Source organism: Ruegeria sp. AH12 (assembly GCF_056541465.1).
The window spans coordinates 1-112,983 of the sequence record NZ_JBQFYL010000008.1 but is presented as its reverse complement, the minus strand read 5'-3'; the positions used below and the strand labels follow the sequence as shown (position 1 = coordinate 112,983).

At 57.6% G+C, this 112,983-nt stretch carries 109 protein-coding genes and 1 riboswitch (1 of these 110 only partly in view); of the genes, 67 read left to right on the top strand and 42 right to left on the bottom strand.

Features of this window, described 5'->3' with window-relative positions:
• The 4 genes in view from ACR0EL_RS13595 to ACR0EL_RS13580 are tightly spaced (at most 57 nt apart) and all read left to right on the top strand, a layout consistent with a single transcriptional unit that may run on beyond the window.
• A protein-coding gene (locus tag ACR0EL_RS13595; RefSeq protein ID WP_480500452.1) for a trimethylamine methyltransferase family protein crosses the window boundary here: on the top strand, positions 1 to 11 show its final stretch. Its footprint begins 1,534 nt before the window's first position; only the last 11 of its 1,545 coding nucleotides appear in the window; its start codon lies off the left edge, out of view; its stop codon occupies positions 9 to 11.
• Entirely contained in the window at positions 12 to 686 is a 675-nt protein-coding gene (locus ACR0EL_RS13590; RefSeq protein ID WP_353012206.1) for a TetR/AcrR family transcriptional regulator, read from the top strand.
• Positions 683 to 1,987 (top strand): NAD(P)/FAD-dependent oxidoreductase, encoded by a 1,305-nt coding sequence (locus tag ACR0EL_RS13585; protein ID WP_480500451.1) that lies wholly within the window; start codon positions 683 to 685, stop codon positions 1,985 to 1,987. The genes ACR0EL_RS13590 and ACR0EL_RS13585 overlap by 4 nt, the downstream gene beginning before the upstream one ends.
• Positions 1,988 to 2,044: 57 nt before the next feature.
• Positions 2,045 to 2,776 carry a hypothetical protein gene (locus tag ACR0EL_RS13580; protein ID WP_480500449.1) on the top strand — a complete coding sequence of 244 codons (732 nt, stop codon included), beginning with the start codon at positions 2,045 to 2,047 and terminating at the stop codon, positions 2,774 to 2,776.
• A gap of 7 nt (positions 2,777 to 2,783) precedes the next feature.
• Here the strand turns inward: ACR0EL_RS13580 and ACR0EL_RS13575 are convergent, their stop codons facing one another.
• The gene (locus ACR0EL_RS13575; protein ID WP_480500494.1) at positions 2,784 to 3,143 is read right to left on the bottom strand and encodes a DUF3307 domain-containing protein; all 360 of its coding nucleotides are present in this window, start codon (positions 3,141 to 3,143) and stop codon (positions 2,784 to 2,786) included.
• A gap of 244 nt (positions 3,144 to 3,387) precedes the next feature.
• On the opposite strand from ACR0EL_RS13575, the gene ACR0EL_RS13570 reads away from it, so the two are divergent.
• Positions 3,388 to 6,384 (top strand): ABC transporter transmembrane domain-containing protein, encoded by a 2,997-nt coding sequence (locus tag ACR0EL_RS13570; RefSeq protein ID WP_480500492.1) that lies wholly within the window; start codon positions 3,388 to 3,390, stop codon positions 6,382 to 6,384.
• 3 nt (positions 6,385 to 6,387) lie between these two features.
• Here the strand turns inward: ACR0EL_RS13570 and ACR0EL_RS13565 are convergent, their stop codons facing one another.
• The 8 genes from ACR0EL_RS13565 to ACR0EL_RS13530 all read right to left on the bottom strand — a co-directional run bounded on the left by ACR0EL_RS13565 (position 6,388) and on the right by ACR0EL_RS13530 (position 13,450).
• Positions 6,388 to 6,675 carry an ArsR/SmtB family transcription factor gene (locus ACR0EL_RS13565; RefSeq protein WP_480500448.1) on the bottom strand — a complete coding sequence of 96 codons (288 nt, stop codon included), beginning with the start codon at positions 6,673 to 6,675 and terminating at the stop codon, positions 6,388 to 6,390.
• A 106-nt stretch (positions 6,676 to 6,781) separates the two neighbouring features.
• Positions 6,782 to 8,014: a mandelate racemase/muconate lactonizing enzyme family protein gene (locus ACR0EL_RS13560; protein WP_480500446.1), complete on the bottom strand. Its 1,233-nt coding sequence runs from the start codon at positions 8,012 to 8,014 to the stop codon at positions 6,782 to 6,784.
• 90 nt (positions 8,015 to 8,104) lie between these two features.
• Positions 8,105 to 9,304: a TCR/Tet family MFS transporter gene (locus ACR0EL_RS13555; protein ID WP_170531695.1), complete on the bottom strand. Its 1,200-nt coding sequence runs from the start codon at positions 9,302 to 9,304 to the stop codon at positions 8,105 to 8,107.
• Positions 9,305 to 9,401: 97 nt separating this feature from the next.
• Positions 9,402 to 10,115, bottom strand: a complete 714-nt coding sequence (locus ACR0EL_RS13550; protein ID WP_480500444.1) for an alpha/beta fold hydrolase — start codon at positions 10,113 to 10,115, stop codon at positions 9,402 to 9,404.
• Between the two features lie 12 nt (positions 10,116 to 10,127).
• Entirely contained in the window at positions 10,128 to 10,916 is a 789-nt protein-coding gene (gene pcaD, locus ACR0EL_RS13545; RefSeq protein ID WP_480500443.1) for a 3-oxoadipate enol-lactonase, read from the bottom strand.
• A gap of 46 nt (positions 10,917 to 10,962) precedes the next feature.
• Positions 10,963 to 11,940: a threonine ammonia-lyase gene (locus tag ACR0EL_RS13540; protein ID WP_480500442.1), complete on the bottom strand. Its 978-nt coding sequence runs from the start codon at positions 11,938 to 11,940 to the stop codon at positions 10,963 to 10,965.
• Entirely contained in the window at positions 11,937 to 12,764 is an 828-nt protein-coding gene (locus ACR0EL_RS13535) for an alpha/beta fold hydrolase (protein WP_480500440.1), read from the bottom strand. Before ACR0EL_RS13535 ends, ACR0EL_RS13540 begins: the two co-directional genes overlap by 4 nt.
• Positions 12,764 to 13,450, bottom strand: coding sequence for a haloacid dehalogenase type II (locus ACR0EL_RS13530; RefSeq protein ID WP_480500439.1), 687 nt, complete (start codon positions 13,448 to 13,450; stop codon positions 12,764 to 12,766). Before ACR0EL_RS13530 ends, ACR0EL_RS13535 begins: the two co-directional genes overlap by 1 nt.
• A 126-nt stretch (positions 13,451 to 13,576) precedes the next feature.
• On the opposite strand from ACR0EL_RS13530, the gene ACR0EL_RS13525 reads away from it, so the two are divergent.
• Positions 13,577 to 14,005: an FKBP-type peptidyl-prolyl cis-trans isomerase gene (locus ACR0EL_RS13525; RefSeq protein ID WP_480500438.1), complete on the top strand. Its 429-nt coding sequence runs from the start codon at positions 13,577 to 13,579 to the stop codon at positions 14,003 to 14,005.
• Between the two features lie 116 nt (positions 14,006 to 14,121).
• Here ACR0EL_RS13525 and ACR0EL_RS13520 read toward each other — a convergent pair whose 3' ends face one another.
• From ACR0EL_RS13520 to fabA, 4 genes are read right to left on the bottom strand one after another with little or no spacing between them, the layout of a single operon-like run.
• A complete protein-coding gene (locus ACR0EL_RS13520; protein ID WP_353012236.1) occupies positions 14,122 to 14,295 on the bottom strand; it encodes a hypothetical protein in 174 nt (57 codons plus the stop codon).
• Between the two features lie 59 nt (positions 14,296 to 14,354).
• The gene (locus ACR0EL_RS13515) at positions 14,355 to 15,146 is read right to left on the bottom strand and encodes an enoyl-ACP reductase FabI (RefSeq protein ID WP_480500437.1); all 792 of its coding nucleotides are present in this window, start codon (positions 15,144 to 15,146) and stop codon (positions 14,355 to 14,357) included.
• A 5-nt stretch (positions 15,147 to 15,151) separates the two neighbouring features.
• Complete coding sequence (gene fabB, locus ACR0EL_RS13510; RefSeq protein ID WP_480500436.1) at positions 15,152 to 16,381, bottom strand: beta-ketoacyl-ACP synthase I; 1,230 nt, start codon at positions 16,379 to 16,381, stop codon at positions 15,152 to 15,154.
• A 31-nt stretch (positions 16,382 to 16,412) separates the two neighbouring features.
• Complete coding sequence (gene fabA / locus ACR0EL_RS13505) at positions 16,413 to 16,922, bottom strand: bifunctional 3-hydroxydecanoyl-ACP dehydratase/trans-2-decenoyl-ACP isomerase (protein WP_480500435.1); 510 nt, start codon at positions 16,920 to 16,922, stop codon at positions 16,413 to 16,415.
• Between the two features lie 185 nt (positions 16,923 to 17,107).
• On the opposite strand from fabA, the gene irrA reads away from it, so the two are divergent.
• Positions 17,108 to 17,530 (top strand): iron response transcriptional regulator IrrA, encoded by a 423-nt coding sequence (gene irrA / locus ACR0EL_RS13500; protein ID WP_480500434.1) that lies wholly within the window; start codon positions 17,108 to 17,110, stop codon positions 17,528 to 17,530.
• A 1-nt stretch (position 17,531) separates the two neighbouring features.
• On the opposite strand, the gene ACR0EL_RS13495 is transcribed toward irrA, so the two are convergent.
• Entirely contained in the window at positions 17,532 to 18,428 is an 897-nt protein-coding gene (locus ACR0EL_RS13495; RefSeq protein WP_480500433.1) for a LysR family transcriptional regulator, read from the bottom strand.
• 93 nt (positions 18,429 to 18,521) lie between these two features.
• Here ACR0EL_RS13495 and ACR0EL_RS13490 point away from each other — a divergent pair, with 93 nt between their 5' ends.
• Entirely contained in the window at positions 18,522 to 19,319 is a 798-nt protein-coding gene (locus ACR0EL_RS13490) for a phytanoyl-CoA dioxygenase family protein (RefSeq protein ID WP_480500432.1), read from the top strand.
• A 2-nt stretch (positions 19,320 to 19,321) separates the two neighbouring features.
• Here ACR0EL_RS13490 and ACR0EL_RS13485 read toward each other — a convergent pair whose 3' ends face one another.
• Positions 19,322 to 20,185 carry a glycosyltransferase family 2 protein gene (locus ACR0EL_RS13485; protein WP_480500431.1) on the bottom strand — a complete coding sequence of 288 codons (864 nt, stop codon included), beginning with the start codon at positions 20,183 to 20,185 and terminating at the stop codon, positions 19,322 to 19,324.
• Between the two features lie 120 nt (positions 20,186 to 20,305).
• Between ACR0EL_RS13485 and miaB the strand changes: the two genes are divergently transcribed.
• From miaB to trmB, 8 genes are all read left to right on the top strand, one after another.
• Positions 20,306 to 21,637, top strand: a complete 1,332-nt coding sequence (gene miaB / locus ACR0EL_RS13480; protein ID WP_480500429.1) for a tRNA (N6-isopentenyl adenosine(37)-C2)-methylthiotransferase MiaB — start codon at positions 20,306 to 20,308, stop codon at positions 21,635 to 21,637.
• Between the two features lie 172 nt (positions 21,638 to 21,809).
• Positions 21,810 to 22,574: an outer membrane beta-barrel protein gene (locus ACR0EL_RS13475; RefSeq protein WP_170531185.1), complete on the top strand. Its 765-nt coding sequence runs from the start codon at positions 21,810 to 21,812 to the stop codon at positions 22,572 to 22,574.
• A gap of 135 nt (positions 22,575 to 22,709) precedes the next feature.
• Entirely contained in the window at positions 22,710 to 23,732 is a 1,023-nt protein-coding gene (locus ACR0EL_RS13470; RefSeq protein ID WP_480500428.1) for a PhoH family protein, read from the top strand.
• A gap of 35 nt (positions 23,733 to 23,767) precedes the next feature.
• Complete coding sequence (ybeY, locus tag ACR0EL_RS13465) at positions 23,768 to 24,262, top strand: rRNA maturation RNase YbeY (RefSeq protein ID WP_353012263.1); 495 nt, start codon at positions 23,768 to 23,770, stop codon at positions 24,260 to 24,262.
• A 36-nt stretch (positions 24,263 to 24,298) separates the two neighbouring features.
• The gene (locus ACR0EL_RS13460; RefSeq protein WP_480500426.1) at positions 24,299 to 25,186 is read left to right on the top strand and encodes a hemolysin family protein; all 888 of its coding nucleotides are present in this window, start codon (positions 24,299 to 24,301) and stop codon (positions 25,184 to 25,186) included.
• The gene (gene lnt / locus ACR0EL_RS13455; protein ID WP_480500424.1) at positions 25,183 to 26,700 is read left to right on the top strand and encodes an apolipoprotein N-acyltransferase; all 1,518 of its coding nucleotides are present in this window, start codon (positions 25,183 to 25,185) and stop codon (positions 26,698 to 26,700) included. The genes ACR0EL_RS13460 and lnt overlap by 4 nt, the downstream gene beginning before the upstream one ends.
• Positions 26,701 to 26,721: 21 nt before the next feature.
• Positions 26,722 to 26,770: riboswitch (SAM-SAH riboswitch) on the top strand.
• Positions 26,771 to 26,775: 5 nt separating this feature from the next.
• Positions 26,776 to 27,957 (top strand): methionine adenosyltransferase, encoded by a 1,182-nt coding sequence (gene metK, locus ACR0EL_RS13450; protein WP_480500423.1) that lies wholly within the window; start codon positions 26,776 to 26,778, stop codon positions 27,955 to 27,957.
• A 129-nt stretch (positions 27,958 to 28,086) separates the two neighbouring features.
• Positions 28,087 to 28,797: a tRNA (guanine(46)-N(7))-methyltransferase TrmB gene (gene trmB, locus ACR0EL_RS13445; RefSeq protein ID WP_480500422.1), complete on the top strand. Its 711-nt coding sequence runs from the start codon at positions 28,087 to 28,089 to the stop codon at positions 28,795 to 28,797.
• On the opposite strand, the gene ACR0EL_RS13440 is transcribed toward trmB, so the two are convergent.
• Positions 28,794 to 29,597: a hypothetical protein gene (locus ACR0EL_RS13440; protein WP_480500421.1), complete on the bottom strand. Its 804-nt coding sequence runs from the start codon at positions 29,595 to 29,597 to the stop codon at positions 28,794 to 28,796. The genes trmB and ACR0EL_RS13440 overlap by 4 nt on opposite strands.
• A gap of 184 nt (positions 29,598 to 29,781) precedes the next feature.
• Between ACR0EL_RS13440 and aroA the strand changes: the two genes are divergently transcribed.
• Positions 29,782 to 31,134, top strand: coding sequence for a 3-phosphoshikimate 1-carboxyvinyltransferase (gene aroA / locus ACR0EL_RS13435; protein ID WP_480500420.1), 1,353 nt, complete (start codon positions 29,782 to 29,784; stop codon positions 31,132 to 31,134).
• A gap of 8 nt (positions 31,135 to 31,142) precedes the next feature.
• Positions 31,143 to 31,766, top strand: a complete 624-nt coding sequence (gene cmk, locus ACR0EL_RS13430) for a (d)CMP kinase (protein WP_480500419.1) — start codon at positions 31,143 to 31,145, stop codon at positions 31,764 to 31,766.
• A gap of 24 nt (positions 31,767 to 31,790) precedes the next feature.
• Here cmk and ACR0EL_RS13425 read toward each other — a convergent pair whose 3' ends face one another.
• Positions 31,791 to 32,267, bottom strand: a complete 477-nt coding sequence (locus ACR0EL_RS13425; RefSeq protein WP_480500418.1) for a YHS domain-containing (seleno)protein — start codon at positions 32,265 to 32,267, stop codon at positions 31,791 to 31,793.
• A 217-nt stretch (positions 32,268 to 32,484) separates the two neighbouring features.
• On the opposite strand from ACR0EL_RS13425, the gene ACR0EL_RS13420 reads away from it, so the two are divergent.
• From ACR0EL_RS13420 to ACR0EL_RS13380, 9 genes are all read left to right on the top strand, one after another.
• Positions 32,485 to 33,021, top strand: coding sequence for a hypothetical protein (locus ACR0EL_RS13420; RefSeq protein ID WP_480500417.1), 537 nt, complete (start codon positions 32,485 to 32,487; stop codon positions 33,019 to 33,021).
• 168 nt (positions 33,022 to 33,189) lie between these two features.
• Entirely contained in the window at positions 33,190 to 34,872 is a 1,683-nt protein-coding gene (locus ACR0EL_RS13415; protein ID WP_480500416.1) for a tryptophan halogenase family protein, read from the top strand.
• 220 nt (positions 34,873 to 35,092) lie between these two features.
• Positions 35,093 to 35,293 carry a DUF6525 family protein gene (locus ACR0EL_RS13410; RefSeq protein WP_480500415.1) on the top strand — a complete coding sequence of 67 codons (201 nt, stop codon included), beginning with the start codon at positions 35,093 to 35,095 and terminating at the stop codon, positions 35,291 to 35,293.
• A gap of 267 nt (positions 35,294 to 35,560) precedes the next feature.
• Positions 35,561 to 37,237 (top strand): 30S ribosomal protein S1, encoded by a 1,677-nt coding sequence (rpsA, locus tag ACR0EL_RS13405; RefSeq protein WP_353012297.1) that lies wholly within the window; start codon positions 35,561 to 35,563, stop codon positions 37,235 to 37,237.
• A gap of 270 nt (positions 37,238 to 37,507) precedes the next feature.
• A complete protein-coding gene (gene ihfB, locus ACR0EL_RS13400) occupies positions 37,508 to 37,792 on the top strand; it encodes an integration host factor subunit beta (protein ID WP_170477659.1) in 285 nt (94 codons plus the stop codon).
• Positions 37,793 to 37,799: 7 nt separating this feature from the next.
• Positions 37,800 to 38,150 carry a lipopolysaccharide assembly protein LapA domain-containing protein gene (locus tag ACR0EL_RS13395; protein WP_480500491.1) on the top strand — a complete coding sequence of 117 codons (351 nt, stop codon included), beginning with the start codon at positions 37,800 to 37,802 and terminating at the stop codon, positions 38,148 to 38,150.
• 9 nt (positions 38,151 to 38,159) lie between these two features.
• Entirely contained in the window at positions 38,160 to 38,801 is a 642-nt protein-coding gene (locus ACR0EL_RS13390) for a phosphoribosylanthranilate isomerase (RefSeq protein WP_480500414.1), read from the top strand.
• Positions 38,802 to 38,875: 74 nt separating this feature from the next.
• Positions 38,876 to 40,123: a tryptophan synthase subunit beta gene (gene trpB / locus ACR0EL_RS13385; protein ID WP_480500412.1), complete on the top strand. Its 1,248-nt coding sequence runs from the start codon at positions 38,876 to 38,878 to the stop codon at positions 40,121 to 40,123.
• A gap of 44 nt (positions 40,124 to 40,167) precedes the next feature.
• Positions 40,168 to 40,800 carry a class I SAM-dependent methyltransferase gene (locus tag ACR0EL_RS13380; protein ID WP_480500411.1) on the top strand — a complete coding sequence of 211 codons (633 nt, stop codon included), beginning with the start codon at positions 40,168 to 40,170 and terminating at the stop codon, positions 40,798 to 40,800.
• Positions 40,801 to 40,805: 5 nt separating this feature from the next.
• Here the strand turns inward: ACR0EL_RS13380 and ACR0EL_RS13375 are convergent, their stop codons facing one another.
• The 7 genes from ACR0EL_RS13375 to ACR0EL_RS13345 form a co-directional block, all read right to left on the bottom strand.
• A complete protein-coding gene (locus ACR0EL_RS13375; RefSeq protein ID WP_480500409.1) occupies positions 40,806 to 41,177 on the bottom strand; it encodes a DUF2237 family protein in 372 nt (123 codons plus the stop codon).
• A 9-nt stretch (positions 41,178 to 41,186) separates the two neighbouring features.
• A complete protein-coding gene (locus ACR0EL_RS13370; RefSeq protein WP_480500408.1) occupies positions 41,187 to 42,350 on the bottom strand; it encodes a serine hydrolase domain-containing protein in 1,164 nt (387 codons plus the stop codon).
• An 81-nt stretch (positions 42,351 to 42,431) separates the two neighbouring features.
• Positions 42,432 to 43,115, bottom strand: coding sequence for an aminoacyl-tRNA hydrolase (pth, locus tag ACR0EL_RS13365; RefSeq protein ID WP_480500407.1), 684 nt, complete (start codon positions 43,113 to 43,115; stop codon positions 42,432 to 42,434).
• A 122-nt stretch (positions 43,116 to 43,237) separates the two neighbouring features.
• Positions 43,238 to 43,891 carry a 50S ribosomal protein L25/general stress protein Ctc gene (locus ACR0EL_RS13360; protein ID WP_480500406.1) on the bottom strand — a complete coding sequence of 218 codons (654 nt, stop codon included), beginning with the start codon at positions 43,889 to 43,891 and terminating at the stop codon, positions 43,238 to 43,240.
• Between the two features lie 243 nt (positions 43,892 to 44,134).
• Positions 44,135 to 45,301, bottom strand: coding sequence for an alpha-hydroxy acid oxidase (locus tag ACR0EL_RS13355; RefSeq protein ID WP_480500405.1), 1,167 nt, complete (start codon positions 45,299 to 45,301; stop codon positions 44,135 to 44,137).
• Positions 45,302 to 45,456: 155 nt separating this feature from the next.
• Positions 45,457 to 46,248 carry a tryptophan synthase subunit alpha gene (gene trpA / locus ACR0EL_RS13350; RefSeq protein ID WP_480500403.1) on the bottom strand — a complete coding sequence of 264 codons (792 nt, stop codon included), beginning with the start codon at positions 46,246 to 46,248 and terminating at the stop codon, positions 45,457 to 45,459.
• Between the two features lie 79 nt (positions 46,249 to 46,327).
• Positions 46,328 to 46,816, bottom strand: coding sequence for an acyloxyacyl hydrolase (locus ACR0EL_RS13345; RefSeq protein WP_480500402.1), 489 nt, complete (start codon positions 46,814 to 46,816; stop codon positions 46,328 to 46,330).
• A gap of 201 nt (positions 46,817 to 47,017) precedes the next feature.
• Here ACR0EL_RS13345 and ychF point away from each other — a divergent pair, with 201 nt between their 5' ends.
• On the top strand, positions 47,018 to 48,115 hold the full coding sequence (gene ychF, locus ACR0EL_RS13340) for a redox-regulated ATPase YchF (RefSeq protein ID WP_480500401.1): 1,098 nt from the start codon (positions 47,018 to 47,020) through the stop codon (positions 48,113 to 48,115).
• A gap of 60 nt (positions 48,116 to 48,175) precedes the next feature.
• Here ychF and ACR0EL_RS13335 read toward each other — a convergent pair whose 3' ends face one another.
• From ACR0EL_RS13335 to ACR0EL_RS13325, 3 genes are read right to left on the bottom strand one after another with little or no spacing between them, the layout of a single operon-like run.
• Positions 48,176 to 48,907: an amino acid ABC transporter ATP-binding protein gene (locus ACR0EL_RS13335; RefSeq protein WP_480500399.1), complete on the bottom strand. Its 732-nt coding sequence runs from the start codon at positions 48,905 to 48,907 to the stop codon at positions 48,176 to 48,178.
• A complete protein-coding gene (locus ACR0EL_RS13330; protein ID WP_480500398.1) occupies positions 48,904 to 49,761 on the bottom strand; it encodes an amino acid ABC transporter permease in 858 nt (285 codons plus the stop codon). Before ACR0EL_RS13330 ends, ACR0EL_RS13335 begins: the two co-directional genes overlap by 4 nt.
• Positions 49,762 to 50,580, bottom strand: a complete 819-nt coding sequence (locus ACR0EL_RS13325; RefSeq protein ID WP_480500396.1) for an ABC transporter substrate-binding protein — start codon at positions 50,578 to 50,580, stop codon at positions 49,762 to 49,764.
• A 195-nt stretch (positions 50,581 to 50,775) separates the two neighbouring features.
• Here ACR0EL_RS13325 and ACR0EL_RS13320 point away from each other — a divergent pair, with 195 nt between their 5' ends.
• From ACR0EL_RS13320 to ACR0EL_RS13300, 5 genes are all read left to right on the top strand, one after another.
• Positions 50,776 to 51,657 carry a LysR family transcriptional regulator gene (locus ACR0EL_RS13320; RefSeq protein WP_480500395.1) on the top strand — a complete coding sequence of 294 codons (882 nt, stop codon included), beginning with the start codon at positions 50,776 to 50,778 and terminating at the stop codon, positions 51,655 to 51,657.
• A gap of 85 nt (positions 51,658 to 51,742) precedes the next feature.
• Positions 51,743 to 53,446: an NAD(P)H-dependent oxidoreductase subunit E gene (locus ACR0EL_RS13315; RefSeq protein WP_480500393.1), complete on the top strand. Its 1,704-nt coding sequence runs from the start codon at positions 51,743 to 51,745 to the stop codon at positions 53,444 to 53,446.
• A 14-nt stretch (positions 53,447 to 53,460) separates the two neighbouring features.
• The gene (gene fdhF / locus ACR0EL_RS13310) at positions 53,461 to 56,244 is read left to right on the top strand and encodes a formate dehydrogenase subunit alpha (RefSeq protein ID WP_480500391.1); all 2,784 of its coding nucleotides are present in this window, start codon (positions 53,461 to 53,463) and stop codon (positions 56,242 to 56,244) included.
• A 256-nt stretch (positions 56,245 to 56,500) separates the two neighbouring features.
• Entirely contained in the window at positions 56,501 to 57,397 is an 897-nt protein-coding gene (locus ACR0EL_RS13305) for a LytTR family DNA-binding domain-containing protein (RefSeq protein ID WP_480500390.1), read from the top strand.
• A gap of 1,125 nt (positions 57,398 to 58,522) precedes the next feature.
• Positions 58,523 to 59,485 carry a porin gene (locus tag ACR0EL_RS13300; protein ID WP_480500389.1) on the top strand — a complete coding sequence of 321 codons (963 nt, stop codon included), beginning with the start codon at positions 58,523 to 58,525 and terminating at the stop codon, positions 59,483 to 59,485.
• A gap of 78 nt (positions 59,486 to 59,563) precedes the next feature.
• Here ACR0EL_RS13300 and ACR0EL_RS13295 read toward each other — a convergent pair whose 3' ends face one another.
• The 3 genes from ACR0EL_RS13295 to ACR0EL_RS13285 form a co-directional block, all read right to left on the bottom strand.
• Positions 59,564 to 63,649, bottom strand: coding sequence for a translocation/assembly module TamB domain-containing protein (locus ACR0EL_RS13295; protein WP_480500388.1), 4,086 nt, complete (start codon positions 63,647 to 63,649; stop codon positions 59,564 to 59,566).
• Complete coding sequence (locus tag ACR0EL_RS13290) at positions 63,649 to 65,454, bottom strand: autotransporter assembly complex protein TamA (protein ID WP_480500386.1); 1,806 nt, start codon at positions 65,452 to 65,454, stop codon at positions 63,649 to 63,651. The genes ACR0EL_RS13295 and ACR0EL_RS13290 overlap by 1 nt, the downstream gene beginning before the upstream one ends.
• 136 nt (positions 65,455 to 65,590) lie before the next feature.
• On the bottom strand, positions 65,591 to 66,814 hold the full coding sequence (locus ACR0EL_RS13285; RefSeq protein ID WP_480500385.1) for a urate hydroxylase PuuD: 1,224 nt from the start codon (positions 66,812 to 66,814) through the stop codon (positions 65,591 to 65,593).
• A 97-nt stretch (positions 66,815 to 66,911) separates the two neighbouring features.
• On the opposite strand from ACR0EL_RS13285, the gene ACR0EL_RS13280 reads away from it, so the two are divergent.
• Entirely contained in the window at positions 66,912 to 67,826 is a 915-nt protein-coding gene (locus tag ACR0EL_RS13280; RefSeq protein WP_480500384.1) for a LysR family transcriptional regulator, read from the top strand.
• 4 nt (positions 67,827 to 67,830) lie between these two features.
• Here ACR0EL_RS13280 and uraH read toward each other — a convergent pair whose 3' ends face one another.
• Positions 67,831 to 68,187: a hydroxyisourate hydrolase gene (gene uraH / locus ACR0EL_RS13275; RefSeq protein WP_480500383.1), complete on the bottom strand. Its 357-nt coding sequence runs from the start codon at positions 68,185 to 68,187 to the stop codon at positions 67,831 to 67,833.
• Between the two features lie 163 nt (positions 68,188 to 68,350).
• Here uraH and puuE point away from each other — a divergent pair, with 163 nt between their 5' ends.
• Positions 68,351 to 69,769, top strand: coding sequence for an allantoinase PuuE (gene puuE / locus ACR0EL_RS13270; protein WP_480500381.1), 1,419 nt, complete (start codon positions 68,351 to 68,353; stop codon positions 69,767 to 69,769).
• Positions 69,766 to 70,254, top strand: coding sequence for an ureidoglycolate lyase (locus ACR0EL_RS13265; RefSeq protein ID WP_480500379.1), 489 nt, complete (start codon positions 69,766 to 69,768; stop codon positions 70,252 to 70,254). Before puuE ends, ACR0EL_RS13265 begins: the two co-directional genes overlap by 4 nt.
• A 101-nt stretch (positions 70,255 to 70,355) precedes the next feature.
• Here ACR0EL_RS13265 and ACR0EL_RS13260 read toward each other — a convergent pair whose 3' ends face one another.
• From ACR0EL_RS13260 to ACR0EL_RS13250, 3 genes are all read right to left on the bottom strand, one after another.
• Positions 70,356 to 71,342, bottom strand: a complete 987-nt coding sequence (locus tag ACR0EL_RS13260) for a type I glyceraldehyde-3-phosphate dehydrogenase (RefSeq protein ID WP_480500378.1) — start codon at positions 71,340 to 71,342, stop codon at positions 70,356 to 70,358.
• Between the two features lie 54 nt (positions 71,343 to 71,396).
• The gene (locus tag ACR0EL_RS13255) at positions 71,397 to 71,720 is read right to left on the bottom strand and encodes a hypothetical protein (RefSeq protein ID WP_480500377.1); all 324 of its coding nucleotides are present in this window, start codon (positions 71,718 to 71,720) and stop codon (positions 71,397 to 71,399) included.
• A gap of 101 nt (positions 71,721 to 71,821) precedes the next feature.
• Positions 71,822 to 72,652 carry a bifunctional allantoicase/(S)-ureidoglycine aminohydrolase gene (locus ACR0EL_RS13250; RefSeq protein ID WP_480500375.1) on the bottom strand — a complete coding sequence of 277 codons (831 nt, stop codon included), beginning with the start codon at positions 72,650 to 72,652 and terminating at the stop codon, positions 71,822 to 71,824.
• A 175-nt stretch (positions 72,653 to 72,827) separates the two neighbouring features.
• Between ACR0EL_RS13250 and ACR0EL_RS13245 the strand changes: the two genes are divergently transcribed.
• A complete protein-coding gene (locus ACR0EL_RS13245; RefSeq protein WP_480500374.1) occupies positions 72,828 to 73,184 on the top strand; it encodes a hypothetical protein in 357 nt (118 codons plus the stop codon).
• Between the two features lie 5 nt (positions 73,185 to 73,189).
• On the opposite strand, the gene ACR0EL_RS13240 is transcribed toward ACR0EL_RS13245, so the two are convergent.
• A complete protein-coding gene (locus ACR0EL_RS13240) occupies positions 73,190 to 74,125 on the bottom strand; it encodes a 2-hydroxyacid dehydrogenase (RefSeq protein ID WP_480500373.1) in 936 nt (311 codons plus the stop codon).
• 124 nt (positions 74,126 to 74,249) lie between these two features.
• On the opposite strand from ACR0EL_RS13240, the gene ACR0EL_RS13235 reads away from it, so the two are divergent.
• The 4 genes from ACR0EL_RS13235 to ACR0EL_RS13220 are packed head-to-tail and all read left to right on the top strand — an operon-like array spanning position 74,250 to position 77,976.
• Positions 74,250 to 75,485, top strand: a complete 1,236-nt coding sequence (locus ACR0EL_RS13235; protein ID WP_480500372.1) for an acyl-CoA dehydrogenase family protein — start codon at positions 74,250 to 74,252, stop codon at positions 75,483 to 75,485.
• Between the two features lie 6 nt (positions 75,486 to 75,491).
• Complete coding sequence (locus ACR0EL_RS13230; protein ID WP_480500371.1) at positions 75,492 to 76,298, top strand: thioesterase family protein; 807 nt, start codon at positions 75,492 to 75,494, stop codon at positions 76,296 to 76,298.
• A gap of 47 nt (positions 76,299 to 76,345) precedes the next feature.
• Positions 76,346 to 77,020, top strand: coding sequence for a DUF1007 family protein (locus tag ACR0EL_RS13225; protein ID WP_480500370.1), 675 nt, complete (start codon positions 76,346 to 76,348; stop codon positions 77,018 to 77,020).
• Complete coding sequence (locus ACR0EL_RS13220; protein ID WP_480500368.1) at positions 77,005 to 77,976, top strand: nickel/cobalt transporter; 972 nt, start codon at positions 77,005 to 77,007, stop codon at positions 77,974 to 77,976. The genes ACR0EL_RS13225 and ACR0EL_RS13220 overlap by 16 nt, the downstream gene beginning before the upstream one ends.
• Here the strand turns inward: ACR0EL_RS13220 and truA are convergent.
• Complete coding sequence (truA, locus tag ACR0EL_RS13215) at positions 77,973 to 78,737, bottom strand: tRNA pseudouridine(38-40) synthase TruA (protein WP_480500367.1); 765 nt, start codon at positions 78,735 to 78,737, stop codon at positions 77,973 to 77,975. The two genes, ACR0EL_RS13220 and truA, sit on opposite strands and share 4 nt — an antisense overlap.
• Before the next feature lie 107 nt (positions 78,738 to 78,844).
• On the opposite strand from truA, the gene ACR0EL_RS13210 reads away from it, so the two are divergent.
• From ACR0EL_RS13210 to ileS, 6 genes are all read left to right on the top strand, one after another.
• Entirely contained in the window at positions 78,845 to 80,260 is a 1,416-nt protein-coding gene (locus tag ACR0EL_RS13210) for a YcjX family GTP-binding protein (protein WP_480500366.1), read from the top strand.
• Positions 80,257 to 80,712 carry an N-acetyltransferase family protein gene (locus ACR0EL_RS13205; RefSeq protein WP_480500365.1) on the top strand — a complete coding sequence of 152 codons (456 nt, stop codon included), beginning with the start codon at positions 80,257 to 80,259 and terminating at the stop codon, positions 80,710 to 80,712. Before ACR0EL_RS13210 ends, ACR0EL_RS13205 begins: the two co-directional genes overlap by 4 nt.
• Positions 80,705 to 81,694, top strand: a complete 990-nt coding sequence (locus tag ACR0EL_RS13200; RefSeq protein WP_480500364.1) for a YcjF family protein — start codon at positions 80,705 to 80,707, stop codon at positions 81,692 to 81,694. The genes ACR0EL_RS13205 and ACR0EL_RS13200 overlap by 8 nt, the downstream gene beginning before the upstream one ends.
• Before the next feature lie 59 nt (positions 81,695 to 81,753).
• Positions 81,754 to 82,464 (top strand): VIT1/CCC1 transporter family protein, encoded by a 711-nt coding sequence (locus ACR0EL_RS13195; RefSeq protein WP_480500362.1) that lies wholly within the window; start codon positions 81,754 to 81,756, stop codon positions 82,462 to 82,464.
• A gap of 80 nt (positions 82,465 to 82,544) precedes the next feature.
• On the top strand, positions 82,545 to 85,235 hold the full coding sequence (locus tag ACR0EL_RS13190; protein ID WP_480500361.1) for a DUF2339 domain-containing protein: 2,691 nt from the start codon (positions 82,545 to 82,547) through the stop codon (positions 85,233 to 85,235).
• A 164-nt stretch (positions 85,236 to 85,399) separates the two neighbouring features.
• Entirely contained in the window at positions 85,400 to 88,360 is a 2,961-nt protein-coding gene (ileS, locus tag ACR0EL_RS13185; protein WP_480500359.1) for an isoleucine--tRNA ligase, read from the top strand.
• Positions 88,361 to 88,399: 39 nt separating this feature from the next.
• Here ileS and ACR0EL_RS13180 read toward each other — a convergent pair whose 3' ends face one another.
• Positions 88,400 to 90,394, bottom strand: coding sequence for an alpha/beta hydrolase family protein (locus ACR0EL_RS13180; protein ID WP_480500358.1), 1,995 nt, complete (start codon positions 90,392 to 90,394; stop codon positions 88,400 to 88,402).
• A gap of 118 nt (positions 90,395 to 90,512) precedes the next feature.
• Here ACR0EL_RS13180 and ACR0EL_RS13175 point away from each other — a divergent pair, with 118 nt between their 5' ends.
• Together ACR0EL_RS13175 and ACR0EL_RS13170 are read left to right on the top strand one after the other, a co-directional pair.
• On the top strand, positions 90,513 to 90,968 hold the full coding sequence (locus tag ACR0EL_RS13175) for a methylated-DNA--[protein]-cysteine S-methyltransferase (RefSeq protein ID WP_353012422.1): 456 nt from the start codon (positions 90,513 to 90,515) through the stop codon (positions 90,966 to 90,968).
• Positions 90,969 to 91,043: 75 nt separating this feature from the next.
• The gene (locus ACR0EL_RS13170; RefSeq protein WP_480500357.1) at positions 91,044 to 91,508 is read left to right on the top strand and encodes a hypothetical protein; all 465 of its coding nucleotides are present in this window, start codon (positions 91,044 to 91,046) and stop codon (positions 91,506 to 91,508) included.
• Here the strand turns inward: ACR0EL_RS13170 and ACR0EL_RS13165 are convergent.
• The 4 genes from ACR0EL_RS13165 to fsa form a co-directional block, all read right to left on the bottom strand.
• Positions 91,501 to 92,199, bottom strand: coding sequence for a CDP-alcohol phosphatidyltransferase family protein (locus tag ACR0EL_RS13165; protein ID WP_480500355.1), 699 nt, complete (start codon positions 92,197 to 92,199; stop codon positions 91,501 to 91,503). The two genes, ACR0EL_RS13170 and ACR0EL_RS13165, sit on opposite strands and share 8 nt — an antisense overlap.
• A gap of 87 nt (positions 92,200 to 92,286) precedes the next feature.
• Positions 92,287 to 93,207 carry a tyrosine recombinase XerC gene (locus ACR0EL_RS13160; RefSeq protein ID WP_480500354.1) on the bottom strand — a complete coding sequence of 307 codons (921 nt, stop codon included), beginning with the start codon at positions 93,205 to 93,207 and terminating at the stop codon, positions 92,287 to 92,289.
• The gene (locus ACR0EL_RS13155; RefSeq protein ID WP_480500352.1) at positions 93,204 to 93,911 is read right to left on the bottom strand and encodes a DUF484 family protein; all 708 of its coding nucleotides are present in this window, start codon (positions 93,909 to 93,911) and stop codon (positions 93,204 to 93,206) included. Before ACR0EL_RS13155 ends, ACR0EL_RS13160 begins: the two co-directional genes overlap by 4 nt.
• Positions 93,912 to 94,110: 199 nt before the next feature.
• Positions 94,111 to 94,764, bottom strand: a complete 654-nt coding sequence (fsa, locus tag ACR0EL_RS13150) for a fructose-6-phosphate aldolase (RefSeq protein WP_480500350.1) — start codon at positions 94,762 to 94,764, stop codon at positions 94,111 to 94,113.
• Between the two features lie 88 nt (positions 94,765 to 94,852).
• Here fsa and ACR0EL_RS13145 point away from each other — a divergent pair, with 88 nt between their 5' ends.
• From ACR0EL_RS13145 to ACR0EL_RS13130, 4 genes are all read left to right on the top strand, one after another.
• A complete protein-coding gene (locus ACR0EL_RS13145) occupies positions 94,853 to 97,048 on the top strand; it encodes a primosomal protein N' (RefSeq protein ID WP_480500349.1) in 2,196 nt (731 codons plus the stop codon).
• A gap of 80 nt (positions 97,049 to 97,128) precedes the next feature.
• A complete protein-coding gene (locus ACR0EL_RS13140) occupies positions 97,129 to 98,361 on the top strand; it encodes an MFS transporter (RefSeq protein ID WP_480500347.1) in 1,233 nt (410 codons plus the stop codon).
• Positions 98,362 to 98,427: 66 nt separating this feature from the next.
• Complete coding sequence (locus ACR0EL_RS13135; RefSeq protein ID WP_480500346.1) at positions 98,428 to 99,306, top strand: 50S ribosomal protein L11 methyltransferase; 879 nt, start codon at positions 98,428 to 98,430, stop codon at positions 99,304 to 99,306.
• A gap of 102 nt (positions 99,307 to 99,408) precedes the next feature.
• A complete protein-coding gene (locus tag ACR0EL_RS13130; protein WP_480500345.1) occupies positions 99,409 to 99,753 on the top strand; it encodes a hypothetical protein in 345 nt (114 codons plus the stop codon).
• Between the two features lie 112 nt (positions 99,754 to 99,865).
• On the opposite strand, the gene ACR0EL_RS13125 is transcribed toward ACR0EL_RS13130, so the two are convergent.
• Entirely contained in the window at positions 99,866 to 100,081 is a 216-nt protein-coding gene (locus ACR0EL_RS13125; protein WP_170531057.1) for a DUF1127 domain-containing protein, read from the bottom strand.
• A gap of 343 nt (positions 100,082 to 100,424) precedes the next feature.
• Between ACR0EL_RS13125 and ruvC the strand changes: the two genes are divergently transcribed.
• The 14 genes from ruvC to ACR0EL_RS13055 all read left to right on the top strand — a co-directional run bounded on the left by ruvC (position 100,425) and on the right by ACR0EL_RS13055 (position 112,731).
• Complete coding sequence (gene ruvC, locus ACR0EL_RS13120; RefSeq protein ID WP_353012451.1) at positions 100,425 to 100,922, top strand: crossover junction endodeoxyribonuclease RuvC; 498 nt, start codon at positions 100,425 to 100,427, stop codon at positions 100,920 to 100,922.
• Positions 100,919 to 101,596, top strand: coding sequence for a Holliday junction branch migration protein RuvA (ruvA, locus tag ACR0EL_RS13115; protein WP_480500343.1), 678 nt, complete (start codon positions 100,919 to 100,921; stop codon positions 101,594 to 101,596). Before ruvC ends, ruvA begins: the two co-directional genes overlap by 4 nt.
• Positions 101,597 to 101,600: 4 nt before the next feature.
• A complete protein-coding gene (gene ruvB, locus ACR0EL_RS13110; RefSeq protein ID WP_480500342.1) occupies positions 101,601 to 102,620 on the top strand; it encodes a Holliday junction branch migration DNA helicase RuvB in 1,020 nt (339 codons plus the stop codon).
• Positions 102,621 to 102,684: 64 nt separating this feature from the next.
• A complete protein-coding gene (locus tag ACR0EL_RS13105; RefSeq protein WP_480500341.1) occupies positions 102,685 to 103,308 on the top strand; it encodes a hypothetical protein in 624 nt (207 codons plus the stop codon).
• Positions 103,305 to 103,688 (top strand): tol-pal system-associated acyl-CoA thioesterase, encoded by a 384-nt coding sequence (ybgC, locus tag ACR0EL_RS13100; RefSeq protein ID WP_353012462.1) that lies wholly within the window; start codon positions 103,305 to 103,307, stop codon positions 103,686 to 103,688. The genes ACR0EL_RS13105 and ybgC overlap by 4 nt, the downstream gene beginning before the upstream one ends.
• 111 nt (positions 103,689 to 103,799) lie before the next feature.
• Positions 103,800 to 104,495, top strand: a complete 696-nt coding sequence (gene tolQ, locus ACR0EL_RS13095; RefSeq protein WP_353012465.1) for a protein TolQ — start codon at positions 103,800 to 103,802, stop codon at positions 104,493 to 104,495.
• 3 nt (positions 104,496 to 104,498) lie between these two features.
• A complete protein-coding gene (gene tolR, locus ACR0EL_RS13090; RefSeq protein ID WP_480500339.1) occupies positions 104,499 to 104,969 on the top strand; it encodes a protein TolR in 471 nt (156 codons plus the stop codon).
• A 15-nt stretch (positions 104,970 to 104,984) separates the two neighbouring features.
• The gene (locus ACR0EL_RS13085; RefSeq protein ID WP_480500338.1) at positions 104,985 to 106,082 is read left to right on the top strand and encodes an energy transducer TonB; all 1,098 of its coding nucleotides are present in this window, start codon (positions 104,985 to 104,987) and stop codon (positions 106,080 to 106,082) included.
• Complete coding sequence (gene tolB, locus ACR0EL_RS13080) at positions 106,079 to 107,398, top strand: Tol-Pal system beta propeller repeat protein TolB (RefSeq protein ID WP_480500337.1); 1,320 nt, start codon at positions 106,079 to 106,081, stop codon at positions 107,396 to 107,398. The genes ACR0EL_RS13085 and tolB overlap by 4 nt, the downstream gene beginning before the upstream one ends.
• An 84-nt stretch (positions 107,399 to 107,482) precedes the next feature.
• A complete protein-coding gene (pal, locus tag ACR0EL_RS13075) occupies positions 107,483 to 107,989 on the top strand; it encodes a peptidoglycan-associated lipoprotein Pal (protein WP_170531039.1) in 507 nt (168 codons plus the stop codon).
• A 4-nt stretch (positions 107,990 to 107,993) separates the two neighbouring features.
• On the top strand, positions 107,994 to 108,818 hold the full coding sequence (gene ybgF, locus ACR0EL_RS13070; protein WP_480500336.1) for a tol-pal system protein YbgF: 825 nt from the start codon (positions 107,994 to 107,996) through the stop codon (positions 108,816 to 108,818).
• Entirely contained in the window at positions 108,815 to 110,068 is a 1,254-nt protein-coding gene (gene tilS, locus ACR0EL_RS13065; RefSeq protein ID WP_480500335.1) for a tRNA lysidine(34) synthetase TilS, read from the top strand. The genes ybgF and tilS overlap by 4 nt, the downstream gene beginning before the upstream one ends.
• A gap of 76 nt (positions 110,069 to 110,144) precedes the next feature.
• Positions 110,145 to 112,061 carry an ATP-dependent zinc metalloprotease FtsH gene (ftsH, locus tag ACR0EL_RS13060; RefSeq protein ID WP_480500334.1) on the top strand — a complete coding sequence of 639 codons (1,917 nt, stop codon included), beginning with the start codon at positions 110,145 to 110,147 and terminating at the stop codon, positions 112,059 to 112,061.
• A gap of 94 nt (positions 112,062 to 112,155) precedes the next feature.
• Positions 112,156 to 112,731, top strand: coding sequence for an MOSC domain-containing protein (locus tag ACR0EL_RS13055; RefSeq protein ID WP_480500333.1), 576 nt, complete (start codon positions 112,156 to 112,158; stop codon positions 112,729 to 112,731).
• Positions 112,732 to 112,983: the final 252 nt, after the last annotated feature.

Here is a 112,983-nt window from a genome sequence, read left to right as displayed (position 1 = left end):
CGGAGAGCTGAATGAACACCAAACCGATCCTACACCGGGATGACCCACAGGCCGAACCATTGGTCGGCAATGTCAAAGTCACGCGCGACGATTGGCTGAACGTGGCGATGGATGTGCTGATCTCGGACGGGGTGGATCAGATCAAGGTGCTGAACCTGGCCGAGCGGATGGCTGTGTCACGGTCATCCTTTTACTGGTATTTCAAGTCGCGACAGGAATTGTTGGACGCGCTTTTGGCGCGCTGGCAGGCGACGAATACTGCGGCCCTGATCAAACAGGCTGAAATCCCCGCCAAGACGATTACCGCGGCGGTCTGTAACGTGCATCGGTGTGTCGTGAATACGGCGCTGTTTGACACTGCCTTAGATTTTGCGGTGCGCGATTGGGCGCGCAAATCCGGCAAGGTGCGGCGCGTTCTGGATCAGTCCGACGCCAAGCGCCTGGCCGCCCTGCACGCGATGTTCGCGCGCTACGGGTATTCCGAGGTCGAAGCCGAAACCCGCGCGCGCGTTCTGTACTACATGCAGATTGGCTATGATCTGGCACAATTGAACGAGCCCATGGACACGCGGATCTCGATGGTGCCGCACTATCTGTATGTATTCACGGGCGTCGACCCGAAACCCGAGGAAGTCGAAGAATTCAGCGCTTATTCGCAGCGCTATTGGAGAGGAGACACCCCATGAGCCAACCAGATGCAATTATCATTGGGACCGGTGTAATCGGTGCCGCGATCGCTTTTGAGATGGCGAAAGCCGGGTGGAAAACCCTGTCGCTGGATCGGAACAGTCAGGCGGGGCATGGCTCGACCGCTGGGTCCTGCGCGATCATCCGCATGCACTATTCGACCTTCGATGGCACGGCCTTTGCCTGGGAAGGATATCACTATTGGCGTGATTGGGCCGAGTATCTAGGTCTGCCAGCCGATGCCGACCTGGCGCAATTTCGCGAGACGGGGTGTCTGGTCATGAAGACCGATGCCAACGGTATGCTGGAAAAGCATATGGCCAACAGCGCTGATCTGGATTGCCCGTTCGAAGAATGGTCTGCGGACAAGGTTGTTGAAAAACTACCGGTTTATTCTCTGGACAGTTTTACACCACCAAAACGCATGGACGACCCGGAATTCGGCCAGCCCAATGGTCGCAAGATGCAGGGCGGTGTGTTTTGGCCGCAGGCAGGTTATGTCACCGACCCAGCGCTGTCCGCTCAGAACCTGATGGATGCTGCCAAGCAACATGGGGCTCGGGTGCAGACTGGAGCCGAGGTCGTTGAGGTTCTATCCGAAGAAGGTCGTGTAACGGGGGTCAAGCTGGCGTCTGGCGAAGAAATCCACGCCAAGGTTGTCGTGAATGTGGCCGGGCCGGGGTCAGCCATCATCAACAAGATGGCTGGCGTTTTGGATGACATGACGATTGAGACACGACCCTTGCGGCAAGAAGTGGCACATGTTCCCGCGCCCGAAGGGTTCGATTTCGAGAACAATGGCACCATCGTCTCGGATAGTGACATTGCATGTTATTGCCGCCCGGAACACGGCAACCATATCCTCGTTGGGTCTGAAGACCCCGAATGCGACCCGCATCAGTGGTGCGAGGATGATTTGCACTACAACCGCGATTTCACCGATCAGTGGACAACCCAGGCCATGCGATATGCGCAGCGCGTACCCAGCCTTGGCATTCCGTCCAAAACCCGAGGGGTGGTTGACCTATACGATGCGTCGACAGACTGGATTCCGATCTATGACAAATCCAGCCTGCCGGGTTTCTATATGGCCTGCGGCACCAGCGGGAACCAGTACAAGAACGCGCCAATTGCGGGCAAGATGATGACTGCGCTGATTGAATATTGCGAAGGTGGGGCCGACCATGATGCCAAGCCGCTGCAGTTCGAATTGCCGTATATCAAGCGCATGATCGATGTGGGGTTCTATTCGCGCAAACGCCCAATCAACGAAGAAAGCAGTTTTTCGGTTCTGGGGTAGCCGACGGGTCCAAACGCACTATGCTCTCGAAAGGTCTGAGCAAACACAGGACCCGAGATGGCACAGTCAGGAAACCGCGTTCTGATTTTGGGCAGCGCACCAGATGCGCTTGAGGCGCGGGCATGGCCCCGTGCGCCCTTTACGCACATAGTGGCGATCAACAACGCCTGGCGTGTGCGCGAGGATTGGGATGTGCTGATCCATCCCGAAGATTTCCCAACAGACAGGTGCCCTGTGCATTTGAAACCTGGGCAAAGCATTGTTACGGCCGAGGATTATGTGCCGCGGCAGAACCATTATGGCGGCTTTGTCTACGCAGGCGGCACGATGGCCTTTACGGCAGGGTATTGGGCTTTATCAGCCCTTGAGCCCGAGGTTCTTGCTTATTTTGGATGTGACATGGTTTATGCGGGCAAGGGTCAGACCCATTTCTATGGCACGGGCGCGGCTGATCCGCTGCGCGATGACGTCACCTTACGCTCGTTAGAGGCCAAATCCGCCCGTTTGGCCCTGTTTGCAGCCGCTCAAAAGTGCCGTGTTGTGCGATTGTCGCAAGGGGACAGTCGGTTGGTGTTTCCGTCGTCCCAGTCGTCACGGTTGACCTCGGCACCACTACCCGCGACCACTGGAATGAAGGCTGCGTTGGCCGAAGAAGAACGGTTGGCGTATCACGTGCCATCCGGGCGCTATTGGGAAGAAGCGCAACGTTTTGATGTTGAAAAACTCGACGCTTTGGATCGGATGTGGTTGTCGGCCTATGAGCCCAGACATCTGAAACATGTCGCCTGAAACCGGTTCAGGCGGCGAAGGTGACCCAAGCCCAGACCATACCGATATAGGTAAACTGATGCATCAACTGATCGAGCCCGGCTGCGCGCCAAAATGCGGCCTGTTTGGGTTCTAACTGCTTCTTGTCAGAATAGCTGGCCTTGGCGTAGTCGATATTAAAATGAACGACCCATTCGATCAAACCGACAATCAGGATGAAAAGCAAAGGCGCGCCAAATAAGATGAAAACAACGGTAGAGCCGACAACGTGCACACCGGCATGTTGCGCGCGACCGACATGAAAATACTCGCCTCGCCCAGATAACATTTTGGGCGTCTGGAGGTAATAATCGGCAAACATATGCTTAATCTGCATCAAGCAGAGCATAAGAAAAACTGCGCCAAAACTGGCAGTCAAAAGGCCTCTCCCGAAAACGTCCTGAGGCGGATACTAGGCACGATTAAGTTGCTACGTAAATAAACTAGTTCACATTCGGCAAAGAAATGTTCCGCTATTGACCTCGAATATCAGTTTTCGCTGGGATTTTGTGGCTTTATGCTGTTGAGTCTGAGGCCATGCCAACAAGCTGAGTTGTAGATAGCAAGCAGGAACCGGTTCCATAGAGCGCACGATCTTTCGTTTTATCTGGAAGTACTCCAAACGCGACCAGCTTATCCTTCTGGCCGTGACGTCTACGTTGTTTCCGTTGCTATATCTGACGCTGGAACTGCCCAAGCGCATCATCAACGATGCGATCGGGGCCAGCAGTGAAATCGTAGAGGTCTGGGGATACAGTCTGCAGCAGACCAATTTCCTGATCATCTTGTGTTTTGCCTTTCTGGGTGCGGTTCTTGCCCATGGCCTGATGAAGATGCGCATCAACACGATGAAAGGTGTGCTGAGCGAGCGGATGCTGCGGCGCTTTCGCTATCAACTAATCAGCCGGGCTTTGCGCTTCCCTCAGCCTTATTTCGAACGGGTCAGCCAAGGCGAAATGGTGTCGATGATCACCGCCGAAAGCGAGCCGATGGGCGGGTTGATGGGTGATGCGATCAGCCAGCCGGTGCTTCAGGCCGGGCAGATGATCACCATTCTGTCGTTCCTGTTTCTGCAAAGCGTTTGGTTTGGTCTTGCTGCCGTCGCTTTGATTCCGGTACAGGCATGGCTGATCCCGAAGTTGCAGCGCCAGATCAACCTTCTTAACAAGAAACGCATCCAGGAGGTCCGCACCCTGGCTGCGCAGATCGGTGAAAACGCCGCTGGTGCCTCAACCCTGCGCGCGAACGGTGGCTGGCGCTATCGCCGCGCCATGGTTTCGGATCAATTGGGGCGCCTATTTGGGATCCGGTTTGAGATCTACCAGAAGAAGTTCTTTATGAAATTCATAAACAACTTCATCTCGCAACTGACGCCCTTCATGTTCTACCTTGTTGGGGGATTGCTGGTGCTGCAGGGATCTGTCTCGCTGGGCGCGCTGGTGGCTGCGTTGGCGGCGTATAAAGACCTCAGTTCCCCCTGGAAAGAACTGCTGACCTACTACAATCAAACGCAGGATATGTCGCTGCGGTGGGATGTGGTGGTTGAACGGTTTGCGCCTTCGGGCATGCAGGATGAAGGTTTGTTCGAAGGCGAACCGCCCGAGCGTCCGCATCTGAGCGGCGATATTGTTCTTGATCACGTTTCGGTGCGCGACATGGACGGCAATCAGGTGCTGGATGACCTGAACCTGACATTTCCGGCGGGTAAAACAATCGGCATTCTAGCGCAGAGCGAGGAAGACCGGCGCGCCGTCAGCGAACTGCTGACACGCGAAATCCTGCCCAGCGCGGGCAGGGTTGAAATCGGTGATCAGAATCTGGCCGAGTTGCATCAGGGCGTCGTGGCGGCGCGGATCGGTTATGCATCATCTCGACCTGTGATGTTTCAAGGCACGCTGGGCGACAACGTTATGATGCCCATGCGGTTCAAGCCGTTGTCTGAACACACCGATCACCCCGGTTTTGCTGAAACCCTGCGTGCGGGGAACAGCACCGACCCGTTCCAGGCAGAATGGCTCGACCCGTCTCGTGCAGGCTTTCAGAGCGCGGCTGATCTGCGGGATTGGTGGTTGAAATTGATCGACGGAATGGGATCGGGCGCGGCCTTGTTTCGACGCGGATCCGAGCAGGATTTTGATCCGGTCGCCCATCCCCTGCTTGCGCAGAAGCTGATCGAACTGCGCCCGTTGATACAAGAGACGGTAAGAAAAGCGAAGCTGACCGAGCAGGCGCTGATCTTTGATCGCGAAAGCTATAACCCGGCCTTGCCCGTGGCCGAGAACCTGCTGTTCGCAACGCCTTGTGTTCCGGTCAACCAAGAGCTTCTGGCCAAGCAAACCGTGTTCCTGGGCCAGTTGCGTGAGCTTGGATTGGATGAGACACTGATCGCCCTTACGCGTGACGTGATCGACATGTTGCGGCAGATCTTTGGGCTGGATGGCACCGACCATCCTTTGTTCCGCAAACTGGGCCTAGAGGCCGGGACCTATGAGGTGGCCGTTGAATTGGTCGAACGCACCCGGAAAGAAGGGGCCGAAGGGCTGGATGACGCCCAATTGGCGAACCTGCTGGCGGTGCCATTTGTGATCTCAGCGGAGCAGATTGGCCCGGCCTTCACCGATGAGCTCAAGAGCCGCATTCTGGAGCTGCGCCATAGTCATTCCAGTAAGCTGCTGGAACCGCTGCAGGACGTGTTTGTTCCGTTGGATTCCGGGCGGATCGCACCGGGTCTGTCGGTGATGGAAAACGCGCTTTTTGGCAAAGTCAGCCAGATTGGTGGCGCGCGATCCGACGAGGTACGCAAGCTGATTGTGGATGTTCTGGCCGAGAATGGCGCGCGCCCGCTGGTTGTTGAGCTGATCTATGATGTGCCGGTTTCGCTCGGGGGGCAGAACCTGCCCGCTGTTTTTGCCGAGCCACTGGCGTTTACGCGGGCAACGATCAAGAAGCCGGATATCCTGATCCTAGAGAACGCGCTGGCCAGCTATAGCGTCAAGACACAGATTGCAGTGTACAAAAACCTGCGGGAATTGATGCCGGATGTCACGATCATCTATCTGAACGATCAGTTCGAAAATCCGGACGTGTTCGACATGTTCGTTGAAATCCGGCAAGGTCGCGTTGTCTCGGACGAAGGACCTGTGGACGTGGAAGAAGACAGCGCTGCATCGGCTGATCTTGCGCGCAAATTACGTGCGCTTGAACAAACGCCACTGTTTTCCGGGTTGGATCGCAGGCAGCTGCGCTTGCTTGCCTTCGGCGCGCGCTGGTTTGATGCAACACCCGGACAGGTCGTGTTCCTGAAAGATGACCAACCGACCGATGGCGCCTACGTGGTACTGGGCGGAGAGGCAGGCTTGTATCTGCCGCAATCGGATGGTCCGGATCAATTGATCACAACTGTAAGCGCAGGTGCATTAGTGGGTGAGTTAGGGTTGATCCGAAAAGAGCCACGCGCCCTGAGCATGATTGCCGAGACCGATTTGTCCTGCCTGAGGATTGGTGAGGAAGAGTTTCTGGCCGTTGTCGAAAACGATGCCGCCACTGCCTATAAGCTGATGCAGGTGATCGCGGGGTATGTGTCGAACTAACCCTCAGCTCTCGGGCCGGCAGAACAGCTCGTACATCAATCCGATCACGCGCTGGGTGCTTTGGTCGGCCAGTGAATAATAAACGGTCTTACCGTCCCGTCGGGTTGAAACCAGTTGTTCATCTCGCAACCGGGCCAACATCTGGCTGACGGCGGCCTGACGGATTTGCAACCGGCTCTCAAGTTCTCCGACCGATTTTTCCCCATCGCTTAGATGGCACAGGATCATCAGGCGCCCTTCATGCGCCAATGTCTTCAGGTAAGCCGCAGCACGGGCTGCGTTTGCTTGCATGCTGTCTGATGCTTCAATGGGTAAAACGGCAGCGTCTTTCGGGGTCACGGATAGGCCATCTGTCAAATAGGGATTGGAGCAATATGCCCCAACCCGCGCGGACTTGTCACCCCTCGGTTGCTGGTGCGCCGCCCTGAAAGGAATTTCCATTTGCGTAGTCGCAAGGATCCTCCTGCATTTGCAGGTGCAGGCCGTCTCCGGTGTAGGGATGAGCACACGCCAGATCTTCGTCGACCTCAATCCCAAGGCCTGGCGCAGTGGGTGGCGTGACAAAGCCATCCTCAACCCGGATCGAGCCCTTGATCAGTTGATCGTGAAACGGAGTGTCGATGGATTCCAGCAACAACAGGTTGGGGATCGAGGCCGCCAGATGGATATTGGCGGCCCATTCTACCGGACCGGCATAAAGATGAGGTGCCATCTGCGCATTAAAGACTTCGGCCATGGCCGCGACTTTCTTCATTTCCCAGATGCCGCCAGCGCGCCCAAGAGCGGGTTGCAGGATTTCCGCCGCTCCTGCGCGCAGGACTGCGCCGAACTCGGCCTTGGTGGTCATGCGCTCGCCGGTGGCGACAGGGATACGGACATTGCGCGCAACGCGCGCCATGTCTTCGATGTTATCGGGCGGCGTAGGTTCTTCGAACCAAAGCGGCGAATACGGCTCCAACGCTTGGCCCAGCCGAATAGCGCCAGCCGTGTTGAATTGACCGTGGGTGCCGAACAGCAGATCGGCCTTGTCCCCCACAGCTTCGCGGATGGCTTTGCAAAAGGCCACAGACATCGAGATATCAGACATCGCCGGCATATGCCCGCCCCGGATGGTATAGGGACCCGCCGGGTCGAATTTGACCGCCGTATAGCCTTGGCGCACCATTTCTGCGGCGCTTTCTCCGGCCTGATCAGGCGCAGTCCAGAAGTCATTCAAATTGTGCTGGGGCAGAGGGTAGAGGTAGGTATAGGACCTAATGCGCTCATTCATCTTGCCGCCCAGCAGGGCGTAAACGGGCCGATCTCGATCTTTCCCCAGAATATCCCAACACGCGATTTCAAGCCCAGAAAAAGCACCCATCACCGTCAGGTCCGGGCGCTGAGTGAACCCGCTGGAATAGGCGCGACGAAACATCAATTCGATGTTTTCGGGGTTTTCATCCTGCATGTGCCGGTCGAATACATCGCGGATCACATGGCTCATGGCCTCGGGGCCCACGGTCGAGGCATAGCATTCCCCCCAGCCTGTGATGCCCGTATCAGTGGTGAGCTTCACCAATATCCAATACCGACCACCCCAACCGGGGGCGGGGGGTGCGGTGACAATAATATCAAGATCTTGCAACTTCATTCCGAGCGCTCCGGCTATTCGGCTGTTTCGACCACGGTGGCTTGGGAACAACCGGGCTGCAAGCCGGAAATCGTCAGGTTGATGTCGTTGTCATACCGCGATGGGGCGTGCGCGAAGAAATAGAAGCACCCCAACCAGCATGAGGACCAGAGCCAGAAGGAAGGGAGCACCGGGCAGATAGATTGCCGTGTTTGGTTGGATAAAGTGGGCAAAAACGCTGGTCATCAATAGGGGTGATATGACCATCGACATCGCGTGCAGAGACGCCAATACGCCTTGCAGTTCACCCTGCTGCGAATCTGGCGTTGCGCGTGACATCATCGCTTGCAAGGCTGGCGTGATGACCGCGCCCAGCGCAGTCATCGGGATCAGCATCAAAGCAATAAGGCCATTGGTCAAAAAGGCGAGAAACAGGAAGCTAACGATCTCGAAGGCCATGCCATAGAGGATGGTGACGCGTTCACCCAGATAACGCGTGGCGGGGCGGATCAGCCCGCCCTGAACAGCGGCCATGCCAATTCCATAAACGCCCAGCGACAGGCCGATCATCTGCGGCGACCAGCCAAACCGCTCGGTCGTAAAATAGGACCATATCGCTGGGTAGACGTAGATTGACACCGAATACAGGAAATAGACCCACAGCAGGGGCCGGATACCAGGCAGGGCGGCGATCGCTGTAAGCGAGCTGACCGGGTTCGCGCGCTTCAAACTGAATGCCCGACGGGTCTTGTCGGTCACGGTTTCCGGCATCACAAAAAAGCCAATGGCAAAGGTCAGGGCCGAAAGCCCAGCAGCCGCCCAAAACGGCGCGCGTGTTCCATATTCACTGAGCAGCCCGCCCATCACCGGGCCCAGAACAAAGCCCACGCCAAACGCTGCGCCGACAAGGCCAAAGTTTGCAGCCTTGTCTTCCGGTTTTGAGACATCGGCCATAAATGCCGCCGCCGTCGAATGTGTAGCCGCAGTGATGCCCCCGACAATACGCCCAATCAGCAGCAGCCAGATGCTGCCCGCGAGCGCCATCACCACGTAATCCAAGGCCATCACAAATAGCGACACCAGCAGAACCAACCGTCGTCCGTAGGCGTCAGACAGATTCCCGAGGATAGGCCCAAAAACAAACTGCATCGCCGCAAACGCGGTGCTGAGGATACCGCCCCAAATCGCCGCACTTGCAAGCGTTCCGCCCTGAACCTCGACAATCAGTTGCGGCATGATCGGCATCACCAGGCCAATCCCCATCGCATCGATCATCACGGTACATAGAACAAAGGCAAAGGGCAGGCGCATCAGAACCATCACAAAGTTTCGTCCCCGGCACCCTAGGCGGGGTCAATTCGTTAGGATAGAGGGTTGTTCTTTGACGTGAGGTCGCGAGGGCGCCTGATCAAAGCCGTTTCTCAAGATCTGTCAGCGTACGCGCCAATTGGTCCGGATGTGAAAAGAACGAGGAGTGCCCGCTGTCAATAGTGCGTTGCAAATCCGTGCGAATTTCGCTGCCCATCTGCTTTTGATACGCGAATGGAACAGTGTGATCATCGCTGGTTGCAATATATGCGCGCGTGACACTTTGGTAGCGTTTGCTAAGTGCCAAGGGCGTATCTTGCGGGCGTATGGCCTGTGGACACAGGCGCGCAAAGGCGAACGGTGTGATTTCGGGCGCGCAATCATGGTAGAACAGCTCTTTTACATGCTCTGGACGGACGGTGTAGGACAATCCATCGGCTGATTTTTCGACGGCATCTGCGATTGTTTGGTTTGGTCCACGGCGGCGCATCTCGACCATAGACACACCGTCTTGCGGGACATAGGCGCTCAGGTAGACCATGGCGCGCATGGCGCGTGGTTGCGCTTCGGCGGCCGCACTTATCGGATAACCACCCCAAGAATGCCCTACGATGATCGTATCTGGCGTCGATGCGGCAAGTATAGCGTCCCGGCAGCCATCAAGGGTGACCTCGGCAATCGGCGTAGGGTCCGCGCCGTGGCTGGGCATGTCGATGGCACGGGCTGTGTGCCCAAAGTTTTCCAGCGCGGGAATCAAGTCGCGCCAACACCAGGCCCCGTGGCAAGAACCGTGAATCAGAAGGAAATCAGCCATCAAAGCACTCCCTTAAATATGTCCAATATCCGTCAAAAACGCTTCTAGTATAGCGGCAAACTCGTCTGGTTTTTCAACACAAGGCAAATGTCCTGCCCTTCGCATCAACTTGAATTGCGCGCCGGGGATCAGTTCGACCGTTTCACGCACAAGGTCTGGTGGGGTCGAGCCGTCTTCGCTGCCGGCGATGCCTAAAGTGGGCAGCCGCAAACCCGACGTTGGCGTATAGAAATCCGTGCCGGCGATAGCGGCACAGCATCCCAGATATCCTTCAACTGGCTGCTGCACCATCATCTCGCGCCAGGGCAGGTGGTTTTGTGCGGCTCGAAACTCACGCGAGAACCAGCGTTCCATTGTGGCATCGGCCAGGACTTCGATCCCGCCATCGCGGACAGCCGTCATCCGATCCTGCCAAATCGAGGGCATGCCGATCTTGGCGGCCGTGTTAGACAGGACCAAGGCGCGCACCTGATCCAGACGTTTGATGGCTAGGCCTTGGGCGATCATGCCACCGATTGACAGGCCCACGAACACACAATCGCGCACGTCGAGATGATCTAATAAAGTCTCGGTATCTCGGATCAGCGATCCCATCGAATAAGGAGCAGGTGGAACCGAGGATTGACCGTGGCCGCGCTTGTCAAATCGAATGATCCGCAGACCGTCGGGCAGGTGAGGGATCACCCCATCCCATAGATGCAGGTCTGTGCCCAATGAATTGGCAAACACGATGGGTGCGCCGGTTGGCGAGCCATCAATCCTGTAGTTCAGGTCCACGTTCCCGATCGTCACGTGAGGCATGTTAAGGTCCTTTGGGTCGTAACGCGCGCTTCATTCAATCTGACCACTATGCGTCTAACCGCTCCAATGCTTTGGCAAACACTTCCGGATCGGCATTGCCGCCGGATGCAACCACCACTACATCGTCGCCTTCAATCTCATCCTTGCGGAACAGGGCCGAGGCCAGCGCAACGGCCCCACCGGGTTCCAATACGATTTTCAGGCGCAGAAATGCCAAAGCCACTGCCTTCAACGCCTCATCCTCTGACACCGACAAGCCCGGTCCGCAGAGCCGTTGGAGAATGGGAAAGGTAATCTCGCCCGGCTGCGGGGTTAGGATCGCATCACAGATATTGCCGGACGAGACGTTGTTGTTCTGGATCTGACCGCTGGCCAACGAACGTTTGACGTCGTCAAACCCGTCCGGCTCGCACGGTCGGGCGCGCAGGCCGGGCGCATGTTTTTCCAATGCCAGAGCGATACCCGAGGTCAACCCGCCACCGCCGCAGCAGACCAGAACATCTGCCTTTTCAACACCGAACGCTGCGACCTGTTGCGCGAGTTCAAGGCCAACTGTACCCTGACCGGCGATAACCTGAGGCTCATCATAGGGCCGGATAAGGGTCAGGCCTCGCTCAGCGGCCAAAGCCTCGCCAATCTCCTCACGGCTTTCGCTGGACCGATCATAGAGGACCACTTCGCCGCCTAATGCCCGCGTGTTGTCGATCTTCAACTGCGGTGCGTCCGATGGCATCACGATCACCGACGCAACGCCATGTTTCGAGGCCGCCATCGCAATGCCCTGCGCATGATTGCCTGAGGAATAGGCGATGACACCGCGCTGTCGCTGGTCGGGTTTCAGCGAAGATATCGCCGACCATGCGCCGCGAAACTTGAAACTGCCGGCGTGTTGCAGACATTCGGGTTTAACCAAAACGCGACGGCCCGCTATGTCATCCAGAAAGGGTGAGGTTAGAACGGGCGTTTCCCGTACATGCCCGCGCAACCGGTCTGCGGCGGCTTCGATCAATTCAATACTGCTCATGTTGTACTCAATACCTTGTGTATGAGGGCCAAAGATTCAGGTTCGTCCAGAAACGGAACATGCCCCCGGTTCGGAGCTTCGGCTGAGATCAATTCGGGGTGACGCTTGTGCATTTCAGCCAATGTTTCAGCACTCAGAACATCTGAGTTTGCACCCCTCAACACACCGGTTGGGATGTCCTTCAGCGCGTCATAGAAAATCCACATATCTGGGATCGTTCCAGCCGCTGCCTGCTCCAACAGAGCTGTGCGCAGGGCAGGGTCATATTGCAGGGTCAGGCCCTCGGGCGTCGCGCTGTATTGGATTTTCGCCAGAGCCAACCAACGCTCGTAGGGCACATCAGGAAACTGCGGTTCCATCACGGCTTGCAGTACCCAGGCGGCTTCTTCGTAAGTTTTTGAAATCGGCGCTTTGCCGACATAGTCCATGATCTTGGCGATGCCCGAAGGTTCAATGACCGGTCCCACATCGTTCAGGATTACATGAGTCAATCGATCAGGATGGCTGGCAGCAAGGGCCATTGCGATCAACCCGCCACGTGAGGTGCCCAAAATCGCCGTCTTTTCCACACCAAGTTGGTTCAGCAGCTCAATCGCATCCAAAGACTCACGAAAGATATTGTAGTTCATGAAGTCAGGATCACGGTCTGATCGCCCGCGCCCGCGGTAGTCCATCATGATGAGCTGCATGCCATCCAGGTGGGGCTGGACAAATGAGAAATCACCACTGTTGCGTGTCAATCCCGACAGACACAGTACAGGATCACCAGAGCCGGATTGTTCGAAATACAGGCGTCTGCCGTCTGATGTTCGAAAATCAGACATCAAATCCCCGCCAGATCAGGGATCGAGGTCAGATCGGTCAGCACATGCGCCGGTGTCCAGGGCAGGCGGTCTATCGGCTCGTTTGCACGGTTCACCCATGCGGTGACAAAACCATAGCCGCTGGACCCGGCCGCATCCCAGCCGTTTGAGCTGACGAACAGAACTTCGTCGCGGGCACAGCCGAACCGCTGCTGCACCAGATCGTAGACCCGGACATGCGGTTTGAACACGCCGACGCTTTCGACCGAAAGCACGTCATCCAGAAGGTCGCCGATTCCGGCTGACTGCACGGCCCCGTCCAGCATCGGTGGGGAGCCATTGGATAGGATGGCGGTTTGCAAACCGCCATCTTTCAGAGCCTTCAGCATGTCTGGAACTTCGGGATAGGCTTGTAATTCCCAGTACAGGTCCAGCAGGCGTTGACGCAGCTTAGCATCCCCGTGCAGGCCTGTAGCTTCCAGTGCCCAGTCCAGACCGTCCTGCGTCACATCCCAGAAATCGGCATGCGCATCGGCGACGGCCCGAAGCCATGTGTATTGCAACTGCTTCAGACGCCAATGTCCCGCGACCTCGGGCCAGGTGTCGCGCAGCGCCTCAAAGCCGGGTTCGGACGCAGCCTGGCGGGCGGCGGCGGCGACGTCAAACAATGTGCCATAGGCATCAAAAATACAGGTTGTGATTGTCATCTACGCCTCCGACCTTTCTGCGCAAGTTGGCACAAGAGAGCAGGGCATGAAAGGGCGAAGGGTTTACATCATTGTGTGGGCCCCTAGGGTTGGCGGTTCACACACTTATCGGCCCGGAGGCCTCAAATGGCAGACATCAAACAAGGCGACACGGTTCGCATCCACTATACCGGTACGCTGCTGGACGGAACTGTCTTCGACAGCTCGGACGGACGCGATCCGCTGGAGTTTGCGGTTGGGTCCGGTCAGATCATTCCGGGGCTAGATAGTGCGATGCCGGGTCTTGCTGTGGGCGATAAGAAACGGGTCGAGATTGCCTGCGTTGATGCCTATGGGCCGATCAACCCTGCCATGCGCCAGGAAATCCCGCGCGAGGGTATTCCGGATGACATCCCGCTGGACCCCGGCACGCAATTGCAGATGCAGACACCGGATGGTCAGGCTTTGCCGGTCACGATTGTTGACGCAAATGACGCGACCGTAACGCTGGACGCCAATCACCCGCTGGCCGGTCAGGATTTGATTTTCGAGATTGAGGTTGTGTCAATCAACTAGTGCAATTGAAGATCGATCCGAGTGTTTCAGTCAGAACGCTCAAAAGCGACGCGGTACCATCGCAGGACCTGCACGGGCCTGCGCTGTGCTTGAACGCAATGAACCCGGCTTTGCCCTTATCCGATCAACGCTTCGATGGCGCTGCGCACTGGTGGTTGTGTGAAGAACACAAATAGCACCAGCAACGTGGTCAGGGTCAAAAGCATGATACGCGCGCGCTGGCTCAGGAAACCCGATTTGCGCCGGGCCGTGCGTGCATTGCTTGCGATGATCTGGTCAAGTTTGCTCATATCGCAGACCCTGACGCCGAAAGATGGTCAAATCTTGGCGGCGTCAGGGAAAGATATGGTCACATGAAATCGGGCTGTGGCATTCCGAGCACGTGGAAACCGCCATCCACGCGGATGATCTCACCCGATGTGCAAGCGCCGGCGTCCGAGGTTAGATAAACCGCTGTACCGCCAACAGCTTCCAGCGTGGCGTTCGAGCGCATAGGGGCATTCTGGTCGCAGAACTTGTAGGTTTTGCGCGCACCGCCGATGGCTGCGCCTGCCAGCGTCTTCATCGGTCCGGGCGAAATGGCGTTTACACGGATGCCTTCAGGGCCCAGATCGTTGGCCAAATAGCGGGTCGCAGACTCCAGTGCTGCCTTGGCAACACCCATCACGTTGTAATTCGGAACAACGCGGTTCGAACCCTGATAGGTCAGTGTCAGCAGCGAGCCGCCATTTTCCTTCATCATCGGATAGGCGCGGCGCGCGACCTCGATGAAGGAATAGGCTGACACATCCATCGAATGCTTGAAATTGGCGCGCGTGGTGTTCAGGAACCGGCCCGTCAGTTCGGATTTGTCCGAATAGGCAATGGCGTGGACCACAAAATCGATGGTTGGCCAGCGCTCGGCTAGTTCTCCGAACGCACGATCCAACGATGCGTCATCGGTGACATCCGCATCCACCATGAAATCGCTGCCAAGGCTTTGGGCCAGCGGTTCCAACCGCTTGCCGAATGCCTCGCCCTGATAGGTGAATGCCAGCTCGGCACCTGCTTCGTGCATGGCTTTGGCGATGCCCCACGCAATCGAGCGATCATTGGCCACGCCCATGATCAGGCCGCGTTTTCCCTTTAGAAGATCCGACATCACATTCACCCGTTATACTTCGACAGAACCATAGACCCGTTGGTGCCGCCAAAGCCGAAGCTGTTGGTCATGACACTGTCCAAACCTGCCTTCTCAACCGTTTTCGTTGCAATTTCGCCGGGCCGAATGCCTTCGGCTAAAGTGTCGACATTGATCGACGGCGTAATGAAATCATTATCCAGCATCAGCAGGCAGAAGATCGCCTCTAGCGCGCCCGCAGCCCCCTGTGCGTGGCCGGTCATCGATTTGGTCGATGAGATTGGCGGCACGCTGCCTTCACCAAAGATGCGACGCACGGCTTCGACCTCACCCACGTCCCCGACCGGCGTCGAGGTGCCGTGGGCGTTGATGTAGCCAACCTTGCGGCCTTCAGGAACTGTCGCCAGAGCCAGCCGCATCGCGCGTTCACCGCCTTCGCCGGACGGGGCTACCATATCATGGCCATCCGATGTGGCGGCATAGCCGGTCACTTCGGCATAGATCTTTGCACCACGGGCCAAGGCGTGATCCAGTTCTTCCAGCACGACAATTCCGCCACCGCCGGAAATTACGAACCCATCGCGGTTTTCGTCGAACGCGCGCGAGGCTTTTTCGGGTGTGTCGTTATACTTCGATGACATCGCACCCATCGCGTCGAACAGGCAGGACAACGTCCAGTCCAGTTCTTCTCCGCCGCCTGCGAACATGACATCCTGTTTGCCCAACATGATCTGTTCCGCTGCGTTGCCGATGCAATGCAGCGAGGTCGAGCAGGCCGAGGTGATCGAATAGTTGATCCCCTTGATCTTGAACGCGGTCGCAAGGTTGGCGGAAATGGTCGAGCACATGCATTTCGGCACAGCAAATGGCCCGATCCGCTTGGTCGCACCGGTTTTCAGCACAGTCTGATGAGCTGTCAGCATAGCACTGGTCGACGGACCGCCCGAGCCGGCGACAAGGCCAGTGCGCGGATTGACGACCTGATCTTCGCTAAGCCCAGAGTCTTCGATCGCCTGGCTCATGGCGATATGGGCATAGGCTGCGCCGGGGCCCATGAACCGCAAGGTGCGTTTGTCCACATGCTCGGCCACGTCGATTTTCAGCGTTCCTGCGATCTGACTGCGAAAGCCATGTTCAACCATTTGCTCATTGGCTTCGATACCGGATTTACCGGCCTTGAGAGAGGCCAGAACCTCTTGGGCATTGTTCCCGATGGAGGAGACTATCCCCAGACCGGTGACAACTACTCGACGCATGTGCGTGCTCCTTATTTCAGGCTGGTCCACCTTAGGCGTCCGACAGAACAACTTTCATGTCTTTGACGTCGTAAATTACTTCGCCGTCCGCTTCGACAATACCATCTGCTACGCCCATGGTCAGGCGGCGGGTCTGGATCGCCTTTTTGAAATCGATTTTATAGGTCAGCATCTTACGGTCCGGGCGCACCATACCGGTTAGTTTGACCTCGCCGACACCCACGGCCATGCCGCGACCCTGCCAACCACGCCAGCCCAGATTAAAGCCTGTCAATTGCCACAAGCCATCCAGCCCGAGACATCCGGGCATAATCGGGTTTCCGGGAAAGTGGCAGTCAAAAAACCAAAGGTCGGGCGTGATATCGAATTCAGCTAGAATGTGGCCTTTGCCATAGACCCCGCCATCCGCTGACACTTCGGTAATGCGATCCATCATCAGCATGGGCGGCGCAGGCAGTTGCGCATTGCCAGGGCCAAATAATTCGCCATGAGCACATTTTAGCAGATCGTCTTTGTCAAAACTGCTCGGGAACTGGGCCATTCTGCCGCCTCTCCTGCCTTGGGTCCGTTCGTTATATCTGGCCTCACCTAGCACCCGTATGCAAGGTCCTGCAAGAGCGCGGGCCGTAAGATGTTGCGGCACTTGGCTGTTTGCGAATGAATTTCATTTGAAATCTGGGTAAGAGCGCCCCTATATATAAGGCAGCAAGAACGGGTATCGGATTAATGACACCTCAGAGCCGGAAGATAGCGACAAATTGGCTGGAAGGCGCAGGGCTGCGCCCGACGCGTCAGCGCGTGGCGCTGGCTGAGCTTTTGATCGGTGATGGTCGCCATCGTCACGTCACAGCTGAAAGCTTGTTTGAGTCCGCCAAAACCAAAGGCGACGCCGTGTCGCTGGCAACGGTCTACAATACGCTGCGCGCCTTCTGCGAGGCGGGTGTGCTGCAAGAAATCACCGTGGACGGATCGAAAAGCTATTTCGACACCAACACGCATGATCACCCGCATTTCTTCTGGGAAGATGAAGGGCGGCTCAGCGATGCTCCGTCCGAGGAATTGGTGATCCAGCGCCTGCCAGAGGCCCCCAAAGGGGTCGAGATCGCATCGGTTGATGTCGTGATCCGTCTGCGCAAGAAATCCACCTGATTTACAGATCCTTCATTTGATCAAGCAGAGCGCGTTCTGCGGTCTTCGTTGTTGCGTCGACAGGCCCGGTGCCGTGACGCGCCAGCACGACGGCCTCGGCTACGTCCTTGTCGGCGATGGGCAGGCTTGCCAAGCTCTTGTTATCGTAGCTCAGTTCGTTCTTTGGGCTGACATAGCTGATCGCTACCCCTTCGCCATGTGCGGCGAGGCTGCGCTGAATCTCAAGCGTGGCGGCTCGGTGTCTGACTGTTGGGTTTAACCCATGGCGTCTAAAGAGGCCTAGTATGTGTTGTGCAGACAGCCCTTCGGTTGACAGGATCAAGGGTTCGTTCGCCAGTTCGGTTAGCGTAACCTGACGTGCCCCAGCCAATGGGTGTTCTGGCGACAGCAATGCCTGCGGGACGCTATCGAACAGTTTTTGCCGTACAAAACCGGCATCCATACCCAGATCATAGGTAATCGCGAGATCGATCCGACCGTCGATCAAGCTGTCCAGCAATCCCTGAAAATCTTCGACCGAATAAGACACCGAAACATCTGGCAGCGTCGCGTGCAAACAGCGCAGGGCGGGTGCAATGTGGAACGGGGCCAGATCGACGAAGCAGCCGACAGTTAAATGATCCAGACCTTGCGGAACGGACCCAGGGTTTTCAATTTGTGCAGCAGAACTCAACAACCCTTCGGCCTGCTCGACAAAGCGGCGCCCCTGCGGGGTTGAAACCATAGCAGCCCCGCGCCTGCGGACGAACAGTGGGTATCCAAGATGTGACTCGACCCGGGTCAGCGCGTTGGACAGCGCGGGTTGCGAGACATTTAGCGCCTGGGCCGCTGCAGACAGGCTGCCCTGCCGCGCGATCGCACATATGTATTCGTACTGACGCAGTGAAATATATAACATGAAGCTAATTATAACTTCGAAAGATATGATTTGAACAGAATACCTGGGTGATCTCTAACGGACGCATTCAAAGGTAACCGAACGGAGATTGACATGCCGCACCCTCTTGTTTCGCAGCAGATGATCGACACGTATCAGAGTGAGGGTGTTGTCTTGGTCAAAGGGCTGTTTTCCGATCACGTCGAACAACTGCGTGAAGGTGTTGCGGCCAATATGGACGCGCCGGGGCCTTATGCGTCAGAAAACAAGAAGGAGGGTCAAACCGGCCTATTCTTCGATGATTATTGCAACTGGAGCCGAATCCCCCAGTTTCAGGAGGTGATCAAGACCTCTCCGGCTGCTGCCGTGGCTGCTGATTTGATGCAATCGCGAAGTGTGCAGATGTTTCATGATCATGTTCTGGTCAAAGAACCCGGAACTTCGATGGCGACGCCGTGGCATCAGGACGGACCGTATTACTTTGTCGAAGGGCAGCAAACGATCAGCTTCTGGACGCCGCTGGATGCGGTGAAACAGGCCACGCTGCGTTGCGTTGCCGGATCGCATCGCTGGGAGAAAGAGGTGCTGCCGACCCGTTGGGTCTCTGAAGAGGGGTTCTTTGCGGATGAAGGTCAATACATCGCCGTGCCCGACCCGGATGCCGAGGGCATGAAAGTGGTCGAGTTCGAGATGGAACCGGGGGACGCGGTGGCGTTTAACTATCGCACTTTGCACGGCGCGCGGGGCAATCAGTCGGATAGCCGCCGTCGGGCATTCTCGCTACGGTTGGTCGGTGATGATGCGCGGTATGTGGAACGCCCCGGCCCGACCTCACCCCCGTTTCCGGGGCATGAGATGGTGCCGGGCCAGCGCCTGCGCGAGGATTGGTTCCCTATTCTGTTGCAACGGTAGTTTCAGAACCACTGGCCAGGCTCGATCAGGCCCAGATCCAGCAATTGACGCGAGTTCCATTCGAAAGACACAGAATGGCTCCAGCGAAAACTGGAGATGTCAAAGGTCGACCCGGCGTTGCTTTTCAGTGCCTTGGCAGCCCGGAATGAACAGATGGCAGCCGTTAGGTTATGATGCCAAGGGCAGGAATAGGTGTTGTATTCCGGCTGGTTGAACGTGTGATCCGATTGAATGATCAAATCGGCCTGCGTTTTGAACAGGGCGATTCTGTCGATCCGGCGGCGTTCGTACGGAATATGATCCTCGAACCGCCACCGCAGGCCACCTGACATATCCAGCTGGCGTTCCAGCGGCCGCCCCGAGGCATCGTGGCGCGCCTGCGCATAATATCCGGTGCTGTCCAGCATGGCATGGTCCGGTGCGACACCGGTTGGGAACTCGGCCAGATCATCGGCGTAGATATCGACCACATGGCATAGCATTGCGCTGCGGCGTTCCTCGGTGTGAAAGGCCAGCATCTCACCGATGCTGCGCGTTTCGCAGAACGGATAGAACAGGTATTCGGCGTTGTAGCAGTAGTACATCCAGACGCTCGGAGCTGCTTTGATGATGTGATTCAACGCATCGAATACGACCGATCTGGGCGCGCAATTGAACGTAACCCGATGAACCCGCACGCTGAGCTCCTCGCTCAGGTCGAACTCGGTTGGCATGAAGGCAACGACGGATTGAAATCCAAGTGAGAGGTGGTGGTGCAGCGTGCTTTCAATTTCGGCATCATCTTCGGCAAAGATCAGAGCAACCGGTCCCTTGGACAAGGCGGTTTGGCCGGATTTCAGGAAGCTGTCCAAGGAATCGTAGGTCATCGCGCGTTCATTTGTGCCCTGCTGGAAAGTCCTGCCAAATTCAGGTAAATGCGCCCACATTGCAAGCGGCGTTCGAAGCGTATAGATGACGCCGATCCAGCGAATGCAAAGGCCCGCCCCATGTCCGAATCCAAGAAGCTGTTTATCAAGACCTATGGCTGTCAGATGAATGTCTATGACAGTGAACGTATGGCCGAAGCGCTGGGCGGGCAGGGGTATGTCGAAACCCAGTCAGCCGATGATGCGGATATGATTCTGCTGAACACCTGCCACATCCGGGAAAAGGCAGCCGAGAAGGTCTATTCAGAACTGGGGCGGTTCAAGGGGCTGAAGGCCGAAAAACCCGATCTGAAGATCGGCGTTGCAGGATGTGTGGCGCAGGCCGAAGGCGAGGAAATCATGCGCCGCCAGCCGTTGGTCGATCTGGTGGTCGGTCCGCAAAGCTATCACCGCCTGCCCGAAATGGAGGCCAAGACCCGCACCGGGGCCAAAGCGCTGGACACGGATTTTCCCGAGGAAGACAAGTTCGAGAAGTTGAAGAACCGCCCTAAGGCCAAGCGTGGCCCGACGGCGTTTCTGACCGTGCAGGAAGGCTGCGACAAGTTTTGTGCCTTCTGCGTCGTGCCCTATACACGCGGGGCCGAGGTCAGCCGCCCGGCGGATCGCATCATCCGCGAAGCGCAGGATCTGGTTGATCGTGGCGTGCGCGAGATCACCCTGTTGGGTCAGAACGTCAACGCCTATCACGGCGCGGGCCCGAACGGAGACATGACCTTGGCCTCCCTGATCTGGGAATTGAACAAGGTTGACGGGCTGGAACGCATCCGTTTCACCACATCGCACCCCAATGACATGGCTGATGACCTGATCGAGGCGCATGGCACATGTGACAAACTGATGCCGTATTTGCACTTGCCCGTGCAGTCCGGCTCGGACCGGATTCTCAAGCGGATGAACCGCAGCCACACGGCTGAAAGCTACCTTCGACTGATCGAACGTATTCGCGTGGCGCGCCCGGACATCGTGATGTCCGGCGATTTCATTGTCGGTTTCCCGGAAGAAACCGAAGAGGATTTTCAGGCGACGATGGATTTGGTTGAGCAGGTCAAATACGGATATGCGTATTCGTTCAAATATTCGACCCGTCCCGGCACACCAGCTGCTGAACGGGCACAGGTTGATCCGGATGCTGCAGATGACCGCTTGCAGCGGCTGCAAGCCCTGATCACCCGGCATCAGCGCGAGATACAGGATGCGATGGTGGGCCGCACAGTACGCGTTCTGTTCGAAAAAACCGGCCGTCTCGAAGGGCAAATGGTTGGTAAATCCGAATATCTGCATTCGGTCCACGTTAAGGCCCCCGGGATTGAAGTTGGCGATCTGCGAGAGGTTCGCATCACTGATTCGGGTGCAAATTCACTGGCAGGAGAACTGCTCTCTTTTTGTGATTGATCGCGGATACGGTACCGGTTCTGGGTTTTGTTTCCAAAATTTACCCTTGATTTATGGCTTCGAACTATGCTCGGACCAATGCTAACCATGTGTTCGGCGTATATCTGAGCATCTGAAAAGCCGTATATTGCGCTACCCTGAAAACGTGGTCGGCGTGTGATGGAGGGTACGAGTGGAAGTTATTCGGGGATTGAAACGGTCGAACCTTTGGCGCGCAGCGTGGGTTGTCTGTGTCTCAGCACTTTTTGCCGGCACTACGCTGGCAGCTGAGTTGAAAGGTGAGGTGACAGAGCCCGATGTGATTAGCGCAGAGCGTTTCAGCCGCGATGTCAGCGCCTTTTATCTTGGGTTCGGTGCCGGTTATGGCGCAAACGGCAGCGATCGTTTTGGTCTTAGAACCCCCACCGGTGTGTTCGATATTGGGGATCAGGATGTCCGCGGTGGCTATTTCAGCATGCGGGGGGGCTGGCGCGGTGTCGTTCCGACCAGCCTTGGCCGCGACTATGTCTATGGGATCGAACTGGGGTATGACGTCGGAAATCTAAGCGATACGGTCTCGACCCAGATCGGTGGCGATACGGTGACGGGCAGAACCGAAATTTCCGACATGTTCTATGTGCAACTGCGCAACGGCCTGACAAACCGCAGCGGTCGGGTGCTGTACTTTGTCAGCGTTGGATATATCTGGGGTCAGGTTGATACGACCAGCAGCATCTCCTCGACCTTCTCTAGCCAGCTGTTCGAAGAATCGGATCGGCGTGGCGGGTACACCGCCAGCATTGGGGCTGAGCATAAATTGAACGATAACTGGTCGATCACCGGCGAGTATCAATATGTTCAGTTCGAATCCAAGACCGTCGAATTTGGTTCAGGCTTTTCAACTAAGTCGACACCAGGATATCGCGGCCTCAGATTTGGTTTGAACTACACGTTCTGACGCACAGTTTCTGGCGACTGAAAGCAGGTTGGCTGGCGGTTTTGTCGACCTCAGCGGAAATTTTAAAACTGTGGCTTGCACCTACCAAGAAATCTTGTCTACGCTCGGGGTGCAATGCCAAGACAGGAGAACGGATTGGCCACCGGTGCCCTAACCCCACCGCCAAATGAAATGCCCGCGCGCGAGGCGTTTGTAGAATTTCCAGACAACCGATTGCTGATCGATCTTTGCGGCGAATATGACCGCAATCTGACTGAGATTGAACAGAAGCTGTCCGTGCAGATTGTGCGCCGCGGCAATCAACTGGTTGTCATGGGCGACGAGGACTCTCAGAAAAACGCTATCGAGGTCCTTCAGGCGCTTTATACGCGTTTGGAAGGGGGGCGCGACGTTGAAGCGGCAGATGTGGACCGTGAACTGCGCATGGGCAATGCCGAGCAGGACACCGGTAGCCGCGATGGTGATCAGCTAGAGATGTTCAAAGGCGGTTCGGTCGAGATCAAGACCCGCAAAAAGCTGGTTGAACCGCGCACCGATGCGCAGAAGGCTTACGTGCAGTCGCTGTTCAACAATGAACTGGCCTTTGGAATCGGCCCAGCGGGCACAGGAAAGACCTATCTGGCCGTAGCCGTTGGCGTGTCGATGTTTATCGGCGGCTATGTGGACCGGATCATCCTCAGCCGACCTGCTGTCGAGGCGGGCGAAAAGCTGGGTTACCTGCCTGGTGATATGAAGGACAAGGTCGATCCTTACATGCAGCCGCTGTATGACGCGCTGAATGATTTTCTGCCGGGCAAACAACTGGCGAAACTGATCGAAGAAAAACGAATCGAAATCGCGCCGCTGGCCTTTATGCGGGGGCGGACGCTGGCAAATGCCTTTGTTGTGTTGGATGAGGCACAGAATGCCACGACCATGCAGATGAAGATGTTCCTGACCCGTCTGGGCGAAGGCAGCCGCATGGTCATCACCGGCGACCGGTCGCAAGTTGACCTGCCGCGCGGGGTCCAGTCGGGGCTTGCAGATGCTGAACGTTTGCTAAAGACGATCCCGAATATCAGCTTCAACTACTTCACGTCCAAGGATGTTGTACGCCATCCGCTTGTCGCCGCGATCATCGAAGCATATGAGGCTGATGCGGGCCGTGAGACCGGTTAGAACCAGGGCCCCGAAACGGGCCTTGGACTGGTGAAATGAACCTTGAACTAACGATCGAAGACACGCGCTGGCAAGATCTGGAACCTCTTGCCACGAAAGCCATTGCTGAGGTGCTGCGCTTTCGGGGCCTCGATCCCGAGATATGCGAAGTTAGCCTGTTAGGCTGCGATGATACCCGCATCGCCGAACTGAACGCTGAGTTTCGCGGCAAACCTGCCCCTACCAATGTGCTGAGCTGGCCTGCTGAGGACCTGTCCTCGGAGACGGCAGGTGCTTCGCCTGATCTTCCACAACCGGATTTCACGGGTGAAATTGCCCTGGGTGATGTTGCGATTTCGTACGATACATGTGCCCGCGAAGCAGCCGATGCCGGCAAGCCGATGGCAGATCATGTGACGCATTTGATCGTTCACGGTACGCTGCATTTGTTGGGCTATGATCACATTCGTGACCCCGATGCCACCCTTATGGAGGTTGTTGAGGTCGAGATACTTGGCAAAATGGGTATCAATAACCCATATAATGAATGAAGCGGGTACATTCACCCGGACTATTGGAACAGGATAATGGGCGACACAGACGGCAGTTCTAGGGCGGCGCATGGCGCGCAACCACAGGACAGCAGCATTGAAATCGAAGAGAAGGGCAGCTTCTTTTCAAGGATATTTGACGCATTTTCTGGTCAGAATGATGATCAGAAAGAGGTGGTGAACGGACAAGAGACCATGGCCGCTCAACCCCGTGGAATGATCAATCTGCGACGGATGCGGGTCGAAGACGTTGCGATCCCCACGGCTGAGATCATTTCGGTCCCTTCAACCATCTCAAAGGATGAACTGGCGCAGGTGTTCCGTGACAGCGGCCTGTCGCGTATCCCGGTCTATGAAGGCACTCTGGATACGCCTCTCGGTTTCGTTCACCTCAAGGATTTCGCACTGACCCACGGGTTCAATGGCGGTTCGACTGAATTCGATCTGGTTTCGATGCTGCGTACATTACTGTTTGTGCCGCCATCGATGCCGATCGGTGTTCTCATGACAAAGATGCAGACAGAGCGTCGTCATATGGCATTGGTGATCGATGAGTATGGTGGCGTTGACGGCTTGCTGACCATCGAGGACCTGATCGAACAGGTCGTCGGTGAAATCGCCGATGAACATGACGCCGACGAAGATCAGCTCTGGTTCCAGGAAAAACCCGGCTGTTACGTTGTGCAGGCCCGCGTTCCGTTGGAAGATTTTGAGGCTGAAATCGGATGTTCTCTGACCAGTCACGAGGATGTCGATGAAGAAGAGATCGACACGTTGGGAGGTCTGGTCTTCATGCTGTCGGGCCGTGTTCCTGCGCGGGGTGAGGTTGTGCTGCATCCAGAAGGTCCCGAGTTTGAAGTGATCGATGCCGATCCGCGCCGCATCAAGCGCTTGCGTGTCATGTTGCCGGAACTGACTGCATGACCCTTGTCCGGGGCTGGCCATTCAGCCTGAGGATCATATTCGCGGCAGCGTTGGGCGCACTGGGCGCATTTGGTCTAGCTCCATTTGGGTATTGGGGCGTGACGCTTGCCGCTTTGGTTCTGATTGCGCCGCTTTTTCTGGCTTCCGAGACTGCTTGGCGTGCCGGAATTTTGGGCTGGACCTTTGCGACCGGCTATTTCGCCCACGCGCTGGGCTGGATTATTGAACCGTTTCAGGTAGACCCCGAACGCCACGCCTGGATGGCGCCCTTTGCTTTGGTGTTTATGGCAGGCGGGCTTGCGTTGTTTTGGGCTGCGGCATTTTGGGCCGCTCATCGTATGCGCGGCACACTCATGCACCGAGCCGTTCTGCTGGCTTTGACTTTGTCGCTTGCTGAGTTCGCACGCGGCTATGTGCTGACCGGGTTTCCATGGGCGGGCTTTGCGCAGGTCTGGGTCGATACACCTGTGGCGCAGCTCTTGTCTCTGATCGGGCCGTATGGTTTGGGTGCGCTGACTCTGTTGGTGGCGTTTCCCATGGGTGCCGCGTTTGCGCGCGCCGAGAGCTTTATCGCCCCTAGCATTCTTGCCATCGCCAGCGTCGCTTTCGCTTTTGTCTATGCAGCTCTGAGGCCCGCCGTGGAGCAGACCGATAACGTCGTAAGACTAGTACAACCCAATGCGCCGCAGCATCAAAAGTGGGACCCGGACTACGCATCACTGTTCTTCGCGCGGCAGATTGAATTTACCGCCGCTGCGCCACGGCCTGATCTGATTGTCTGGCCCGAAACCGCAGTGCCAGCCTGGTTGAGCCGTGCTGGCCCTTGGCTGGAAACGATTGCCAGTGCGGCGCAGGGCACGCCTGTTGTGTTCGGCATTCAACGCGCGGATGGGCTACGGATTTTCAACTCGCTGATCTATCTGGATGAAACCGGTGACCAACAGGGGTTGTACGACAAACACCATCTTGCCCCTTTTGGGGAATATGTCCCGTTTGGCGATTTGCTCGGGCGTTTTGGCATTCATGGCCTGGCCGCCACGACCGGCCACGGGTTCAGTGCAGGGCCCGGTCCATCGCTGTTGGAGGCTGGAAAGCTCGGCCGCGCTTTACCGTTGATTTGTTACGAGGCTGTGTTTCCACAAGATGTCAACGGCGCACCGGATCGGGCAGATTTTATTATGCAGATCACCAATGATGCGTGGTTTGGCACCCGCTCGGGCCCCTATCAGCATCTGGCGCAGGCCCGCATGCGGGCCATTGAGCAGGGCTTGCCGCTGATGCGATCCGCCAATACCGGTGTTTCTGCAATGATCGACCCGCTGGGTCAGATCACAGATTCATTGCCTTTGGGAGAAGCGGGATTCGTGGATGCCATACTGCCCGCACCGCACGCACCGACGGTCTATTCGCGATTTGGGGACAACCCGGTTCTGATCCTTTTATTGTTCCTGTTTGTCGGGTCTTGCTTCACGGCCTACCGAGGCCGTTCAGAATTACCGATTGACCCCGTTTAACAACGCGCGTATCTCCTCAAAAGCCTGTCACAACGGCTTCCTGGCGTGGCAGAGAAATCTTAATGGAGCAATTTTATGTCCAGACAGAACTATACTTTCACTTCGGAATCAGTTTCCGAAGGGCACCCGGATAAGGTTTGCGACCGTATCTCGGATGCCGTCCTTGACGCATTTCTGAATGAAGAACCCGAAGCACGCGTGGCGTGCGAAACCTTTGCGACCACCGATCGTGTCGTCATCGGTGGCGAAGTAGGACTGTCTGATCAGGAAAAGCTGCATGATTACATGGGCCGCATCGATCAGATTGCGCGCGCCTGTATCAAGGATATCGGCTACGAGCAGGACAAGTTTCATCACGAAACAGTCGAGGTGACGAACCTGCTGCACGAACAATCCGCTCACATCGCTCAGGGCGTGGATGCCTCGGGCGACAAGGATGAGGGCGCGGGCGATCAGGGCATCATGTTTGGTTATGCCACCACGGAAACACCTGCGCTGATGCCGGCCCCGATCCAGTATTCGCACGCGATCCTGCGGCGTCTGGCCGAGGTGCGCAAGAACGGGACTGAGCCAGCATTGGGACCGGACGCAAAGTCGCAGCTGTCGGTTGTGTATCGCGATGGCAAGCCCGTTGGCGTCAGCTCGATCGTACTGTCGACCCAGCATCTCGATGAAGCGCTGAGCTCGGATGACATCCGCGCCATTGTCGAACCCTATATCACAGAAACCTTGCCGGATGGTTGGTTGTCGGCTGAGACCGAGTGGCATGTGAACCCGACCGGCAAATTCGTCATTGGTGGCCCCGATGGGGATGCTGGTCTCACTGGTCGTAAGATCATCGTGGATACCTATGGCGGTGCTGCGCCACATGGTGGTGGTGCATTCTCGGGCAAAGATCCAACCAAGGTGGACCGTTCAGCCGCCTATGCTGCGCGCTATCTGGCCAAGAACGTGGTCGCCGCCGGTATGGCAGAACGCTGCACCATCCAGCTGAGCTATGCGATTGGCGTCTCCAAACCGCTGTCGATCTATGCAGACACCCATGGAACCGGCCAGATTGCGGATGCGCAGATCGAAAAAGCGGTCGGGCAGGTCATGGATTTGACCCCGCGCGGCATTCGCGAACATCTGCAGCTGAACAAGCCAATTTACCAGCGCACTGCTGCTTACGGCCATTTTGGTCGTGAACCGGATGCGGATGGCGGCTTTAGCTGGGAACGTACCGATCTGAGCGGCGCTCTAAAAAAGGCCGTCTAACGATCCTGATCTAAAGGTGCGCCCTGACGGGCGTGCTCTGTCGGTTGAAAATCCAACAAGGGGCACGGGTGAACAAACCGACGCACGTGCCCCTTGCTTCGGTGCTGACTGCACAGTATGGGCACGGCCATGAGCACCCAGACACCCCAACGCCCCCGTAGAAACTTCTATGGCCGCTTCAAGGGCAAGACCCTGAAGCAAAGCCAGAAGACGTATCTGAACGAAGATCTCGATGCTTTGTCGCCGGGGGATGTGGGCTGGGGTGTAAACCCGGAACGTAAACCGTTGGATATGGCTTCCCTGTTTGGTGGTAAGGACGTCTGGCTTGAGGTCGGCTTTGGCGGTGGAGAGCATCTTGTGCATCAGGCCGCATCCAACCCTGATATCGGGATCATTGGAGCTGAGCCTTACATCAACGGCGTTGCGATGTTGCTGGGGAAAATCCGAAAGGCAGGCGTTGGAAATCTGGCCGTTCATCCCGGCGATGCGCGCGACCTGTTTGATGTGTTACCCGTGGCCAGCATCTCGCGCGCTTTCCTGCTTTATCCTGATCCATGGCCCAAGACACGGCATCATCGCCGTCGCTTTGTTACGCCCGAGCATCTCGAACCTCTAGCGCGGGCGCTCAAGCCGGGGTCGATCTTTCGGGTCGCGACTGACATCCCCGACTATGTGCGTCAAACTCTGGAAGAGGTTCCGCGCGCTGGCTTCGAATGGCTGGTCGAACGACCGGCGGATTGGCGCGAGCCATGGTCTGATTGGATTTCAACCCGATATGAGCAAAAGGCCCTGCGCGAAGGCAGGACCCCGCACTATCTAACATTCCGTCGGTTGGGCTAGGTGTCGTTCAGCTTCGGGAAGGTACGTCCCTTGGCGAACCATGCGACCCCAAAGGCCCACAGCGCTATGGCTTCGACAAAGAAGGTTAGGTTCAGGCTGTTCCACCAGTCAACGAAGTCTGTTCCAAATTTGTCTTTGACATAGAGCGCTGCGACGCAGGCCAGAATAATGATCCCGCAGATTGTATACAGCCGGTTCCGCTTGCGCTTGCTTTCGATCAGAACACCGTTTTTTTCATGCCGTTCCGGGACCACACGCTTGAGTACGATCAGGCAGTATAGGCCAAGATAAATAAACAAGATGCCAGCCGCGATCAGATGCCAGTTGCTGGCGCTACTGAACAGGTTGAAAAACCCTTGATGCGGTGCCTCTGCAACTGTGATCGGCGGGCCGCTGGTCACTTCAACAAAGACGCGGGACAGAAAAGTTTCCCGATCCTCGCACCCGGTGCCCAATGTCGGGATTGAGGCGACGATGAATGCGCCAACACCTGCAACGCTGCTGAGGGTGTCTTCGAAAAACGTGTCTCCTGTGTAGGCGATCAGAAAGCCGCCAATGAAATACAGCAGCCCAACGAAGACCGTGCCAAGAAACTGTGCATAGTAGAAATGGCTGATGCTGTCGCGGAAACAGCTTCCGCCGAAGTTGGACCCGGCTGCCAGAATGATGGGCAGCCCAAAGGCGACCAACCCGACCAGAAACGCCAGCCTTTGTTCCAGTTTGCTTTCTGTGCGCGTGGGATCAGCGGGGTGAAAAAGCTGAGTTGGCCCGCGCTCCAACATGTTTGGTGCTCTGTTCATAATAAAATCCTGAGCTTAGATAGATAAAGTAAATCACTTAAGATGAATGGCTTCAGTATACCTCAAATCAGGTGTTTTGCACAGAATCGAAGGAACAAGCCTGCAACCTGGGGCTTTGGCGCTGGACCCTGCGCGCCCAATTCGCTAATCGGCCTGAGGATTGATAGCGAAAACAGGAGCTCCCATGTCCGGACACGGCACGCCCATCCCGATGACCTCGCATCCCTGCGGCCCGCTGCAAGGCACGGCCGAGGTTCCCGGCGACAAGTCGATCTCGCATCGGTCTTTGATCCTGGGTGCGATGGCTGTGGGCGAGACGCGGATCACCGGCCTACTGGAAGGTGAAGATGTTCTGGACACCGCCAAGGCGATGCGCGCCTTTGGGGCCGAGGTAACAGACCACGGTGGCGGCGAATGGTCGGTTCATGGGGTTGGCGTAGGTGGCTTTGCAGAACCCGATCAGGTGATCGATTGCGGCAATTCGGGCACCGGGGTGCGGCTGATCATGGGCGCCATGGCAACCTGTCCGATCTCCGCCACGTTCACAGGGGATGCGAGCTTGAACAAACGTCCCATGGCGCGGGTTACAGACCCTCTGGCTCTGTTTGGCACGCAATCGGTGGGCCGCTCGGGCGGGCGTTTGCCGATGACCATCGTGGGCTCGGCTGAGCCGGTTCCAGTGCGCTACGAAGTGCCTGTCCCTTCGGCGCAGGTCAAATCGGCTGTGCTGCTGGCCGGGTTGAATGCGCCCGGCAAGACTGTGGTGATCGAGAAAGAAGCCACCCGAGATCATTCCGAGCGGATGCTGACGGGATTCGGGGCCGAAATCACAGTTGAGGATACGGATGAGGGGCGGGTGATCACTCTGATCGGTCGCCCCGAGCTCAAGCCGCAGGTCATTGCCGTGCCACGCGACCCGTCCAGCGCGGCTTTCCCAGTTTGTGCGGCGCTTATCACGCCCGGCTCAGACGTGCTGGTGCCTGGTATTGGTTTGAACCCAACCCGTGCGGGTCTGTTCACCACGCTACGCGAGATGGGGGCCGATCTGACTTATGAGAACGAGCGCGAAGAAGGGGGCGAGCCCGTTGCCGACCTGCGCGCGAAATATTCGCCCAACATGACCGGGATCGAGGTGCCACCCGAACGCGCCGCCTCGATGATCGATGAATATCCGGTTCTGTCCGTCGTGGCCGCCAATGCGACCGGCACCACGATGATGGGCGGCGTGAAAGAGCTGCGCGTGAAGGAAAGCGACCGGATCGACGCAATGGCCCGCGGCTTGCGCGCGAATGGCGTTACTGTGGAAGACGGCGATGATTGGTGGTCGGTTGAAGGGTTGGGCATCGGTAACGTGCCCGGTGGCAAAACCTGCGAGAGCTTTCTGGATCACCGCATAGCGATGTCCTTTATGATCCTCGGAATGGGTGCTAAGACCCCTGTGACAGTTGATGACGCCAGCCCAATCGCAACCTCTTTCCCGATATTCGAACCTCTGATGGCCGGCCTTGGGGCGCGGCTTGTCAGAAACAACCAGTGAGCCGGGCGATGTCCTACAGCTTCACTGTCGCGATTGATGGCCCGGCAGCAGCAGGAAAGGGCACCATCTCAAAGGCCGCTGCGGCGCATTTTGGGTTTGCGCATTTGGATACGGGACTGCTCTACCGCGTGGTCGGGCGGCGGACTTTGCTGGGTGTGGATCCGGTGGAAGCCGCGCAGACATTGACGGCTGAGGATTTGGATCAGGGCGACCTGCGTACAGCAGAGATAGCGCAGGCCGCTTCGAAAGTCGCTGTGATCCCTGAAGTGCGAGCCGCACTTGTCGATTTTCAACGCGCTTTTGCCCGGCGGGCAGGCGGGGCGGTCCTTGATGGGCGAGACATTGGGACCGTGATTTGCCCGCATGCCGAGGTGAAGCTGTTTGTCACCGCAAGCGCTGAGGTTCGGGCCGAGCGTCGGTTTCTTGAGCTGCAAGCCAAAGGTGCTGACGTGACCCGTGATCAGGTTCTGGCGGATGTGAAAGAACGCGATGCGCGAGACGCAGAGCGCAGTACAGCGCCGATGAAACCAGCCGAAGATGCCGTGATGCTGGATACTACAGATCTGAGCATCGAGGCTGCTTTGAACCAAGCCCTGGCCGCGATCAACACGAAACTGCCCGCAGCTAACTAGAGCTGCGGGCAACAGCGGTGCAGTTTACAGATCGCCAACTGCGATGCTTTGAATGTTGGCCCACTGATCGTCCGCCGTTTTTGCGGTGCCTGCAACATCCTTCAAAAAAGCGGCGCGGGTATCTGCATTCAAGAACAGGTACAGCTTGCCATCGGCAATCAGGTATTGATCCGGATCGCCATCGAACTTTTTACCGACCGATACACCAAACGAACAGAAACCGCCGTGTTGCGGCAGATACGCCGTCGGGTTCGCCTCGAATGCTTCGAGGTTTGCGGCGGTGGTGAAGTAGTATGATGCGCCATCATAGGTCGCCGTGTGGGTGGTAAAGCCTTCGACCGGGTTGCCGTCATTGACCAATGCGACCAGATCAACCCCGTGGGCAGCCAGCGGCGCACCTGCGGCCGAGATCCCGTTCGAGACATTGACTTCATCCGCCGCAAAGGCCGGTGTGGTGAGGGCAATGGCAGCCGCGAGGGCGGTCAAAAATTGAGTTTTCATTGTGCGTTTCCTTGTTGCGTGGGTTCAGGTCGATCACTGCGACGACCGATGAAACATAGCTAGGCGAGGGCGACGGAACGTTTAATCGCAGATAGGTCGCAAATACTTGCAGATCGTACAACTTGTCGGATTGTATGCTTGTGCTGTTCACCAAGCTTTGTTTGGTCATGCGAAACATCTGGCCATATGTTCACTCTATGCCAGCAGGAGAGACGCTATGATCCGACTAGCCCTGTTTTTGTTCCTCGCCGCCGGAAGCCTGATGGCGCAGGAGGCTCAGCCCGAGCAGCCAGATGTCGAACCTGCGATGACATATGAGCGTCTGGGCAAGATCCTCTTTGCGCTCGACCCCGAGGCCCAGCCGTTTGGACCGGGATTTCAGCTGACGATATCAGAACAGACAGTGCTGGTTGTCACCGATACGACATTGGATCGGATGCGGGCATTGGTTGCGATTGGCAGCGCCGAAGATTTGTCGCCCGCAGACCTGCAGCGCATGATGCAGGCAAATTTCGACAGCACGCTAGATGCCCGCTACGCCATTGCCAATGGCACACTTTGGGCGGCGTTCATCCATCCCTTGTCCCGGTTGGACAAGGATCAGTTGATTTCGGGTCTGGCCCAGACTGTGAACATCGCAATCACCTATGGCACTTTGTACACAGGTGGTGCGGCCGAGTTCGGTGGCGGCGACAGTCATGACTTGCAGCGCGAGTTGCTTGAAGAGCTGTTGAAGAAGGGCGAGGAAATCTGATCGCAATTGGTGATCCCCCATCCTCTTTAATGGCCCCATCCCAAAGACCCTAGCTGGATGCAGGAAAGCTGCTATAGTCTCCTGCAAGCTAAATGGGAAAGCTGCCAAACAACCTCAAGAAATGGGGAGGCGGTTACAAAATCCCAAAAGCCAACAGGGACAGAAAATATGAATAATCGTTTGAGTAAGATCACCATCGTCGGTGGTGGTACGGCGGGTTGGATGACTGCGCTGATCCTGGACATGGTGTTTTCACGCACCTCCGCAACCAAGGATCGTCCGCGTATCTGCCTGATCGAAAGCCCGAATATATCGACCGTCGGCGTGGGCGAGGCGACGGTGCCGCGCATGCCGGTCACATTGCGCCAGGCGGGGATCTCCGAGCGGGATTTCTTTCGTGAAACCAACGCTTCGTTCAAGCTGGGCGTGAAGTTTTGCAACTGGAATAAGGATGCCAAGGGAAACCGTATCGACTACGTGAACCCCTTTGCCCATGGGCAGTTGCTGGAAGGGCTTGAGGCCGCGGAATACTTTCTGCGGTTCGGCAATGGGGATCGTGATTTCACGCAGTCAATCGCGCCTCATGATGATCTGGCCCGCCTGTGCAAAGGTGCGCGGCCTTTGGGTGCGCCAGAATTCGAACAGCGCTTTGGCTATGCCTATCATCTGGACGCGGTAAAGTTTGCGGGCATGCTCACACGGGTTTGCACCAAGCGTGGTGTGGAGCACATTCAGGATGAGGTGCAGTCGGTCGAGCTGGACGAACAAGGCAATGTCAGCCACCTGATGCTGGAGCGTAAAGGGCGGCACGACATCGAGATGGTCATCGACTGTACCGGATTCCGGGGATTGATCATCAATCAGGCTCTGGGTGAGCCTTTCATGGACTATTCGGACTATTTGCCGAATGACCGCGCCATGGCGTTACAGATCGAACATCCCGATCCGGAAAAGATCGAAAGCGTCACGCGGTCGACCGCACTGGGCGCGGGCTGGACATGGCGTGTGCCGCTCTACAATCGGGTCGGCACGGGCTATGTGTTCTCATCGGCGCATCGAACCGATGATCAGGCGGCGGATGAGTATCTGGAATGGCTAGGCGACAGTGGCAAAGGGGCGACCCCGCGTGTTATCCCAATGCGCATCGGGCGTGTGCGCAATGCCTGGGTCAAGAACTGTCTGGCCATTGGTCTGTCCGGTGGGTTTATCGAACCGCTCGAAAGCACCGCGATCCATATGATTGACCACGCCATCCGCTGGTTCGCCGAGCATCTGCCCACGCGCGATATCGAGCCTTCGTTGCGGGCGCGATATAATCGCCAGATGAACAAGCTGTATGATGAGGTTCTGGACTTCATCTGCCTGCACTACCGCTTGGGCAATCGAACGGATGACCAGTATTGGATTGATGCGCGCACCGAGGTGAAGATTCCGGACCGTTTGGCCGAGAACCTTGAGCTGTGGCAGCACCGCCTGCCAATGGAACATGATATCGAGTTCGCAACCCTGTTCAATTTCCGCGTCTATCAGACGGTTCTGTTGGGCAAGCAGGTCTATGACACAGGCTATGGTGCGGGGATACGCGATCGGATACGTCCGCTGAAGAAGCCGATCTGGTTCCAATGGTGGAAGGGGGCCAAGGTGGACCTTGCGCAGATTCTGCGAACCATGCCGGACCACAAAACTCTGTTGCGCGATATTCGGGGAGAACTGGGTAAACCCGCCTTTGACAAGGCCGTCGCCGCGGCGACAGTGGCAATGCCGGGGCAAGTGCCCGCGCCTGTGGCGATCCAGAACATGCCGAATCTTGCCGAAATTCAAAGTGGCAGCAAGGATCTGCAGCTTTTCTAGGGTGCCAGCGGCGGGTGACAGGGGGCATCTGTCAAGCATTGGTGCTCTGAGCGCCAAGTGCCCCACTCAATGATTTGGTAAGGTGATCAATCCGTGTTGCAGCTCGTGGCCGGAAATGTAATATCATCACGTTATGAGTCAACCGAGACCCCAATACCGATCCGGCTCAGGCCGCAATCTGCGGAGTGATTTGAAACGGCGTCGCCGACAGGCGTCGCCGATGCAGGCCTATGATGACTTACCGCAACCGTTGCGGCACTGGCTGGCACAGGCCTGCCTGCCTTGGAGCCCGAGTTCGGCCCTGAAAATTTGGAACCGAATTGACGGTGCCAAAGACCCAGTAGCTGCGATTGTACGGTTGAACGCGGTCGAGCAAGCGATGCTGCAAAAGGATTCGAAGGTGTGGACCCAATCCGGCTGATTGCACAAGGGGGGGGCAGATTCGCCTGAGCCATGAAAATATGGGCTTTGCCCTTGCGTCCGCACTGAAATCCGCCTATACGCGCGCTGTCGATACATGGGCGGTCAACGCCCGGATGACGTTTCTGAGCAGGGCCGGGTTACCTCGGCCCTTTGTGTTTGTTTGCTCAGGGGCGCACCGGATCACGCTCGACGACATCATGAATCAAGACCGGCGGAGACAACCGCTCGGCCAGCAAAAACGTACTGTAAAGGAAAACGACGCCACATGGCTGATACATCTATGGAGGAATTCGAAGCCCTCCTGAATGAAAGCTTCGAAATGGACACACCCGAAGAGGGTTCTGTTGTCAAAGGTAAGGTTCTGGCGATTGAAGCCGGCCAAGCCATCATCGACGTCGGCTACAAAATGGAAGGCCGCGTTGATCTGAAAGAATTCGCAAATCCCGGCGAAGCCCCTGAAATCGCTGTAGGTGACGAGGTCGAAGTTTACCTGCGCGCCGCAGAAAACGCCCGTGGCGAAGCCGTTATCTCGCGTGAGATGGCCCGCCGTGAAGAGGCATGGGACCGTCTGGAAAAAGCATATGCCGACGACCAGCGCGTCGAAGGTGCAATCTTTGGTCGCGTCAAAGGTGGCTTCACTGTCGATCTGGGTGGCGCAGTTGCGTTCCTGCCCGGTTCGCAGGTTGACGTTCGCCCCGTGCGCGACGCTGGCCCGCTGATGGGTCTGAAGCAGCCGTTCCAGATTCTGAAAATGGACCGCCGCCGTGGCAACATCGTTGTGTCGCGTCGCGCTATCCTGGAAGAATCGCGTGCCGAACAGCGTGCCGAAGTCATCGGCAACCTGTCCGAAGGTCAGACCGTCGAGGGTGTTGTCAAGAACATCACCGAATACGGTGCCTTTGTCGACCTGGGCGGCGTTGACGGCCTGCTGCACGTCACCGACATGGCATGGCGCCGTGTGAACCACCCGTCCGAGATCCTGACGATCGGCGAAACCATCAAGGTTCAGGTCATCAAGATCAACAAAGAGACCCACCGCATCAGCCTGGGCATGAAGCAGCTGCAGGAAGATCCGTGGGATCTGGTTGCTGCCAAGTACCCGCTGGGCTCGGTCCATCAGGGTCGCGTTACCAACATCACCGACTACGGCGCGTTCGTCGAGCTGGAAGCCGGTGTCGAAGGTCTGGTGCACGTGTCCGAGATGTCCTGGACCAAGAAAAACGTCCACCCCGGCAAGATCGTTTCGACCAGCCAGGAAGTCGACGTCATGGTTCTGGAAATCGACGGCGCCAAGCGTCGCGTGTCTCTGGGCCTGAAGCAGACTCAGCGCAACCCATGGGAAGTGTTTGCAGAAACACACCCCGAGGGCACCGAGGTCGAAGGCGAAGTCAAGAACATCACCGAATTCGGTCTGTTCATTGGCCTCGAAGGCGACATCGACGGCATGGTTCACCTGTCCGACCTGTCCTGGGACGAGCGTGGCGAAGATGCGATCCAGAACTATCATAAGAACGATGTGGTACAGGCTGTCGTATCGGAAGTTGATGTCGAGAAAGAGCGTATCTCGCTGTCGATCAAGGCCTTGGGCGGTGACAAATTCGCCGAAGCCGTGGGCGGCGTGAAGCGTGGCTCGATCGTGACCGTGAACGTGACCGCTATCGAAGATGGCGGCATCGAGGTCGAGTACGAAGGTATGAAATCCTTTATCCGCCGTTCCGATCTGTCTCGTGACCGTGCCGAACAGCGCCCCGAGCGTTTCTCGGTCGGTGACAAGATCGACGTTCGCGTCACCAATGTCGACAGCAAGACCCGTCGTCTGGGCCTGTCGATCAAGGCACGCGAGATCGCCGAAGAGAAAGAGGCCGTGGAACAGTACGGTTCTTCCGACTCGGGCGCATCGCTGGGCGATATCCTGGGTGCGGCGCTGAAATCCGGCGACTGATCCGGGGCGCAAGCCTGAACAAGATGACCGGCCCCGCGCACCTGCGCGGGGCCGTTTTTGTTGCGAATCAATACGTTCCGATTCTTCGGTCTATTTGATCAATAGCTCGCGCATTAGGTGTGTAAAGCGGGTGAACTGGCAAAAAATCGCGTGAGTCTGTGCGAAATTCAGGTGGCGGCGCCTATAGTTTGCTTTCCCCTGATCCGGCTTTTTCCCTATACTGTCAGAACAATAGACCTGACATATTGGCCGCCTGGGAGGGTAACGCGAATGATCCGTTCAGAATTGATTCAGAAGATTGCCGATGAAAACCCGCATCTCTACCAGCGTGATGTCGAGCGGATCGTGAATACCGTATTTGAAGAAGTCACCGATGCGATGTCGCGCGGCGACCGGGTCGAACTGCGCGGCTTTGGAGCGTTTTCGGTGAAAAAGCGTGACGCTCGTGTGGGCCGTAATCCAAGAACCGGCGAGACGGTTCAGGTCGAAGAAAAATCAGTTCCGTTTTTCAAAACCGGCAAGTTGCTAAGGGATCGATTGAACGGTAAAGCCTGACCTCATGATGCGCTACCTTCGATATGCTTTTCTGGCCAGTTTGGGGATCGTTCTGATCTCGATTTCACTGGCCAATGTCGGCTCGGTCGAGCTGAAGCTGATGCCTGACGCCTTGGCAGAACTGCTTGACTTCAACCTGTCCACCTCATTGCCGCTATTCATCGTCGTTTTGGGCGGTGTCGTGGCAGGGCTGGTCATCGGGTTTCTGTGGGAATGGCTGCGCGAGCACAAACATCGCAAAGACGCCTCGGTCAAGAAAAGCGAAGTGCGCAAGCTTGAGCGTGAGGTCAAGAAGCTCAAGAACAAACAGAACGAAGACAAAGACGAAGTTCTGTCTATTCTGGACGAGGCGAGCTGAGCCGGCGCCATGGCCGAGGTATCCGTCAAAATCTGCGGTCTCACCGCCCCTGATCACGTGCGCGTCGCGGTTGATGCGGGTGCGCGGTACTTAGGGTTCAACTTTTTCCCAAAATCACCACGATATGTTTCCCCCGAACAGGCCGCCGGGTTGGTGACCGATATCCCCGCTGGTGTCGCTAAGGTCGCGCTGGTTGTGAACGCCACGAATGAATTGCTCGACAGCATCACGCAAACTGCGCCGTTCGACATGTTGCAATTGCACGGAGCCGAGACGGTCGAGCGGGTGCAAGAGGTCAAGGATCGCTATGGCTTGCCCGTCATAAAGGTCATCGGTGTTTCTGATGCTGGGGACTTGGCCGCAATTGATATCTATGGCGAGGTCGCCGATCAGCTACTGATCGACGCGAAAGCTCCTAAGAACGCTATTTTGCCGGGCGGCAATGGTTTGGCGTTTGACTGGCGCCTGCTGGCCGGGCGCAAATACTGGCGTAGACCTTGGATGCTGGCCGGTGGGTTAACCCCGGAAAATGTTGGTGAAGCGATTCGTATGACCGGGGCACGGCAGGTTGATGTCGCCTCAGGTGTAGAAAGCGCGCCGGGTGTCAAGGATGCGGGACTCATCAAGGCGTTTATCGAAGCGACTCGATAATCCGTAACACGTTTTGTCATGGCAAATCCTGCTGCTACCTCCTATGAACACCAGGTACGACGAGGGAGACACCCATGGCCAACGATCTTTTCAATTCCTTCATGTCCGGCCCGGATGAACAGGGCCGCTTTGGCATCTTCGGCGGGCGGTTTGTCAGCGAAACATTGATGCCGTTGATCCTGTCGCTGGAAGAGGAATATGACAAAGCCAAGGATGATCCGACCTTCTGGGCCGAGATGGACGATCTATGGGCCAACTATGTGGGCCGCCCGTCGCCTCTGTATTATGCCGAACGCCTGACAGAACATCTGGGTGGGGCGAAAATTTACCTCAAACGCGATGAACTGAACCACACAGGCGCGCACAAGATCAACAACGTGTTGGGCCAGATTATTCTGGCGCGGCGCATGGGCAAGACCCGGATCATCGCGGAAACAGGGGCCGGGCAGCACGGGGTGGCCACCGCCACCGTCTGCGCCAAATTCGGCCTGAAATGCATCGTCTACATGGGTGCCCATGACGTACAGCGGCAGGCCCCGAACGTGTTCCGCATGCGTCTGCTGGGGGCCGAGGTGATTCCCGTGACCTCAGGCCGTGGTACGCTGAAAGACGCCATGAACGACGCGTTGCGCGATTGGGTGACCAATGTGCGTGACACGTTCTACTGCATCGGCACAGTAGCTGGTCCCCACCCATACCCGGCGATGGTCCGCGACTTCCAGTCGATCATCGGCAAGGAAGCGAAAGAGCAGATGATGAAGGCCGAAGGCCGCTTGCCCGATACGATCATTGCAGCCATTGGCGGTGGATCGAATGCGATGGGCCTGTTCTACCCGTTCCTTGACGATAAGGAAGTAAACATCATCGGCGTTGAGGCCGGTGGTAAGGGCGTTAACGAAAAAATGGAACATTGCGCCTCGCTCACCGGTGGTCGCCCTGGCGTGCTGCACGGCAACCGGACCTATCTGTTGCAGGATGAGGATGGCCAAATTCTGGAAGGCTATTCGATCTCGGCCGGTTTGGACTATCCCGGCATCGGGCCTGAGCATTCATGGCTGAACGATATCGGTCGTGCAAACTATGTCGCTATCACAGACAAAGAAGCGCTAGAGGCGTTCCAGTTGTGCTGCGCGACCGAAGGCATCATCCCGGCGCTGGAGCCCAGCCACGCTCTGGCCCATGTCATGAAGATCGCGCCCGACCTGCCCAAAGATCACCTGATCTGCATGAACATGTGTGGACGTGGAGACAAGGACGTACAGACCGTCGCCAAGTATCTGAACTTTGATATGTCGGATACCGAAGGGCGCTCGGCAGACTAGCCTTGGAGCTATGAGACTCGATTGAATTGTGTCAGGTTGCGCCCATGCGCGACCCGTCTCAATCCATCAAGTCCGAACAGCTTGGTCAGAAGTATGATGCCGCAGCGCCCGGATGGGCGGACAAGATGCGGTTGCTGGGCTATTTCGACGCCTATCTCGGGTTTCTATCGGCGGACCCGGCGGCCAATCTAGGCGACAATGCGTTGGACGTTGGGTGCGGAACCGGTGCCTTTGCCGAGGCGCGTGCAGTTGTTCAACCACACGGTTCCGTCACCTTGCTAGAGCCTTCAGAGAACATGTTGTTTCGGGCAAAAGGCGCCCTTGCCCGGCGCGGAATTGATGCAGCGATCGCGAGAAACTGGCTGTCAGAGTTCAAGGCCGTTCAGACCTATGATTGTATCCTGGCGGCGCATGTTCTGGAACACTGTACTGATCCGGTCGATGCACTGCGTCAAATGCGCGAGTTGGCTAAACCGGGGGCGACGCTGTGGCTGGTAGTAAGTAAACCACATTGGTGCAATGCGATCATATGGCTGCAGTGGCGTCACCGGACCTATCGTCCGGATGTGGTTGCAAAAATGCTGGCACAATCAGGTTGGGGTTTGGAGGCTGAACACGGTTTTCCAACCGGCCCGCCTTCGCGCACATCCCGTGGATATCGCGCAGTGGCGATATAACTATCTTAGTCAGATCGCTTGGCTTCCAATGCCTTGAGCGGAACGATCTCCAACGCTCGCTGATGCGTTGCTTCAAGATGCACCATCGGGGCACAGCCTTCGTCATAGGCTTGCAGGAAACGACTTGCACAAAGGCACCAGCTGTCACCGGGTTTAAGGCCCGGGAAATCAAACTCGGGGCGCGGCGTGCTGAGATCATTGCCTACATATTTGGAATAGGCCAGGAATTCAGCCGTCATTACGGCGCAGACCGTGTGGCTGCCCTGATCCTCGGGGCATGTGTTGCAAGCCCCGTCCCGGAAAAACCCGGTCAGAGGATCGCGTGAACAGGGGGCCAGAACGCCCCCCAGAACATTGACGCTGTCTTGTTTCTGCATAGGGCCATCTTACAGGCTTCGGGCGATGCTGCGAAACATTTCAATATTTTCTTCGCCAACGCCCGGATCGCGGAATCGCCGATCTGCGCCGGTCGTGACGATCAGAACGTCGCGGGCCTGGTCAAAATAGATGTATTGCCCGTAAACGCCCCGCGCCATGAATTCACCGTCTTCGGCACCAAGAGGGATCCACCATTGGTAGCCATAGCCGATTTTGCCCGGTTTGGTTGGTGATGATGCCGCTGTTGATACGGCGATCCAGTCCGCCGGAACCAGCTGTTGCCCATTGTGCACGCCGTTTTGCAAGATCATCTGACCAAAACGGGCGAAGTCACGTGTGGTGAAGTTCAACCCACCAAGGACAAAGGCCACGCCAGCGCCGTCAGTCACGTAGTAGCCGTCATGCTCTAGGCCCAAGGGCTGAATGATCTTTTCGGTCAGCAGGTCGGTAACACTGCGCCCAGTGGCCCCGCGGATCACCATGCCCAACACATGCGTATCGATCGAAACATATTGATAAGTTTCCCCCGGAGGGGCAAAACTCTCATTGAGCGACGCGGCAAAATCATCCAGTTCCCCGCCAAGCGCAACGATGCGGCCCATGCGGTTGATGTCTGAATTGGGGTCCAGGTAATCTTCGTCAAAGGTTACACCGCTGGCCATGTTCAGCACATTCCGGATCGTTGCGCCGTCATAGGCGCTGCCCTTCAGCTGCGGGGCGTATTGCACGACAGGATCGTCCAGCGAGGTGATCGCGCCTTCGCTCAGCAAGATGCCGAACAAGGCCGACAGATAGCTTTTTGCAACCGACCAAGATATCCGCCGGTCATCTGCGCCGGTGCCCAGATAGTACTCTTCAAACCGAACCTCACCGTTTTGCATGACCAGCAGAGAGGTCACGGCGCGTTCATCGACCCATTCATCTGTACCGTCGGGAAGGTCAAAGCCAGCCCCATAGGGTAATTCCCAAGTTGGTCCGTTTCCACGGGGCAGGGGGGCGGTCAGAAACGCCGCATCCATGTGCGAGAAGTTGTGAACAATTTTTTCTTCGGAAAACAAAGAGTTCACCGCCATCAAGCGTTGAATCTCTTCACGCTTCCAGACCCCAACCGCAATTGCAGCCAGCACCAAGGTCAAAGTGATGCGCAGCAGCCATTTGATCACAGTTCTCATGCAACCCTCCCTGTTTCGGTTACATAGGAGCGTTGCAGGGCGCATTGCGCAATCAAGACGTAACGGAAAGCGCGATCAGGATTATTTGAATTTATCCAGCAGCTTTTGCATGGCCGTCCGGTCATCTGCAGCTGGTTCGGGTCTTTCAGCGGGCTTAGATGTGGGGTCGTCGGCCGGAGGCGACTTGGAGGATCGTGCCGGTGCAGTACGCAGCGCAACGGCGTTCATGAATTTGCCACCCTCGTCCTTTGTAAGGTGTTCAGCCCCGTCTGAGACACCGCGCAGTACATTGTCCAGCCAGTCGCTCTCGGCTTTGGCAAAATCTGATAGGACGTATGGCGATACCATTTCCTTGCGGCCAGGATGCCCGATGCCCAGGCGCACCCGGTCATAGGCCGCCCCGATGTGGTCGTGGATCGACCGCAACCCGTTGTGGCCAGCATGGCCGCCGCCCGCTTTGACCCGGACTTTGCCCGGGGTCAGATCCAGCTCATCGTGAAAGACAGTCACATCCGTAGACTCAAGTTTGTAGAAGCGCATTGCTTCACCAACCGATTGGCCTGAACGGTTCATGAACGTTTGCGGCTTTAGCAGTAGAACCTTCTCTGTACCCAAACGTCCTTCGGCGATCTCACCCTGGAACTTTGATTTCCAAGGACCAAAGCCATGATCTTCGGCAATCCGATCCAAAGCCATGAAACCTATATTGTGTCGGTTGCGGGCGTATTTTGAGCCCGGGTTCCCCAATCCGACAAACAGTTTCATTTTCTCGTCCTTGTGCAGCGCTATGGGTTGATGGCACGGAATTGCACTTGTTTCCAGCCCGACCAAAAGAAAACGGGGCCCGAAATCGGCCCCGTTTCCAATCCAAACCGTTGAGTTCGGACTTATTCTTCAGCTTCTTCCTGACCGACGACTTCTACTTCGTCCGCGGCCACTTCTTCGCCTTCTTCATCGTCGCTAGTCGACAGGCCTGTTGGCGCAGAGACGTTTGCGATCACGAAGTCACGGTCGATGGTCGGCTTGGTGCCTGCGGGTAGGTCTACCGACGAGATGGTCACAACGTCGTTAATTTCCATTCCGGTCAGATCAACGGTGATCTTTTCAGGAATGTCACCCGCGGTGCACATCAGTTCAACTTCGGGGCGAACAACAGTCAGAACGCCGCCCTTCTTGATGCCGGGGGCTGCTTCTTCGTTGATAAACTCAACGGGGATGAACAGCGCGATCTTGGTGGTCCGGCGCAGGCGCATCAGGTCCAGATGGGTCGGCAGGTCTTTGACGACGTCACGCTGAACGTCACGGCAGATGACGCGGACGTCTTCGTGACCGTCAACCTTCAGGTTCCACAGGGTCGACTTGAACCGACCTGCTTTCAGGCGCTTGAACAGTTCGTTGAACGGAATCTGAATCGGCAGCGGCTCTTTGTCGCCACCAAACACAATGCCCGGAACCATGCCATCGCGGCGTGCCTGACGAGCGGCGCCCTTGCCTGTCCCCGTCCGTTCCAGAGCTACGAGATCAGGAATCTCTCCAGCCATGATAATTCTCCAATGTTAGGGCGGGCATCCTCCAAGGCTGTATGCCCGCGTGAAGCCGCGTCCTTAGCTTGATTCATTGGGTTTGGAAAGGGGTTTTTGACGGTCTGTAGTATTGCGAGGCTCTGCCTCGCGCTCCGAGGTATTTTCAGCCAGATGAATGAAGGATCCAGACTTCATCTGGCTACAAATATCCCTGGGGAGGCGCCCAGTAAGGGCGACGGGGGCAGAGCCCCCTCCGACTCGTCAGTTTTGCCAGCGGCCACCAAAGTCTTGGGGCACCAGCAGATTGTGCCGACCCAAATCCGAAACACTGCGCTCTCCGCACAAGGCCATGGTTGTATCCAGTTCTTTCTGAATGACATCGAGCGCTGTCGTCACACCCTTTTGACCCATTGCGCCCAGCCCGTAGACAAAAGCGCGCCCGATATAGGTGCCTTTAGCGCCCAACGCCAATGCCTTGAGAGCGTCTTGGCCGGATCGGATGCCACTGTCCAGATGGACTTCGATGTCGCTACCAACGGCATCCATGATCTCGGGCAGCATCCGGATTGAACTGAGCGCGCCGTCCAGTTGGCGGCCGCCGTGATTCGATACAACGATGGCGTCAGCCCCCAGCTTGGCGGCCATTTTTGCATCTTCGGCATCCAGAATGCCTTTGAGGATCACCTTGCCGCCCCATTGTTCCATCAGCTTTTCAACCTTTGACCAATCCAGGCTGGGGTCGAATTGTTCGGCCGTCCAGGCGCCGAGCGAGGACGCGTCCGAGATACCTTCGACATGGCCGACGATATTTCCGAACTCACGCCTTTGGGCGCGCAGCATCTCGATGCCCCAGGACCATTTGGTCATCAGGTTTGCAATGGTTTTGGCAGTCAGTTTTGGCGGGGCGGACAGTCCGTTCTTCAGATCCTTGTGCCGCTGACCCAGGATCTGCAGGTCCAGCGTGATCACCAGCGCCGAACATTTGGCATCTTTTGCGCGCTGGATCAGTCGGTTGACGTAGTCGGTGTCTTTCATAGTGTAGAGCTGAAACCAGAAGGGTGTGCTGGTATACTCTGCCACATCTTCAATCGAATTGATGGACATCGTCGATAACGTAAACGGGACACCGAATTCCTCGGCTGCCTTGGCCGCTTTCATCTCGCCATCGGCATGTTGCATACCGGTCAAACCTACTGGGGCAAGCGCTACAGGCATCGCGACATCCTGCCCGATCATCTGAGACGCGGTTGAACGCCCGGCCATGTCCACAGCGACCCGCTGACGCAGGCGAATTTGTTCGAAATCCGAGCTGTTTTCGCGAAAGGTCTGTTCAGTCCAACTGCCGCTTTCGGCGTAGTCATAGAACATGCGCGGCACGCGCCGTTCGTAGATACGTTTTAGGTCGTCGATGGTGGTGATGACTGGCATTTGTCCGGCCCTTGAAGGATTGGTTTGTTTTCTTTACCAATTTGCACCAAAGATCGCAACGCTGGATAATTGCGGTTGGTGGACATGCCCGTACAACGAAAGCCGCAGTCAGAAGGGGCTGACTGCGGCTTCGGTTTTGTTCTTGGTGACGAAAGTCAGACGGAATGCGCACCATCCGCCAGCGTTTTTACAAATTCCAGCACTTCAAGCACGGGTTTGCCCGCACCGATCTGGCTGACGATGGCTGAGCCTACGACTGCTCCATCCGCGACCGATGCGATGGCGCGCGATTTCTCGGGTGTGTTGATTCCAAAACCCACGATCACAGGCAGATCAGTTGCGGATTTGATCCGCGCGACCTCGGGGCCCACGTTTGTGGCCTCAGCCTCAGCCGCGCCAGTGATTCCGGTAATCGACACATAGTAGACAAAGCCAGAGGTGTTCTGCAGAACGCGAGGCAGGCGTTTATCATCGGTTGTGGGTGTGGCGAGCCTGATGAAATTCAAGCCCGCAGCCTGCGCTGGCAGGCAAAGCTCGTCATCTTCTTCCGGCGGTAAGTCCACGACGATCAGCCCATCGATCCCTGCGGCCTTGGCGTCAGATAGAAACGCATCGACGCCGTGGCTGTAGATCGGATTGTAGTAGCCCATCAGAACAATCGGTGTGGTGTGATCTGTTTCGCGGAAGCTACGGGCCAGGTCGAGGGTACGCTTCAGCGTCATGCCCTGATCCAGCGCCCGTTGACCCGCGGCCTGAATGGTGGGCCCATCCGCCATCGGGTCGGTGAAAGGCAGGCCCAGCTCGATCACGTCGACGCCTGCAGCAGGCAGGCCTTTGACCACCTCGAGCGAGGTGTCGTAGTCGGGATCGCCCGCCATGATATAGGCAACAAATGCTTTCTTGCCTTCGGCTTTCAGGGCGGCGAACTTCGCGTCGATACGGGTCATCAGGTGTCCTTGCAGTCAGGTTTGAACCTGATGTGCAGAAACTTTGCCCGAAAATCAATCCCGCCCGGGTCTGATCGGCTTAGAAGCCCAGATGATACCGCACGAGCACCGCGTTTACGCCGGGGTTGAATTCCTCTGTGCTGGCATTGGACTTGTGAGTGATCGCCACCGACACTTTGTTCCCGCCATTTAAGGTATAGCCTAGCCCCAGCAAGCTGCGGATCTGAAAATTGCCGCCCAGATCGTTCAGATCGTTGCCTTCGTTGTAATAGCCGGGCATCACGCTGCCCTCGACGAACCAGCGGTCATTTAGATTGTAGATGCCGACCAGGCCTGCGCCGAAATGGGTATCGCCGTCTTCGTCGACCGAAAGGGCCGCACCCCAGGTCGCGCTGAACCGGGTTGCCTGATAGAAGGGGCGATGCTGATATTCAAGGGATACAATGCCCTGATCCACCGATGCATTGTCAGAATAATCTGCATAGCCGGCCCCAAAGATCACAGTCTGGGCCTGCGCAACTGCCGGGGTGGCAAATGCAATCAAGGACGCGAAAAGAAAAGTCTTCATAGCCGAAATTCTTCAGTTGTTATGTCTACATGCGCTAAGTGGTTACCCTAAATCGTATTTTTCAATCGGTACAAGAACACGATTGAGGAACAGTTTTGTGATGTGACCTATCGGCCCCATGTCTCGAGGGTATGAGCTACTGCTTGCGCATTCCAACTCAGGTGCATAGAAGACGCCGTCACATCGCTTCAGGAGGCCATCATGGGCTTTAAAATGGGAATCGTGGGTCTGCCGAATGTGGGCAAGTCGACCCTGTTCAACGCGCTGACCAAAACAGCTGCGGCGCAAGCTGCGAATTTCCCGTTTTGCACGATTGAGCCCAATGTTGGTGATGTGGCCGTACCTGATGATCGTCTGGACAAGCTGGCGGCGATTGCCTCGTCGAAACAGATCATCCCGACGCGCATGACCTTCGTGGATATTGCTGGTCTGGTGAAGGGCGCCTCCAAGGGGGAAGGGCTGGGCAATCAGTTTCTGGCCAATATCCGTGAGACCGACTCCATTGCCCATGTGCTGCGCTGTTTCGAAGATGGTGATGTGACCCATGTAGACGGTCGCGTCGACCCGGTGGCCGATGCGGACACGATCGAGACCGAGTTAATTCTGGCCGATCTGGAAAGCATCGAAAAGCGCCGCGCCAATCTGGTGCGCAAGCTGAAGGGCAATGACAAAGAGGCGCAGCAGCAAGACCGTTTGCTGGCCGAGGCGCAAGAGATGTTGGAAAACGGCAAGCCCGCGCGTTTGGTCGAGGTATCTGCCGAGGACGCCAAGGCCTGGAAGATGCTGCAGCTGCTGACGACCAAGCCGGTACTTTACGTTTGCAACGTGTCCGAAGAAGAAGCGGCCGAAGGGAATGTATATTCGGCCAAGGTTGCCGAAATGGCGGCAGCCCAAGGCAATTCGCATGTCATCATCAGCGCAAAAATCGAAGAAGAGATCAGCCTGCTGGAAGAGGATGAGGCCCAGATGTTCCTTGAGGAGATGGGTCTGGAAGAGCCCGGCCTCGACCGTCTGATCCGCGCGGGCTACGACCTGCTGAAACTGGAAACCTATTTCACCGTTGGCCCGAAAGAGGCTCGCGCCTGGACCATCCGCACCGGCACTGCCGCACCGCAGGCCGCGGGTGTGATCCACGGCGATTTCGAAAAGGGTTTTATCCGGGCCGAAACCATTGCTTATGACGACTACATTGCCGCGAATGGCGAACAGGGTGCCAAAGAAGCAGGCAAGATGCGGGCCGAGGGGAAGGGCTACATAGTCAAAGATGGTGACGTGATGCACTTTCTGTTCAACACCTAAAGTCTCGCAACGGGCATTGCGATTCGCGCTGAGATCACCCAGCGCTCAAGATGCAAAGGGTCAGAGGACGCGCGACAGAAAGACCTTGGTGCGCGGCTCGCGTGGTTGGGAAAACAGCTGGTCGGGTGTGCCTTGCTCCAGAATGCGACCTGCGTCCAGAAAACAGACCTTGTCTGCCAGCTCTCGGGCAAATCCCATCTCGTGAGTGGCAAGCACCATGGTCATACCCTGCTGATGCAGGTCCCGCAGTACGTCCAGCACTTCGCCGACAAGTTCGGGGTCCAAGGCGCTTGTGATTTCGTCAAACAGCATGATCTGCGGCTGCATTGCCAACGCTCGGATGATTGCTACGCGCTGCTGCTGTCCGCCTGAAAGCTGGTCGGGATAGTGCTGCATTCGGTCTTCTAGCCCGAAGCGTGCAAAAAGCTGTGTGACCTGTGGGCGCAGATTTGCCCGGCTGAGGCCGTGCACGCGGCGTGGCGCAAGCATCACGTTCTCAACCGCCGTCATATGGGGAAACAGGTTGTAGCTTTGAAACACGATGCCAATCTGCTGGCGCACGGGCTGAGGGTCCAGCCCGGGTTCCGATATATCCTTGCCGTCCAGCCAGATCGTGCCGTCGTCGACAGGCTCAAGCAGGTTCATGCAGCGTAGCAGCGTGGATTTGCCAGACCCGGACGCCCCGATCAGGCAGACCATTTCCCCTTCGGCCACATCAAGATCGATGCCTTTGCAAACCTCATGGTCGCCGAACCTTTTGCGCACACCTCGTAGACTTAACTTCGCCGTCATGTTCGCGCTCGGTTTTGTTTGTTCATCAGGTAATCGGCATAGCGTGTCGCGGGAATGGTCAGCGCAAGGAAGATCAGCGCGGCCCCTACATAGGGTGTGAAGTTCGCATAGAGCGATTTGTAGACGCCAGCCTGACGAAACACCTCAACCGGTCCGATGAAAGACAAAAGCGCCACGTCTTTTTGCAGCGCGATGAACAGGTTCATATTGGCAGGCACCACATTGCGGATGGCCTGTGGCAGCACCACGAAGCGCATGGTGTCTTGCGCGCTTAACCCCAACGAGGCTGCAGCCGAGCGTTGCGACTGGTGGATCGAATCGATGCCCGACCGGATCACTTCGGCCACATAGGCCGAATACACCAGAACCAGCGCCAGGGTGCCCCAGATATACGGGCTGTTCCACGGCCTCGGCAGGCCCAGCCCCGGGACCCCGAAGCCGATAATGTAGATCACCAGAACCACGGGCAGGCCGCGGAAAATGTCGGTATAGGCGATCCCGAAAAGGCGCAAAGGAAACAGCGCGGGTGCGCGCGTATCCCGGCAAAGTGCGATCATCAAGCCCGTCACCGCGATCAACGGTGCGGACCAGGCAAAGATCATCACGTTCAGCACAAAGGCTTCGAGCAAGCCGGGAAAGGTTGCTGCAAACACCCTGCCATTGAAAAAGGCGCGCTGAACAGCCTCCCAACCGGGGGCAAGCGGGATCAAGATGATCAGCGCAAGGACCACACTGACCGTTGACATCAGCGCAATACGGTTCGAGCGTCGCCTGACCCCAGCCTCATAGAGCTCGCGGCGTCTTTGGCCCGAACCGTTAGGTTCGGGGGATTTTTGCAGTGAAGTGTCGTTCATCTACTGGATAACCGGCACTCCGGTGGCTTCGGACAGCCATTGGGTTTCAATGGCGGCAAGCTCTCCGCTTTCAACCAACTCGGAAATGGCTGCGTCGACGCATTCTTTGAGTGGATTGCCGTCCTCCATCAAAAGGCCGAATTGATCAGGGTTTTCTGATTGGTCGGGCGAAAACTGCCCCAGCAATGCCCCGTTTTCAACCACAACTGCTGATAGATACAGGGCCGTGGGTAGATCGTAGAGGGCAGCATCAATCTGGCCGGCCATGATCGCGGCATTCACATCTGCATTGTCATTGTAAAGTAGGGGATCGCTTGCGGGTTGTATCACGTCGTTTAACATTGGGATTGCAGTGGTCGTCGCTACTGCACCCCATTTCAGGCCCTTCAAGCTGTCCAGCGTCGCCTCGGCTCCTGCATCAACCACACCTTGCGTGGTCAGAACCGCCATGGCCGAAGTGTAATAGGGCAGGCTGAAATCGACCATCTCCTCGCGCTCGGGCGTGATCGAATATTGCTGCATGTTGAAATCAAAGTTCTTTGCACCGGGTTGAATGGCTTCGTCAAAGCTGGTGCGCACCCAGGTAACACTGTCTGCCCCAAACCCCATTTTCTCGGCGATCGCATAGGCAACGGCAGCTTCAAACCCTTCACCACTTTCGGGCGCGTCATTCATCACCCAAGGATAATAGGCCGGGTTTCCGGTGGCGATTGTCAGCGTGCCATCCGTCAGGGTCTTACCTGTCGCGCATTCCCCTGCGGCAAAGGCATGGGTCGAGGACAGAATGACGGCTAATGCCGTACCCGCAATCAGTTTCATTGAAGCATCTCCCTGGATATTGTTTGCGCACAGGTTCTTACGGACGCACGTATTTGTCTAGTGTGTCTCGATATGGAATGCCCGTAACATCGATCTGATGGAATAGCTCGCTTACGGCTTGAACGCATCATGCATTCCGCTCGGGCGTATAGCCCGCTAGTGTAGGGGGCAAGCCAAGATCCGAGACTGCACTACATGATTGAAATCCGCGACCTACAATTGCTCAACGCCCTTGCACGGCATCGCCACTTTGCTAAAGCGGCCGAGGAATGCGGGATCTCACAACCAGCATTTTCCATGCGCATTCGCAATCTCGAAGATCGGTTGGGCGTTTCGATCGTACGCCGGGCGAACCGGTTTCAAGGGCTGACTGAAGAAGGCGAGATGATCGTCCAGCGCGCCCGTCGCATCCTTGATGACACCAAAGCGTTGGAGCAACAGGTCCTGGCGGCGAAGGGCGAGATCACCGGGACCTTGATCCTGGGCGTGATCCCGACCGCGATCGCGTTTACTGGGCGCCTTACCAAACACCTGCGGCAGGCCCATCCACGCATCGTGACCCGGATTGAGACTATGTCAGCCACGGCGATCCAGCACCGGCTGGATGAGGGTAGCCTGGATGCCGGTGTGACATATGGCGACAGCATCGGTACCGATCTCAGGCAGGTGCAGCCGCTGTATGAAGAGACTTACGTGTTGCTGGTTCCATCGCATATGACCGATGAAACCGGACCAATCCCCTGGTCGCGCGTGGCCGATTTCCCACTGAGCTTGCTTGAGCCGCAGATGCAGAACCGGCGCATTCTTGATCGAATTTTCACCGAACAGGGGCTGCACCCGGATATCGTAGCTGAAAGCAGCGGATTCACCACGTCAATGGTGATGGCGCGCGAAGGTCTGGCAGCAGCGGTTGTCCCACGAGTTCTGGTTAATGCTCTGGGTGAGCTGAAGGGTACAAAAGTGCTGCCTCTGGTCGACCCGGTGGTTAGTAAGCCGATTTGTCTGGCGACCCTAAGCCGGGATCCCGAATTACCAACCATACAGGCGCTGCGCGCTGTGGTGACGTCTTTGCGATGATAAGGTGTCGTTATCGTGCGATTGCCAAATGCGATTTGACGATATGCTAGTCTGATGAGACACGGGGCCTTAATCGGAGGGCATCATGGCACCATTAGATACCAAGCCATCAGGCGCACCCAAGGGCGTCTGGAAGTCAGGTAAAGGCAAAGGGCGGCACACGCCCAAAGGCCGTCAGTTCACGGATGAAGCGCAGGCCGAAATCGCGCGCCTGCTGGGGGACCGCCCCCGTCGCCGCGATCTGTTGATTGAATTTCTGCATTTGATTCAGGACGCGCACGGCCATATCAGCGCCGACCACATCGCCGCCTTGGCGGTCGAGATGCGAGTTGGACAGGCTGAAATCTATGAGACCGCGACCTTCTATGCTCATTTCGACGTAGTGAAAGAAGACGAGACACCTCCGCCCGCGCTGACGATCCGCGTTTGTGATTCCCTGTCTTGCGAAATGGCCGGTGCGCAGCAGTTGCAAAAAGCGCTTGAGGACGGGCTTGATCCGGTTGAGGTGCGTGTTGTCCGAGCGCCTTGCATGGGGCGTTGCGACACCGCCCCAGTGCTTGAGATTGGTCACAACCATATCGACCACGCGACCCCCGAAAAGGTGCAGGCTGCAATTGCTGCCGATGACACTCATGCACATCTGCCTGACTACGAAACCTTCGCGACCTACGAGGCCGAAGGCGGTTATGCCAAGCTGAAAGAGCTGCGCGAAAGTGGCGATTGGGAAAAGGTGCAGGAAGACGTTCTGTCCTCGGGTCTGCGTGGTCTGGGCGGCGCTGGCTTCCCGTCGGGCAAGAAATGGGGCTTTGTTCGCATGAATGAAGGCCCGCGCTATCTGGCCGTGAATGGCGATGAGGGCGAACCCGGCACGTTCAAAGACCGGTACTATCTGGAACGCACGCCGCATGTTTTCCTTGAGGGTATGCTGATCGCTGCTTGGGCGGTCGAGGCAGAGACCTGTTTCATCTACATGCGCGACGAATACCCGGCCGTGCTGGAAATCCTGCGCCGTGAGATCGCTGCGCTGGAAGACGCCGGGATCGTCGCTAAGGGTTACATCGACCTGCGCCGGGGTGCTGGTGCTTACATCTGTGGTGAAGAATCCGCGATGATCGAATCGATCGAAGGCAAAAAGGGCCTGCCTCGTCACCGTCCTCCGTTTGTTGCGCAGGTTGGGGTCTTTGGCCGGCCAACCTTGGTGCACAATGTCGAGACCTTGTATTGGGTCACCAAAGTGTGCCGCGAAGGGCCGGAATGCCTCAACAGCACCGAAAAGAATGGTCGCAAAGGACTGCGTAGCTATTCGGTCTCTGGCCGTGTGGCGAAGCCGGGTGTTTACCTGCTGCCCGCCGGTTCGACCATTCTGGACGTGATCGAGGCTGCCGGTGGCATGGCCGAAGGTCAGAGTTTCAAGGCGTATCAGCCGGGCGGTCCGTCCTCGGGTCTGCTGCCGGCGTCGATGGACGATATCCCGCTGGATTTCGACACGCTGCAACCACATGGCACCTTCATCGGCTCGGCCGCTGTGGTGGTTCTGTCCGATCAGGACACCGCCCGCGACGCGGCGCTGAACATGCTGCGCTTCTTCGAGGATGAAAGCTGCGGTCAGTGTACGCCTTGCCGTGCGGGCTGCGAAAAAGCGGTCAAGCTGATGCAGGCCGACAAGTGGGATCAGGACCTGCTTGAGGACTTGTGTCAGGTCATGGGCGACGCCTCGATCTGTGGTCTGGGGCAGGCGGCTCCGAACCCGATCCGCCTTGTTATGAAACATTTCGCTGACGAAATCTGAAGGGAGACAGAGCCATGCTAGACGCAAGCCCAACCAAGACCGTCACCTTCAATCTGAACGGCGAAGATGTCACCGTGCCCCAGGGCTGGACCATCTGGGAAGCCGCAAAGGGGCAGGGGTTCACCATCCCGCACCTGTGCCATAAGCCGCAACCGGGCTATAAACCCGATGGCAACTGCCGCGCTTGCATGGTCGAGGTGGAAGGTGAGCGCACGCTGGTCGCCTCGTGCATCCGCCCTGCGGCGGACGGGATGGTTGTGAAAACCGACAGCGATCGGGCCGAGAAGTCGCGCGCCATGGTCATGGAACTGCTGGTGGCCGACCAGCCGGAAGAAGCCCATGACACCTCCAGCCACTTCTGGGACATGGCCAAGCTGAACGATGTCAGCGACAGCCGTTTCCCGGCGAAAGAGGCCGAGAAAATCCCCCTGCTGGATGACAGCCATGTTGCCATGCGCGTTAATCTGGACGCCTGTATCAACTGCAACCTCTGCGTCCGCGCCTGCCGTGATGTGCAGGTGAATGACGTGATCGGCATGGCTGGTCGCGGGCATACCGCGCAGGTTGTATTCGATCAGAACGACCCGATGGGCGATTCGACCTGTGTGGCCTGTGGCGAATGTGTTCAAGCCTGCCCGACCGGCGCGCTGATGCCCGCCACCGTGCTGGACGACCAGCAGAAGGGTGACAGCAAGGACTATGACAGCGAAACCGAAAGCGTCTGTCCGTTCTGCGGTGTGGGCTGTAAGGTCTCGCTGAAGGTCAAGGACGGCAAGGTGAAATATGTCGAGGGCATCAATGGCCCCGCCAACGAAGGCCGTCTTTGCGTTAAAGGCCGGTTTGGCTTTGACTATATTCACCACCCCCACCGCCTAACCAAGCCGCTGATCCGGCGCGAGGATGCGCCTGAAAAGGGGCTGAACGTCGATCCGGGCAATCTGGACACCCATTTCCGCGAAGCGACGTGGGAAGAGGCGATGGATCTGGCTGCGACCAAGCTAAAAGCCCTGCGCGAGGAAGACCCGCGCAGCGTTGCGGGCTTTGGTTCGGCCAAATGCACCAACGAAGAGGCGTATTTGTTCCAGAAGTTCATCCGCCAGGGGTTCAAGCACAACAACGTCGATCACTGCACCCGTCTGTGCCACGCGTCGTCGGTGGCAGCCCTGATCGAGAACGTGGGATCGGGTGCCGTGACTGCGACCTTCAACGAGATCGAAAACGCGGATGTGGCGATCATCATCGGGGCCAACCCGATCGAAAACCACCCTGTGGCCGCGACCTACTTCAAGCAGTTCACCAAGCGCGGCGGCAAGCTGATCGTGATGGACCCACGTGGCGTCGGGATGCGGAAGTTTGCGGATGAGATGCTGCAGTTCCGTCCGGGGGCCGATGTCTCGATGCTCAACGCGATCATGAACGTGATCGTCGAGGAGGAGCTCTATGACAGCCAGTATATCCACCGCTGGACTGAGAATTGGGAGGCCGAGAAAGAGCACCTGCGCCAGTTCTCACCCGAGGCGATGGCTCCGATCTGTGGCATCGAACCGGATCAGCTGCGCCGCGTTGCTCGTACTTTTGCGCAGGCCGAGGCCGGTCTGATCTTCTGGGGTATGGGTGTCAGCCAGCACATCCACGGCACCGACAACTCTCGCTGCCTGATCTCGCTGGCTCTGATGACCGGCAATGTGGGTAAGCCTGGTGCGGGTCTGCACCCGCTGCGCGGTCAGAACAACGTGCAGGGGGCGTCTGATGCAGGCCTGATCCCGATGTTCCTGCCGGACTATAAGACGGTCACGGATGACAGCATTCGGGCGCAGTTTACGGATGTCTGGGGCTCGGATGATTTCTCGAATGAAAAGGGCCTGACTGTCACCGAAATCATCGACCAGATTTACGCGCGCAATATCAAGGGGATGTATATTTTGGGTGAGAATCCAGCCATGTCTGACCCGGATGTGAATCATGCGCGCGAGGCCTTGGCCAAGCTGGATCTGATGATCGTCCAGGATATCTTCCTGACCGAAACGGCGAACTATGCCGACATCATCCTGCCAGCCTCGGCGCTGTATGAGAAGAATGGCACCGTGTCGAACACCAACCGTCAGGTGCAGCGAGTGCGTCCGGCTGTGGCGCCTCCGGGTGAGGCGCGTGAGGATTGGGCGATCACCGTCGATCTGGCGCAGCGCATCGGGCTGAATTGGGACTACACGGATGTCTCTCAGGTTTTCAACGAGATGAAGCTAACGATGGAGTCTCTCGACAACATCACCTGGGAACGGCTTGAGACCGAGTCGATCACTTATCCGTCGCTCAGCGAAACTGATCTGGGCCAATCCATCGTGTTTGGGGATGGCTTCCCGCGTGCGGATGGCAAGGCCAAGTTCACGCCAGCCAGCATCATCCCGCCGGATGAGGCCCCGGATGAGGATTATCCGATGATCGCCACAACTGGCCGTCAGTTGGAACATTGGCACACCGGGTCCATGACCCGCCGCGCCACCGTTCTGGACGCGGTGGAGCCTGAGGCGAACTGCTCGATGAACCCGCGCACCTTGAAACTGATGAGGATCGAACCGGGTGAGACGATCCGTCTGACCACGCGTCGCGGCTCGATCGAGATCATGGTGCGCGCCGACCGGGCGATTGCCGAAGATATGGTGTTCATCCCGTTTGCCTATGTCGAGGCTGCCGCGAACATCCTGACCAATTCGGCCATCGATCCCTATGGCAAAATCCCCGAGTTCAAGTTCTCGGCGATCCGGGTCGAAAAGATCGAAGACGCCATCGCGGCAGAGTGATCTAAGGCAGAGATGAATATGAAAGGGCGGTCCGATGGGGCCGCCCTTTTCCTAAGTGCCGTTACGTCAGTCCCTGCTGCATCATTTTGGACTTTCTTTGCACCATTTGCGCCATAATTATCTGTTTCTACACATCCCCGAACGCGAAAACGTCACAAGAACGCCTCCATTCGCGGCAGGGCAAGGAGAAGCAAAGGCATCATAAGGGGATTGCCCAAAGGGAAGGACTTGGGCGCGACCAGAGCAGCAGGGCTATATGACACTCAACGACGTGTATCTCAGATTGAAACAGGCCGACATTACGTATGTCGTGCTACCGCGGGTGACGGTTCGTGCAACCGTGAACACCCTGCTCAGTTTTTTTCTGTCCAGGAACTTTATCGTATTTCTAGTGCCTTTGATGCTGTTGCTGATCGGCGCGACATCTTCCTTGTTTGCCGACCGTCTAAGCGGGTTTGGTCGTGCGGTGTATTGGTTGTCGATGTTGATCGGATACATGGGATCTGCCTTTCTCATGATCCTGGTACAGGCAAGCTGCAGCAGTTTTTTGGGTATCAAAAGGTTCTTCTCGCCTGTGACATGTATCCCCGTGGCGCTTGGCGCGATGACGTTCGCCGAGCTTGCGACAAACTGGGTGCTTAATCTGTTTCAGACATCAGATTTCATGTATATGCCCATGCTACTGCCGCAGTATCTGCTGATCGTCGGGATTGAGAGCATAGTTATCGTTTGGGTTTTACCGCCCTATCTGGACAGGCTTGAGGAAAGCCAGGGCTCAATCGAGGATACTCCCAAGAACAGTGCGACCGGGGTAGTGACGGCAAATGGTCAGATCTTTCTGATCAAGGACATCAAGTTCGTTCAGGCAAACCAGCACTATGTGACTGTGCAACTTGATGATCGTGAAGTGCTGGTGCGCTCTACATTCAAGGGGATTCTGACCCAGCTACCCACAGGGGCAGGGTTGCAGGTGCATCGTTCGTGTTGGGTTGCCAATTCCTGCGTCGACATCGCACGTAGTTTGAATGAGATCGGACATGTCGTTCTGTGCAACGGTGAGAAAGTGACCGTTGCCCGCAGTCGCACCGGTGCGGTACGCGATTGGTTGGCAAGCCTCGCCTGCTCTGAAGGGCTGCAGAGTGTCGAAGCCTGATCACGCGAAGGCCATAACTCTGTTCGGGTTAGGTTTGAACGGCGGCCGCGGATAAATGGACACCTTCCCGCGTTTCTCGCTGATTTGGATAGCGGCACGCAGGAAGGTGAACGTATCAAATGCTTGAATGCTGAAACGGTTTGTTAGTACCACTTTCGTTTCCCCCGATTTCGGATTTAACCCCCTCCTTCATCAGGCATTACTCGTTACCAAACACACTGGTTAAATGCGCTGCAACAACCGCAGCACGCTACCTCTTCGAATATATGTCTGAAGCAGGCAACGAGTTTGGTACGAAACGTCGAAAACTCGTAACGAATGGGGCCTGCAGTTCATGTCGCACGAGTTGCGGGCGCAGTGAATTTCGCGACATGTTCTTTAATATATTGATTCCAAGTCTTTATTTATTTCTGGCCGCTAATAATTCATCACGATGAGCGAGATACCCTGTTTCCTGAGGGTTGAGGCGTGAACGGTTCGGCCTCAATTCGTTTGTCGCCCTGAATCAGGTATGAATTGAGGTCGATAGACCGCTCCAGATCAGTCTCTGAGTCCCCATCATGGTTGTTGGTATTTTTCGAGATCAGAGATGTTTGCGTGGACAACCCGTTCCGCCCTGAATGTTGGGCCTCATTCGTACCCGTTCAAAGTGGCGGTGAAATCGTCCAGAATAACGTGGTGCCAACTTCGGTGCAGGCATCACATGCTACTTACCTTGGGCGCATTAGGTATCAGAAAGAAACTTTACAAGGGCTAGGCTGGATCACAAATATTTGAGTCTTGAAACTGTGGTTTTTGGGACGTGTGCCCCTGATCCGTGCAAAAGGCTCACTACGCTGTTCCGCTTCGGGGCTCCGAAGATCTAGAAGCAATTAAGTGGATCATATGCTCAGTGTTAACAATAGGTTACCAATTTCACACACCATGTTCGCGTACCGCTTGGTAAACACAAGAGCGCCCCTTTTGATGAGGTGTTTTCCCGCCAAAGCAGCCCGCGTAAAGGCAGGTCAAAGAAAGCGCTGGGTAAAAACTGTTCTGAGCATCTTGTGAACTGAACTGATCTGTTCGATTAGGGCTCGAGCGAAATTTCATAGCTCGCCTATTCACACATTTACGGAAAACGACATGAAACATGTTCTCTTCGCAACAACAGCGCTAATCGCGACTGCTAGTGTCGCGGCAGCAGAGGTGAAATTCAGCGGTTATGGCCGTTTTGGTATCGGCTATCAGGAAGATCGATCATCCGACTCGAATGTGAGCGACACAATTCTGGTTTCCCGCTTTCGTCTAAACATCGACGGGGATGTGGAAACGGATACCGGGGTCAGATTCTCGGCGCGCGTTCGATTGCAGGCCGATGAAGACAGCGATACCGGCGAGGCAAACACAGCCGGTTTGAACGGTGCCCGCTTCTCGGTCATCTTTGGCGGTCTGCGTGTCGATGCGGGCAACGTCTCTGGCGCATTTGACAACTCAGACCTGTACTTTGGTAACGAACCGGGCCTAGAAGAGTTTCTGGGTCAATATTCCGGTGTCGATTATGATTTCCTGGAGTATTCATCGACCGGCGCAGGTTCGAATGCGGTGTTCTTCCAATATGCGGTTGGAGACTTGGCCTTTGGTGCGTCCTATGACACCGATGCCATCAATGGCGCAGATCGCTGGGACGTCAGTGCGACATACATCTTCGACAATTATTCTGCCACAGTGATCTACGGTCAGACCGAAGCCGTTGCTGGCGGCGACAAACAGGATCTGATTGTTCTGGCACTGGGGGCTGAGCTCGGAGACTTCAGCGGAACACTGTTCGTTGGACGTGATGGTGACACGCCGGTCAACGATTTTGGAGAAGAGACCGACGGCACTGTTTATGGTGCGTCGCTTGCCTACAATCTTGGTGCCGCCACCACCATCACAGCAGCTTACGGTGATGGTTCGGCCGAAGGTGATACGCAGCAATATGGTGTTGGCGCGATCTATGATCTTGGCAACGGCGCAACGCTGCGCGGTGCAGTTGGTCGTGAAAAGGTCGGTCGTGCGGGCGAAGCTCAGACCATCGCCGACTTTGGTGTTCAGTTTAACTTCTGATCGAACGCCAGATTGCAGGAAAAGGCCGGTCTTTGGATCGGCCTTTTTTGTATTGGCAGCTTTGTTTCAAGTGAGCCTTCAGTAGTCACGCTCGAAGAACAGACCAATCCCGGTTTCACCACGCCCGTCTACAGTCCCTCGGACGGTGAAGTTGTCGTTGATGTCCAAGTTCAGGTTCACCTCGGTATCGCCTTCGGTGTTGACGGTGAAATCGGTGTACAGATTGTCCCCCAAATAAGCACCGGCGCCCAGACGGCCTGCGCCGCCTTCGGTCGCTCCGATGTCGACTGAATCCACACCGGTAGATTCACGCAACCCTTTGGTGGCATCGCCCCCGGCACCGCTCAGTTGTGCCAGTGACGCCGCCATCTGCGCGATGACAAAGGGGGACAGTTCCGAAAAGCGATTTCCAAACAGAAGCATGGCCAGGGCTTCTTCGGCCGGGCGCTCGGGGTCGGAAAAGACATCAACCTCTGGCGCATCCAGCGGACCTGCGATCTCGATCGTTGCGGTTCCGTCGGGTGTGCTGGCTGATGAGGCGAACTCGACATACGGGGTCAAATCGCCCTGTAGCGTTACGATCCCTTTGGTCAGCGCAAGGCGGCGCCCCAATATGTCGAAATTCCCTCGGATCAGTTCGATTTGACCCGATGGCACTACAGATCGCGTGGTGCCGCCAATAGCGATGCGCCCGCCCAGTTCAGCATTAACGCCGCGCCCGCGCACGAACACGGCTTTGGGTGCAGATAATATGATGTCCAGCGCGATTCTGGAGGCGCTTTGGCCAGATTGGTCTTTTGTGACCAGCTGCGCGCGCTCTCGGGTGATGTATTGCGCACGGCTTTCTCCGATATGCGTGATCTCGGGGATCGGTGCAGCACCTACCGCGCCAGAGGCTGCCGCAAGGTTGATATTGGTTTCCTCAAAGGTGATCTGCCCTGCCAGGCTGCTGTTCCCGGCCAGGGCCCCGGTCATCGCGATCTGGCCGTTTAGCTTGGTCTCGTACAGCAATTGATCCGTTAAAACGAGGTTGTCCAGCCGCGTAGTGATCTGCGCATTGAAGGGTGGTTTCAGATCGACCGGTCCCGTGACGGAGAATCGACCACCGGCACGCATGCCACCGTTTAGCGAGATCGTGGCGCGGCTTTGCGCCAGATCGACCGATCCGCTGATCCCAGTCACGGTTTGACCCGCGGTGGGAATGGCGAAGGATGTCCCGGATGTGGTGATCGACCCCCGCAGCGACTCCAGCGCTGGCTCTCCTTGCAACGCAAGGTCGAACCGGGCCGAACCATCGATTTTGTTGGGTGTGAGGAAGACGTTGGCGATCCCCAGGTTGAGCCCGCCCTGAGCCCTCAGATCCGCAGTGCCGGTGGTCTCGTCAAACGTCCCAGCCACGGTGCTGTTGATCCCCGCAGGTCCTTCGGCTTTGGCATCGATGGTCCAAACGCCCTTGGCTCGTTTTGCATTTCCGGTCGCGGCTACTGTCCCGGGGAAATCGGGGGCAAAGCGTTCGATCCGATTGAACTTGGCGTCAAAATCCAGATCGGCTGCGCCGTCTGTGTCAACCGTGCCTGTCAGACTTGCATACGAGCTGTCGGGTCCTTGTAGGTTGAGCTTTCCCTCCAACCCCGAACCGGTAGGGGCAACATTACCATCCAGGCTCAGTGGGCCGGATAGTGTGTTTGAAAGCCGTCCGAGATTGTCCAGCGCAGCGGTGAAGTCTAGCCCACCCGCCTCGCGGCTCAGTTGGCCCGATGCAGTCGCAGATAGGGCCGTGCCCTGCAGGCGTAAGGTGCGAATGTTCAATCCTTCATCACCGTTCAACGCGTCTACGTTCAGGGTAGTTCGGCCCTGAACCAGCCCATCCAACTGGTCGATTCCGGTGCGGATATCGTCCGCTGCAATTGTGCCCTTAACGTCGAAAGCCTTGCTGCCGACAGCCCCATTTCCTTCAACATTTGCATCAACGGAACCGCCCAATTCTCGCTTGGCCAGCCCTGAGAAGAGGGACAGGTCCGGGATGTTCAGGCTGGCCTCTCCGTCGACCGCAACCTCTCCGGTCGGATCGTCGATTGTGGCAGCGACTTGACCAGAGACAGCTTGGCCATTCACCGTAGCCTGCCGGATCGTGATCTGATCTTGCGACAGCGACCCGTCAAACACGACCGAGGTTTCACCGCTCAGCAGCGGATCAATCTCGTCCATTCCGGTTTTGATGTCTCGACCTGTGACGCTTGCGGTGCCATCGAATTCAAGGGTCTGTACCGTTCCCTTGCCATCCAAACTGGCCTGTAGCGACCCACCCAGGTCCCGCTGCGCCAGCCCTGAAAAAACGGATAGATCACGGGCGGATAGTTTGACCTGGCCATCGATGGACAGGTTGCCATCAGGTGTTGTGACGGTCCCGTTGGCCTGTACCCGTGCAGCATCCGCGATCAGGGTGAAATCGCGCAGCGTGATGCCATCTGTTCCGCGCTTGGCGTCCACGGTTATCGTTGTTTCGCCCTGAATAACCGGGTCTATGTCATCACGCCCGGTGGATAGATCATTGCCTTGAAGGTCCAACTTGCCGTCAAAGCTCCCCTCCAACGGGGACCCGCTGCCTGTCAGCCGCGCCGACAGCTGACCCCCAAGGTCCAGTTTGGCAAGGTCGGAAAATCGGGACAGATCGGTTGCATCCAGCGTGGCTGAGCCGTCAATGTTCAAACCGCTGGTCAAGCCGCTGATCAATGCGTCAACACCCAGTGTGTAGTCGGTCCCGACCAGTTCAAACCCCGAAAGGTTCAAGTTTTCATCGGTGCTGTAGTCGAACAGCCCGTCCAGCGTGACCCGATCCCCCAATGCCCTGTTCAGCGCGGGGTCTTCCAGATCAATGCCGTCAAGTGCGGCCTGAACATCACCTTCAACCTTGGTCACATTCCCCTGTTCCAACGAGCCTTGCGCGGTAATCTGCGCGCGCTCCAGGGCAATTTGGGGGGATTTGAACGCATCCGCCGTTAAGCTCAGATCCCAAAGGTTGCCATTTGCCTGATCAAACAGCGCTGAAATCTGGGCCGCTTCGATTGATGTTTCTCCGCCTGAGGCCGGTAAGACAACGGTTTCGCCATTTGGCGGTGTAATCCGTCCTTGCAGCGCGGCAAGCTGCAGCGTTCCACCGGTTGCCAGTTCGAGCTTGCCCTCCAGTTTCAGCGCTTGTGAGGTGAAGGCCAGATCGTTGACGATCAACGCGCCTTCGGGCTGCGTTTGGCCATCGACCAGCAAGCGTGTGTTCTGACCAAAGAAAACATCCATGTCATCGGCCACAAACGGGGTCATGTCGCCACTGATATCTGCAGTAAAGGCAATACCGTCCGCGGCGGTATCATCCACATCAGGGGCGGCGCGCAGCCTGACCTGTCCGCCAACACGTTGCTGGCCGTCGCTGCTCAGGCCGATATCGGCGGTGAAATCCGTAAGTGGGCCCGAGCCCTTGGCGCTCAAGCGGATAGGTGGGCTATCGGGAATCCGCAACGCGGTGGAGATCAGACCGCCCGAGGCTTCGGTCACGTTCAAATCCAGATCGATCTGGCTATTTGAATTCTGGAATCCGGCTGAAAGCGTGATCTCATCCCCTGCGCGATCTAGCCGCGTGATGTCCAGCTCGGTATCCAGCGTCCCATCTGCCAAAGACAGGTTCCCGGTCACTTTCAGCTCTGCTGCGACCCCGATCAGCGGTTGTCCCAATGCCAATTCGTCAACACGGATTTCACCGATTTCAATCGAAACGGGCAGCTCCGGCAATTGAAAAGGTTGTGTTTCAGCCGAAGGCGGTGGGTCTTCGGTTGTTGTTGTGCCAGGCGCACGCGCAACATCGATCTCCTGCGCGGTCAGGGCATTGACTGAAAACCGTCCTCGGATCAGGGCGAGGCGATTCCAGTCCAGCTCTGCCCCTTTGATGGTTAGCCACACTCCTTCATCATCGGCGACCGAGATTTCCTGAATCGTCGCACGCGAGCTCAGCGCGCCCTCTAGGCCTTTGACAGTGACGTTCTGGTTGTCTCCGGACAAAGTGTCCTGAAGAAACCGTTCGATCATACTGCCTCCGTCGTCTTCCTGCGCGCCTGTGGTCATCGGAACGGCGATCAGGGTACCAACTAGAAGTGGATATGAGAGACGTCGCATCAAAAGGCCTGTCCGATCCCGATATAGAATTGCAGGCCATCGCCGGTGTCGCCTTGTACCGGCACCGCCAGATCAACGCGCAGCGGGCCGAACCCACCCAGATCGTACCGAACACCAAGCCCAGCACCGGCATGGTCTTCGGCGCCTGAGCCCACGAAGGATGATGTATCGACGATACCGTAATCGTAAAACCCGACCAGAGAGATGGCGTCAGTGATCTTACCTCGTACCTCTCCGGAAAAACCCAGGAAGGATTTGCCACCTGCGACACCGGTACCAACCGGAATCCCAAGACTTTCATAAGGTTGGCCGCGCACAGTGCCAGCACCGCCCGAGAAGAACAGGAAGTCTGGCGTTACCCCATCGGCAGGTGGCCCGATGACCGAGCCCAGTTGAATCCGGCCTGCCAGCACCAGCCTGCCCCCAGTTCCAAGGCTTGCGTAAGCACGGCTGTCAAAGAATAGCCGCAGCCCGGTATCGGTGCCGGACAGACCGATGAACGGCATAGCCTGTGCGTCGAGATAGAAGCCTTTCGTTGCGCTGACCTTACTGTCGCGCTGGTCCCATTCTGACCGGAGGGGCAGAATGAAATAGCGAAATTTGCGCCCGTCGCCATAGGCGTCATCCGCGTCAGACCATTGAAAGCCCGCCGAGGCTTCTGCGTAGAGCTGATCCGAGAACGTGCGCCGGGCACCATAAGCCAGTGACGCGACTGAGACGTTGTAATTGTCGGTGTTGCGACGTTCCAAGAGCGCACTCCAGAACGTATTGTCATCGGGGCCAAGCCGGTCGGGTTGATCCAGCCTCAGGCCGATCCGGCCATCCAGATCTTCCGACCCGCCGATGTTTCTTAGGGTGGCTTCGAACCGCAGCCGTTCAGCGCGGCGAAAGACGTTACGATGTGTCCAGGTTGCACTCAGGTCGATCCCGTCTCGCGATGCCAGCTCAAAACCCAGGGTCAGGCGGCGTTTGGGCAGGTCTTCAAAGGTGGCATCAAAATCAAGCGTTCCGTCCGGGTTTGGGGTTTCACGTTCTTGCAGTGAGACCGTGCTGAAAGTACCTGTGCGGCGCAAGCGTGTTCCAACCTTCTGCACCTGTGCAGGCGAATAGACCTGACCCGTGGGAAACCCGGCGATCTTTTCGATCGACCGATGGCGTACGTCTGTATCGCCCTTGATAAACATCTTGCCAAAGGTCAGCCGCCGCCCCGGATCAAGGTCGATTTCGGCGTCCAGCTGCGCCTGCGCATGGCGTGCTATGACGCGCTGATCTGCGACATCGGCCTTTGCATGGCCTGCATCTTTCCAGGCGCGCACGCCGGCAGAGGCGGCTTGCTGAATAGCGCCCGTTGTTGCCAGTTTGCCGGTGGCAAAGCCTTCGGGCAGTTCGGTATCCGGCGCCTGCGGCTGCACGATTGCGGTGCCGAAGGTAAAGGTTGGTCCAGGCTCAATCGTAATCACCGCGCGCTTGATCTGGGTTGGTACGGTGAGCGAGCTCATCTCTGCCGCTTCCTGCCCATCCAGCTTGATGCTGACGACAGGGCTGAAATACCCCTCATCATATAGAATTTGAACCAGTGTTCGATAATCAGAAAGCGCGGCAGATAGAATTTCAAGCGGTGTGTCCAGACCCCGTTCTTCAGCCGTGGTGATTGAGGAGGTTTCCTTTAGCCGTTCGACCACCTCTTTTGGGGCGCCGGGCGCGGTCAGCGTGGTCTCCAATGCTTCGGCAATCGCGGGCGCAAAGACCATCAGCGCAGCAAATAGCCAGCATGTAAGACCGCGCTGCGGCTTGTATCCCTGCATCAGATGGCTCCAACTGCCCCCAAACTCGAAATCACTTATGCCGCCTAAATGACGCGGCTGACTAAGGTTAAGTTAGATCATTTGGAGCGCCCCGGGGGAAGGGGGAAACATTCGCCAGCGCGAACTCACGCGCGCGTCAAAGCCCGGCGTTGCGGACCCAACGGATGATCGCGTCGCGATCTTCGGGCTCCATGTAGGTGATATTGGCCGGGGGCATCGCGTGGGTGATACCGGCTTGTAGGTAGATCTGTTTCGCATTCCGCGCGACATCAGCCTCGGTTTCAAGCAACACGCCTTTGGGGGCCCAAAGGATACCCTCCCAGACCGGTTCGCGGGCATGGCACATGGAGCAGCGACCCAGAACGATATCATGCGCTTCGGCAAACCCGTCTGCGGCGGCAAAGCGCTGTTCATACGGTGTCAGTGGCTGGGCTTCGGCCTCTTCCAGGGGCTTGTACATTGGCGCTGTCGACAGCCACATGATGGCGATGAACAACAGGGCCGTGGCCAACCAGGTCCAGGTGGGGTTTCCAGCGCGTGCATGGAGGGTGTTAAAGTAGTGCCGGATCGTTACGCCCATCAGGAACACCAATGCCGCAATGATCCAGTTGTATTCGGTGGCGAAGGCCAGCGGATAGTGGTTCGACAGCATCAGAAACAGAACCGGCAAGGTCAGATAGTTGTTATGCGTCGAGCGCAACTTGGCGATCTTGCCGTATTTCGGGTCCGGTCTACGCCCGTTCTTCAAGTCATCCACAACGATGCGCTGGTTCGGCATGATGACGAAGAACACATTCGCCGTCATGATCGTGGCGGTGAAAGCGCCCAGATGCAGCATCATCGCGCGACCGGTGAAAACCTGGTTGTACCCCCATCCCATGACCACCAGCAGCACGAACAGCAGGACCATCAGCAGGGTCGGGCGTTCACCCAGCCCGGATTTGCACAGGAAATCATAGACTAGCCATCCGACAGTCAGCGAAGCCGCAGAGATCAGAATGCCCTGCCACAGCGCCAGATCAGCCTTTTCCGCGTCGATCAGATAAAGCTCTCCGCCGACCCAGTAGACGATCATCAACAGCGCCGCGCCGCTCAGCCAGGTCGAGTAGCTCTCCCACTTGAACCAGGTCAGGTGGTCGGGCATCCGCTCGGGCGCGACCAGATATTTCTGGATGTGATAGAAGCCGCCGCCATGCACCTGCCATTCCTCGCCATCCGCCGGGCCTGGGATGTTGCGGTTTAAGCCCAGATCCAGCGCGATGAAGTAAAAGGATGATCCGATCCAGGCCATGGCCGTGATCACATGCAGCCAGCGCACGGCAAAGGCCATCCAGTCCCAGAACACGGCGAAGTCGTACATTTTTAGAGGTCTCCGATAAGGTGCCGCCACACTAGGCAAAGGGAGTTTTCTTCGGTATTCCCGTATATTGTCAAACTGTATCAAAAAAAACGATAAGATGTCCTATCTCGACAATATCCGTACCTTTGTTCGTGTCTATGATTTGGGCAGTATGTCCGCCGCCGGGCGCGATTTGCGCATTTCACCCGCGGTGACCTCGGCGCGAATCTCGCAGCTTGAGGATCATCTGGGCGTGCGCTTGTTTCAGCGCACAACGCGGAACCTGTCTCCGACCGAGCAAGGCAAGGCGTTCTACCCCGGTGCGGTGGCGGTGCTGGATGCGGTGGATGAGGCCGAGGCGCAGGTGACGCATCTGACCGAAGCGCCGCGCGGCTCCTTGTTTGTAGCGGCTCCGCTGGGGGTAGGGCGGCGGTTGCTGGCCCCGCATGTGCCTGATTTTCTCGCCGACTATCCCGAAATTGATGTTCGATTGCGCCTGACGGATAGGTCTGTTGATCTGACGACCGAAGGGCTGGATCTGGCCTTCTTCATCGGGCAACCAGAAGACAGCACCCTGCGTATTCGCAAGATCGCAGATTGTCAGCGGGTGTTGTGCGCAGCACCTGATTACGTGGAGCGACAGGGTATGCCACGATCCGGCGAGGACCTGATCAAAGGCCAACACGAATGCTTGAATCTTCGCTTTCCCGGTGCAACCGAGTTTCAGTGGATGTTGCAAACCCTTGACGGCCCGAAACGGTTTGCCGTGTCGGGTCGCTTTGAATGTGATGATGGGGACGTGCTGACCGATTGGGCTTTGTCAGGCCAAGGCATTGCGATGAAGCCTGTTTTTGAAGTGGCAGAGCACTTGGCTGCCGGGCGCCTCGTTACGGTAGCACAAGACACGCCTCCGGTTCCGGTTCAGATGGCGTGCCTTTACACCCATCGACGCCATCAGGACCCCAAGGCCCGATTGTTCATGGATTTCATGATCGAGCGGATCAGTGGCTTTGTGCGGAGCGCCGAAACCTGACAGATCAACTGCCGCGATAGGTCGAATAGCCGTAAGGCGACAAAAGCAGCGGCACGTGATAATGCGCCTCGGCATCTGAAATGCCAAACCGGATTGGGATCTGATCAAGGAACATGGGATCTTCCGTGGTGTGACCCTTTAGGAGAAAGTAGTCCTCTACATCGAAGATCAATTCAAAAACGCCAGTTCGGAATGCGTGCTGCGGCAGTATCGGGCTGTTGGTGCGACCGTCGGAGTTCGTTTCCATTGCAGCGAGTTCGCGGCGCTCATTACCGGATAGCTCAAATAGTTTGATCTTTAGCCCTTCGGCAGGGCAACCGAGCGCTGTGTCCAGAACGTGAGTTGTCAGATAACCAGCCACAAGTCTCTCCTTTGATGTGTCATTTGGTTTGTCACACTCTGAAACAAACATCAAAACAGGGGAAATGCCGAAAGAAGCCGAAACAGCGTTCGGTTTGATTTGATAATCATCGCTGGATTTCTAGGATATGCCTGTCGAAACAGTTCAAAATTCGGAAGTCCCTATGCAGCCACCGCGTTACCCACGGAATATGATCGGATACGGTGCCACCCCTCCGGATGCTAAATGGCCGGGGGGGGCGAAAATCGCGGTTCAGATTGTGCTGAATTACGAAGAAGGTGGCGAGAACTGTATTCTGCATGGCGACGACGCGTCCGAGGCGTTTTTGTCCGAAATCGTCGGGGCCGCGCAATGGCCGGGTCAGCGCCATCGGAACATGGAATCGATCTACGAATATGGCGCGCGCGCTGGGTTCTGGCGGTTGCACCGGCTGATGAAGGACCTGCCGATCACGGTGTATGGTGTAGCCACCGCCTTGGCACGATCCCCGGATCAGGTTGCGGCCATGAAGGACGCCGGTTGGGAGATTGCCAGCCATGGTCTGAAATGGGTCGAACACAAGGACATGCCCGAGGCGCAGGAACGCGCCCAGATTGCCGAGGCAATCCGGCTTCACACCGAGGTCGTCGGCGAGCGCCCGCGCGGCTGGTACACCGGGCGCTGTTCTGTGAACACGGTGCGTCTGGTCAGCGAAGAAGGTGGGTTCGCCTATGTCGCCGACACCTATGACGACGATCTGCCCTATTGGACACAGATCGTCGGTCGGGATCAGCTGATCGTGCCCTACACGCTGGATTGCAACGATATGCGCTTTGCCACGCCGCAAGGGTTCAATGCGGGCGATCAGTTCTATGCGTACTTGAAGGACAGTTTCGATGCGCTCTATGCCGAAGGTGAGGCCGGCGTCCCCAAGATGCTATCGATTGGCCTGCATTGCCGTCTGATCGGGCGACCGGGGCGCGTCATGGCGCTGAAACGGTTCCTGGACTATGCGCGCAGCTTCTCGGATGTATGGTTTGCCACACGGTTGCAGATTGCTGAACACTGGGCGCAGAACCACCCGCCGCAATCCAATCCAAAGCCATCGCAGATGGAGCGGGACGCATTTGTCGAAGCCTACGGGGGTATTTTCGAACACTCGGCCTGGATCGCAGATAGGGCCTATGATCTGGAGCTTGGGCCCGCGCATGACACCGCAGGCGGGTTGCACAACGCCTTGGCGCGGATGTTCAGGTCGGCCTCTGATGCCGAACGATTGGGTGTTTTGACTGCGCATCCCGATCTGGCGGGCAAGCTGGCGCAGGCCAAGCGGCTGACCGTTGAAAGCACGTCCGAGCAAGCCTCAGCCGGGTTGGATGCGCTGACAGATGAGGAGCGCGCAGCCTTCACCGATCTGAACACACGGTACATTGAGAAATTCGGTTTTCCCTTTATCATCGCCGTCCGGGGTCACGACAAGGCCTCAATCCTGGCCGCTTTTCAACGGCGTATCGAACAGGAGCGGGACACGGAGTTTGCTGAAGCCTGCCGCCAGGTGGAACGTATCGCCGAGTTTCGGCTGCGGGACATATTGCCCTCATGAGCCGCCAGATCGTCGCCACGCCGCTAACCGCCGCGGCTTTCGCGTCATTTGGGGATGTGATTGAGCTGTCCGGCGATCCGGACAAGATCATCAATCAAGGGCAATGCGGACGCTATCATGACCGCGCGTTGCTGGAGTTCACTGACGGGCGCGCCGGGATCAGCTTGTTCAACGCCAATCCGCGCGCGCTGCCCTACGTGCTGGATATGGTCGAGCGTCATCCCGAGGGCAGCCAGGCGTTCATCCCGATGACCCATCAACCCTTTCTGGTGATCGTCGCACCCGATCACGATGGTGTGCCCGGTGATCCGCAGGCTTTCCTGACAAAGCCAGGGCAGGCGGTGAACTACCATCGGGGCACCTGGCACGGCGTGCTGACCCCGCTACATGCCCCCGGTTTGTTTGCTGTGGTCGACCGTATCGGTGAGGGCGCAAATCTTGAGGAGCATTGGTTCGACACGCCATATGAGGTGGTCGCAGGCTGATCTCGGCGCGCTCCCGCCCGGTCAGGACGCATCAAAGATGCACCATGACCCGTTGGGTCGGGCAGCGCGCGGGCAGGCCCGCCCGCTGCGGGTGGTTTGGATCAGTCCTTTGCCATCAATCGGGCGACGTCGAGCATGCGGGCGGAGAAACCCCATTCGTTGTCATACCAGCCGAAAACGCGCACCTGATTTTCGCCCACCATTCGGGTTTCGGGGCCTGCAATGATCAGCGATTCAGGGCGGGTTCTCAGGTCGGAAGAAACCAGCGGCAGATCGGTCCAGCCAAGCACGGCCGAGGCGTCCACAGCTATGCGGAATTTTGCATCGAAGGCTTGCGCACTCATCCCGCGTTCCAGCGTCACAACAAGATCCACAGCTGAAACGCTGGCTGTCGGAACCCGCACCGCCGCGCCTGAAATGCGCCCGGCCAAATGCGGCAGAACAACATCGATCAGATGCGTCGCGCTGGAGGTCGTCGGTACCATCGACAGTGCCCCCGCCCGCGACCGCGCAAGGTCGCCGCGGGGTGCGTCGACCATCGGCTGGCTGTTTGTATAGCAATGGATGGTGGTCATGTGACCTGAGATGATACCGCCGATCTGGTCCAAAACCTGGACCAACGGCGCAAGGCCATTGGTGGTGCAGGACGCGTTCGAGACAACACTGGCATCGCCGAGTTGATCGTCATTCGCGCCCAGAACCACCGTCAACTCAGCGGCGGGCGAGGGGCCCGAGATCAGAACTTTGCGCGCCCCGGAAGCCAGACCCCGGCAGGCCACATCAGATGTGCGCGCGATCCCGGTGCAATCGAGCAGAACATCAACGCCGGTCAGATCGACGTTCGTCAAATCGGAGCTGTGCGTCATAGGCACTTTGCGTCCTTCGATGACAAGAGCATTGTCGTGCGCGGCGACGTCCCCCGCATAGGGGCCAAAGGTGCTGTCGTATTTGAACAGATAGGCGCAGGTATCGAGCGGCGCGATGTCGTTGATCAGCACCAGCTCGATATCTGATCCTTGCGGCTGGGCCAGAACCTGCCGCAGGATTGTGCGGCCGATGCGGCCGAATCCATTGATCGCGAGTTTCATGCGCAAGCTATGGCAGGCAGATCAGGCGATCTCAATGAAAGTATTGTACCAATTTCAACCGCAACTGACCTGCGAGAAAAACTGCCCCGAGATGTTCTGATACATGCTGGTCACGATCGGCTTGCAGCCCGTTGCTTGCTGGATTGCTGCAATGGCTTGCAGGGTACGCAGGCGCGGTGGCGGACCAAAGGGGTTGAGGTTGTTATTGTCGCGCGTGGCACGGTAGATGACGGGCTCATCCGATACTTTGGTCACGGCCCAGGTGCGGCTCATGACAAAGACCGATTTGGTTTCATCTTTTGCTGCGACCGGTGTGGAAACCGAGGCGGCCACCAATGCGATTGCGGCCAGTGCCATCAGGGGGGTACGCAGGTTCATCGGCCAGTCTCCAGTACTCAAACAGTGGAATATGCCGGGATTTCAGCAAATTCCGGGGCGAGTGTGAACCCCTGCCGGGATAAAATGCGATGAAACCCGCATTAGCGCGACACCGAGAGCGGCATATGCCGGTTTACGTCTTTGTACAGCAGATAGCGGAATCGCCCCGGCCCACCCGCGTAACAGGCCTGAGGGCAGAAGGCGCGCAGCCACATGTAGTCGCCCGCCTCGACCTCGACCCAATCCTGATTGAGGCGGTAGACCGCTTTGCCCTCGAGCACGTAAAGCCCATGTTCCATCACATGGGTTTCGGCAAAAGGGATCACGCCGCCGGGCTCGAAATTGACGATGTTGACATGCATGTCGTGGCGCAGGTCTTGCGGGTCGGCAAAGCGGGTTGTGGACCAGCGGCCTTCGGTTCCGGGCATCTCTACCGGCGCTACGTCACGTTCATTTGTGATGATTGGGTCGGGTGCGGGCAATCCAGGTACGGCGTCATAGGCTTTGCGGACCCAGTGAAAGCGCGCCACGGCGTCCGACCGGTTGTGCAATGTCCAATCCGACCCTGGCGGGATATAGGCATATCCACCTGTTCCCAAATCATATTCCTGATCATTCAGTGTGAGACGTACGTTGCCTTCGACGACAAACAGAACCGCCTGAGCCCGAGCATCGGTTTCCGGCTGGTCGCTGCCGCCACCCGGCTGAACCTCCATGATGTATTGCGAGAATGTCTCGGCAAACCCGCTGAGCGGACGCGACAGAACCCACAGGCGCGTACCTTCCCAGAACGGCAGATAGCTGGTGACGATGTCGCGCATCGTTCCCTTGGGGATCACCGCATACGCTTCTGTGAACATGGCACGGTCGGTCAGCAACTGATCCTGGCCGGGATGTCCGCCAGTCGGCGCAAAATAGGTCGGTTGGGTCATGGAATGCCTCGGGCTGTCTTTTTGGTACTATGAGGGGAAGGTGAAGCGGCCTCTAGCGCCGGGCTGACGATAGGTTTGTTCGGGATAATTTGAAGGTCCGGCCAAGCGGGGGTTGGCCCCGTTTCAGCGCAGGTATATCCTTGAGCGGCATTTATCTCAGTTCAGCGAGGCAATCATGAAAGCCCGGATCATATTCGTTTTCGCAATTCTCAGCACGATGGGGTTCGGCATGACCGCATCGGCGAAACCGCTGTCCCGAATCATTGCCGAGATGGGGCTGTCGCCGTCGGACTTCGAGGTGGCGAGCAAAACCTCGCGCGCCTTGCTGACTGATGGCACCCCCAGTGTCGGCAAAGAGATGGGTTGGGCGAATGGCCAAACCGGATCACAGGGAACAATCCGCATCACTGCTGTCGAAGGCAATTGTGTTCGCTTGGAACACGATATTCAGCCACAAGGAAAGGAAGCCTCGCGCGGGGTCAGAACGCGCCAGTGCAAAGATGCCGAGGGCAATTGGGTGATGGCACCCTGATCCCGCTAATAGCCGCGTGCCCGGTCGACCTCATTCAACAAGGGCGCGCCGGAGCTGAGCCTTTGGAAATTCTCGGCCACATCCGACAGCGCATCGCCCAGGTGCCAGCCCGATACATGCGGTGTGATCGTGACGCGTGGGTGGTGCCACAACGGGCTGCTGGTAGATAGGGGTTCTTGGCAGGTGACGTCCAGAACCGCATGGCCTGGATTGCCCCGATCCAGTGCGGTGATCAGCGCGTCTTCGTCGATCAGATCGCCCCGACCTGCGTTCAGCAACTGACTACCAGGCTTCATCGCAGCCAGCATTTGCGCATCGATCAGACCCACCGTTTGCGGTGTCGAGGGTAAGATGGCGCAGACGAAATCGCACCGACCCAGCAACTGGGGCAGGGCATTGTCACCATGCAGGCAGGTGACACCTTCGATCTGTTTGGGTGAGCGGCTCCAGCCCAAGACCTGAAACCCGACTGCGCGCAGCATCCGCGCGGTACGATCCCCGATATGGCCCAGACCCAGAACGCCTACAGTCGTATGGGGTGTAAAGGTCGGCTCTTTCGGCAGCCATTCGGCACGGGCCTGTGCGGCCTCGTGAAAGGCCATATGGCGCTGGGCGCGCAGGATGTAGGCAAGAAACCACTCGGCGATGCCCTGTGCCGGTGCATCGGGTTTCAGACGTGCGACCCGCATATGGCTGGGCAGGTTTGGATTGCCAACGATAGTTTCCACACCGGCCCCAAGCTTTTGTACCAGCTTCAGGTTCGGCAATAGGCGCAGGTGATCGTCTTTAAGGCCAACAACAGCGACCATCGTGATCTCATCAGCGTTGCCGATTGCGTCGGGCGTGCGAATATCGGCACCGGGTATCGCGGATCGAATCTCATGGGCGATATCGGCATCACTGATCCAGTTGGTCAGCCCGGTATCTATCAACAGCGCCATAGTGGTCCCTTCGTTTGAAAATGACTGGTGACGTTCCGTCACCCAACTGGACAGAGTCCCGACAGTTAAGCCATCCTCGGGGCACAAGGTACAGCCCGGATTTTACGGGGCAGGAGGGATTCTCATGAATATGTCTTTTGGTCTGCGCGAAGAGAACCGCGCCCTTTTGCAACGTGTTGCCGATATGGTCCGCGATGAGATCATGCCGCTGGAAGAGGAATACCAGGCCGAGATCAACAAAGGTGACCGCTGGCAATATACCGAACGTCAGGCTGAGATTCTTGAGGGGTTGAAGTCCAAGGCCATGGCGGCTGGGCTGTGGAATTTCTGGCTGACAGACAGCGATAAAGGATTCGGGCTGACGACTGTGGAATATGCCTATTTCGCAGAAGAGATGGGTAAAACGCCGCTGGGGGCCGAGGTGTTCAACTGCTCCGCGCCGGATACCGGCAATATGGAGGTGTTCGAACGCTACGGGACCGAGAAGATGAAAGCGCAATGGCTGAAGCCTCTGCTCGATGGTCAGATCCGCTCGGCCTATTTGATGACCGAACCGGATGTCGCCTCGTCCGATGCGACCAATGTGTCGATGTCCTGCGTACGGGACGGTGATGACTATGTTCTGAATGGCGAGAAATGGTGGTCATCAGGCGCAGGCGATCCGCGTTGCAAGGTTTACATTGTGATGGTCAAGACCGGGGGCGAGGATCAGCCAAAGCACAAGCGCCAATCGATGATCGTGGTGCCTGCAGATGCCCAAGGGATCGAAATTCTGCGGCCCATGCAGGTCTACGGTCACGACGACGCCCCTCATGGCCATATGCATATCCGGTTCACCAATGTGCGTGTGCCTGTAGAGAACATCCTTTTGGGCGAAGGCCGTGGGTTCGAAATCGCGCAAGGTCGCTTGGGGCCGGGGCGCATCCATCATTGCATGCGCGCAATCGGTCAGGCGGAAAGCGCGCTGGAGCAGATGTGCAAACGCTCCATGCAGCGCGAGGCATTTGGCAAAAAGCTGGCGCAGCTGGGGGCCAACTACGACATCATCGCCGAATGCCGGATGGAGATCGAGATGGCCCGCCTGCTGTGTCTCAAAGCGGCGTGGTACATGGATCAGGGCGACGCGCGGGCGGCGGCCCCTTGGATCAGCCAGATCAAAGTGGTTGCGCCACGCGTCGCGCTGAAGGTGATTGACGAAGCGGTGCAGATGTTCGGCGGGCAAGGGGTCAGTCAGGATACACCTCTGGCCACGGCGTGGACCCATGTGCGGACCCTGCGGCTGGCCGATGGACCGGATGCGGTACACCGTCGTCAGGTCGCACGTGCGGAACTGAAAAAACATACGCAGGAAAAGGTCTGATCCCGGATGGCCGCAGCGCTGGATTTCGAAGGTTTGGCCTATTTTCGTCAGGTCGAAGATGGAGCCTTTGTCGGCAATGATCCGGCCCGTGGCCCGTGGTCAGCAGATCACTGTCATGCGGGGCCGGTCGCGGGACTGATCGTGCGCGCGGCCGAAACCGAGGTCGGCCCCGAGAAGATGTTGACCCGGCTGACGGTCGATCTGCTGCGTCCATTACCCTTGGCCGGGTTGCGTGTGTCGGCAGAGACGACACGCCACACCAAGACGTTGGCAACAACGCGGGTCACAGTTCACGATTTGGATGACACGCTCTGTGCAACTGCCTCGACCATGCATCTGGTGCGGCGTGATCTCGGGGCTGTGCCCAATGTCGATATCACCGGGCCAAGTTATGACACGGCGGTTGACGGCCCGTTTCCGATTGGTGAAATTCGTCATGAAAAAACGGGTTTCGCGCATTTCAGCGATGTGAAATACCCTGCGGGTACGCAGCATAGGCCTGGCCCGAAAACCGTCTGGATGCGTACGCCTCAATTGCTTGAGGGTGAAGCGCAATCGCCAATCCAGTCGATTTGCGCGCTTGCGGATTGTGGCAATGGCATTTCTTGGAATGCACCGACATCTGAAATGGGATTCATGAACACGGATCTGACAGTGAACATCCACCGAGAGCCTGCGTCGGATTGGCTGGCGTCCGAGTCGCTGTCACATTGGCAGCCGTCGGGTGTTGGTATGTCGCAATCTGTCCTCTTTGACACTGAGGGTCCTGTCGGAACGGCGCTGCAGACCCTCATTCTATTCCCGCCAAGCTGACCCTATCGGCTGGTTTCTGCATGATGCCTATTAAACGCGTTGCCGCTATGAGGTCCGCACCCTATCTTGCGCGCATGCGTTGGCTGATCCCGTTCCTGACCTGTTGCCTGCCATTACCGGCCTTGGCCCATCCGCATGTCTTCATCGACACCGGATTGGAATTTATCGTGGATGAGGGAGGCCAATTAACTCATATCCGCGTGACTTGGGCCTATGACGAATTTTTCTCGCTGCTGCAGCTTGAGGATATGAAGCTTGATCAGGATGGCGATGGTGCCCTGACGAAACGCGAAGAAGCCACCCTGACAGGTTTTGATGCGGAATGGATCGAAGGGTATAACGGAGATCTTGTGGTGACCGCGGGCGGTGCTCCGGTTGCTTTGTCCGGCCCGCTGGAACCTCAGGCCACGGCGGAGAACGGGCGGATTATCACCTCACATTTGCGCGCGGTCGAAGGGGGCGCTGTTTCGGCGGCTGCCCTGTCGGCCAAACCGTTTGATGAGACCTACTATACCGCTTACGAGGTGAATCGACCGGTAACCGTTACCGGGCCTGCATCATGTGTGATGGAGCGGATCGACCCGGATATTGATGGGCAGTTGGCGCAGATGCAGGCGTTCTTGCTGACCTTGGATGCAGAATACGACCTGGAAGAGAATGATATCCCGCTGGTCGGGGAAAGCTTTGCAACCGAAATCCTGATTTCATGTCCAAATACCTGATTGTACCTGTTGCGCTTGCATGTGGCCTGTTGCTGTGGTTCTGGGGCAGCGGTGGATTTGACAGCCTCGCGGCCTGGGCCGCCGGAGAGCAGCGCGAATTCCAGAACCAGATCGCCCGCGCCTTGCGCGCCACCCGCGCCGGAGAGCCCGAGGCCGTCGCAACGCTTCTGACAGTATGCTTTGCCTATGGGTTTTTTCACGCGATTGGACCGGGGCATGGCAAGGTTCTGATCGGCGGATACGGCCTGGGCCGGCGCGTTGCATTCTGGCGCCTGTCGGCCATCAGTGTGCTGTCGAGCCTTGGGCAGGCGGTGACAGCGGTGGTTCTGGTTTACGCCGGGGTCCTTGTTTTTCAGACGTCGCGTGAGGCGCTTGTAGGCACGACCGAAAAGGTTATGGCCCCAATCAGCTACGCAGCAATTGCTGCAATCGGGCTTTGGCTTGTTTTCAGGGGCGTCCGCAGTTTTGCAAGGCGATCACTTATTGTGGCCAAGCCCGCACAGGCTCATGATCACACTCATGGTCATTCCCACGACCACCACCACCACGACCACCACCACCACGACCATCATCACCACAAGGGTGAGGTCTGCTCGGATTGTGGCCATCGACACGGCCCCAGCGCGGAGGAGGTTGCCAATGTTGGCAGTGTTCGCGAGGCGATGTTACTGATCGCAGGCATCGCTGCACGACCCTGTACCGGAGCGCTATTTGTCCTGATTTTGACTTGGCAGATGGGTATCGCTTGGGTCGGAATCGCCGGGGCTTTTGCTATGGCACTGGGCACCGCACTGGTCACCACCTTGGTGGGCTGGACGTCTTTTGGCTTGCGAGGAGGGTTACTGGCTTCGGCATCGGCGACGCGCTTTGCGTCTGTACTCGCGCCGACAATTGAACTGGTGGCTGGGCTGGTAATTGTCGTGATCGCGAGCGGCCTGCTGTTGCGCGCGATTTAGAAGACCGGATCAGGATAGCCGACCCGTGCCAGATACAACCCTTGCGGCGGGCAAACCGGCCCGCAGACGGCGCGGTCTTCGGCTTCCAGAGCGTCACGCACATCCTCGGGCGACCATGATCCCGCGCCAACACGTTCCAGAGTGCCCACAAAGCTGCGCACCTGATTGTGCAGGAATGACCGCGCGCGCACGTGGAAATGAACTTCGGGGCCCGAGAACCCTTGTACCTGTTCAACCCGCAACTCATCCAAGGTTTTCACCGGGCTGGCCGCCTGACAGATCGAGGATCGGAAGGTGGTGAAATCATGCCGCCCGATCAACATATCCGCGCCCGCCTGCATGGCCTCGACATCCAGCTGATGGTTGATTTGCCAAACCTGCCCTTTGTCGTGGGTCGCAGGCGCGCGGCGCATGAGAATGCGGAACAGGTATTGACGTTCAACCGCTGTAAAGCGCGCGTGCCAGTCATCATCGACCCGAGCAGCCTGAACAATCGCCACCGGCTGCGGCTTGAGGTGATAGTTCAACGCCTCAGATAGGCGGAACGGGTCCCAGTCCTTGACCAGATCGCAATGCGCCACTTGCCCCAGCGCATGTACACCCGCATCGGTGCGCCCGGCGGCGGCTATGGTGTGATCACCCTGCTGGATGTGAGACAAGGCCTGTTCGATGGCCCCCTGAACCGAGGGCAGCTCTTTCTGGCGCTGCCATCCGGCAAATGGCTCCCCTTGGTATTCGACTTTCAACGCATATCTGGGCATGGGCCGCTGGTAGCGCGCGGCGCGCAAACGGGCAAGGGGGCGAAAGCGCTGGCATGTCCGGCAGCGGCTACCTATCTTGGGCAAAACGATAATTGCGGGGCGACAATTTGGTCATCTCATCCCTGGCAGACAGTCTGGTGCGCGGCGTCGAAACCATTGGCGACAGCGTGTCCGAGACGTTTTTCGAGCCAGTCATCCGTCTGGGCGTCACCGGTCTGGCGCGATCTGGCAAGACGGTGTTCATCACGTCGCTGGTAGCAAATCTGCTGGACCGGGGCCGCATGAGCGGCCTTGTCGCGCAGCAAGAGGGGCGGATCAACGCGGCCTACTTGCAACCGCAACCGGACGACACGGTCCCTCGGTTCGACTACGAATCTCACCTGTCCGACCTCACAGGCCCACAACCGCACTGGCCCGAAAGCACACGCGCGGTGTCCGAGTTGCGCCTGTCCTTCAAAGCCCGACCAGCCGGGTTGCTGGCAGGGCTTCAGGGACCGCGCACCATACATCTGGACATCGTGGACTATCCCGGCGAGTGGCTTTTGGACCTTGCGTTGCTGGACAAATCCTACGCCGACTGGTCGCAGGAGACGTTGTCGCGCATCGAAAACCGTCCTGAGGCGGCCGAGTTTCTGGCGCAGGCCCGTGGCACTGATCTGACAGCGACGCATGATGAGCCTACGGCACAGGCTCTGGCCGCTGCGTTCACGACCTATCTGAACACGGCGCGGGACGCTGGTTTCTACGATTGCACGCCGGGTCGTTTTCTGTTGCCGGGCGATCTGGCGGGCTCTCCGGTTCTGACCTTTGCGCCTTTGCCTGTGTCCGACCCCTCGCGCCGTCGCACCCTGCAACGCGAGATGGAGCGGCGCTATGAGGCTTACAAATCTCAAGTGGTGAAGCCGTTCTTCCGCGATCATTTTTCTCGCATTGACCGTCAGGTCGTGCTGGTCGATGCGTTGGGCGCAATCCACAAAGGCCCGCAAGCGGTTGAGGATATGCGCCGCGCCATGGGCGATATCCTCTCGGCCTTCCGTCCGGGGCGCAACGCGTGGCTCAGCCAGTTGCTGTTGGGCAAGCGGGTCGAGCGCATTCTGTTTGCGGCCACCAAGGCCGATCACCTGCACCACACGCAACACCCGCGCCTGACCGCGATCATGGAGGCTCTGACTCGTGAGGCACGTGATCGAGCGAGCTTCGCTGGTGCTGAAACAGCGGCCCTGTCGCTGGCCTCGCTGCGTGCCACGACCGAAGAGATGCGCAGCCACAACGGAACCGAGCTGCCCTGCGTCCGGGGCACCTTGCTGGACAGTGGTAAACAAGCCGCGTTCTACCCCGGAGAGCTGCCAGATGATCCATCCCATCTGCTCGGCCCGGCCCAGAACGGGGCCGATGCGTGGCTTGGCGATGATTATGGTTTCATGGCCTTCGCTCCGGCCCAGTTGACACTGCGCCCTGGCGACGGCCCACCGCATATCCGTTTGGACCGGGCCGCGCAGTTTCTGATCGGAGACCGGCTGTGACTGTCACCCTCCGCCCCGCCCGCAGCACCGATGCCGGTGCGACCGGGGAAATCCTGCACGGATTTTCACGCGAGAATGACTGGATGCCGGAACTGCATAGCTGTGCCGAAACCATCGCATTTTGCGGCCGCATGATTGATCAGGGCTGGGTCACGGTGGCTGAAACCACGGATGGGGTGGTTGGGTTTCTGGCGTTGAACGGGTCGGATGTGCATTCACTGTATTTGACGTCCGCTGCGCGCGGGCAAGGGATTGGCCAGCGGCTGCTCGATCATGCGAAGGCGCAGCGCTCGCGCCTGACTTTGTTTGCCTTTCAGGCAAATACCGGGGCGTGCAGGTTCTATGAACGCAATGGCTTTGCCGAGGTCGCTCGAAGCGACGGGGCGGACAACGATGAAAACCTGCCTGACATCAAATTTGTCTGGCGTAGTAAAGGGGCAGAGAATGGCTAAAGGCCCGGTCCTGATCGACCTCGAAACAGATGAGCCCGCAGCCGACGTGGCCAAGGCTCCTCCGGTACCCGATCTGGTACCGCCGCAAGGGCAGGCGATGCAAAGCGCAGCGCGATTTGCCGCCCGTAAACCCTCGGTCTTGGCGCGCTGGTTCTGGGGATTGGCGCTGGCTGTTGTAGGGGCTGCAATCTCGATAGCTGCTTGGGATTTCGCGACCTCCTTGATCGCGCGCGCGCCCATTCTGGGATGGGTTGTCACCGGTTTGATCGGAGCGTTGGTCTTAGTCGCACTGATCGTTGCCGTTCGGGAACTGGCCGCGATTGGCCGCCTGTCCCGCGTTGACGGATTGCGCCGCGCAGCGGATCAGGCCTTGGCGGATGCCGATCTGACCAAGGCGCGCGCTGCCACGACCCGCCTGATTGCCTTTTACAAGGGTCGTGATGAAACCAAGTGGGGTCGTGATCGGCTGTCCGAACGTATGTCAGAACAATTCGACGCCTCTGGCTTGATGGCTTTGGCCGAGGATGAGTTGCTGGCCCCGCTGGACACTGCTGCCAGCCGCGAGGTTGAGGCCGCCGCTCGTCAGGTAGCGACGGTGACGGCTTTGGTGCCCTTGGCCCTGGCGGATGTGGCGACGGCGCTTGCAGCCTCGTTGCGGATGATCCGGCGGATTGCCGAGATATATGGGGGACGAGCTGGATTTCTGGGCAGTTGGCGTCTGACCCGTGCGGTGTTTGTGCATCTGGTCGCAACTGGCGCGGTTGCGGTGGGCGACGATTTATTGGAACCGGTGCTCGGTGGCTCGGTCCTCAGCAAACTGTCCCGCCGGTTCGGCGAGGGTCTGGTGAACGGCGCGCTTAGCGCCCGAGTGGGTGTTGCCGCGATGGAGGTGTGCAGGCCCTTGCCGTTTTCGGATCGCCACAAGCCATCGACCCGTGCCGTGATCAAACGGGCATTGAAGGGGCTGTTTTCCAAGGGTTGATCTGACGCAAAGCGCATCTGACAGCCCTTCGTCACACTGAACGGAACGGAGGGCCAGCCATGACAGATCACGGTCACAGCCAGCAGGAGATCGCACAGCGGATCAACGCACCACCGGGCCGCGGCGTTCTGCGCGATGTGGTTTATGGGGGTATCGACGGTTCGGTAACCACATTTGCCATCGTTGCAGGTGTCGCTGGGGCTGGGCTGTCATCGTTTGTCATCGTGGCGCTTGGGTTGGCGAATGTTCTGGCCGATGGGTTTTCGATGGCGGCAGGGAATTACTCGGGCACCAAGGCTGAACTGGACAACATTAAACGCATCCGTGCGATCGAGGAACGCCACATCGCGCTCTATCCCCAGGGGGAACAGGACGAGGTGCGTGAAATTCTGGCGCAGAAAGGTCTGTCAGGGCCAGTGCTGGACGATGCTACAGCTGCCATCACCTCGAACCACGAAAGTTGGATCAATCTTATGATCGAGGGCGAATACGGACTGGGCAGCGTCGATCCGCATCCCATCAAGGCAGCGCTGGCTACGTTTTTTGCTTTTTTGTTAGCTGGTTTGATCCCGTTGTTGCCCTTTTTGATCGCACTGGAAAATGCCTTTGCAATCTCAGCATGGATGACAATGGGTGTGTTCTTTGCCATTGGTGCGTTGAAAAGCCGATGGTCGTTGGTGCGTTGGTGGAAATCCGGGTTTGAGACGCTGTTGATCGGCGGCGCAGCGGCGGCGATTGCCTATCTGGTTGGATCGCTTTTTCATCCCTGACCGCATTGGCTGGAATTCCTGACTGTTGCTCTGGGACCCAAGCGGTGTAGCTTGCGCCGATAACAGCTACGGAGCTTCAATTGGAATCGCTGCTTGTTCTTCTTGGCCTGATTGTTTTAGCGATACCTGTCACGATCATTGTGCTGTTGGTTGGGCAAACACGATTGCGTCGCAGGGTCGAGCAGTTGGAAAAGCAGCTTCAGTCCTTGTCACCAACGCCGCAAGAGGCTCTGCCGCCAGAACCTGAGATTGAATCAGAGGAACCTGCGCCTGCCGCAGGGCCCGCTCAATCGCCCTGGCCTGCTGCCAAGATCGAACCTGAGACAAGCGAAGTAGAGGACACGCAAGGCGCTGTTGTCTTTCGGCAGGATCGGTTTGCCGCGCTTTGGGGCTGGTTGCGCGAAAACTGGTTCTATGCCGTCTCAGCCCTGTCCTTGGCGCTGGCTGGGATTTTTTTGGTTCAATACGGGGTTGAGAACGGTCTGCTGCCACCATCAGCACGTGTTGCCGCCGCATTGGCCTTTGGCGCGGCTCTGATCGCCGCGGGCGAGTTTGTCCGTCGCAAGTTTGGCGATGATGAAGACGCCAGCACCGCCTATCTGCCATCGGTCTTCTCTGGTGCAGGGCTGGTGACTTTATTCGGAGGTGTTCTGGCCGCCCGGCAGCTGTACGACCTGATCTCACCCGAAGCCGCACTGGGCGGCATGGTGTTAATCGTGCTTCTGGGGTTGGTTCTTGGTTGGTTTCATGGTCCCTTACTGGCCGCAGTTGGCTTGCTGGGCGGTTTTGCAGCGCCCTTTGTGGTTGGCGGATCTTCGGATGATCCAACCTGGCTGTATGGGTATTTCTTCATTCTCGCGTTTCTGGGGCTGGGTATCGATACCGTGCGCCGCTGGGCATGGATCACGGTTTTGACCCTGTTCGCTGCCTATGCGTCCAGCTTGCTGCTGGTATTGTCTGCACCGTTGACGGAACCCGGATATCTGACCTGTGCTACTGCGCTGGCGGTGCTGGCGATTGCGGTCCCCGCACGGCGTCTTTGGCCCGATCACACCGGCCCAATGGTGGCTGAACTGATTAGACGTAAAAAAGGGGATCCCTGGCCTGAGTTTCTGACGCGTGTGGCCTTTGCCGCAGTCGCGGTCAGTTCGGCAATCCTGTCACTGCATTGGGCGGATTCGTCTGGGGAATTCTGGCTGGGCATCATCCTGCTAACAGGGCTGCTGCTGGGCCTGATCCTGTGGGCCAAAAATGCGCCCGCATTGCAGGATGTCACGGTGTTCCCTGCGATAGGTTTGATCGCATATGTCCTGATGCACGGGCTGGACGGAGGGGTCGTCGCGCAGACCTTCGCGGCCACCTATGCCGAAACCGTTGAAGCAGATGCCCCGATGGTGGTCACTGGATTGATGGCGCTGGCCGCTTTGATTTCCATCCTCGCCGCCTGGCGATCCTTTGGCGCGGAGCGTTATGCCGCTGTTTGGGCCGCGGCAGCGGTGCTGTTTGCCCCCGCAATGGCCATAGCATTGGAAATAAGCTGGAAACCCGCCACCGTGATCGGCCCATACCCTTGGGCATTGCACGCTATCGTTTTGGGTGCGTTGATGGTGGGGCTGGCAGAACGGTTCGCGCGGGTTGATGCGGATAACCGATTGCGGCCAGCATTGGCCACCTTATCCGCGCTGTCCTGCCTGGCCTTTGCCTGTGTCATCGTCCTCAGTTCAGCTGCTTTGACCATCGCGTTGGTCGCTACGATTGTAGTGGCGGCGGCGCTGGATCGCCGGTTCACCCTGCCACAGATGAGCTGGTTCATTTGGGCCGGAGTGTTCACGGTAACTGTGCGCTTAGTGTTGGACCCCGGTTTGCGCTGGGCAGACACCGCGCCCCTGTGGGAGATGACATTGGTCTATGGCGCGGCCACGTTGGGCTTTGTTGCAGGTTGGGTGCTGATCAAACCGCTGGACCGCCCAATTGCCAAGATGCTGCTGGAAAGCGCCGCTTGGGCGACCGGCGGCATCCTGCTGTCACTGCTTTTGCTGCGCTGGCTGGAAACCTTCGGCGAAGGCGGCGCGCAGAATAGCCACTGGGGGCTAGGTCTGCTGTCGGTCATCTGGTTGCTGCTGGCTTTTGCGCAGGTGCAACGGTTCGAACTGGGCGGCAAGCTGACCTATCTGCGCTATGCGTTGGCGGTGTTTTTTGCCGGGCATGGCCTTATGCGGTTGTTCGAAGCGTTGGAGATCAGCAACCCGCTGCTGAACCCTTTTGCCGCGCCGGTTCTCGGCCCGCCTGTGCTGAATACACTGGCCGTGGCCTATCTGTTGCCTGCGCTGGCGATAGGGTTCTCGGCATGGCGCATTCCGGCGATACCTCTATGGCTGCGACGCGCCTGCTATGGCCTGAGTACCGCATTGGCCGCGGTTTGGCTGGGCCTGATGATCCGCCATATCTGGCAGGGTGCCGACGGCATGTATGAGAGCAACGGGGTTACCCAGCCGGAGCTTTATACCTATACCATGGCGCTGTTGTTGATAGGTGCTGCGCTGTTCTATCAGTCTCTGGCGAGTCGATCCGAGCTGATGCGCAAGGCGGGGCTGGCGGTGATCGGGCTGGCGGTGGCCAAGGTCTTCCTGATCGATATCGCGGGTCTGGGTGGGTTGATCCGGGTGTTCTCGCTGCTTGCATTGGGGCTGGCGCTGGCGGGTCTGGCATGGCTCAACCGCTGGGCAAAACTGCGCCACGGGATGCAGGGGCAGGACCCTCTGGACCATTAGGCGCAGGCGTCCTATAAGCGCGGCCATGTTTGACCGTTTGGCCATCATTATTCGAATTATATCCCCGGCGCTCTGATATCGCGAGACGCCGGGCAAAGGTGCTTGAGTTATCGCACTGACCGCTTCGATCTAGACACGACCAGACCATCCTGAGGACGCCCCAAATGTGCGCCGACACGACCCAAGCACCTGATTATAAAGACACGCTGAACCTGCCCAAAACTGACTTTCCCATGCGCGCTGGCCTGCCCAAGCGCGAGCCTGCATGGTTGGAGCGCTGGGAGAAGATCGGCGTCTATGACCGCCTGCGCGAGAAACAGGGCCGCAAGCCCTTTACTCTGCATGATGGCCCGCCCTATGCAAACGGCCATTTGCATATCGGCCACGCGCTGAACAAAACCATCAAGGACATGATCGTACGGTCCCATCAAATGATGGGCTTTGACTCGCGCTATGTGCCCGGCTGGGACTGCCACGGCCTGCCGATCGAATGGAAGATCGAAGAGCAGTATCGCAAGAAGGGCAAGAACAAGGACGAGGTGAACATCGTCGACTTCCGTCAGGAATGCCGTAAGTTCGCCGAAGGCTGGATCGACATCCAGCGCGAAGAATTCAAGCGCCTGGGCATCACCGGTAACTGGCCCGATCCTTACATCACGATGGACTATCACGCCGAAGCCGTGATCGCCGATGAGTTCATGAAATTCCTGATGAACGGCACGCTCTATCAGGGGTCCAAGCCCGTGATGTGGTCGCCGGTTGAGAAAACCGCGCTGGCCGAAGCCGAGGTCGAGTATCACGACAAGGAAAGCTTCACCATCTGGGTGAAATTCAAGGTCTTGATCAATGAAACCACGCCTCCGGTCACCGGCGAATTGGGGCAGGTGCAACCACTTGGCGATCTTGATGGATCTTACGTTGTAATCTGGACGACGACCCCGTGGACCATGCCGTCCAACAAAGCCGTGGTTTATGGATCGGACATCTCTTATGGCCTCTATGAAGTCACCGGTGCACCTGATGAGTGCTGGGCCGCGGTTGGTGACAAATTCCTGCTAGCCGACAATCTTGCCGCCGATGTGCTGGGCCGCGCGCGTCTGAACGACGATCAGTGGACCCGTGTCCGCGACGTCACCGCTGATGAGCTTGCGACGCTCAGCCTTAAGCACCCACTGGCTGGGGCTGAGGGCGGCAATGGCGAATGGGACGACATCCGCGACTTCCGCGCCGCTGAGTTCGTGACCGATACCGAGGGCACCGGCTTTGTCCACTGCGCGCCGTCCCACGGGATGGAGGAATTCGAACTCTATCGCGATCTGGGCATGCTCGAGCAGGTCATCACCTATAACGTGATGGACGATGGCTCGTTCCGCGCCGATCTGCCGTTCTTTGGCGGCAAATACATCCTGTCTCGTAAGGGTGGTGAGGGCGACGCGAACAAAGCCGTCATCGACAAGCTGGCCGAGGTCGGCGGGCTGCTGGCGCGTGGCAAGATCAAGCACAGCTACCCGCATTCGTGGCGCTCGAAGGCTCCGATCATCTACCGTAATACGCCGCAGTGGTTTGCATCTGTTGACCGCAAGCTGGACGATGGCATGGGTGAGATGGGGGATACCATCCGCGAACGTGCCCTGCGGTCCATTGACGAATTGGTGAAATGGACGCCGCAAACCGGGCGCAACCGCCTGTATTCGATGATCGAGGCGCGCCCGGATTGGGTTCTCTCCCGCCAGCGCGCCTGGGGAGTGCCGCTGACCTGTTTCACCAAGAAAGGCGTTTTGCCCACCGATCCCGATTTCCTGCTGCGCGACCCGGCAGTGAATGCTCGTGTTAAGGAAGCGTTTGAGCAGGACGGTGCGGATTGCTGGTATCTTGAAGGCGCGAAAGAGCGGTTCCTGGGCAATGACTACAACCCGGACGACTACGATCAGGTGTTTGACGTGTTGGATGTGTGGTTCGATTCCGGCTCGACCCACGCCTTTGTGCTGCGTGATCGCGAAGACGGCACCGAAGACGGTATCGCCGATGTGTATATGGAAGGCACCGACCAGCACCGGGGATGGTTCCATTCGTCGATGCTGCAGGCCTGTGGCACCAAGGGCCGCGCGCCATATCGGAACGTGGTGACCCACGGCTTCACGCTGGACGCCAAGGGCAACAAGATGTCCAAGTCGCTGGGCAACACCATCGTTCCGGAAGAGGTCGTTAACCAATACGGCGCAGATATCCTACGCCTATGGGTCGCTCAGACCGACTATACCGCCGACCAGCGGATCGGGCCGGAAATCCTGAAAGGCACCGCCGACAGCTATCGTCGTTTACGGAATACGATGCGGTTCATGCTGGGCTCATTGGCCGACTTCACAGAGGCGGACCGGGTTGAACCGCAGGATATGCCGCGTCTGGAACGCTGGGTGCTCAGCCGTTTGGCGGAATTGGATGAACAGGTACGCAAGGGCTATGCGTCCTTCGATTTTCAGGGCGTATTCAGTGCGGTGTTTACCTTTGCCACGGTTGACTTGTCCTCGTTCTATTTCGACGTTCGCAAGGACGTTCTGTATTGTGACGGCGATAGCGACCGACGGCGTGCTGCACGGACTGTTCTGGACATCTTGTTCCACCGCCTGACCACATGGCTGGCGCCGGTTCTTGTGTTCACCATGGAAGAGGTCTGGTTGGAGCGGTTCCCCGGCGGCGACAGCTCGGTCCATCTGATGGATTTCCCCAACACCCCCGCCGACTGGCGTCACGCGGAACTGGAGGCCAGTATGGCCAAGGTGCGCCGTGTGCGCCGTGCAGTGACCGCTGCGCTCGAGGTTCAGCGTCAGGACAAGGTGATCGGATCGAGCTTGGAGGCCGCGCCGGTCGTACATGTGGAAGACAGCGAAACTCGCGATTTGCTGGCAACCTTCGATGTTGACGACATGTGTATCACCTCCGGCCTGACTGTCACCGGCGATCCGTCCCCGGCCGAGGCGTTCCGCGTGCCGGAGATCGAAGGCGTCTCGGTGGTGTTTGAAAAGGCCGAAGGTGCCAAATGCCAACGCTGCTGGAAAATCCTGCCTGACGTTGGGCTGCACGCCCATCCCGGCGTTTGCGGACGCTGCAACGAGGCACTTGAATAAACATCTCGCCCCCTCTGGAAACAGAGGGGGCACGCCTATTCAGTGCCTCTTGGGGTTGAACAGGTCGAACCCGATCATTTCCCCGGTCAGCTTTGTCCAGACCTTGTGGTCGGTGAAGTATCCCGTATGCCCGCCGGGTGGAACGTCGATATTCCTGTCATTTGGAATGAGATTTCCGTCGATCCGAGTGCCGACGAAATCATCCTGCCGGAAGATGTTGAACCATGCCGCACCTAAGTCTTGTGGGTCGACGGTGAACATTTCGGGGAAATAACGCTGATAGATATGCGTCACCGGCGCACCCATCGTGATCAAGGTAACCGGGCGGCCCTTGATGCGCTTTTGCACCCGCTCATCCGCCAACATCTGTGTAGCGATCACGGTGCCCTGAGAATGTGAGATCACCGTGATGTGATCGGCAGGGAAGATATCCAGCGCATAGTAGAGCGTTCTGTAGAACCGCTCATCAATGGCGTGGCGGTCCGGGTAGTTGCTGCTTCGATTCTTTAGCGACCAACGCAACGCGCATTTATCGCGGATCGCATAGGTCACGATATCGCGGGCCACGCCCAGACCCGCCGCGACGACGTTCGAAAACCGATATAGGAAGGCGGTGGCGCCCAGCACAATCACACCAATCCAGCCTTGCGCTACGGTGAGTTTGCTCAGGCCGTTGCCTACGGCGTTGCAGGTTTTGTTGCCTTCGCCTGATTGCGCCACCCCCTCGGCGTTTGTCGTGGTGGTGCAATGGAGGTCGATTCCAAAGATCACGAGGGACAACTCGCTGACCGCCACGATGGACAGACTTATCGCCGCGATGAAGAACACCAACTGTGCCAACTGGTTCAGAATGGCCCGGCTCAGAAAATGATGCTTCTCGTGGAGTCTCGTCTTGCCCAGCTTGCGTCCGATAAACAGGCCAATCCCCAGTGCGACCAACAGGGCGATGGCGCCAAATGCGATGCTGAGCGTGTCGAGGGAGTTTCTCAGGTTCCCGGCGAATAACCCCTCGAGCGTCGGGTTTGACAGGCTGGGTACTGTTTTGAGCGTTTTTTCAAACGCAAGCCAAAGCCCGGATATGAAGAACATCCAGAAAACCAGCATTCCGGCGCAGATGCTGGGATAGAGCCGCCGATGTCCGTCCAGGCCATCCGAAACCTCAAGCTTCAGCAGCGAGATCAGATACAGGATGACCGTCAACAGAATCAGAAACGCCCAGATGCCGCCCAGACCCATCAGTTGAAAGACGACAAGCTGCTCTAGCGCAGAGCCGCATCCCGGCCCCTTGCCGTCTTCGTCGCACGGCAACGCCCAAAGCTCGAGACCATACGGCCCCGATATCAGAGCAGCTGTCAGTACTAGGCCGACACATCCGATGCCGCACCAGAACACGCGTCGCAGGTAGGTCGGGGCGGTCTTGAACCGTAGATACCCGGCCAGCGTTCCGCCCAAATAGATCAGCAGCAACAGCGTGAACAACACACCCCAGCCTTGAGCCAGCTCTGTTTTCAGCGATCGGATCATCACCGCGCCAGCGCCGATCAGAAGATATGAATTCAGTGTCGCGACCGCGCCGAAGAAAACCCAAGTGAACAGGTGAACGATTTTGGCCGCATAAGTGTTTCGAGAATTCTCTGCACCCGCTTTAATCCCCTTGCGCGCATGGGTTTGTTCCACATTGTCCATCGCCAGGTAGCCCAGTGCCAGAACCACCCAGATCAGGTCGATTGCCGTCTTGATAGCCCCTTTGGGCGCAGGCGAGCGATCCGCCCAGAAGACCTCGGCAAATAGGGCCTGATCCCGTGTGTCATTGGGTTTGGACACTTTGCGTAGATTGACCTTGAACAGCTTGGCGTTGCGGTGCGAGTCATCGAAATTTCTTTCGGCCAACTCGATCATCTCGCGCTCGACTTCGATGGGGGGTTGGGATTTTCCGTCCAACCACGTGGTTGCTGCGCCAACCACCTGATCCACGGTTTCACCGGGTTTCTGTTCGCCGATACCATGGACCGTCAGGACCAAATGCCGTCCCATACCAATAACTCCAATTCCTTTAACAATGGGGCAAGCTTAGCACGAAATCGCCAAAACCCCAAAGCAGGGGCTAACGGACCCTCTTGCGCTGGTTGCCTTGATCTGAAAGCCTTGATCCATGGCCATGATCGCAGTTGAAACACAATTCGGAAGGTTGGGCGTTGCCGAGGTGGACGGGGCGATCACCCGGTTGGTCTGGCATGGCCAGGATGACGGCGAAGCTACGCCCTTGCTGCGCGAGGCGGCAGCCCAGTTGCGTGCCTATGACGCCGGAGAGCTGACATGCTTTGATCTGCCCTATCACATCGAAGGGTCAGAGTTTCAACGGCAAGTCTGTGATCTGATGTTTGCCATACCACTAGGCGAAACCGTGACCTATGGCGAGATTGCTAAACAGCTAGGACAACCGGCTCAACCGGTCGGGCAGGCCTGCGGGGCCAACCCGATCCCGGTGATCATACCATGTCACCGGGTTCTGTCGGCAACGGGTCTGGGCGGGTTCTCGGGCGATGGTGGGGTCGAAACAAAGGTGGCCCTCTTGCGCCACGAAAAGGCGGCCGGCCTGTTGATCTGACACCCGGATTTCAGTTGCATTCCGGCGATCAGGTGCACAACTTATACAAGATACCGCAGTTGAGGGGATCTTATGATGACCGAGGCAGATCGCGCCGCTCGCAAGAAATCAATTGTTGATAAGCTGATGTCGCTGGAAGCACAGGAGCTTGCCACGGCACAGGCCCATTATGACGCCTTTCTCCAAGATGCTCAGCTGGACGACCGGGAAGCGCATGACAAAGATGATATCGCGTCCTCGCGCGAGAATGCGGATTTGGCCGCCGCTTTTGACGCACCTGTCCATGCCCATCACGCCAAGATCGATGTGATCGAAAACACTGATTTTGGTTTGACCGATACGGTTCAGCCGGGGGCTGTCATCAAGTTCAACAATCGCCGTTTCGTTGTTTGCGTCTCAACAACCCGTTTCGATGTGGATGGAAAGACTTATATGGGTATTTCAACGCAAAGCCCCATTTACCTCGCCATGGTCGGGCTTCAGGCGGGTGATGTCTTCACGCATAACGGAGCTGAGTTCGAGGTGCAGGACGTCATGTAGCCCGGCGCTGTGGTATGATCTGCTGTGCGATCCCGGCAAAGACCAGATAGAGGCTGGTTATCACCAGGCCCCAATGCGCCCAGCTTTCGGGGTGGAAATCAACCCAGGCCGCCCAGCCAGCAAAGAAGGTCCAGGCAAAAGCCATAGGAAGTGTCAGGCTGCGCCACCGCTCAGTCCGTATAGGGTGGACGAATTTGAGCGGTAGGAACATCGCGATCGACAGCAGCGTGACAAGGACAAGGCTGAACCAGAAGTTGGGTTCAAGCGCGAAGATCACGATCACAACCATGTTCCAGCATCCCGGAAAACCCGAGAACGAATTGTCTTTTGTCTTCATTCGGGTATCGGCAAAATACATCGCGCTGGCAAAGGTGATCACGATGATCGCAAACCAGCCTGTCCATCCGTCCATCAGGCCCGACTTAAACAAGGCATAAGCCGGGATGAACACATAGGTCAGATAGTCGATGATCAGATCCAGCAGCACGCCATCAAATTCGGGTGCGTTCTTTTTAACATGGTAGTGCCGCGCCAGCGGGCCGTCGATCCCATCGACAATGAACGAAACCACCAGCCAAAGATACATCAGGCTCCATTCCCCTTCGACGGCGGCCAGCATGGCCAACATGGCAAAAACGGCGCCCGTTGCAGTGAATAGATGGACGGCTAAGGCTTTGAATCTGAGTGTCATGCGAGTGTCATGTACGATGCGTGTCCAAGATGCAAACCAAAAGCCAGGTTGCGTGTCCTCCTGTCCAAGCAACCCGTTTGGTCGGGGTCAGGCCTTGGGATGCGCGCGGTTATAGACCTCCATCAGGCGCGCAGTATCGACGGCTGTGTAAGCTTGAGTGGTCGAAAGCGAAGCGTGACCGAGCAGTTCCTGAATGGCCCGAAGATCGCCGCCGGCAGACAGCAGATGCGTGGCAAAGCTATGCCGCATGGCATGGGGTGTTGCCGTTGATGGCAAACCCAGTTGCATCCGGGCTTTGGCCATCACCCCTTGAATGGCACGCGGGTTCAAAGCGCCACCGCGCACGCCGCGAAACAGTGGCGCTTCAGACGACTGAGGATGCGGGCAGAGCCGCAAGTATCGTGCGACAGCCTCGCGCGCGGCAGGGATCACTGGAACGATCCGTTCTTTTCCACCCTTACCGATGATGCGCAGGGTCTGAGGCAGTGGGGCATCGGCTCCGGTCAGGGACAAAGCCTCAGATATCCGCAAGCCGCAACCATAGAGTAGGGTGACAACCGCTACGTCTCTCGCGGCAACCCAATCTGATGTTGCCTGCAATTCGACCGTATCGATCATGGCCCGGGCTGCGTCCTCGGCCAAGGGACGCGGCAGTTTTTTGGTGAACTTGGGTGCGCGGGTGGTCAGGACGGCCGTGGGTTCAAACCCTTCCCGTTCGGCCAGCCATCGGTAGAAGCTTTTGACAGCCGAGAGTTTGCGCGCAAGCGACCGTGCGCCAACCCCATCAGCACGCAGTTGCGCCATCCAGGCTCGCATATCCGAGATCGAGATGCGCTCAAGTGCGGCAAGCCCCGGACGATCCCCTTGATGGAGTGTCATGAAGGACAGAAAATCAGTGACATCGCCGCGATATGCGATCTGAGTGTTGTCTGATCGTCCAGCCAGCGCACCAAGGCTTTCTAGCCAGTGCTGCAAGGCATCCCTGCACGCCGGTGAAATCAGGCTCACGACAGCCAGTGGCGCATCGAGCGTTCGAATACGCCTGCGAAGAAGGCCAGAAGATCAGTGCCAAGCTGAGGCGTGAAATGGCGCGGATCTGTGGCGCCCATCACGATCATGCCTGGCAGGCGGCCTGCACCCAGATTCAGCTTGAGGCATGCCTCGGACCGCAGATGGTCGGCGTCGCTGCCAAAGATGTGCGGGTTGGGCTGTCGGATTTCGCGCAAGGTGACATCGCGCACGGTGCTGCCGCGATCCTGCGAGAGGTATCTGTTGACGTAACCGGGTTCAACGACCGTCAAAACACCGCCCAGCTTATCGATTGCCGGGTCGTCTTGCAGGATGGCGGTTTCCAAAACCAGGGTGATCCGATCGACGCGCAGAATTTCGGGAACTTCATTGCCCAGGATGCGCAGAAAATCTTCGAACTCAACGGGTTCTAAGAGCCGCAGAATGGCGCGATGGATCTGATTGGTGCCGGCCAGGTTTTCATAGGCCGCCGCAATTACGGAACGATGCGTGTCTTCCAGCCGGTCCAACCGCGCTTCGAGCCGCTGCATGGCAATGCCACGCAAGTCGATCACGTTTTCACCACGCGCTTGTTCATTGGCGCTGACCAATGCCTGCATCAGGTCTTTGTCATCCAGCAAGGCGTCTGGTTTGGCCAGAATCGCAGCGCGAAGGCTGTCTTCTAGTTTTGGGTTGCTGCTCATGTCCCGTCCGGTCGGTATTTTTAGTTTTGGCGGCTTATAACATGATGGACCGGTTTTGCCTTGGGAAAAATACATCTTTTGATGGAATAATCGGCCCGTGTGGCGAGCGCTCCCGCCTGTTTGGCGCTGATCAGAGATCAGCCCCGCACAGTTGGGCGGGGCGCGGTGCCTGTCGGCACCGCGCGGTTGTGCAAAAGGATCAGAGGATTTGCTGACCGGTTTTGGCCCAATCGGCGAGGAAGGTTTCAAGACCTTTGTCCGTCAGCGGGTGATCGGCGAGTTTCTTGATCACGGCGGGCGGTGCAGTAATCACATCGGCCCCGATGCGCGCACTGTCGGTCACGTGGTTCACGGTGCGGATCGAGGCCGCGAGGATTTCGGTCTCGAACCCATAGTTGTCATAGACCTGACGAATGTCGGCGATCAGGTCCATGCCGTCGAGGTTGATATCGTCCAGACGACCGATGAAGGGCGAGATGAAGGTTGCGCCGGCTTTGGCTGCCAGAATTGCTTGATTGGTCGAGAAACACAGGGTCACGTTGACCATCTGGCCTTCGTCGCTGAGGGTTTTACAGGTTTTCAGGCCGGCCCATGTCAGCGGTACTTTGACCGCGATGTTCGGCGCGATCTTTGCCAGCTTGCGGCCTTCGGCGATCATGTCGTCGGCCTCGGTGGCGACAACTTCGGCGGACACGGGGCCGTCTATCAGATCACAGATCTCTTTGGTGACTTCCAGAATGTCGCGGCCCGATTTCAGGATCAGCGAAGGGTTGGTGGTTACGCCGTCGACCATGCCCAGGTCGTTCAGTTCGGCAATGGCGTCGATCTCGGCGGTGTCTACGAAGAATTTCATGCTGGCAGTCCTTTGATGGGTTGGCCTTGGTCGCGGATGGCTTTACCTCAAAGAGACCCCTGCTGGAACCCCCTGCATAGGATATGCTGTGAGCGCTAACGGATTTTTCGACGAAGGAGAGCTGGTTGCGGTGCTGACCACGCAGCCGCTGGACCGGACGTTGGACTACAAGGCACCCGAAGGTGGGTGCTTTTTGGGCGCGTTTGTTGAGGTGCCGCTGGGGCCGCGCAAGGTGTTAGGTGTGATCTGGGGGCCGGGGCAGGGCGGTTTCGATCTGTCCAAGGCGCGGTCCGTGATCCGGGTGCTTGAAGTTGCGCCCATGCGCGAAGAGATGCGTGTGTTTCTGGGGAAAGTGGCGGATTACACTCTGACACCGATGCCCGCGATGCTTCGTCTTGCGACCCGCGCACCGGGCTTGAGTGATCCGCCGTCTATGCGCAAAGTCTACCGGTTGGGTACGTCTGAACCGGATCGGATGACCGATGCCCGCACCCGGGTGCTTGAGGTGTTGAAAGAGTATGGCGGGCTAGCCTTCACGTTGAAAGAGCTGGCCGAGCAGGCCGGGGTAACGACCTCTGTCGTCAAAGGGTTGGTCAAACTGGGTACTGTGCGGGAAGAGGAGAGCCCGCGCGATCTGCCCTATCCGCATCTGAACCCGGATTTGCCGAGCAAACAGCTGACGGACGACCAGGCCGCGGCGGTCGCCTCGTTGAAAGATGGTCAGCGCGCAGGTGATTACGGCACCACTTTGCTGAAGGGCGTGACGGGCTCAGGCAAGACTGAGGTGTATCTGGAGGCCGTAGCCGAGGCGCTGCGGTTGGGGCGCCAAGCGCTGGTTCTTCTGCCCGAGATTGCCTTGACCGCAGAGTTTCTGACTCGCGTAGAGGCGCGCTTTGGTGCGCGACCGGCGGAATGGCATTCGGGTGCAACCATGACCGAACGACGCCGTGTCTGGCGGATGGTCGGGCAGGGTGATGCACAACTGGTCGTCGGTGCGCGATCAGCTCTGTTTCTGCCGTTCCGCGATCTGGGGCTTGTTGTGGTCGATGAAGAGCATGACACATCCTATAAACAGGAAGACGGGGTGCACTATAGCGCCCGCGATATGGCGGTTTTGCGGTCCGCCATTTGTGGCGCGCGTGTGGTTTTGGCCAGCGCGACGCCCTCGCTGGAAAGCTGGGCAAATGCTGAGGCGGGCAAGTATGAAAGGTTGGATCTGACGTCCCGCTTTGGCGCGGCGATGCTGCCCGAAATGAGATCCATTGATATGCGGGCCGAACCGCTGCAACCCAACAGCTGGATCTCACCGTCCTTGCGGCAGGCTGTGCAACAACGGATTGAGAAAGGTGAGCAGTCCCTGCTGTTCATCAATCGCCGCGGCTATGCACCGGTTACTCTGTGCCGGGCTTGCGGCAGCCAAATTGCATGCGATCATTGCGACGCACGGATGGTGGAACATCGTTTTCTCAAACGCCTCATGTGCCATCAGTGTGGTGAGACGAAACCAATGCCTGACGTTTGTCCGTCGTGCGGGGTCGAGGGCAAACTGGCGCCGGTGGGGCCGGGGATCGAGAGGCTGGCGGAGGAGGCCGAAGCCACCTTTCCTGACGCCAACATCACCATGCTGAGTTCCGATCTGTTCGGCTCGGCCCGCGCGTTGAAGGCAAAGATCGAGGAGATTGCTGCAGGGGAGGCGGATATCATCATCGGCACCCAACTGGTGGCCAAGGGGCATAACTTCCCCAAGCTGACATTGGTCGGCGTCATTGATGCAGACCTTAGCCTGCATGGGGCCGACCTACGCGCCGCCGAGCGCACCTTTCAATTGATGCGACAGGTGGCGGGCCGAGCAGGGCGTGCGGATAAGCCGGGGCAAGCCTTGTTGCAAACCTTTCAACCCGAACACCCGGTGATCAGGGCGATCTTGTCGGGGGATGAGGAAGGGTTTTGGAAAACCGAAGCCGCCGCGCGGCAAGCCGCAGGTGTGCCGCCTTATGGGCGCATGGCGGGTATCGTCTTGTCCGGACCCGAGGTTGGACCGGTGTTCGATATGGGCAATGCCATGGCCCGCAACGATGGGCCACTGCGCGAGATCGGGGCGCAGGTCTATGGCCCGGCCCCCGCTCCTATAGCGCGTATTCGCGGACGTCACCGAGTGCGTCTATTGGTCAAGGCCCCGAAAGGGGCTCCGATACAAGACGGCATCGCCCGCTGGATCGCGCCGCTGCGGCTGAAAGGTGATATTCGTCTGACGGTCGATATCGACCCGCAAAGTTTCTACTGATCTCTGCACCTGTGCAGACCCATTGTGCGTTCAGTGCTTTCCTCTCGCCAAACCTGATAAATGGGCGTAGAGGGACTCTCATGCTGAAACCCATGCCCCTTGCCGAAGCGCAAAGCCTGCCATTCTGGCGTCGCCCGATGACGCTCCTGTTCATGATGGCGTTGATGATGCCGATTGCATTCAACGCATGGAGTGCTTTGCTGAACAACTTCGTCATCGAGGTGGCGAATTTCGATGGGGCCGACATAGGTCTCTTGCACACGGTGCGCGAAATACCCGGGTTTTTAGCCGTTGGTGTGATTGCGGTGATCATTTTCGTCCGCGAGCAAGTGTTGGCCATGATCTCGCTGATGATGCTGGGTGTGGCGACTGCGGTGACGGCATGGTTCCCCAGCCTGGGCGGGTTGCTATTCGTGACTTTATTTAGCTCGATCGGCTTTCATTACTACGAAACGGTAAACCAGTCGCTTCAGCTGCAATGGTTGCCCAAGGACCGCGCTCCGCAGGTCCTGGGCTGGCTTGTGGCCATGGGGTCGGCTGCAACGGCGGTGGTCTATGGGCTGATCGTGTTGACATGGGATCGGTTCGATCTGTCCTACAATACCGTGTTTTTGGCCGCCGGGGGTGTAACCGCTTTGTTGGCCCTGTTCTGCTTACTTGCGTATCCGCAGTTCGACGCGCCGACACCACAGACAAAGAAGCTTATTCTGCGCAAACGATACTGGCTGTATTATGCGCTGCAATTCATGGCTGGGGCCCGGCGTCAGATCTTTGTCGTCTTTGCGGGCTTCATGATGGTCGAGAAATTCGGGTTCGAGGTGCACGAACTGACTAGCCTGTACCTGATCAATCTGGTGATCAACATGGCCGCCGCTCCGATGCTGGGCAAAGCCGTGGCCACATTTGGCGAGCGACGTACGTTGATCTTCGAATATAGCGGTCTGGCGATTGTTTTCGCAGCGTATGGCGGCATCTATTGGTTTGGCTGGGGCGTTTTGCTGGCGGCTATCCTTTATGTGATCGACCACGTTCTGTTTGCTTTGGCGCTGGCGCTGAAAACCTATTTTCAGAAGATCGCGGACCCCGCGGATATCGCTCCAACTGCTGCAGTGGCCTTCACCATCAACCACATTGCGGCGGTGTTCCTGCCTGCGCTGCTGGGCCTGCTTTGGGTCGTGTCGCCCGGAGCCGTCTTTGGCCTGGCGGCTGCAATGGCCATGATCTCGCTGCTGCTGTCGCTGCTCATCCCGCGCCACCCTGAACCAGGGAACGAAACCATCCTGTCCAAATACGCCCCGGCCCCTGCGGAATAGGTGCCAATGCTTGACCTTGGCGGGCCCACGCCCTAGGCGCTGTCCCGACTAAGACAGGAGGTCCCCATGCCCACATTCACCGCGTTAACGACGCTGACAGGCAAAACTGCCGCCGAAGGTCTGGGCGAGGCGATGGAGCGTTTGGACCCAGAACCAACCGGTGTTGGTGTGTTCGAGGTCGAAGACGGCTCGGGCCTTTGGGAAGTTGGGGGGTATTTCACTGAAGCACCAGATGAGACGGCCCTTGCGGTTTTGGCCGCTGCGTTTGAGGCCAAACCCTTTGTCGTTTCGGAACTGCCTGAAACCGATTGGGTCGCTCATGTGCGGCGTGAATTGGCCCCGGTCGAAGCGGGCCGCTTCTTTGTCTATGGCAGCCACGATGCGGACAAGCTGCCCGAGGACCGGATTCCGTTACTGATCGAGGCCGCGATGGCGTTTGGCACAGGTCATCACGGCACCACGCTTGGCTGTTTGAAGGCGCTGGATCGTTTGCTGGATGACGGCTTCAGCGCTACAAAGGTTGCCGATATCGGATGTGGCACCGCCGTTCTGGCTATGGCCGCAGCACGTGTTTGGGATGGCGAGATTCTGGCCAGCGACATCGATCAGGTGGCGGTTGATGTGGCCGAGGCCAACCTGAAGGCCAATGGAATGGCCGGAGCCGTTCGCTGTGTCGAGGCGGCGGGGTTCGACCATCCTGAGCTTATATCTGCCGCGCCTTATGACCTGATATTTGCAAATATCCTCAAGGGCCCGCTGGTGGCCTTATCACCGGAAATTGCCGCGAATCTCTGTACGGGGGGGTACGCAATTTTGTCGGGAATCCTCAACGAACAGGCTGATGATGTCGTGTCTGTTTATTCTCAGAATGGATTTAATCTGGCTGACAGAAGTGAGATTGGTGAATGGACGACGCTAATCTTAAGCAAACAAGGCTCAATTTAGACCATTTACAGGAGTTTTGTGGATTTTTGCCACGGTTTTGTCGCATTCTCTACTTACCGTTTTTTGATCAACTCGATGGGGGGCGGTTTTGTGGAGGCTGCCATGACGACAAAACAACTGGAATTCAATCAGCGCGTACATCGCCTGAACAAAAAGCATCACAAGATGAGCCGAGGCTATCGCGCGACGATGCGCAAGGATGGCTTGGTGGTTATGAAACCACAGCGGGTTCGATCAGCTGTTCCGGCCAAAGTGTTAATATTTTGCTTGCTTGGCTTTTTCGGGTTCAAAGCATTCTTGCTATCCAGCCTAGGGCCGACGGGCTATCAGTTTCGGATCGATAGCCTGAATCAGGGCACATCGGTTGAACAGGCTGGTGCATGGGTCATGCAGATCGATCCCTTGTCCGAAGCGCTGGCGATTCAGTTGAACAAGGTTCTCTACTGATACAGTTCGGTTTTAGACGTCCAGAATAGAAAAACACCGCGCGCTGATCAGCACGCGGTGTTTTCTTTTTGCCCCATAGGGAGGAGAAGGGGCGGTTATGCGGTCGCCGATATTACCGGCGGCCTTCGGCGATCATGTCGATGTCGCCACGGCACAGGCCGATATCTTCCAGCTCGCGGTCCGTCAGGCCAGTCAGCGCTTTGCGTGTTGCGCGGGCGTCGTTCCATTCAGCAACGACATTGAATGCCGATACAAAAAGCGCGCCGATACGGCCAACGAGGCCGAACGAGCCAGTGGTGGCGATGCGGGTGGTGTCCAGTGCAGCCATATCCTGTTTCCTTCTGGTTTGTGTTTCATTTCGATCTTGCGATCTGCCGGGCATTTAGTGCTGCCAAATCGCCCGCACAAGATCATTTTTTGCATATTTCCTATGCAATAACTGCAAGCCTCATCTTCAACATGTTTAAGCCGTAATTCGCTTAAATTATTGGTTAATTCGCGTTCACAAATTGGTCGAAAACAGACTATTCGAAGTCGCAATCGACGCGTGGCGTCGTTGGCAGGACAAAGCTGTCGGTTTTTGTCCATAGACCAATTCGCTTGGAAAATGTTCACGCTTCGTGCTAGGCGTTGAAAAAAGATCACATAACCCGAGCAGGCCGAGGCATAACATGCGAATTTTGGGCATTGATCCGGGGTTGAGAACCTTGGGATGGGGCGTCATCGAATCGCATGGCAGCCGCCTGAGCCATGTTGCGAACGGGTTGTGCAAATCAGATGGCGACGATTTGGGTGAGCGGCTGCTGTCGTTGCATAACCAGATTGTAGAAGTGATTGCCGAGCATCAGCCGGATCAGGCTGCAATCGAACAGACGTTTGTGAACAAGGACGGGGCAGGGACACTTAAGCTGGGTCAGGCGCGGGGTGTGGCGCTGTTGACTTTGGCTCAGGCGGGTTTGCCGGTGGGGGAATACGCGCCCAACCGGGTCAAGAAGACCGTGGTTGGTGTCGGGCATGCTGAGAAAGAGCAGGTCCTGCACATGGTCAAACTGCAACTGCCCGGCTGTTCACCAAAAGGCGCGGATGCGGCGGATGCGCTGGCGATTGCAATTTGTCATGCGTATTACGGTAAAACCCAGCAATCGCGTTTGAAAGAGGTGGGTGCATGATCGGCAAGCTGACAGGGCGTCTGGACTATCGCGCAGCGGATCATGTCCTGATTGATGTGCGTGGGGTCGGCTACATCGTCTATTGCTCGGACCGAACCATGGCAGCCCTACCTGGGGTGGGTGATGCGGTCTCGATCTACACCGACATGGTCGTGCGCGAAGACCTGATGCAGCTGTATGGGTTCCTGTCTCTGGTCGAGAAGGAGTGGCACCGGTTGCTCTGCTCGGTTCAGGGCGTTGGGGCGAAGGTATCCTTGGCTATTCTGTCGGCGCTTGGCCCCGACGGCGTCAGCCGTGCGATTGCACTGGGCGATTGGGCAGCAGTGAAAGCAGCCAAAGGCGTCGGGCCCAAGACCGCGCAGCGTATTGTATTGGACCTCAAGGACAAGGCGCCCGGCGTCATGGCCATGGGTGGAACGGTAACCGAGGCGATGGATGGCCCCGCGCTTGAGGTGGTTGAGTTAACGGAACCAGCCCCCGCGCCGAAACGCGTCGCGAAACCGGCCTCTGGATCAGCAGCGGCATCGGCGGGCGCGTTGTCTGCCTTATCCAATCTGGGTTACGGACCTTCCGAGGCGGCCTCTGCCGTGGCCGAAGCGGCGGCCAACCTGCCAGAGGCGGATGAGGCTGAACTGATCCGAGCTGCGCTGAAATTGCTGGCACCAAAGGGTTGAGTGAATGGTAGACGCTGATCCCACCCTGCGCCCTGATCCTCTGCCCGAGGATAATGACCGCGCCTTGCGACCTCAGGGTCTAGATGAATTCATCGGTCAGGCCGAGGCACGTGCTAACCTGCGCATCTTCATCCAATCCGCAAAACAGCGGGGCGAGGCGATGGATCATACGCTGTTCCATGGCCCTCCGGGATTGGGTAAAACTACGCTGGCCCAGATCATGGCGCGTGAGTTGGGCGTGAACTTCCGCATGACATCCGGCCCGGTTCTGGCCAAGGCAGGCGATCTGGCCGCGATCCTGACCAATCTGGAATCGCGCGATGTGCTGTTCATCGACGAAATACACCGTCTGAACCCGGCGGTTGAAGAGGTGCTCTATCCCGCGATGGAAGATTTTGAGCTAGATCTGGTCATCGGCGAAGGCCCCGCTGCGCGGACGGTTCGGATCGAGTTGCAGCCGTTTACGCTTGTCGGGGCGACCACGCGGATGGGTTTGCTGACAACGCCGCTACGCGATCGTTTTGGTATTCCAACACGTTTGCAGTTCTACACGGTCGATGAGTTGCACGAGATCGTCACCCGCAATGCCCGCAAACTGGGCGCTCCGGCGGATGAGGACGGCGCGCGCGAGATTGCGCGCCGGTCACGCGGAACACCCCGGATCGCCGGGCGGTTGCTGCGCCGGGTGGTAGATTTCGCCATCGTCGAAGGCGATGGCCGGATCACACGTGAACTGGCCGATGGAGCATTGACGCGGTTGGGCGTCGATAATTTGGGGCTGGACGGGGCAGATCGACGCTATCTGAAGCTGATTGCTGAGAATTATGCGGGCGGCCCGGTTGGTATCGAAACGCTCTCGGCTGCGCTGTCAGAGAGCCGGGATTCGCTGGAAGAGGTGATCGAGCCCTATCTTTTGCAGCAAGGTTTAATCCAACGCACCCCGCGTGGGCGGATGTTGGCACAAAAAGCGTGGACACATCTGGGAATAGCCCCGCCACGCAGCCAGAACGATCTGTTTGGTTGAAGCGGCGCACTTAAGATTTTATGCCTCTCAGTGAGAGTATTTTCAAAAAGACAAAGGGCTGGGCGTGACTCCGGACGAGATCGAAGCGCTGTTTACCCGCGAAAGCGGTGAGTTTTTGTTTGCGCGTTGGGGGCGACCCATCGTGCCCATCGTGTTTGGGGTCGAGGATGAAACGCTTGCAACCGTGAAAGGTGCGTTTGAGGCGGTTGTGACGTTGGCCGGTCACAAGATGGCCGAGACCGACCCCGAGCTCGGTGCCAATTGCATGGTGTTCTTTTTTCGAGATTGGCAGGAACTGCTTGAGGTGCCGGATCTGGATCGTCTGATCCCTGACCTCGGGCCATTGGTCGAACGGTTGTTGGCCGCTGAGGCCAATCAATACCGGATGTTCCGGTTCGAAGAGGATGGCGCGATTCGCGCCGCGTTTGTTTTCCTGCGCATGGATAAGGAATTGTCCAAGGTGCCGGCAGAAACCCTTGCGCTTAGTCAGGTGGTGCAGACGATCCTTTTGTGGTCGGATACCGCGTTTCGGGCGCAATCTCCACTGGCAGTTACAGCAGGTGCCACGATCCTGCGGCCAGAAATTGCTGCACTGATCCGCGCCGCCTATGACCTGGTTTTGCCGGGGGCGGCGCAGGATGCCTCGCACGCTTTACGTCTGTTTGCCCGGTTGGAGACATTGCAATGAAACACACCTACCCGGTTCGCGTGTACTATGAAGACACCGATATGGGCGGTGTCGTCTATCACGCAAATTATCTGCGATATATCGAGCGCGCCCGCTCCGATTGGGTGCGCAAACTGGGCAATGACCAGAATGCGATGCGTGAACAGGGCATCGTCTGGGTCGTGCGGCGCGTCGAGGCGGACTATCTGGCCGCAGCGCGTTTCGAGGATGAACTGGTTGTGGAGACTGAGATGGTTTCGCTCTCTGGTGTGCGGCTGACCATGTCGCAGCTGGTGAAACGGGGTGAGACCGAGATCTTCCGGGCCGAGGTAACCGCGGTGTGCATGAATGCACAGGGCAAGCCCGTGCGCCTTCCGGCAGAGATTCGCGCATTGATGTAACAATTTTTGGACCAAGGGTGGTTCTGTTGGCTTTTCAGCCCCAACTGCGTTAGCGTTTGTCAAAACAAGGCCAAATCAACGGCCGTTCAGGCAAAAACAAAGAGCAGGTTCATGGAAGCTGAAACGCTGGCGCTGGCGCAGGAGATCGATTTCTCCATGTGGGGGCTGTATGCCCGCGCGACCTTTATCGTCAAACTGGTGATGCTGATGCTGATCGCGGCATCGATCTGGTCCTGGGGCATTATCATCCAGAAACTCATCAACTATCGCGCGGCTCGGCGCGAGGCGCAGGTGTTTGATGAACATTTCTGGTCCGGCAACCCGCTGGATGAGCTGTTCGAGCAGATCGGCTCGCAGCCCGATGGCAGTTCCGAGAAGATATTCGCCGCCGGAATGATCGAATGGCGCAGGTCGCATCGCACGGATGGGGGACTGATTGCCGGGGCAACGGCCCGGATTGACCGATCGATGGATGTGGCCATCGCGAAAGAAGCGGAGACACTGCAGAAAGGTCTTCCGATCCTCGCGACCGTAGGCTCGACTGCGCCGTTCATAGGTCTATTCGGTACGGTCTGGGGCATCATGAACGCCTTTATCGAGATTGCCGAGCAGCAGAACACCAACCTGGCGGTTGTGGCGCCCGGGATTGCCGAGGCTCTGCTGGCGACCGGTCTGGGCCTGTTGGCCGCGATCCCGGCGGTGATTTTCTACAACAAGCTCAGTGCCGATAGCGATCGGATCGTTGGCGGTTACGAGGCCTTTGCAGATGAATTCGCCACTATCCTGTCGCGTCAGTTGGACGGCTGAGCGATGGGCGCGGCGATTCAGCAGAACTCTGGCAGCAATGGGCGCAGGCGTGGGCGGCGGCGTGGCCGCGCGCAACCGATGGCCGAGATCAACGTGACGCCTTTTGTCGATGTCATGCTGGTGCTGTTGATCATCTTCATGGTGGCAGCGCCTCTGCTGACCGTTGGGGTGCCGGTTGATCTGCCGAAGACCGCCGCAAGTGCTTTGCCCGGCGACAGTGAAGAACCGCTGACCGTCACATTGACCGCCGACGGTCGTATTCAAATTCAGACCACCGATATTCAGCGCGAGGAATTGATCGGAAGGCTACGTGCCATCGCAGCCGAGCGCAGCAGCGATCGGGTCTTTCTGCGCGCTGACGGAGCAATCCCCTATGCGCAAGTGATGCAGGTGATGGGCGCGTTGAATGCGGGCGGGTTTTCGAATGTGGGTCTTGTGACGGATACCGGCGGGCCGACGCTGGACGATGGGTAAAGGTGGGGTCGCGCGGTGGATACCGGCACCAAAATCTCGGCGATTGCGCATGTCGGGCTAATCAGCTGGGCGCTGTTCGGCGGCACCTTCCGGTCCGAACCGTTGCCGATGGCTGTGCAGGATGTGTCTGTGATTTCGGCTGAGGATTTTGTAGCGATGACCGCGCAGACAAATGCGCCCGAAGTGCCGACCTCACCCGGTACATTGGAACAGCCGCCAGAGCCCGAGACCGAAGCCAACGCGCCCGAGGTGACACCGGAAGAACAACCGCGCCCTGAGCCCGTAACGCCATCTGAGCCCGAGCCCGAGGTTCAACCAGAAACGGTTGAAGTTCCGCCCGAACCGGAGCTGCCCGAAGAACCCCCGACACTGACGGAACCAGAAACGACCGCTTTGGTTGCGCCTCCGGGCCCCGAGGCGCAGCCCAGCCCGTCTGAGCGGATCGCACCCGAACCCGTCGCGCCACCACCGCCCGAGGCGAAGCCGGATGAGGTGGAAACACCCCCCGTCTCATTGGACGAAGGTGCCGAAACTCAGCAGGAACAACAGGATCAAACCGCTCCTGAAGAGGCCGCACCTGAGATCGTCACAGAGGCCGAAGAGAGCGATGAGCAAGCGCCGCTGACGTCGCCGCGTCCGCGTGTGCGCCCAAATCGCCCTGCGCCTGCTCCGGAACCAGAAGTGGCGGAAGCCCCGGAACCGACCCCTGAGGTGCCAGCGCAGAACAATGATGATGCAATCAACGATGCCCTTGCCGAGGCTTTGTCCGAACCCGCGGCACCGTCTGGCCCGCCGCTGACGAGCGGTGAGAAAGATGCGATGCGTGTTGCGGTGTCGCAATGCTGGAATGTCGGCTCTTTATCGACCGATGCACTGAACGTTGTTGTTGTGGTCGGGTTTTCACTCAATCGTGATGGAACGGTCGTAGGGGGTAGCGTTCGCTTGCTGGACAGCTCTGGCGGGTCGGCGGGAGCTGAAAATCAGGCTTATCAGGCCGCAAGACGAGCAATTTTGCGCTGTGGTGCGCGTGGATACGATCTGCCTGCTGACAAATACGATCAGTGGCAGGATATTGAGATTACATTCAATCCCGAGAGGATGCGGATCAAATGATGAAACTTCTGACCAGCCTCGTCCTTGGTCTGACCCTGATGTCGGCCCCGGTTTACGCCCAGAGCGGCCCGCTGCGCCTGGAAATCGATGAAGGGATCATCGAGCCGATGCCCTTTGCGGTTCCAAATTTTGTGCCCGATGGACCAACCGCGACGCAATATGCAGCCGATCTTTCCCGCGTTGTCGCGGCAGACCTGACTGGAACGGGGCTTTTCCGCGAAATCTCCTCGGACGCATTCATTAGCCGCGTCAGCAGCTTTGATGCACCGGTGCAGTTTGCCGATTGGAAAGCGATCAATGCGCAGGCACTGATAACCGGGGCGGTCAATGTCTCGGGCAAGCGGCTGACGGTGCGGTTCCGGGTCTGGGATGTGTTCTCAGGTCAAGAACTGGGCAACGGGCTGCAGCTTGCCGGAACCACAGATGGGTGGCGGCGCATGGCACATAAGGTTGCCGATCAGGTCTATAGCAGGATTACGGGTGAAGGGGGCTATTTTGACAGCCGCGTGGCGTTTGTCTCGGAAAGCGGCCCAAAGAATCAACGCCTTAAACGTTTGGCGATAATGGATTATGACGGAGCAAGTGTTCAGTACCTGACCGACAGTTCCGCGATCGTTCTAGCCCCGCGCTTTTCGCCTACCGGGGATCGGTTGCTATACACCAGCTATGAAACGGGCAGCCCGCGTATCTATTTGCTGGATGTCGGCAGCGTGCGGCGACAGGAGTTGAATACGCAGGGTGGCACCATGAGTTTCTCGCCCCGCTTCTCACCGGATGGAAGGTCAATTGTCTATTCGCTGATCCAGGGCGGTAACACCGACCTTTGGAAGATGGATCTGGCCTCGGGACAAAGTACGCGGCTTACCAATACGCCAGCGATTGAAACAGCGCCCAGCTATTCGCCCGACGGCAGCCAGATTGTGTTTGAAAGCGACCGTTCGGGTACACCACAGCTGTATGTCATGCCCGCAAATGGGGGCGAGGCAACGCGGATCAGCTTTGGTCAGGGCCGCTATGGCACGCCGGTCTGGTCGCCGCGCGGAGATTTGATCGCGTTCACCAAGCAAAACAAAGGCCGGTTTCATATCGGCGTGATGCGCACCAACGGGGACGAAGAACGCCTGTTGACATCGTCCTTCTTGGATGAGGGGCCAACATGGTCCCCGAACGGGCGGGTCATCATGTTCACCCGTGAGACACAGGGCGCAAGCGGTCGGGCGACGCTCTACTCAGTGGATATCTCGGGGCGGAACCTACGGCCAGTACGAACACCTGACGGTGGCAGCGACCCGTCATGGGGTCCGTTACAGAATTGATTGCTGCAGATGTGCGGGAACGTTCACAAGAAACTGCCTCTGTGGTAGACAGGCGGCAACGAACAAAACAACGAGGCACTTGAGATGAACATATTGGGCAAAATCCTGGCGCTGGGCGCGCTGAGCGTGGTTGCAGCTTGCGCAAACAATGATCCTTCGGCTCTGGGCGGTGGCGGTCCTGGTGGCAGCGGTTCGATTGTTGCGGGGTCACCCAGTGACCCGCGCTCGCCTGCGTATTTCCAGCAAACGGTCGGGGATCGCGTCTTGTTTGCAGTGGATCAGTCGACTCTATCGCCGCAAGCTCAGACGGTTCTACAAGGGCAGGCCGAGTGGTTGATGGCGAACCCTGACTATGTGGCCACGATCGAAGGACATGCTGATGAGCAGGGCACGCGCGAATATAACCTCGCGTTGGGCGCACGCCGCGCCAATGCCGCGCGTGAGTTCCTGATTTCGCGCGGGGTGGCTGGCAACCGATTGACCACTGTCAGCTATGGCAAAGAGCGCCCGATTGAAATTTGCAGCACCGAGGAATGCTATTCCAAGAACCGCCGCGCGGTAACAGTGCTGACTGGTTCGACCTTGGGGTAAGACGATGAGACTTGCAGGATGGGTTTTAGCCGCAGTTGTCGCAACAGCGGGCGTGGCGCAAGCGCAGGATCAGCAGACGCTGGCGGATATCCGGCAGGAGTTGACGGTGCTGCACGTGGAAATTCAGCGCTTGAAGCGCGAGTTTTCCACCACCGGCTCTCCGGCGCCGAACCTTTCCGGCAGTTCTGTCCTTGAACGCGTCGACGCGATTGAGGCCGAGCTACAACGCCTGACGCGTCAGACCGAGCAATTGAACCAGCGGGTGCAAAACATTGTGACCGATGGAACCAACCGGATTGGGGATCTTGAATTCCGCCTTTGTGAGTTGGAGACCAATTGTGAAATCTCTGGCGAACCAACTAGTACACTGGGTGGCGAAGACACCGGTTCGGGCACTGCGGTCATAGCACCGGCCACACCTAGTGTGACCGAGCAGGCGGAACTGGCCGTTGGCGAGCAGGCGGATTTCAACGATGCGTCGCAGGCGTTGGCCGATGGTGATTTCCAGACCGCCGCGACCAAGTTTGCGCAGTTCGACACGTCCTATCCCGGCAGCCCTTTGGCGCCCGAGGCGCATTTGAAACGTGGGCAAGCGCTGGAAGGTTTGGGTGACACGCGCGAAGCGGCACGCGCCTTTCTTGCCAGCTTCACCGGCGATTCCGAAGGGGCAGTTGCGCCCGAGGCTTTGTATGAACTCGGCGCGGCGCTGGGCCGTCTGGGTCAAACCGATCAGGCCTGCATCACGCTCAGTGAAGTTGGCGTTCGGTTCCCAGCCTCTGGTCCCGCGTCAAATGCCACACAGGAAATGGCGTCACTGGGGTGTTCTTGAGCCGGACCCCGAACAGCCTGACATCCGATATTCGCGCCCGGCTGCCTGAACGGCTGCCGCAACGTCTGGGTGTTGCTGTTTCGGGTGGTGGTGACTCGGTGGCATTGATGCACCTTCTCGCTGAAATCGCCGCGGATGAAGGGACTGCGCTATATGCAGCCACGGTTGACCATGGCTTGCGACCAGAAGCGGCCGAAGAGGCCCAAATTGTAGCGCGGCAGGCGGCTGATTTGGGGCTAAAACACGATATCCTGAAGTGGCAAGGCTGGGACGGCTCAGGCAATCTGCAGGATCAAGCGCGGCAGGCGCGGTATGCATTGCTGGCCCAATGGGCGCATGCCAATAGTATCCCTGCGATTGCGTTGGGTCATACTGCGGATGATCAGGCAGAAACCGTGCTGATGCGGCTGGCCCGCTCCGCAGGGGCGACAGGCCTTGCAGCCATGCCAAATTCGCATGTCCGGGAGGGTGTCACCATTCTGCGCCCGATGCTTGGGACCACCCGCCATAGCTTGCGTGACTATCTATCGGATAAGGGGCTGAACTGGATCGAGGATCCATCGAATCAGGACAAAAGATTTGACCGGATCAAAGCCCGAAAGGCGCTTGCTGAGCTGTCTCCGCTGGGGATCACGCCCGAAACCTTGTCGCGTGTCGCCAGCAACCTTTCCCAAGCGCGTGAGGCGCTGGACCTGTTTACGCAGGAATCCGCCCGGAAGGTCACGGGTGTAATCGACGGGGATGTTTGTGTGGATCGGGCCGCGTTCCAAACCTTGCCAGCCGAGATCAAACGTCGACTACTTGTCGGTATCCTCGGCTGGATTTCAGGGCCAGGATATCCCCCGCGTCAGTCTGCTGTGGACCAAGCCATAGAAGCGCTGGACAATGGGGAAGCGGGATCGCTCAGCGGGTGTCTGCTGGTGCCACAAGCCGCGAACACTTGGATTTGTAGAGAGTTTCAGGCCGTTGCCAACCTGAAAGCGCGCCCCGCCGTGCGCTGGGATGGGCGCTGGGTTCTGTCCGGGCCGGGGACTAACGGATTTGAAATCCGTGCGCTGGGTGAGGCCGGGCTTGCCTCGGTTCCCGATTGGCGTGCAGCGGGGCGTCCGCGCCTTGCATTACAATCCTCACCAGCGATCTGGCACGGTGATGAATTGCAGGCGGCGCCTTTGGCAGGCTTTCCCAATGGCTGGACCGCAGAACTGGCACCGGAATGGCCCGAGTTTTACGCGTCGTTTTTATCGCATTGAACCTGCGCCAATCCTCTCTATTTTAAGAAGCAACTCGGCAAATACCCGTTTGCCGAAATCTTTTGGGAGAATTTCCTTGGGCAACGCTCGCAATATCGCCTTCTGGGTCGTTCTGTTCTTGCTGATCCTTGCACTGTTCAATTTGTTCAGTGGACCGGGCGGAACACTTCAGAGCAATGAACGCACCTATTCCGACTTTGTCAGCGCCGTGCAAAACGGTGAAGTCAAGAACGTGACGCTGGATGGTGAGCAGATCCGCTACACCACCGAAACCGGCGGAACCTACGTGACGATCAAACCCGGCGATGCCGAGGTCACAAAGCTGCTGATCGACGAGAACATCCCGGTGCGCGCTGAGAAACAACAGCAATCGGGCTTTCAATCGTTCCTGATCACTCTGCTGCCCTTCCTGCTGCTGATCGGTGTCTGGGTCTATTTCATGAACCGGATGCAAGGCGGTGGCAAAGGTGGTGCCATGGGCTTTGGTAAGTCCAAGGCCAAGATGCTTACCGAGAAACATGGCCGCGTGACGTTTGATGACGTTGCAGGCATTGATGAGGCCAAGGAAGAGTTGGAAGAGATCGTGGAATTCCTGCGCAACCCGCAGAAATTCTCACGCCTCGGCGGTAAGATCCCTAAAGGCGCGCTGCTGGTTGGCCCTCCGGGTACTGGTAAGACGCTGCTGGCCCGTGCGATTGCGGGAGAGGCGGGTGTGCCGTTCTTCACCATCTCGGGCTCTGACTTTGTTGAAATGTTCGTGGGTGTCGGTGCATCTCGTGTCCGTGACATGTTCGAACAGGCCAAGAAGAATGCGCCCTGTATTGTGTTCATCGACGAGATCGACGCCGTTGGCCGCCATCGTGGTGCGGGTTATGGCGGTGGTAACGATGAACGCGAACAGACCCTTAACCAGTTGTTGGTCGAGATGGACGGGTTCGAAGCCAATGAAGGCGTGATCATTCTGGCCGCGACTAACCGCAAGGATGTGTTGGACCCGGCTCTGCTGCGTCCGGGCCGTTTCGACCGGAACGTTACTGTTGGGAACCCCGATATCAAAGGCCGTGAGAAGATTCTTGGCGTGCATGCGCGCAAGACACCTTTGGGCCCCGACGTCGATCTGCGCATTATCGCGCGGGGTACTCCGGGCTTCTCGGGTGCCGATTTGGCGAACCTCGTGAACGAAGCCGCGCTGATGGCCGCCCGTGTGGGTCGTCGCTTTGTCACGATGGAGGATTTCGAGAACGCCAAAGACAAGGTGATGATGGGGGCCGAGCGCCGCTCGATGGTGCTGACCCAGGACCAGAAGGAAAAGACCGCGTATCACGAGGCCGGTCACGCCGTAGTTGGCTTGGAATTGCCGCTGTGCGATCCGGTTTACAAGGCAACGATCATTCCACGTGGTGGCGCGCTGGGTATGGTTGTGTCGCTGCCCGAAATGGACCGTCTGAACTATCACCGGGATGAATGCGAACAAAAGCTGGCGATGACCATGGCCGGTAAAGCCGCTGAAGTCATCAAATATGGTGAAGACCACGTCTCGAACGGCCCAGCCGGTGACATCATGCAGGCCAGCCAGCTAGCACGCGCGATGGTGATGCGTTGGGGTATGTCGGACAAAGTCGGCAACATCGACTATGCAGAAGCGCATGAGGGGTACTCGGGCAATACAGCCGGGTTCTCGGTCTCGGCGCATACCAAAGAGCTGATTGAGGAAGAGGTAAAGCGCCTGATCCAGCAGGGATATGAGCACGCCTACAAAATCCTGACCGACAAGAACGAGGCGTGGGAGCGTCTGGCCCAGGGTCTGCTGGAATACGAAACCCTAACAGGGGATGAGATCAAGCGCGTCATGAATGGCGAGCCGCCCAGCGAAGGCGACGATGAGGGCGACAAGCCGGATGAGGGCAGCGCGCCGAGCGTTACCGCCATACCTAAGACCAAAGCTAAGAAATCTCCACCCGAAGGTGGTATGGAGCCTGAACCAACCGCATAATTCAGAAAACCCGGAGCCCGTCTCCGGGTTTTTTCTTTTCATCGCTGCATGCATGCGCATTATGCGCGCGAGGCACGATAGAGAAGGATAGCCCATGCCGTTTTTGCGCGAAACAGAGTATTCAGCCGAGGTGCTCTGGTTAGGTCATGTCCCAGCAGGGGCATCCTTGCGTGCACACGCGGTCGACGCTTTGCAACTTGGATTTGGGGGTGTTCAGGGTGAGCGCCATGAAGGGCTCAATCGCGCGTCCTGTGTTCGGGTTGGGAACCTTTACCCAAAGGGAACTGAAATCCGAAATGTGCGTCAGCTGTCGATTTTGTCTGTTGAAGAACTGGACAAGATCGCCGCCGAGATGAGGCTTGATCAGTTGGATCCGTCTTATCTGGGCGCTTCGATTGTTCTAAAGGGAATCCCTGACTTTTCGCATATTCCACCTTCATCGCGATTAAAGGGCGACGGTGATGTAACGCTCACAGTCGATATGGAGAACGCGCCCTGCATCTTGCCGGGACGTGAGATTGAGGCGGAGCACGCCGGCCACGGGGCAGGGTTCAAGCCCGCTGCGAAAGGGCGTCGCGGTGTGACTGCATGGGTCGAGCGGCCCGGTGAATTACGTGTTGGCGGCAGGATGAAACTGTTTGTTCCCGATCAACCGATTTGGGCGCCATAGGTGGCCTGGGTTTCCGATTAGAAACGACGGAATCGACCTAACGCCGTTTCGCGGCATGAATATGTCGGAATCCATAGCCATTGGAATTGTACACAACGGTATGTGTTGCTCAGCATCGGCGCGCCGCGCCGTATTTACACGGCATTCAATCAGGGACCCTGCCCAATGAGTTACAAATCCGACATTGAGATTGCCCGCGAGGCGAGGAAGAAGCCGATTCAGGAAATTGGTGCGAAGCTGGGCATTTCCAGC

Excerpts from the sequence above, each read along its gene's own strand:
- trpB (WP_480500412.1), top strand. The coding sequence starts at position 38,876 with ATGGCCAACGATCTTTTCAATTCCTTCATGTCCGGCCCGGATGAACAG.
- ACR0EL_RS13260 (WP_480500378.1), bottom strand. The coding sequence starts at position 71,342 with ATGAAACTCGCGATCAATGGATTCGGCCGCATCGGCCGCACAATCCTG.
- tolR (WP_480500339.1), top strand. The coding sequence starts at position 104,499 with ATGGGCGCGGCGATTCAGCAGAACTCTGGCAGCAATGGGCGCAGGCGT.
- ACR0EL_RS13380 (WP_480500411.1), top strand. The coding sequence starts at position 40,168 with ATGCGCGACCCGTCTCAATCCATCAAGTCCGAACAGCTTGGTCAGAAG.
- puuE (WP_480500381.1), top strand. The coding sequence starts at position 68,351 with ATGCAGCCACCGCGTTACCCACGGAATATGATCGGATACGGTGCCACC.
- ACR0EL_RS13590 (WP_353012206.1), top strand. The coding sequence starts at position 12 with ATGAACACCAAACCGATCCTACACCGGGATGACCCACAGGCCGAACCA.
- ACR0EL_RS13135 (WP_480500346.1), top strand. The coding sequence starts at position 98,428 with ATGCCCACATTCACCGCGTTAACGACGCTGACAGGCAAAACTGCCGCC.
- ACR0EL_RS13530 (WP_480500439.1), bottom strand. The coding sequence starts at position 13,450 with ATGACAATCACAACCTGTATTTTTGATGCCTATGGCACATTGTTTGAC.
- ACR0EL_RS13320 (WP_480500395.1), top strand. The coding sequence starts at position 50,776 with ATGATTGAAATCCGCGACCTACAATTGCTCAACGCCCTTGCACGGCAT.
- fabA (WP_480500435.1), bottom strand. The coding sequence starts at position 16,922 with ATGGCCCAGTTCCCGAGCAGTTTTGACAAAGACGATCTGCTAAAATGT.
- ACR0EL_RS13300 (WP_480500389.1), top strand. The coding sequence starts at position 58,523 with ATGAAACATGTTCTCTTCGCAACAACAGCGCTAATCGCGACTGCTAGT.
- ACR0EL_RS13555 (WP_170531695.1), bottom strand. The coding sequence starts at position 9,304 with ATGCGCCTGCCCTTTGCCTTTGTTCTATGTACCGTGATGATCGATGCG.
- tolB (WP_480500337.1), top strand. The coding sequence starts at position 106,079 with ATGATGAAACTTCTGACCAGCCTCGTCCTTGGTCTGACCCTGATGTCG.
- ACR0EL_RS13315 (WP_480500393.1), top strand. The coding sequence starts at position 51,743 with ATGGCACCATTAGATACCAAGCCATCAGGCGCACCCAAGGGCGTCTGG.
- ACR0EL_RS13560 (WP_480500446.1), bottom strand. The coding sequence starts at position 8,014 with ATGAAGTTGCAAGATCTTGATATTATTGTCACCGCACCCCCCGCCCCC.
- ACR0EL_RS13170 (WP_480500357.1), top strand. The coding sequence starts at position 91,044 with ATGACCGAGGCAGATCGCGCCGCTCGCAAGAAATCAATTGTTGATAAG.
- ACR0EL_RS13540 (WP_480500442.1), bottom strand. The coding sequence starts at position 11,940 with ATGAGCAGTATTGAATTGATCGAAGCCGCCGCAGACCGGTTGCGCGGG.
- ACR0EL_RS13280 (WP_480500384.1), top strand. The coding sequence starts at position 66,912 with ATGTCCTATCTCGACAATATCCGTACCTTTGTTCGTGTCTATGATTTG.
- ACR0EL_RS13245 (WP_480500374.1), top strand. The coding sequence starts at position 72,828 with ATGAAAGCCCGGATCATATTCGTTTTCGCAATTCTCAGCACGATGGGG.
- ACR0EL_RS13425 (WP_480500418.1), bottom strand. The coding sequence starts at position 32,267 with ATGAAAACTCAATTTTTGACCGCCCTCGCGGCTGCCATTGCCCTCACC.
- ybgC (WP_353012462.1), top strand. The coding sequence starts at position 103,305 with ATGAAACACACCTACCCGGTTCGCGTGTACTATGAAGACACCGATATG.
- trmB (WP_480500422.1), top strand. The coding sequence starts at position 28,087 with ATGAGCACCCAGACACCCCAACGCCCCCGTAGAAACTTCTATGGCCGC.
- ACR0EL_RS13325 (WP_480500396.1), bottom strand. The coding sequence starts at position 50,580 with ATGAAACTGATTGCGGGTACGGCATTAGCCGTCATTCTGTCCTCGACC.
- ACR0EL_RS13525 (WP_480500438.1), top strand. The coding sequence starts at position 13,577 with ATGGCAGACATCAAACAAGGCGACACGGTTCGCATCCACTATACCGGT.
- ACR0EL_RS13180 (WP_480500358.1), bottom strand. The coding sequence starts at position 90,394 with ATGGGACGGCATTTGGTCCTGACGGTCCATGGTATCGGCGAACAGAAA.
- ACR0EL_RS13485 (WP_480500431.1), bottom strand. The coding sequence starts at position 20,185 with ATGACCTACGATTCCTTGGACAGCTTCCTGAAATCCGGCCAAACCGCC.
- ACR0EL_RS13155 (WP_480500352.1), bottom strand. The coding sequence starts at position 93,911 with ATGAGCAGCAACCCAAAACTAGAAGACAGCCTTCGCGCTGCGATTCTG.
- ybgF (WP_480500336.1), top strand. The coding sequence starts at position 107,994 with ATGAGACTTGCAGGATGGGTTTTAGCCGCAGTTGTCGCAACAGCGGGC.
- ACR0EL_RS13355 (WP_480500405.1), bottom strand. The coding sequence starts at position 45,301 with ATGCCAGTCATCACCACCATCGACGACCTAAAACGTATCTACGAACGG.
- ACR0EL_RS13140 (WP_480500347.1), top strand. The coding sequence starts at position 97,129 with ATGCTGAAACCCATGCCCCTTGCCGAAGCGCAAAGCCTGCCATTCTGG.
- ACR0EL_RS13520 (WP_353012236.1), bottom strand. The coding sequence starts at position 14,295 with ATGAGCAAACTTGACCAGATCATCGCAAGCAATGCACGCACGGCCCGG.
- ruvB (WP_480500342.1), top strand. The coding sequence starts at position 101,601 with ATGGTAGACGCTGATCCCACCCTGCGCCCTGATCCTCTGCCCGAGGAT.
- trpA (WP_480500403.1), bottom strand. The coding sequence starts at position 46,248 with ATGACCCGTATCGACGCGAAGTTCGCCGCCCTGAAAGCCGAAGGCAAG.
- ACR0EL_RS13360 (WP_480500406.1), bottom strand. The coding sequence starts at position 43,891 with ATGGCTGGAGAGATTCCTGATCTCGTAGCTCTGGAACGGACGGGGACA.
- ACR0EL_RS13225 (WP_480500370.1), top strand. The coding sequence starts at position 76,346 with ATGAGGTCCGCACCCTATCTTGCGCGCATGCGTTGGCTGATCCCGTTC.
- ACR0EL_RS13330 (WP_480500398.1), bottom strand. The coding sequence starts at position 49,761 with ATGAACGACACTTCACTGCAAAAATCCCCCGAACCTAACGGTTCGGGC.
- ACR0EL_RS13230 (WP_480500371.1), top strand. The coding sequence starts at position 75,492 with ATGGCCGCAGCGCTGGATTTCGAAGGTTTGGCCTATTTTCGTCAGGTC.
- ACR0EL_RS13415 (WP_480500416.1), top strand. The coding sequence starts at position 33,190 with ATGAATAATCGTTTGAGTAAGATCACCATCGTCGGTGGTGGTACGGCG.
- ACR0EL_RS13255 (WP_480500377.1), bottom strand. The coding sequence starts at position 71,720 with ATGAACCTGCGTACCCCCCTGATGGCACTGGCCGCAATCGCATTGGTG.
- ACR0EL_RS13550 (WP_480500444.1), bottom strand. The coding sequence starts at position 10,115 with ATGGCTGATTTCCTTCTGATTCACGGTTCTTGCCACGGGGCCTGGTGT.
- pal (WP_170531039.1), top strand. The coding sequence starts at position 107,483 with ATGAACATATTGGGCAAAATCCTGGCGCTGGGCGCGCTGAGCGTGGTT.
- ACR0EL_RS13265 (WP_480500379.1), top strand. The coding sequence starts at position 69,766 with ATGAGCCGCCAGATCGTCGCCACGCCGCTAACCGCCGCGGCTTTCGCG.
- ACR0EL_RS13175 (WP_353012422.1), top strand. The coding sequence starts at position 90,513 with ATGGCCATGATCGCAGTTGAAACACAATTCGGAAGGTTGGGCGTTGCC.
- cmk (WP_480500419.1), top strand. The coding sequence starts at position 31,143 with ATGTCCTACAGCTTCACTGTCGCGATTGATGGCCCGGCAGCAGCAGGA.
- truA (WP_480500367.1), bottom strand. The coding sequence starts at position 78,737 with ATGCCCAGATATGCGTTGAAAGTCGAATACCAAGGGGAGCCATTTGCC.
- ACR0EL_RS13565 (WP_480500448.1), bottom strand. The coding sequence starts at position 6,675 with ATGCAAGCAAACGCAGCCCGTGCTGCGGCTTACCTGAAGACATTGGCG.
- ACR0EL_RS13285 (WP_480500385.1), bottom strand. The coding sequence starts at position 66,814 with ATGTACGACTTCGCCGTGTTCTGGGACTGGATGGCCTTTGCCGTGCGC.
- ychF (WP_480500401.1), top strand. The coding sequence starts at position 47,018 with ATGGGCTTTAAAATGGGAATCGTGGGTCTGCCGAATGTGGGCAAGTCG.
- ACR0EL_RS13220 (WP_480500368.1), top strand. The coding sequence starts at position 77,005 with ATGTCCAAATACCTGATTGTACCTGTTGCGCTTGCATGTGGCCTGTTG.
- ACR0EL_RS13200 (WP_480500364.1), top strand. The coding sequence starts at position 80,705 with ATGGCTAAAGGCCCGGTCCTGATCGACCTCGAAACAGATGAGCCCGCA.
- ACR0EL_RS13335 (WP_480500399.1), bottom strand. The coding sequence starts at position 48,907 with ATGACGGCGAAGTTAAGTCTACGAGGTGTGCGCAAAAGGTTCGGCGAC.
- fdhF (WP_480500391.1), top strand. The coding sequence starts at position 53,461 with ATGCTAGACGCAAGCCCAACCAAGACCGTCACCTTCAATCTGAACGGC.
- ACR0EL_RS13165 (WP_480500355.1), bottom strand. The coding sequence starts at position 92,199 with ATGACACTCAGATTCAAAGCCTTAGCCGTCCATCTATTCACTGCAACG.
- ACR0EL_RS13535 (WP_480500440.1), bottom strand. The coding sequence starts at position 12,764 with ATGTCTGATTTTCGAACATCAGACGGCAGACGCCTGTATTTCGAACAA.
- ACR0EL_RS13490 (WP_480500432.1), top strand. The coding sequence starts at position 18,522 with ATGCCGCACCCTCTTGTTTCGCAGCAGATGATCGACACGTATCAGAGT.
- ACR0EL_RS13125 (WP_170531057.1), bottom strand. The coding sequence starts at position 100,081 with ATGGCTGCACTGGACACCACCCGCATCGCCACCACTGGCTCGTTCGGC.
- ruvA (WP_480500343.1), top strand. The coding sequence starts at position 100,919 with ATGATCGGCAAGCTGACAGGGCGTCTGGACTATCGCGCAGCGGATCAT.
- ACR0EL_RS13250 (WP_480500375.1), bottom strand. The coding sequence starts at position 72,652 with ATGACCCAACCGACCTATTTTGCGCCGACTGGCGGACATCCCGGCCAG.
- irrA (WP_480500434.1), top strand. The coding sequence starts at position 17,108 with ATGACACCTCAGAGCCGGAAGATAGCGACAAATTGGCTGGAAGGCGCA.
- ACR0EL_RS13410 (WP_480500415.1), top strand. The coding sequence starts at position 35,093 with ATGCAGGCCTATGATGACTTACCGCAACCGTTGCGGCACTGGCTGGCA.
- lnt (WP_480500424.1), top strand. The coding sequence starts at position 25,183 with ATGACCCTTGTCCGGGGCTGGCCATTCAGCCTGAGGATCATATTCGCG.
- ACR0EL_RS13295 (WP_480500388.1), bottom strand. The coding sequence starts at position 63,649 with ATGCGACGTCTCTCATATCCACTTCTAGTTGGTACCCTGATCGCCGTT.
- ACR0EL_RS13585 (WP_480500451.1), top strand. The coding sequence starts at position 683 with ATGAGCCAACCAGATGCAATTATCATTGGGACCGGTGTAATCGGTGCC.
- fsa (WP_480500350.1), bottom strand. The coding sequence starts at position 94,764 with ATGAAATTCTTCGTAGACACCGCCGAGATCGACGCCATTGCCGAACTG.
- ACR0EL_RS13235 (WP_480500372.1), top strand. The coding sequence starts at position 74,250 with ATGAATATGTCTTTTGGTCTGCGCGAAGAGAACCGCGCCCTTTTGCAA.
- ACR0EL_RS13370 (WP_480500408.1), bottom strand. The coding sequence starts at position 42,350 with ATGAGAACTGTGATCAAATGGCTGCTGCGCATCACTTTGACCTTGGTG.
- ACR0EL_RS13390 (WP_480500414.1), top strand. The coding sequence starts at position 38,160 with ATGGCCGAGGTATCCGTCAAAATCTGCGGTCTCACCGCCCCTGATCAC.
- ACR0EL_RS13460 (WP_480500426.1), top strand. The coding sequence starts at position 24,299 with ATGGGCGACACAGACGGCAGTTCTAGGGCGGCGCATGGCGCGCAACCA.
- rpsA (WP_353012297.1), top strand. The coding sequence starts at position 35,561 with ATGGCTGATACATCTATGGAGGAATTCGAAGCCCTCCTGAATGAAAGC.
- ACR0EL_RS13440 (WP_480500421.1), bottom strand. The coding sequence starts at position 29,597 with ATGAACAGAGCACCAAACATGTTGGAGCGCGGGCCAACTCAGCTTTTT.
- ACR0EL_RS13290 (WP_480500386.1), bottom strand. The coding sequence starts at position 65,454 with ATGCAGGGATACAAGCCGCAGCGCGGTCTTACATGCTGGCTATTTGCT.
- ACR0EL_RS13345 (WP_480500402.1), bottom strand. The coding sequence starts at position 46,816 with ATGAAGACTTTTCTTTTCGCGTCCTTGATTGCATTTGCCACCCCGGCA.
- ACR0EL_RS13515 (WP_480500437.1), bottom strand. The coding sequence starts at position 15,146 with ATGTCGGATCTTCTAAAGGGAAAACGCGGCCTGATCATGGGCGTGGCC.
- ACR0EL_RS13130 (WP_480500345.1), top strand. The coding sequence starts at position 99,409 with ATGACGACAAAACAACTGGAATTCAATCAGCGCGTACATCGCCTGAAC.
- ihfB (WP_170477659.1), top strand. The coding sequence starts at position 37,508 with ATGATCCGTTCAGAATTGATTCAGAAGATTGCCGATGAAAACCCGCAT.
- miaB (WP_480500429.1), top strand. The coding sequence starts at position 20,306 with ATGTCCGAATCCAAGAAGCTGTTTATCAAGACCTATGGCTGTCAGATG.
- ACR0EL_RS13420 (WP_480500417.1), top strand. The coding sequence starts at position 32,485 with ATGATCCGACTAGCCCTGTTTTTGTTCCTCGCCGCCGGAAGCCTGATG.
- fabB (WP_480500436.1), bottom strand. The coding sequence starts at position 16,381 with ATGCGTCGAGTAGTTGTCACCGGTCTGGGGATAGTCTCCTCCATCGGG.
- ACR0EL_RS13375 (WP_480500409.1), bottom strand. The coding sequence starts at position 41,177 with ATGCAGAAACAAGACAGCGTCAATGTTCTGGGGGGCGTTCTGGCCCCC.
- metK (WP_480500423.1), top strand. The coding sequence starts at position 26,776 with ATGTCCAGACAGAACTATACTTTCACTTCGGAATCAGTTTCCGAAGGG.
- tolQ (WP_353012465.1), top strand. The coding sequence starts at position 103,800 with ATGGAAGCTGAAACGCTGGCGCTGGCGCAGGAGATCGATTTCTCCATG.
- ACR0EL_RS13580 (WP_480500449.1), top strand. The coding sequence starts at position 2,045 with ATGGCACAGTCAGGAAACCGCGTTCTGATTTTGGGCAGCGCACCAGAT.
- ACR0EL_RS13395 (WP_480500491.1), top strand. The coding sequence starts at position 37,800 with ATGCGCTACCTTCGATATGCTTTTCTGGCCAGTTTGGGGATCGTTCTG.
- ileS (WP_480500359.1), top strand. The coding sequence starts at position 85,400 with ATGTGCGCCGACACGACCCAAGCACCTGATTATAAAGACACGCTGAAC.
- ybeY (WP_353012263.1), top strand. The coding sequence starts at position 23,768 with ATGAACCTTGAACTAACGATCGAAGACACGCGCTGGCAAGATCTGGAA.
- ACR0EL_RS13305 (WP_480500390.1), top strand. The coding sequence starts at position 56,501 with ATGACACTCAACGACGTGTATCTCAGATTGAAACAGGCCGACATTACG.
- ruvC (WP_353012451.1), top strand. The coding sequence starts at position 100,425 with ATGCGAATTTTGGGCATTGATCCGGGGTTGAGAACCTTGGGATGGGGC.
- aroA (WP_480500420.1), top strand. The coding sequence starts at position 29,782 with ATGTCCGGACACGGCACGCCCATCCCGATGACCTCGCATCCCTGCGGC.
- pth (WP_480500407.1), bottom strand. The coding sequence starts at position 43,115 with ATGAAACTGTTTGTCGGATTGGGGAACCCGGGCTCAAAATACGCCCGC.
- ACR0EL_RS13055 (WP_480500333.1), top strand. The coding sequence starts at position 112,156 with ATGCCGTTTTTGCGCGAAACAGAGTATTCAGCCGAGGTGCTCTGGTTA.
- ACR0EL_RS13195 (WP_480500362.1), top strand. The coding sequence starts at position 81,754 with ATGACAGATCACGGTCACAGCCAGCAGGAGATCGCACAGCGGATCAAC.
- pcaD (WP_480500443.1), bottom strand. The coding sequence starts at position 10,916 with ATGCCTCACGTGACGATCGGGAACGTGGACCTGAACTACAGGATTGAT.
- ACR0EL_RS13495 (WP_480500433.1), bottom strand. The coding sequence starts at position 18,428 with ATGTTATATATTTCACTGCGTCAGTACGAATACATATGTGCGATCGCG.
- ACR0EL_RS13575 (WP_480500494.1), bottom strand. The coding sequence starts at position 3,143 with ATGCTCTGCTTGATGCAGATTAAGCATATGTTTGCCGATTATTACCTC.
- ACR0EL_RS13240 (WP_480500373.1), bottom strand. The coding sequence starts at position 74,125 with ATGGCGCTGTTGATAGATACCGGGCTGACCAACTGGATCAGTGATGCC.